This is a genomic window from Streptomyces sp. NPDC048258, assembly GCF_043201995.1.
Classification (GTDB): Bacteria; Actinomycetota; Actinomycetes; order Streptomycetales; family Streptomycetaceae; genus Streptomyces.
In genome coordinates this window covers 594015-706479 of record NZ_JBICZH010000001.1, presented here as the reverse complement: position 1 = coordinate 706479, position 112465 = coordinate 594015, and the positions used below count along the sequence as shown (strand labels likewise).

The window sequence follows — 112465 nt, the reverse complement described above, 5'->3', positions numbered from 1 at the left end:
CGCCGAGCTGGAGGCTGGCGTGGAACTCGCTCAGCCAGGCCCGCAGCGGCAGCGCGTCGCCGGAGGTGGTGAGCTGCCCGCGCACATCGGCCGTATACGGGTCGACGAACACGGTGAGGGTCTCGCCCTCCGGGAGCCCCTCGCTCTCCATGATCACGCGGGTGGTGGCGTCGGCCTCGGGCGCGGGCCACACGGACACGATCTCGCCCTGGGGCGCGGCGCCCTTGGCCGCCGCGACCTGGGCGCTGAGCGGCAGGGCGCTCTCGCCGACCCGGGAGACGGTCAGCTCGTCGGAGTAGACGATCTTCTCGGCCTGCCAGGAGCCGGCGTACAGCAGCCCGGTGGCGGCGGCGAGGAACAGCAGCGGGGCGATGAGCAGGCCCGCGTAGAAGTGCATGCGCAGGAGCAGGGGGCGCAGGGCCGCCCAGCCGCCGCCGCGGCGCTTGGATATGTCGGTGGGGTCGGTGGGGTCGGCGTCCGGGGTCCGGACGTCCTGAACCTCGTCAAGGGACATGATGGTCCTAGGTGTTGGCGAAGACATGGGGAGGCGGCCCCAGGTCTCGCCCCTCGCCGAAGAGGGTGCGCCGGTTCAGGCGCGGGCAGGACGGCCGGGGGCCGTGGTGCGGAAGGCTCCGCCCGCGGGCGGCCCGCGCCGCACCACGGCATGGGCGTGCACGGCTCCGCGCAGGCGGCGCGGCCGCACGTACGGAGGGCGGACGGCGGGCGGGGCCGTCGGCGGCGCCACCCGTGCCCGGAGCAGGGCGAGCACGCGGGAGAGCGGCCGGGCCACGTGCAGCGCGGCGGCCCCCACGGTCCGGGCCAGCCGGAAGACGGCGGCCTCGCCCCGGGCCAGCCAGGCGGCGCAGAACAGCCCGGCGAGCACGTGCGCGGCGATCATGCCGGCCCCGCCGTGCCCGGCCATGCCCGTCATCGCCGCCGTGTCCGCCATGCCCGCCACGCCGCCCGATGTTCCGGCGGCCGTCGCGCCCATGTCCATGGCGCTCATGTCCATGCCCATGTCCATGCCGTGACGGCCGGGCATCGACGCGGGTTCGGCCGTCGCCGTCCGGCTCCCGGAGAAGACGAGGTGCAGCACCGCTTGTACGGCGAGCACCGCCGCGGCGATCCCCACCGGCCCCCGGCGCCGCCCGGCGGCGAGCCAGGCCAGCCCGCCGGTCACCCCGAAGGCGCCCAGAAGGCCCGTCAGGGGAAGGTCGGTACCGGACATGTACGAATGCCCCACCGCACCCAAAGCGGTACACACCGCCGCGAACATCGCGGCCCGCGTGGCGCGCATCGGCGCGGGGTGTTGTGACATGGCCGGAACATGTTCCCACGGGGCCCGGTGATGTCCGCCAGAGGGCCGTATCCGATCATGGGCGGGTGAATGCGATTCCACTGGGAGCGGCGTACGCCGGCGGGGTCCAGCTCGGGGCGTACGCCCTGGAACGGATCGGGCCGAAGGAACGGGAGCGGCTGCTCCTGGACTGCTCGACGAATGTCGACAATCTCTCCGCCGGGCGCTGGGAGACGCTGCTGACCAGCGCGCTGGTCGTCGAGGAGCCCATGCCCCTGCCCTACGCGCTGCTGCTGGTCGCGGTCCTCGGATACGCCGAGTACGCGTACGGCGCCTGGTGGACGGCCGCGGTGTTCCTGTTCGGGCACGCCACCGCGACCCTCCTCGTGTACGGCGCCCTGCGCAGGACAACCGATCCGCGGACCCGGCGCGCCCTGGACGTGGGGACCAGCTACGGGTTCAACGCCGTGCTCGGCGCCCTGACCTCGGCCCTGCCGCGCGGGGCGGTCCGCACGGCCGCGCGGGCAGGGCTGCTGGCGCTCGCCGCCGTGCCCGTGCTCAAGCGCGGCCGGACCTTCACGGACGCCGGACACCTGGCGGCGCTCGGAATCGGGATCGGGGTCTCGCTGGCCGTCGATTGTCTTTCCGGCCCAAAACATCACAAAATTATATGAATCACCGAACAGTACGAACTGCTGGAGCAGCCACGATGACCGCCACTCCCGCCACCACCGTCGCCAACCTCCGCGACCTCGGCGGCACCCCGCTCTCCGGCGGCCGCACCGTCCGTCCCGGCCTGGTCCTGCGCTCCGGCCAGCTCGACCGGCTCGACCTCGACGCCGACCCGACGGTGGCCGCGCTGGGCCTGCGTACCGTCATCGACTTCCGTACCGAGATCGAGCGCACCGCCCACCCCGACCGGGTGCCGGCCGGCGCCCGGCTCCTGGTCGGCGATGTCCTGGCGGACAAAATGAACTCGGGCCGGACGCCCGCCGCGGCCCAGCTCAAGGACCTGCTGACCGACCCCGTCGTCGCCGAGGAGCACCTGGGCGGCGGCAAGGCACAGGCCCTGTTCGGCGATGTCTACCGGTCCTTCGTGCACTCCACCTCCGCGCAGGCCGCGTACCGGATGCTGCTCACCGAGGCCGCCGACCCCGGCGCGGGCCCGCTGCTCTTCCACTGCACGGCCGGCAAGGACCGCACGGGCTGGGGCGCGACGGTCATCCTGTCGCTGCTCGGCGCCGACGACGAGACCCTGATGGCCGAGTACCTGTCGGTGAATCCGGCGGTCAAGCAGGCCTTCGCCCCGATGATCGAGGGCTTCACGGCGGCCGGCGGCGACCCGGACATAGCGCTCGCGCTGATCGGCGTCTTCCCCTCCTACCTGGAGGCCGCGCTGGCCGAGGTCGAGACGCGCTACGGCTCCATGGAGAAGTACGTGCGCGAGGGGCTCGGCGTCTCCGACGAGACGGTCGAGGCGCTGCGCGGCCACCTGCTGGCGTAGGGGGTGTCTTGCGGGGGTGTCTTGCCGCGGCTCTCGTTTTTGACCCGAACGGGTGCGCTGTTGACGGGTGACCATCCGACGATTCCCTCGTTCTGCTGAATGTGACTGCGCCGGATACCGCCACCCGCCCCCTGTCTCCCGATGTCGAGCAGGCCGAGGCCGCCATCGTCGAGCACTACCCGCGGCTGGTGCGGCTCGCCTACCTGGTGCTGCCGCCCGCCCTCGGCCGCAACCGGCGGGTGCTCACCGCCCACTCCCTGGTCCAGCGGGCGCTGCCGCGCGGGCGGCGGGACGCGGCAGCGGCCGTGCGGGGCGGGGTCCCGGGCCAGCGCGGCGGCGAGGGTGACACCGGGTACGCGTACGTCCGGCTGCGCGTGCTGCGCGCCGCCCTGGAGGCCGGGATCCCGCTGACCTTCCGCGCCCTGCCCCGGCGCGCGCAGCTGCCGCCCGCGCTGCCGCAGGTGTGGGGGCTGCGGCTGTTCCCGCGCTCCGGCGGGGCCGAGGAGCTCGCGCTCGACCAGTGGCTGGCCACCCTCGGCGGGCCCGGCCGCGCCGCCTGCGTCCTGCGGGCCCTGGAGCGGCTGTCCGAGCCGGACGTGCTCCGGGTGCTCGACGAGGCCGGGGTCGCCGATCCGGCCGCCGCGGTCGCGGAGTCGGGGGACCCGGCGAACGACTCCCTGTTCGCCTCCCCCGAGTTCGACCCGTGCGTGCTCCAGGCCCGGCCCACCGACCTGCTGCGGCGGCGCCGGCTCGCGCGGGCCGCCCTCGCCGCCGGGGCGGCCCTCGCCGTCTGCGGGGCGCTGCTCGCGCTGCCCGGCGGGGGCTGGGGCGCGGACGGGGCCGCCGCCCCGCTGTACGCCCGTAACGCCGCGGCCGAACAGGCCCTGGATCCCGGGAAGCTGGTCCGGGCCGCGCCCGCGCTCTGGCGTACGTCCTCCCGTACGGACTTCTCCACCTGGCCCGCCCGCGGCGACCGCGCCGACGACGCCGAACTGCTGCGCCGGGCGCTGGCCGTCTGGGCCCGGCCGGGCTCCTCCGTGGTCGTCTCGGCCACCCCGGGCACCCCCGCCGGGCCGCCGATGGGACCGGCGCAGCTGCTGTTCGCGGGCGCCGTCGACCAGGCCGTCGTGGTCCTCCTCTACGACGGCCTGCGCGTGGTCCGGTACGCCGAACCGCGCGCCGGGACCACCGTCGCCGCCCTCGACTTCGCCCGGACCGACGGCGCCTCGGCGGACACCGCGACCGCCCTCGTGCTCAGCCGGGTCGACGGCAACGTCCGCTACCTCACCGCGCCCTGGGTCACCGGCGCGGCCCTGCGGGACCTGCTCAAGCCGGGCGGGGCCCCCACGCCGCTGAAGCCGACCCCGGACGGGGTCACTCCGCCGGTGCCGAGCCCTGCTCCGGCGGGCAGTTGCACCAGCTGGAACGCCCTGGCCCTGACGGGCGACGGCGCCACCCGGCTGATCACCGACCTAGGCGAACTGACCCCGGCCCGGCTCACCTCGGGCGCGCCGGGTGCCGAGCGCGATGTGACGGAGGCCGCGGAGCTCGGGGACTGGTCGCGGATCGCCTGCCTGCTGCCCGCGGTGCGCTCGCACGGGGTCCGTACGGTCAACGCCTGGACGTACGCCAAGCAGCCGCTGCCCGAGGGCGACGGAACGGCGGCCTGGCTGTGCACGCGGGCCGAGACCTGGCGGGGCACGGCGGACCGGGTGCAGGCGCAGTTCCTGGCGCCGGGCGCCCCGCTCGCGGCGCAGGCGGCCAGGTCGGAGGGGTCGCCGGCGTGCGGTCCGCGGGAGCCGCGGGTGCTGGCGGGCGTGCTGTGGAAGTCGCGCGCGGGCCAGTGGTACGTACTCGCGGCGGGCAGTGCGCAGTTCGCCTCGCTGTCGGTGTCCGGCGGCGGGGTGAGCGGGGCCGCGAACGGGAACCGGCTGGCGGTCAAGGCGCCGGCGGGGGCGCAGGTGGACCTGTCGGGCAAGCTGACGGACGGGACGAAGGCGGGGGTCCTGCGGTAGGAGGCTGCGTGCGGAACCTGCGTACGGACCTGCGCGAGGAAGTGGCCGCAGAGGGGTTTTCCTGGCCTGTACCCATCAGTACATTGACGCCATGTCTAATAGGCCGCTCGCGCCCGCCCCTGTGGCGTCGGAACACATAGACCTGAGGCCCCGGAACGTGTCCTTCGGCTGGGAGGACACCCCGCTCCACTGGCTGCCCGGCGACCCGTTCACCGGGCACATGATCAATGTGCTGCACCTGCTGCTCCCCGCGGGTGAGCGGTGGTTCGTGCACGTCTACAAGCAGGTGCTCCCGTACATCGAGGACGAGCGGCTGCGCGCGGACGTCGTCGGCTTCATCGGCCAGGAGGCCATGCACGCCGCCGCGCACGACGACGTGCTCCCCCACCTGAAGCGGCTCGGGCTGGACCCGACCCCGTACACGGCGCAGGTGGACTGGCTCTTCGAGAAGCTGCTCGGCGACCGGACCCTGCCGCCGGGCCGGGCCAGGCACTGGTGGCTGATGGAGCGGGTCGCGATGATCGCGGCGATCGAGCACTACACGGCGTTCCTGGGCGACTGGGTGCTGAACGCCGACGAGTTGGACCGGCGGGGCGCCGACCCCACCATGCTGGATCTGCTGCGCTGGCACGGCGCGGAGGAGGTCGAGCACCGCTCGGTGGCCTTCGACCTCTTCATGCACGTGGACGGCTCCTACCGGCGCCGGGCGCGGACCTGGGCGACCGGCTTCTCGGCGCTGGTCTTCCTGTGGCAGCGCGGGGTCCGCTTCTTCATGGAGAACGACCCGCACCTGGTGTACGGCAAGGCCTCCTTCGGGCAGTTCTTCCGGGCCGGGCAGCAGGGCGTGCTCCCGTCCACGGGCGCGATGCTGAAGTCCATACCGAAGTACCTCTCCCGGACGTACCACCCCTCGCAGGAGGGCTCCACGGCCCAGGCGGTGGCCTATCTGGCCTCCTCCCCCGGCGCGAACGGCGGTGCGAAGGCATGAGGCGCGCACTGAAGGTCACGGCGGTCGCGGGGGCCGCGGGGGTGGCCTGGGCGGCGAAGCGGGCCCTTCACGGCCGCATCGGGAAGTCCCCGCTCTGGCCCCTGCCGGCCCTGGAGACCCCGGTCTCCGGCTACTCCCCGCGCCGCCCGCTGCGCGCGCTGATCGTCTCCCGAACGGAACCGGCGGAGGGCGTGCTGCAGCTGACCCTGCAATCCCCCGAGCTCCCGGCGTGGACCCCGGGCGCGCACGTGGACGTCACGCTGCCGTCGGGTCTGGTCCGCCAGTACTCCCTGTGCGGCGATCCGGCGGACGGCGGTACGTACAGGATCGCGATCCGGCTGGTCCAGGACGGCCGGGGCGGCTCCCGTGAGGCGCACGCGCAGCTGGTCGAGGGCGCCGAGCTGGAACTGCGGCCGCCGCGCAACCGCTTCGAGCTGGTCCCGGCGTCCTCGTACGTCTTCGTCGCGGGCGGCATCGGCATCACCCCGATCCTGCCGATGCTCCGGGCGGCCACGGCGGCGGGCGCCGACTGGACCCTCCTGTACGGGGGCCGCTCGCGGGCGTCGATGCCCTTCCTCCCCGAACTCTCGCCCTACGGCGACCGGGTCACGATCCTCCCCCAGGACGAGACGGGCCTGCCGGACCTGTCCCCGCTCTCGACGACCCGGCCGGGCACGCCGGTCTACTGCTGCGGCCCGGACCCCCTGATGCGGGCCGTGGAGGCCGCGGTCCCGTCCGGCACCCCGGTCCACCTGGAACGCTTCACTCCGGCGGCCCCCGGCCCGGCCAAGGCCTTCACGGTCGAACTCCACCGCTCGGGCCGCACCCTGGAGGTCGGCCCGACGGAAACCACCCTGGCGGCGGTCCGCCGCGCCCTCCCCAACACCCCGTACTCCTGCGGACAGGGCTTCTGCGGCACCTGCCAACACCGCGTCCTGTCGGGCGAGGTGGACCACCGCGACGACCTCCTCACGGACCGGGAACGCGAGGACTCGATGCTCCTGTGCGTCTCCCGCGCGAAGGGCGACCACCTCACCCTGGACCTCTGACCTGTCCGAAGTAGGGTGTCCGCATGACAACCGGGGTGCGGCGCAGGATGGGTGTCGAGGAGCGGCGGCAGCAGTTGATCGGGGTTGCCCTGGAGCTGTTCAGCCACCGGTCGCCCGACGATGTGTCGATCGACGAGATCGCGGCGGCCGCGGGGATATCGCGGCCGCTCGTCTACCACTACTTTCCGGGCAAGCTCAGTCTGTACGAGGCCGCGCTGCGGCGGGCGGCCGATGAGCTGGCGCTGCGGTTCGTGGAGCCCCAGGAGGGGCCGCTCGGGGCCCGGCTGCTGCGGGTGATGGGGCGGTTCTTCTCGTTCGTCGACGAACACGGCCCGGGCTTCTCCGCGTTGATGCGCGGCGGCCCGGCGGTGGGGAGCAGCCAGACCAACGCCATGATCGACGAGGTGCGGCAGGCGGCGTACGAGCAGATCCTCGCGCACCTGGGCATCGGCGTCGACGACCCGCCGGCCCGGCTGGAACTCGTGGTGCGGTCCTGGGTGTCGCTCGCCGAGTCCACCGCGCTGATCTGGCTGGACGGGCGGAAGATCCCGCGGGCCGAGCTGGAGTTGCAGCTGGTGCACGACTTCGCCGCGCTGGCCGCCGTGAGCGCGGCGTACGACGCGGAGATGGCGGGAATCCTCGTACGGATCCTGGCCCATGAGCCCGCCGACGGGCCCTTCGGGGAGCTCGTCGGGCGGCTGGGCGCGCTCGTTCCGAGCGGGGCGCCCGGACCGCGCTGATCCGGCGTCCGGCGGCCGCGCATGATCACCGATAATGCCCGCGTGATCATTGACGACGGGATCTTGTTCCGGCAGGCCGCGGAGAAGGACGCCGGCACGCTGGTGCGGCTGTACGACCAGGCGGCGCGCTGGATGCTGAAACACGGGATCGAACAGTGGAAGCCCGGTGAGAGGGACTCCGCGCACTTCCGGGCGAAGATGCGCGACGGCGAGGTGTGGATCGCCTCCGACGCCGACGGGCACGTCTGCGGCGCGTACGAGCTGTGGTGGTCCGACGAGGAGGCCTGGGGCGTCCAGCCGCCCGTGGCGGGCTACGTGCACCGGCTGATGGTGGAACGCGAAGCCGCGCCCGCCGGGGCCGGCCGGCGGCTGCTCGAACACGCCGAGCGGCGGGTCGCCGGGACGGGCCGCGAGCGGGCGCGGCTGGACTGCGTCTCCACCAACCCCCGGCTGCTCGCGTACTACCTGGACGCGGGCTACCGGGTGGTCGGGGAGCTCCCCAACAAGGAGGCGAAGGACGGCAGGATCTACGGGGTGATCCTGCTGGAGAAGCGGCTCGACCGGCTCACCGTCGTGTGAAGACCGCCACCGTGCGGGCCGGGGTCGTGAACTCTCCTGTCGTCGTGTCGTACGTGGACCGCTTGACCGTCGCGTCGGAGCCGGCGGCCTGGACGGGGTGCAGGGTGTAGGCGGTGCCCGCGAGGGACGCTACGCGCTGGGGCTGGGCGGTGGGGGTGGCGTTGAAGACCACCACGAGGTCACCCAGGGTCATGGTGATCACGCCCGGGGTCTCGTCCTTGCCCGAGAGGGGGAAGGCCAGCCGCGACTGGACCGCCTCCGCCGTGGTGAGGGCGAACTCCTGCTCGGTGGTGCGGATCCTCAGCAGGTCGCGGTAGGCCGCCGAGGTGCCGGTGATCTCGGCGCAGCCAGGGGCCGGGCCGGTCAGCAGGGGCTTCGCGTACAGCCACTTCGAGGCGTTGTCGGCGGCCGGGGGCAGGCCTCGGCCGAAGCCGTTGCCGTTCCTGCAGTCCCAGTGGACGGCGTTGAACCAGTCCCCGCTGTCGTAGGAGTTGCGGTCCAGGGACTTGGAGCGGAGCAGGTCCGTACCCGCCTGGGAGAGCGCCGGGCCCTGGGAGAGGGCGGCCGTCGCCATGGCCAGGACCTGCATCCGGGCCCTGTCCTGTGAGGTGGTGGCCGGGGGGAGTTTGTAGGTCAGGGCGTCGGCGAGGGTCTCGTTGTCGTGGGCGTCCGCGTAGGCGAGGGCGTCGCCGGGGGCGGCCGCGTAGCCGGCCGGGGCGCCGTTGTAGTCGAGCTCGGAGCCCTTGATCCGGCGCCCTGCGGTGTCGGTGAAGGCGTACGAGGCGAGGTTGCCGGACAGACCGACCTTGATCAGGTCCTGGTCGTGCAGGAGGCGGGCCTTCTGCTCGGCCGGGGTGCCGTTGGCCGGGGATCCGTTCGGCGCCGTGAACAGGCCGGAGGCGAAGCCCTGGACGCGCGGGTCCTCGTCGAAGGGCCCGCCGCCGCGGACCGCGTCGCGCGCCCGGTCGGAGAAGGTGGCGATGCCGGTGCCGGCCATGTTCTTCTGCGTGGCCTGGACGAAGCGGGCGTCGTCGGCGACCTCGCCGAAGTTCCAGCCCTCCCCGTAGAGGACGATCTTCTTGCCGTCGACCCCGTCCTTCGCCACCGTCAGGGCGTCGAGGGCGGCGCGCACGGCCAGGATGTTGGCCTTCGGGTGGTGGCCCATCAGGTCGAAGCGGAAGCCGTCGACCTTGTACTCCTTCGCCCAGGTGACGACGGAGTCCACGACGAGGCGGCCCATCATGGCGTTCTCGGGGGCGGTGTTGGAGCAGCAGGTGGAGGTGGCGACGCTGCCGTCGGCCAGCAGGCGCTGGTAGTAGCCGGGGACGATGCGGTCCAGCACGGACTTGTCCGACTGCCCGGACGCCACCGTGTGGTTGTAGACCACGTCCATGACCGTGCGCAGCCCGGCCCCGTTCAGCGACTGGACCATCCTGCGGAACTCGACCGTACGGGCCGTGCCGTTCGGGTCGCTCGCGTAGCTGCCCTCGGGGACGGTGTAGTGCAGCGGGTCGTAGCCCCAGTTGTACGCGTCCTTCGCGGCCGCGGCGGCCACGCAGGCCTGCTGGTCCTGCGAGTCCGGCGCGTACGCCTTCAGGTCGCAGGCGGGCTCGGTGCGGTCCCCGGGCTTCTCCGGGATCGTGCCGATGTCGAAGGCGGGCAGCAGGTGGACGTACGAGGTCCCGGCGCCGGCCAGGTCGCGCAGGTGCCGCATGCCCGCCGAGCCGGTGTCCGTGAAGGCCAGGTACTGACCGGGGTGGGTGCTGGTGCGGTCCGCGACGGAGAAGTCGCGGATGTGCAGCTCCTGGATCTGGGCGGAGGTGAACGGCACGGGCGCGGGCTTGCGCAGCTGCCGCCAGCCGGGCGGGGCGAGCTTCGGGTCGGCCAGGTCGACGGCCAGGCTGTGGGTGGAGTCGGTGGTCAGGGCGGTGGAGTACGGGTCGGTGACGAGGTTGCGGACCACCTGCCCGGTGCTCGGCGCCCAGACGGTGACGGCGTAGCGGTAGGGCTTCCCGGTCCAGGAGCGTTCGCCGCGCACCGACCAGACGCCGGTCGCGTCGTCGCGGCGCATGGCGACGGTGCGGCCGTCGAGTTCGAGGGCGACGTGCTGGGCGGTCGGAGCCCAGACGGAGAGGGTGGGGCGGCCGTCCTTGAAGACGGGGCCGAGCGGGGTGTTCGTCGCGTACAGGTCGTCCAGGACGCCGGCGAGCTGCACCCCGGTGGCGGCGAGGACGGCGCCGTTGGCGGCGCGGGCGCTCGCGACGAGCTGGCCGCGCAGGGCTTCGCGGACGCGGTCCCGGTCGCGGGGGTCGACGGTGAACGCGGTGTACGCCGCCAGGTGCGGGAACTTCTGCTTCTGGGCGGCGGTGAGCTCCGACCGGGTCAGCCGCAGCCACTGGGCCCGGCCGGTCAGGGTGCCGTTCTCGGCCTTGACGGCGCCTTCGCGCGAGGCGAGGAGCTGGGCGGAGGCGGCGGCCGCGGGGGCGTTCCAGGCGAGGGTGTCGCGGTCGATCCAGACGGCCTGGGCCTTGGTGAGGTCGAGGGCGGCGCCGGAGCCCGCGGGCTGCGGGAGGAGGTACTTCCCCTTGCCGCCCAGCATCCACACCTCGTGGCCGGTGGCCTTCAGGTCCAGGGACTGGTCGGTGGGGAGGTCCTTCTCGTCGCCCTTGTGGAGGATGTAGCTGAGGCTGGTGGCGCCTGCCGCGAGCGGGACCTCGTAGACCGCGCCGTAGGAGTCGGTGCGGGCGGGGAGCAGAGGCTTGGACCAGTCGGTGGGGGTCGCCGCTCCCGTCCAGACGTGCAGGCCCCAGCCGTCGTAGGCGCCGTCGGGGCGCTGGTAGTGCAGGACGGCCTTCGCCGTGTCCTGCGGCGGATAGGCGGGGCGGTCGGTGCGGGCGGGCTCCTTGCCCTGCTCCAGCCAGATCTCGCCGGTCTTGGTCACGTCGATGGCGCGGTCGGCGGCGACGTCCTTGTTGCCGTCCTTGTCGATGACGAGGTAACCGACGGAGGAGGCACCGGGCTTCAGCCTGACGTACGCGAAGGCGCCGTAGGCGTCGCGGCCGGTGAAGTCGTGACCGGCGGGCCAGGGAGTGGCCTCGCCGTCGGCGAGGTCGCCCCAGGCGTAGAGGCGCCAGTTCGTGTAGTCGCCGTCGGGGCGGTTGTAGTGGACGACGGCGTAGTCGCGCTGGGTGGCGGTCGGGATCTCCTTCGGCGGGACCTGCCCGGCGACGGATCCGGCGAGCGCGCTCGCGGTGCGGCCGGCGGAGTCGACGACGACGGCCTTGTAGCGCAGGGCGGTGCCCGCCGGGGCGGTGACGTGCTGGGTGACCTTGTACGGGGCGTGGTCGGCGGAGCCGAGGACCTGCCACTTCCCGGTGCCGGTCTGCGCGGCGAAGACGACCCGGTTCAGGCCGCCGCCGGTGACGTCGGCGGTGAGCTCGACGGTTCCGGTGGCACCGACGGCCGGGGCCTTGAGGGTCAGGGCGGGCTTGGCGGCGGGGGCCGCGAGGGGGGCGACGGCCTGGAGGACCACCGAGCCGAGGGCGGGCAGGTTGACGGTGAGCTTGCCGGCCGCCGAGGCGCGGATCAGCGCGGTGCCGCCGTAGAGGGTGCGGTACTGGGCGCCCGCCGGGGCGTCGATCTCGACGGTCCGGGACTCGGCCGCGTTGTTGGCGGCGACCAGGTACTCGGTGCGGCTGCGGGTGTCCGTGCGGGCGAAGGCGTAGACGGACCCGTCGGCGAGGCGCTCGCTCTGGACGCCGTCACGCAGGGCCGGGTGGGCCTTGGTCAGCTTCGAGAGAGCACTGATCTGCTGGTAGAGCGGGTGTCCCGCGTCGTAAGCATCGCTCGCGTGTGTGCGCACCGTTCCGAGCTGGTCGTCGTCCAGGTAGTCGGCCACCTGCGTGGCGAAGAGGGGCTGGCGGGCGTCCTTGTCGCCGCCCGCGCCCGTGAAGCCCTGCTCGTCGCCGGAGTAGACCACCGGGTTGCCGCGCGAGAGGAACATCAGCTCGTTGGCGAGCCGGTAGCGGTCCAGCAGCTCCGGCTCCCCCGCGCCCGGCCGGTCCTGCTTCAGGAACGTCCCGAAGCGGCCCATGTCGTGGTTGCCGAGGAAGGTCACCTGCTCATAGGCGTTGGCCTTGTCGGTGGTGTACCGGTAGTCGTCACCGAGGACGGAGGCCAGCCGGCCGGCTGCCGCGCCCTGGGAGGCGTACGAGCGGATCGCGTCCTGGAGCGGGAAGTCGAGGGTGGCGTCGAGCCGCCCGCGCGTCACGTACGGGGAGGTGACGGCCGTGTCGGCGGAGTAGACCTCGCCGAACATGAAGAAGTCGTCCCGGCCGCGCTTCGCCGCGTACGCGTCGAGGGCGGTGGCCCACTGGCTCCAGAAGTCCATGTTGACGTGCTTGACGGTATCGATCCGGAACCCGTCGATGTCGAAGTCCTCGACCCACTTCTCGTAGATCTTCTCCATCCCGCTGACGACCTCGGGACGCTCCGTCCACAGGTCGTCGAGGCCGAAGAAGTCACCCTGCTCGGAGGACTCGCCGGCGAAGGTGGAGTCGCCCCGGTTGTGGTACATCTGCGGGTCGTTGAGCCAGGCCGGCACCTTGAGGTCCTTCTTGGCGTCGGCGACGAACGGGGTCCGCGGGAAGGACCCGGCCCCGGTCTTCGGGAACTTCCCCTTTCCAGCGGCGTAGTCGGAGTCGTCGAACGCCACCCCGTCCTTGGTCAGATACGGGAACGCCCCCTTCGACAGGTACGAGTAGGACGCCTCCCGGTAGTCGACGACATCGGCGGTGTGGTTGGTGATGACGTCGAAGAAGACCTTCATCCCCTTCCCGTGCGCCTTGTCGATCAGCCGCTCCAGGTCGGCGTTGGTACCGAAGTGCGGGTCGACCTGGGTGAAGTCGGTGATCCAGTAACCGTGGTAGCCCGCCGAGACGTCGGCGCCCTTCCCCTGCACCGGCTGGTTCTTGAAGATCGGCGCCATCCAGATGGCCGTCGTCCCCAGGCCCTTGATGTAGTCGAGCCGGTCGGTGAGCCCCTTGAGGTCGCCGCCCTGGTAGAAGCCCTTGTCCGTCGGGTCGAGGCCGGTCTCCAGGCGGCTGCCGGTGAGGCCGCCCCGGTCGTTGCGCGGGTCGCCGTTCGCGAACCGGTCCGGGAGGACGAAGTAGAACTGCTCCCGGGTCAGGTCGTGACGGGCCGGCTCGGCGGCGAGTTTCGCGTCCGAGGGCGGGGCCGGGGCCTTGGCGGCGGCCGCCGCGGCGGGGAGGGCGGGCAGGAGCGTCACGGCCAGGGCGGCGGCGAGGACTCCTGCGGCAGGGCGTATCAAGGCGGATCTCCTTGGTTACGTGTCGCGTGGATGAGGGCCGCCCGGCGTTGGCGGGGGTTCTGTGGTGCCGGGCGGCCCTGGTCGGTGGGGCGAGGGGGTCAGCTGCGCCAGGTGTCGGTCAGCGTGACCTTGCCGCTCGCGGGGACGACGGCGGTGCGGTTGGCCCCGCTCTCCCAGGTGACGTTGCCGGCGGCGTCCTTGCGGACGTACTTGTACGCGAAGGACGTACCGGCCGGGAGGGTGACGTCGAGCTTCCAGACGGGGTACGAGGCCGGGTCGAGCTTGAGTGCGGCGGCGGTGTTCCAGTTGCCGAGAGCGGACTGGTCCCCGGTGACGTAGATGTTCTGGCCCGAGGTCGTGGTGGCGTTCACGGCGAAGGAGGCTCCGGCGGACGAGGCCGGTGTGCCCGAACAGGTACGGGCGTTCACGTGGAGGGCGACGGCCGTCCCGGCCCCGAGCGTGGCGGTGAACTGGCCGCCGGAGTTCACGGTGACGGTCCGGCCGCTCTGCACGTCGCAGTAGTCGCCCGCCGCGAGGGAGGTCTGGAAGGTACGGGTCAGGGCCGAGCCCTCGTGGTTGATCGCCACGTACGCCTTGGCACCGCGCCCGAAGGCGATCTGGTCGCCGCCGTTGTCCCACCAGTCGGTGACGGACTGCCCGCGGGCCGCGTTGCGGAAGCCGACCATGGAGGAGATCTCCCGCCAGGCGTGCTGGCACTTCCAGCCGTCCGCGTAACAGGCGCTCACCGAGCCGCCGTTCGGCGGGCCGGCGTCCTTGTCGGTCCACTCGTAGCCGGAGTGGACGTCCGGGGAGCCGTAGGGCCAGGCCAGCATGAACACGCTGGCGTGGGTGTAGGCGGAGCCGTTCTTGTAGGTGAGGGTGTCGCCGCCGCGCTCGGTGTCGTGGTTGTCGACGAAGACGGCCGACTGGGCGGAGGGCATGTGGCCCCAGGCCTCGCCGAAGTTCTTCAGGTAGGCGAGGTTCTCGTTCTGGAAGACCCGCTTGAGGTCGCGGGCGTAGCGGAACTCCTGCACGTCGCCGTTGCCGAGGTACTCGCTCGGCGAGACGGCCTCGCCCGCGCCGTAGATCGCCTCCTGCTTCCAGTAGACGCCGGGGTTCGTCAGCCGGGACTTGATGTTGGCGAGGTCGGCGGCGGGCATGTGCTTGGCGGCGTCGATCCGGAAGCCGTCGACGCCCAGCGACAGCAGATCGTTGAGGTACCCGGCGATCCGGCCCCGCACGTAGTCCTCGCCCGTGTCCAGATCGGCGAGCTGCACGAGCTCGCAGTTCTGGACGTTTACCTTGTCCTGGTAGTTGGAGATCGTCGCCCGGCAGTCGTCCATGTCGGAGCCGGAGTAGATCCCCGGGTAGTTGTACTTCGTGTACGAACTCCCACCCGTCCCGGTGCCGTCACCGGCGGCCATGTGGTTGATCACGGAGTCGGCGACGACCTTCACACCGGCGGCGTGACAGGTGTCGACCATGGCCTTGAAGGCGGCCCGGTCCCCGAGCCGCCCGGCGATCTTGTAGCTGACGGGCTGGTACGAGGTCCACCACTGCGCGCCCTGGATGTGCTCCTGGGGAGGCGAGACCTGGACGTAGCCGTAACCGGCGGGCCCGAGGCTGTCGGTGCAGGCGGTGGCGACGGAGTCGAAGCGCCACTCGAAGAGCACAGCGGTGACGTCCTTGTCGCCGGGAGGCGCGGCCTGCGCCTGCGGCGCGAGGGTCGCGGCGGCGAGCCCCGCGATGGCGGCGGCAGCCAGTCTGCGGGTGGGGGGCATGTGGGGCCTCCTGGCGGAGAGGTGGGGATTGCTGGCGACCGTAGGGGCCTGCCAACAGCCCTGCAATACCTTGCGCAAGAAATTGCAGAATTGTTTCTTCCACGTGTCCTGGCAGGGTTCCCTGCAGGAGCGTCCGTGATGGCGACCGACATCGTGATCGTTCACCGCCGTCTACCGGTGGAAAGGGACCGTTGAGACGGCTACCGAGTGGCGCATCTCGTTCAAGACGACACGAGACCGTCTGCCTGCTCTGGGCGCGTGGGTCGGGCAGGAGCACAGCTACGACGTACCGGAGTGGATCGTCCTGCCGGTGGACGCCGGCTCAGATGCCTATCTGTCGTGGGTCGCCGAGGAGACTGCCCCCGAGTGGAACGGGAAACGCGTCCTGGCCGCGAGCTCGGCGCCGAACCCTACGATTTGACGATCTCCGGCAGCTCGGCGAGGGAATCGATGGACCAGTCCGCGGCGGCCCGGACCTCGGGGTCGTCGGCCCACCAGTGGCCCCAGGGCCCACGCCGTGGGTGTGCCGTTCGCAGACCTGCGGCCCGGGCCGGATGGATGTCGTTGGCCGGGTGATCACCGACGTACAACGTCTCCTCCGCGGAGGCGCCGGACACCGCCAGCACCTGTGCGAAGAAGCCGGCGGAAGGCTTGGAGACGCCCCACTCGCCGGACGTGACCACAAGGTCCGCGGGCAGGTCCAGGCGGCGCAGTAGAACGCCCATCAGACGGCTCTGGTTGCCGGCAACGACGACCCGCATCCCGACGGCGCGAAGCGCGGCCGGCGCCGGCCGGACATCCTCGTGGAGGTCCGTCTCCTCGAGCCGCTCACCCAGACCCGCGGCGTGTCGGGCCGCGTACTCCGCAGAAGTGTCGACGCCCGGGCGCAGAAGGCGGATCGCATCCGCGTTGTCCCGCCCCTCCACAACGACAGCACCCACCAGCGCGGACAGCGCGTGCCGGGAAACACCGAGCCAGTCCGCCCAGCTGTTCCAGTACCGGTCATCCCGAGTGAGAGTCTCACCGACGTCCAACACGACAGTCCGAATCACCAAGGCAGCGTACTGAGCCGCGCGTTCGGCGTGGGGCATGCTCGGCACACAGCACGCCCGGCGTGGGGAGGGGCTCCGGCCGCTATGTGGCGCGGGTTGGCCGCCGAGGGGGGTGGGCAACCGCGGACCGGGCCGTACCGCGAACCGGCGCTGGCTTGACCTGTTCAGCTCGTCACCAGGAGGTGATCTGAACGACGTAGACGCGTTCGTGACGGGGAACCACGAGGTAGCGGAACATACCGCCTGGAACGAACTGGTCGGAGCTTCCGGGGCTCACGTCCTGGTAAGTGGTCCCGTCGAGGTAGAGGGCTTCTGCTGCGCGCGCACGAGCTCATCGGCCCGTTTCTCCACCGCTGCGACGAAGGCCGGAGGCGCCCCGCCGACGACGTTCTCCTCGCTGGGGTCGTACTCCCATGTCCAGCTCACAGCGCGGCGGACTCCTCGGCTTCGGCTTCGACGGCGCGGAGGTCCTCCATCGCAGGGCGGAACGCGGGGTCGGCGTTGCTACCGGTGGCGTGGACGGTGGCCAAGGCACGGCGGCGGCGCTCGAAGAGGTCGGGGCGGCGTTCGATCTCGACCTCGCGGGCCCAGGTCTTGAGCGATCCGTGGATGGGTCCGAGGGTGTCGTGCTCGGCGGCCAGAGCTAAGGCGGTGTTCTTCTGCCGCTCCATCTCGTCGAGGCGGTGGGGGGCGATGCGTGCGAGGGCGATGCGCAGGGCGTCGGGGGTGTGCTCGGGGCGCGGGATGAGCTCTCTGCCGTGTTCGGGCTGTGTGGTCATGGTGTCCTCTCAAGCGTCGGCCCCGGCCAGCGTAACCAGCCGGGGCGCGGTGCGGCTCGGTTCGGCAGGACCGGCAGCGCTAGGCGCCCCGCCGCTCCCGTGCACGGTCCGGACGCGAAGCTGGCTCTGCTTCGATCATCCGTCCGGGAGTGCTGGGCCGACAGCGGGCCGAGCACGGCCCCCTGGTCACGCTGGAGATCGCCCAGCAGGGCCGTTGAGCGGGCGAAGAGATACAGGCCCTTGTCGTCCAGGGCGGTCGGTTTGAAGCGTTCGAGCCAGCGGCGGATCAGGCTGTCAGCGAAGGTGAAATCCTGCCGGGAGAGGGCCACTACGGCCCGGTCGAGATCGTCGGTCCACGACTCATACTCCCAGGCCAGCGGCCCGCAGGTCGTGACCCGGCGGCCGCCCGCCGCGGAGCCGGTCCGGCCGGCTTCGGACAGGAACGTCTCGAAGCGGAGATGGGCGGCCGCATCCGCGCGGGCCAGAGCGGTATCCAAGATCGCCTGGGTGTCCTGCCGGGGCTCGGTTGCGGCCAGGAGCTTCTCCCACTTGGAGATCGTCCGGATACCGACGCCGAGGTGGCCTGCGAACGATCGGACGCTCAGCCGCAGCGCAAGCCGCAGAGCACGGGCCTCCAGGCCGGTCCAGTGGTGCACGGTCGCCACGCGTCGCTCCCTGCCTGCCGCCATCGAAGCACGGCAGGCACGAGCAGGAAGACGCAAGTGCAACGGAAGTACAACAGGCGGTCATTTCGGCAGCGTTGGAGCAGGTCCAGGCTGAGCGGTGACACCAGCCGACGGACCTTCTGGAGGGACACGGGCATGGAACCCATGGCCACACAGCGAAGGGGCATCGATGAGCTCCCGACGATGACTCTCGACGCCCTCGAAACCCCGGAGAGCCCCTGGCCAAGCCGGGAGGCCGGGCCCGGGCTCAGCCAGGAGCTTCTCGAGCGCGCTCGCGGCGGCTGGGAGCGTTTCATCTCCTCCGTCGAGGAAGCGTCCGATGGCTGAGCGGTACGAGTACGTGCCGCATCGACTGCTGCGCCGCCGTGTCCGCGACATCGCTTCCGGCGCCGAGGGGGAGCTGATGGCCGTGATCAACGAGGACGTCTCGGACTCGGCCCTCCGCGAGCATCATGAGAAGCGCGTAGCGATCTGACGCGTCTGGCGGCTCCCGAGGGGCTTGTGGCCGCTGTTTGGTGCGGGTTGGGCCGCCCCGGCCCGAAGTCCGCTGGATATGGGCCCGGCGCAGCCCCCACCCCGCAGCAATCGAGTGACACGGGCTTCGCGGCCGTGATCAAGCTGTCCCTCGCCGCGTTCCTGTGTGTGCAGGCATCCCGCGTGAGCCGAGCTCCCCGCCGTTCTCGGCCGGAGCCGCATCACGGCAGACCTACACACCACAGGAGAAACCCACCATGGCCATCCACACGATGAGGCGGCGCTTCGCCGCCCTCGGCACCGTCCTGGGGCTGGGCGTCGCCCTGCCGTTCGCCGTAGGGGTCACCCCCGCCTCCGCGCAGGCCCAGCTGGACATCACGAAGACCCACTCGGGGGACTTCCCCCGGGGCGGGCAGGGGATCTTCACCATCAGGGTGAGCAACCCCGGCGACCAGGAGACCCACCCTGACGGGACGCGGATGACGGACACTTTCCCCGCAGGGCTTACAGGCGTATCGATCACGATCACCCAGAACACCACCGGCGGCGGGGTGGGGTGTTTCCTCAACGATGCACGCACCAGGGTTGAGTGCGAAACCGACGGCTCCATCGCCGCTGGAGGCGGCTACACGATCGAAGTGCTCATGAGCGTGGCCACGGACGCTCCTTGCACGGTCACCAACACCGCCAACGTGATCGACATCCAAGGCGGCCTCAGCGACTCGGCAAGTGACACCGTCAACATCCCCGGCCCCAACTGCAACGGCGGGAACGGTGGGAACGGCGGGAACGGCGGCGGCACGTCCATTCTCCCCATCAGCCTCAGCGGCCTGATCCCGATGTACAACAACATCAACACGAACAACAACATCAACAGCCCCGGCGCCAGCAACACCAACAGCCAGAACTTCCGGGTCAACGCGCCCTGAGAGACCTCCCGCCCCTGCCTCCACCGCCGGTCGGAGGCAAGAGGCGTGGCGGCGCCGGAGCCCCGTGACAGGCCCGGCGCCGGGCGGGGTCTCGGGGGAGCCCCGAGTTCAGAGGGAGCGGGTCGGCGGGGCCTGGGCCGTCGAGCCGCGGACCACCAGTTCCGGCTGGAAGACGTACTCCGTGCGTTGGACCGGGGTGCCGCCCACCGCCTCCAGCAGGGCGCCCACCGCGGCCGTCGCCATCGCCCGTACCGGCTGCCGCACCGTCGTCAGCGGCGGATCCGTGAACGCGATCAGCGGCGAGTCGTCGAAGCCGACCACCGACACGTCCTCCGGCACCCGCAGCCCCCGCTCCCGCGCCGCCCGGATCACGCCCAGCGCCATCGGGTCGCTGCCGCACACGATGCCCGTGCAGCCGCGGTCCAGCAGGGCGATGCCCGCCGCGTGGCCGCCCTCGACCGTGAACAGCGTCCGCTGGATGAGGCCCTCCGACTCCGCGGAAGGCACGGCCGCAAGGAACCCCTGCTCCTTGCGGGCCGACGGCACGTACCGCGTCGGCCCGATCGCCAGGCCGATCCGCCGGTGCCCCAGGTCCTCCAGGTGCCGTACCGCCATGTCAGCCGCCGCCCGGTCGTCGGGCGACACGAACGGCGCGCTGATCTGCTCGTTGAAGCCGTTGATCAGGACGAACGGTGTGCCACGGGCGGCGAGCCGCTGGTAGCGCGAAGGATCCGCCGACGAGTCCGCGTGCAGGCCCGATAGGAACACGATCCCCGTGACCCCGCGTTCCTCCAGCTGCTCCACCAGCTCATCCTCGGTGGCCCCGCCCGGGGTCTGCGTGCACAGCACCGGCGTGTACCCGTGCCCGGCCAGCGCCTGCTCTATGACCTGCGCGAACGCCGGGAAGATCGGGTTGGTGAGCTCCGGGATCAGGAGCCCCACCAGGCCGTTGCTGCGCTGCCGCAGCCGTACGGGCCGCTCGTAGCCCAGCAGGTCGAGCGCGGCCAGCACCTTGTGCCGGGTGCCGGCCGCCACGCCCGACTTGCCGTTGAGCACGCGGCTGACGGTCGCCTCGCTGACCTGGGCCTGCGCGGCGATGTCCGTCAGCCGCAGGGGGGACGTCACCCCTGCCACCACACCGCCGTGTCGCCGGGCAGGACGTCCGGCTCGGCGAGCGGGCCGCTCGCGAGGAGCACCGTGCCGGGAGCGGGGAGGCGTACGGCCTCGGGCGTCGTGTTGACCGTGCACACGAACCCGCCGCGCCGGAAGGCCAGCACCCCGGCCGGGGCGGCCAGCCACTCCACGGCGTCGCCCGCGCCGAGGTCCGCCCGCTCCCGGCGGATCCGCAGCGCCGAGCGGTACAGCTCCAGCGTGGAATCCGGGTCGCCGGTCTGCGCCTCCACGCTCAGGCCCGCCCACTCGGCCGGCTGCGGGAGCCAGCTGCCCCCGCTGCCGAATCCGTACGGGGCCTGGTCGCCGGACCACGGGATCGGCACCCGGCAGCCGTCGCGCAGCCCGTCCTGGCCGTTCGCCTTGAAGAAGGAGGGGTCCTGGCGGACCTCGTCGGGGAGGTCGGTCACCTCCGGGAGGCCGAGCTCCTCGCCCTGGTAGACGTACGCCGACCCGGGCAGGGCCAGCATCAGCAGCGCGGCCGCGCGCGCCCGGTCCAGGCTGCCGAACCGGGTCCGGTGCCGTACGACGTCGTGGTTGGACAGCACCCACGTGGTCGGCGCGCCCACCGGCCGCATCGAGTCGAGCGAGTCGTCGATGGCGCCGCGCAGCGCCTCGGCGTCCCAGCCGGTGTTCAGGTAGTGGAAGTTGAAGGCCTGGTGCAGCTCGTCGGGGCGCAGGTAGAGCGCGGTGCGGTCCGCGCTCGGCGTCCACGCCTCGGCGACGCCGATGCGGTCGCCCGCGTACTCGTCGAGGACCCGGCGCCAGGAGCGGTAGATCTCGTGGACCCCGTCCTGGTCGAAGAACGGCAGCACCTGGTTGCCGAGCAGCTTGAGCTGCTCGTCGCGGCCGAGGTCGGGCAGGCCGGGGGCCTTGACCAGGCCGTGGGCGACGTCGATGCGGAAGCCGTCGGCGCCGAGGTCGAGCCAGAAGCGCAGGATGGAGCGGAACTCGTCCTGGACGGCGGGGTGTTCCCAGTTGAAGTCGGGCTGCTCGGGGGCGAAGAGGTGCAGGTACCACTCGCCGTCCGCGACCCGGGTCCAGGCCGGGCCGCCGAAGATGGACTCCCAGTCGTTGGGCGGGAGTTCGCCGGACTCGCCCTGTCCGGGGCGGAAGTGGAAGCGCTCCCGCAGCGGGGTGCCCGGGCCTTCGCGCAGCGCCTGCTTGAACCATTCGTGCTGGTCGGAGCAGTGGTTCGGGACGAGGTCGACGATGATGCGCAGGTCCAGGGCGTGGGCCTCGCGGATCACGGCGTCGGCGTCGTGCAGGGTGCCGAACATCGGGTCGATGGCCCGGTAGTCGGCGACGTCGTAGCCCGCGTCGGCCTGCGGGGAGGCGTAGAACGGGCTCAGCCAGACGGCGTCGACGCCCAGTTCCTTGAGGTAGGGCAGGCGGCTGCGGATCCCTTCGAGGTCCCCCATGCCGTCCCCGTTGGAGTCGGCGAAGCTGCGCGGATAGACCTGGTAGATCACCGCTTCTCTCCACCAGCCGGGCTGGGTGCCGGTGGAGGTGGGAAGTGCGTCGGCGAGGTGCTGGGTCATGTCGTCCTTGAGAGATCGGGCCGGGGTGAGAGGGGGCAGGCAACGGGTGGTCAGCCCTTGGTGGCGCCTGCCGTCATTCCGGCGACGAGGTGACGCTGGGCGAAAACGAAGAAGATCGCCGCGGGGATGGCGATGAGGACCGAGGCGGCGCTCATCGCACCCCAGTTGGAGGTGTACTGCGTGACGAAGGTCTGCAGTCCGCCGGCCAGGGTGAGGTTCTCCTCGCCGACCATGAAGGCGGAGGCGTACGCGACTTCGCCCCAGGCGGTGATGAAGGCGTAGAAGCCGGTGACGGCGAGGCCGGGCTTGGCGAGCGGCAGGATGAGCCGCCAGAAGGTGCCGAAGGGGTTGAGTCCGTCGACGCGGCCGGATTCGTCGATCTCCACCGGGATGGTGTCGAAGAAGCCCTTCATCATCCAGGCGCAGAACGGCACGGCGATGGTGAGGTAGGTGATGATCAGACCGACCGGCTGGTTGAGCAGGCCGAGGTCGCCCATCATGTTGTAGAGCGGGACGATGAGGATCGCCATCGGGAACATCTGCGTGATGAGCAGGGTCCACATCAGCGGCTTCATGCCGGGGAACTTGAACCGGCTGACCGCGTATCCGGTGGTGGCGGCGATGAACACACCGAGGACGGTGGTGACGCCGGCGACCAGGACGGAGTTGGCGAACCAGCTGAGGAAGTGGCTCGACTCCAGCAGGTACGTGTAGTTGCCGAAGGTCGGTTCCTTGACGAAATCCGTGGTGACCGCGTGCTCGGCGGGCTTGAGCGAGGTCAGCAGGATCCACAGCACCGGGAAGACGGCGATGACGGACGCCGCGAGCAGGGTGAGGTGCAGGCCGACGGAGGCGAGCGGGGCGCGGGCGCCCCGAGTGCGGGTGGTCATGGTCACCACACCTCTCCCTGCTTGCGCAGCGAGCGCCGGTAGACCAGCGCGAAGATCATGAGCAGGGCGAGGATCAGTACGCCCCAGGTCGCGGAGCCGGCGAAGTCGCGCGGGCTCGCGACGAACGCCTCGCGGAAGGCCTGCGTCACCAGGATCTCGGTGGAGTCACCGGGTCCGCCGCGGGTGAGCAGGAAGATCACCGGGAACATGTTGAAGGTCCAGATGGTGGAGAGCAGGATCACCGTCATGCTCACCGCGCGCAGCCCGGGCAGCGTGATGTGCCGGAAGCGCTGCCAGGCGCTGGCGCCGTCCATCTCGGCGGCCTCGTACAGCTCGCCGGGGATGGACTGCAGTCCGCCGAGCAGGGCGACCATCATGAAGGGGACGCCGAGCCAGACGTTGACGGCGACGACCGAGAACTTGGCCCAGGTCGGGTCGTCGAGCCACGGGATCGCCGCGATGCCCCCGCCGTCGAGGATCTTGTTGAGGATGCCGTTGTCGCGGTTGAAGAGGAACCGCCAGGCGAAGACCGAGACGAAGCCGGGGACGGCCCAGGGCAGGATGAGCGCCATCCGGTAGGCGGCGCGGCCCCGGAAGTCCCGGTTGAGCATGTTGGCCAGGACCAGGCCGAGGGTGAAGGTGATGGACACGCACGCGACGGTCCACATCACCGTCCACACCAGCCGCTGCAGGAACACCGGGTCGCCGAGCACGGCCGTGTAGTTGTCGAGTCCGACGAACTCGTACGTGGCCTCGATGTGACGCGCGCCGATGGTGCGGGCGACGTTGCGCTCGTTGGCGTCGGTCAGCGACAGGTAGACGCCGCGGACGAGCGGCCAGCCGATGATCACGCCGAGGACGAGCACCACCGGGGCGACCATGGCCCAGGCGTACCAGTGGGTGGCGAGGGCGCGCCTCAGTCCACCTGTGTTCCCGCTGTCAGTCCTGCGGCTCCGGCCGCGGGCGGCGGCGTCGTTCTCGACGTCGTCGCCCGCGGCCTTCGCCACCGACTGGCTGGTGTGAGCAGCCATGGTTTCGTTACTTCCAGCCCTTGAGGATCTTGCGGAACTCGGCACCGGCCGCCTTGGCGGCGTCCTCGGGGCTCGACGCCCCGGTGATCGCCTTGGTGTATTCGACCTTCAGCGGCTCGAAGAGGGAGCCGTTCTCCGGGATCCAGGCGCGCTCGACGGCCTTGTCCACGGCCGGCTTGAAGAACTGCACCATCTCGCTGCCCTTGACGTCCGGCTGCTCGTAGGCGGCGGTACGGGTGGGGAGCAGGCTCAGTTCCTTGGCGGACTGCACCTGGACCTCCTGCGAGGTCATGTACTCGACGAAGGCGTGCGCGGCGGCGCGGTTCTTGGAACCGGCGTAGACGCCGAGGTCGTGGCCGCCCTGCGGGGCACCGGCCTTGACCGAGCCGGCCGGGACCGCGGCGACGCCGAGGTTGGCCTTGTCCTTGAACTGGTCGCCCGCGTAGGTGTCGGCGACGGCCCACGGACCGTTGATCATCATGGCGGCCTCGCCGGACTTGAAGGCCGTCTGCATGTTGGTGTAGCCGTCCGTGGCGTTGGTGACCGCCGCGCCGGAGGTGACCAGGTCACGAGCGGTCTTGAAGGCCTTGACGCCCGCCGCGTTGTCGACGGTGACCGTCTTGTTCTTCGCGTCGACCAGGTCGCCGCCCTCGCCGTAGATCAGCGGGAGGAACCAGTAGGAGTCGTCGCCGCGCAGGTAGAGCCCGGCCTTGCCGGACTTCGCCTTGATGGCCGCGGCGACGGTCTTCAGCTCCTCCAGCGTCTTGGGGGGCTGGACACCGGCGTCGGCGAGCATCTTCTTGTTGTAGAAGAGGCCGAGGGTGTCGATGACCTGCGGCACGGCGTAGGTCTTGCCCTCGAACTTGCCGCTGGCCGCGGACTGCGGCAGGAACTCGGCGTCGACCTTCTTCGCGGTCTCGGCCGGCACCTCGTCGAGGTAGCCCAGCGAGGCGAAGTCGGCGACCCAGCCGACGTCGGCGCGGATCACGTCGGGGGCGTCGGAACCGCTGCTGAAGGCGTTCTTGACCTTGTTCTGCGCGTCGCCGTACGGGACGTTGACGTACTTGACGGTCACCTTCGGGTGCTTCGCGGTGAACGCCTCGGCGATCTTCTGGAAGCTCGCCTTCTCGGCGTCGTTCGAGGTGTCCCACCACGTGACCGTGCCGGACAGCTCGCCGCCGGCCTTGGTCTCGCCGCCGTCGTCCTTGGTGCCACCGCAAGCCGTCGCCGCGAGCGCCAGGGCCGCGACCAGCGCGGTGGCCGCTATGCCACGCCGCATATGAACTCCTTCGATGATCCCGGCCGCGCCCTCGCGGTCCCGAGTTGCCAGGAACGTAACAAGACTGAAAGCCGACCGAAAGAGCTTGCGGCAATTTTCTGCAAGACCCGGGGATCGTTACATCCGTGTGTCCGTACGGTTGCCGCACCTTGCTGTTAGTTCGAGTCAGCTTCGACTGTCCGGGCCCGCAACCAGGGGGCGTGCACTCGCGTTGACCCCGATATGACCCATGAGCTGACCGCGTCCCGGCTTGCAAGCGCTTCCAGCAACGCGACCGCGAACGGTGGCTGGTGGCGCGATGCCGTCATCTATCAGGTGTACGTACGGTCCTTCGCGGACAGCGACGGAGACGGCGTCGGGGACCTGCGCGGGGTGCGCGAGCGGCTCCCCCATCTGGCCCGGCTCGGCGTCGACGCCGTGTGGCTCACCCCCTTCTACGTGTCCCCCCAGGCGGACGGCGGCTACGACGTCGCCGACTACCGGGCCGTCGATCCGCTCTTCGGCGACCTCTCCGACGCCGACGAGTTCGTCCGCGCCGCCCACGCGCTGGGGCTGCGGGTCATCGTCGACGTGGTCCCGAACCACACCTCCGAGCGGCACCCCTGGTTCCTGGCCGCCCTCGCCGGGGACCCGGGGATGCGGGAGCGCTACCACTTCCGCCCCGGCCGCGGGGCCGGCGGCGCCGAGCCGCCCAACGACTGGGAGTCCGTCTTCGGCGGCCCCGCCTGGACCCGGGTCGCGGACGGCGCGTGGTACCTCCACCTCTTCGCCCCCCAGCAGCCCGACCTGGACTGGGAGCATCCCGAGGTCGCCGCCGAATTCGCCTCCGTCCTGCGCTTCTGGCTCGACCTCGGCGTCGACGGCTTCCGCGTCGACGTCGCCCACGGCATGGTCAAGGCCCCCGGCCTCCCCGACATCGGCCACGGCGCGCAGGCCACCCTCATCGGCACCGAGCCGCTCCCCTTCTTCGACCAGGACGGGGTCCACAGGATCCTCCGCTCCTGGCGGCGGCTCCTCGACTCCTACGAGGGCCCGCGCATCGGCGTCGCCGAGGCCTGGGCCCCGACCTCCGAGCGGCTCGCCCTCTACGTCCGCCCCGACGAACTGCACCAGGCCTTCAACTTCCGGTTCCTGAACTGCCGGTGGGACACCGCGGTCCTGCGGACCGTGATCGACGAGTCGCTGGCCGCCACCGCCTCGGTGGGCGCGCCGACCACCTGGGTCCTGTCCAACCACGACGTCGTACGGCACCGGACCCGGTTCGGCAGCCTGGACCGGGCGCGCGCGGCCGCGCTGCTGATGCTGGCCCTGCCCGGGTCCGCGTACGTCTACCAGGGCGAGGAGCTCGGCCTCCCGGAGGTGACCGACCTCCCCGACGAGGTCCGCCAGGACCCGGCCTTCCGCCGCACCGCCGGACAGGACGGGCTGCGCGACGGGTGCCGGGTGCCGCTCCCCTGGTCCGGCGCGGAGCCGCCGTACGGCTTCGGGCCGGCCGGTACCTGGCTGCCGCAGCCCGCCGGCTGGGGCGACCTCAGCGTCGCCGCCCAGACCGGCGACCCGCACTCCACCCTGGAGCTCTACCGGGCCGCCCTGGAACTGCGCCGCGCGCTGCCGGGTCTGGGCTCCCCCGACGCGGGCCCGCTGACCTGGCTGCCCGCGCCCGCGGGCGTGCTCCTCTTCACCCGGCCCGGCTTCGCCTGCACCCTCAACACCCGGCCCGCCGCGGTCGAACTCCCCGCGCCCGGACGCCCCGTACTCTCCAGCGCCCCGGTGGAGACGGACGGCCGCACCGTCCGGCTTCCGCCGGATTCGTGCACGTGGTGGGCAATTTAAAGTGCGACCGGTACAGTCCAATCCCGTGACCGCACGGCTAGCCGACATCGCAGCCCAGGCGGGGGTCAGCGAAGCCACAGTCAGCCGCGTGCTCAACGGCAAGCCCGGTGTGGCCGCCGGCACCCGTGAATCCGTCCTGGCCGCGCTCGACGTGCTCGGCTACGAACGGCCCGTACGGCTGCGCCAGCGCAGCGCGGGGCTCGTCGGGCTGATAACCCCCGAACTGGACAACCCCATCTTCCCGGCACTCGCCCAGGTCATCGGCCAGGCCCTGACCCGGCAGGGGTACACGCCCGTGCTGGCCACGCAGACGCCCGGCGGGTCCACCGAGGACGAGCTGACGGAGATGCTGGTCGACCGCGGGGTCTCCGGCATCATCTTCGTCTCCGGTCTGCACGCCGACACGACGGCCGACATGGGCCGCTACGACCAACTTCGCGGCCAGGGCGTCCCGTACGTCCTCATCAACGGGTTCTCCGACAAGGTGCAGGCCCCCTTCGTCTCCCCCGACGACCGGGCCGCGATGCAGCTCGCCGTGACCCACCTGGCCGCGCTGGGGCATACCCGGATCGGCCTCGCGGTCGGGCCGAAGCGCTTCGTCCCGGTGGTCCGCAAGATCGAGGGCTTCCGGCTCGGGATGAAGGAACGGCTCGGACTCGACGAGGCCGAGACCGAGGAGCTGATCCAGCACTCCCTCTACACCCTGGAGGGCGGCCAGGCGGCCGCGGCCGCGCTCATCGCGCGGGGCTGCACGGCGATCGTGTGCGCGAGCGACATGATGGCGCTCGGCGCGATCCGGGCCGCCCGGCAGCAAGGGCTGCGGGTGCCGCAGGACGTGTCGGTGGTCGGCTTCGACGACTCCCCGCTCATAGCGTTCACCGACCCGCCGCTCACCACCATCCGGCAGCCCGTCCAGGCCATGGGTCAGGCGGCGGTGCGGACCCTGCTGGAGGAGATCGGCGGTACGCCGGCCCCGCACAGCGAGTTCGTCTTCCTGCCCGAACTGGTGGTCCGCGGCTCCACGGCATCAGGCCCCGGGCAGGCTCGGGGCCGGACTCGTCCGCAGGGTTGAGCGGAGGCGCCGAAGACCGTCCCGAGGGATGATCGAAGGCGAGATCGCATCTGGCAGACTCCTATCCCATGGGTGAAGCGAGCGTGAAGACACTGGAAACCCGGACGGACGTCTCGTCGCCCCTGGTGACCGAGACCGAGACCCGTCCGGGGTCCGAGCGCACCCTGCTGACCCGGTTGCGGTCCCCGCGCCGGCCGCGGATCTGGTTCGAGATCGTGCTCATCGCGGTCAGCTACTGGACCTACTCGCTGATCCGCAACGCGGTGCCCGAGCAGAAGGCGGCCGCCCTCGCGAACGCCGACTGGATCTGGTCCGCCGAGCGCACCCTCGGCATCGCCGTGGAACAGTCCGTCAACCACGCCGTGAACTCGGTGACGTGGCTGATCGTGGGCATGAACTACTACTACGCCACGCTCCACTTCATCGTGACCATCGGCGTGCTGGTGTGGATCTACCGTTTCCATCCGGGGCGCTACGCCGCCACCCGTCTCGTCCTGTTCGCCACCACGGGCGTGGCCCTGGTCGGCTACTACTGCTACCCGCTCGCGCCGCCCCGGCTGATGAACGGGCAGGACTTCGTCGACACCGTGCTGGTCCACCACACCTGGGGCTCCATGGCCTCGGGGAACCTCAAGCACATGTCGAACCAGTACGCCGCCATGCCCTCCATGCACATAGGGTGGTCGCTCTGGTGCGGGCTGACGATCTTCGCGGTCGCCTCCGCCCCCTGGGCCCGGATCCTGGGCCTGCTCTACCCGACGGCGACCCTCGTCGTCATCGTGGCCACCGCCAACCACTTCTGGCTCGACGCCGTGGGCGGCATGCTCTGCCTGGCCTTCGGCTACACCCTCTCGAGCGGCTGGTACGGCTCGCTGCCGCACCGGCTGCCGCGCCACCCCGAGTACGCGGGCCCGCACCCGGCGGCGGCACTGCTCAACCGCTTCCGTCGCTAGAGCGCCGGAGCGCTTGAGCGCTGGACCTCCTGGTACGTGATCCGGCCGCCCGACATCGTGAGGCGGACCGGGGCCTCGGCCAGTTCGTCCGGCGGGGCCGTGACCGGGTCGAGGACGAAGGCCGTCAGGTCCGCCCGGCAGCCGGGCGCGATCCGGCCCGCCACCCGCTGCTCCCCCGCCGCGAGCGCCGCGTGCGAGGTCATCCCCTCCAGAGCCATCAGCCCGGTCAGGGCCGGCCCGGCCGCGGCCGCGCCGAGCGGGCTGCGGGCGGTGACCAGGACCTGGCGGGCGTCGTAGTGGGCGATGGGCCAGTCCGAACCGAGCGCGAGCACGGCGCCCGCGTCCCGCAGGTCCCGGCAGCGCCAGGCCCGGCCCGCCCGGTCCTCGCCCAGCCGCTTCGACCACTCGTCGGTGTGGTCGGCCCGGGTGTACGCGGTGTGCGGCGGCTGCATGGACGCGATCACCCCGAGCTCCGCGAACCGCTTCAGCTGGTCGTCGGGGACCGTCTCGATGTGCTCGATCCGGTGCCGCATCCGGGCCTGCCCGCCCAGCGAGGCCACGGTGTCCAGGACGTGGCGGACCGCGGCGTCGCCGATGGCGTGGGTCGCCGTACGGACCCCGGCCGCGTCGAGGACCCGTACGGCGCGGGCGTATCCGGCCGGGTCGGGCCAGAAGGCGTCGGTGCCCTGGCCGTGGCAGTCGGCGTGCTCCAGCCAGGCGGTGCCGCCCTCGACCGTGCCGTCCATGAAGAACTTCACGCCGCCGACCCGCCAGTGGCGGCCGCCGGTCCCCTGGAGCTCGATCAGCTCCGTCAGCTCCTCGTCGGTCGCGCCGGGCATGCACCAGGGGGCGAGGTTCAGCCGTAGCGGCAGGTGGCCCTCGTACTCGACGGTGGCGAGGAGGGCGGGTACGCCGCCGTCGCCGAGGTCCATGACGTGGGCGCCGGTGAGGCCGGTGGCGGCCATGGCGTCGAGCAGCTCGACGAGGCGGGCGCGGCGTTCGGCGGACGAGGGCTTGGGGACCAGCGCGCCCACGAGGCCCATCGCCGCGTGTTCGACGAGGTGGCCGGTCGGGCGGCCCTGCGGGTCGCAGACGATCTCGGAGCGCTGGCCGAAGGCACGGGGGCCGGTGATGCCGGCGGCGGACAGGGCCGCGCCGCTGGCGAGGGCGGAGTGGCCGTCGTAGAGGCGCAGGAAGGCGGGGGCGCCGTCCAGCACGTCCTCGATCAGGGCCCGGTCGACGGGGCGTCCGCCGAAGGCGTTGTGGTCCAGGCCGTAGCCCACGACCCATCCCCCGCTGTGCTCGGCGGCGCGCAGGGCGGTGCGCAGCTGGTCGAGGTCGCGGACGGCGGAGAGGTCGGTGCCCTCTGCCATCTCGATGCCCCAGACGGGGTGGCTGTGGGCGTCGGTGAGGCCGGGGGTGAGGGTGGCGCCGCCGAGGTCGATCACCTCGGTGCCGGGGCCGCGCCAGTCGCGTACGTCGGACTCTTCGCCGACGGCCACGATCCGGCCGTCGCTGACCGCTACGGCGCGGGCCTCGGGGCGGCCGGGGTCGAGGGTGCGGACGCGGGCTCCGGTGAGGACGGTGTCGGCAGCGGGCACGGCTGTTCTTCTCCTTCGTGGGCGGGCTCTTCGGCGAAGCGGGCGTACACCTCGGGGCGGCGGGTCCTGAGCCGCTGGGCGAGGGCGAGGCCGGCGAGGAAGACGGCGGGGACGAGCGCGACGAGGACGGTGTTGACGGTGGTGGAGGCCATGGTGAACAGGTCCACCTCGGAGACGACCAGGCAGATCGCCACGGCCAGCAGGACGGCGGCGGTGACGGGTGCGACCACGGTCCGCCAGGGGCCCTCCGTGTGCGCGGTGCGCCGGAAGTAGACGGGTACGGCGATGGCCGTGAGCAGCATCAGGACCATGAGGCCGATCATGCCGGGGGTGTTCACCCAGAGCAGGAGCTGCTGGTAGGGGTCGGCGCCCGCGAGGGCGAAACCGAGGACGACCGCCGCGCCCAGGGCGGTCTGGGCGAGGCCGGCCCGGTACGGGGAGCGGTGGCGGGCGTGGATCCGGCCGAGGCCGACGGGCAGGACGCCTTCCTCGGAGAGGGCCAGCGCGTAGCGGTTGATGGCGTTGTGGAAGGCGAGGAGGGAGGCGATGACGCTGGTGACGATGAAGACGTGCATCAGGTCGGCCGCCCAGGGGCCGACGTAGGTGGTGATCGCGGCGAAGAACAGGCCGCCGGGGTCCTCGGTCGCGGCGGTGAGGACCTCTTCGGCGCCGAAGGCCTGGATGACGGTCCAGACGATGAAGGCGTAGAAGAGGCCGAGGAAGGCGACGGCGATGTAGGTGGCGCGCGGGATGGTGCGGTCGGGGTCGCGGGCCTCGCGGCGGTAGATGACGGTGGACTCGAAGCCGGTGAACGCGGCGAAGGCGAAGGCCAGGACGGCGGCGGTGCCGGGGACGAGGACCGCGCCGGGGGCGAAGGAGCCGAGGGAGAGCCCGTGGGCGCCGCCCTTGAGGAGGACGCCCGCCGCGAGGAGGACGAGTATCCCGGTCTCGGCGACGAGCAGGACGCCGAGCAGCTTGGCGCCGAAGTCGATGGAGCGGAAGCCGCCGTACCAGATGAGCGCGAGGCCTGCGAGGGAGACGGGGAGCCAGGGGATGTCGAGGCCCCAGAGGGCCTGCGCGGTGTCGGCGGTGGTGGTGCCGAGGAGCCCGTAGACGCCGATCTCCATCCCGTTGTAGCCGATGAGGGCGAGGAGGGCCGCGCCGATGCCGACGCGCTTGCCGAGGCCGCGGGTGATGTAGGCGTAGAAGGCTCCGCCGCTGCGGACGTGGCGGCTCATGGTGGTGAAGCCGACGGCGAAGACGGCGAGGGTGAGGCCGGCGAAGAGGTAGCCGGCGGGGGCACCGATTCCGCCGAGGAGGATCGCGACGGGGGCGACGCCCGCCATGACGGTGAGCGGGGCGGCGGCGGAGACGACGAAGAAGGAGATGTCGGCGGTGCCGAGCGCCGCGCGGCGGAGAGCCGGTCCGGCGGCGGGGGCGGCTCGTGGCGCCGGCGGTGCTGGTGGCGCTGGTGGCGCTGGTGGCGCTGGCATTTCGGGCATGCGGAGGCACCCTTCTGCGAACGGCAGGCGGCGGTGAGGCGAAAACCTAAAGGCTTTCGGTTCGCGGCAATGTAGCCTCCGGTTTTGGCGTACGGGAAGACCTGACGGCGGGAGAAACCGATGGCACGGCCGCGCACCCCCCTGCTCGACCGGGAGCGGATCGCCACGACCGCCCTGCAACTGGTCGCGGAGCACGGCGAGTTCAGCGTTCCGCAGATCGCCCGGGCGCTCGGCGTGCAGACCGGCTCGGTGTATCACCACGTGGACGGCCGGGCGGGGGTGGTCGAGTTGATACGCGAGCGGGTGTGCGAACGGATCGCCGACGACGCCCTGGCCCTGGACCCGTGGGACCGGGCCCTGGAGGAGTGGGCGCGCTCCTATCGGGCCGCCTTCGCCGCCTACCCCCGGGCGGTGCCGCTGCTGATGACCACGACGGTCCGGGCCCCGAAGGTGCTCGCCCACTACGAGCGCGCCGTCGGGCTGCTGCTGGCCGCGGGGTTCCGCACGGAGCAGGTGATGCCGCTGCTGACCGGCCTGGAGAACCTGATCCTGGGCTCGGCGCTCGACCTCGCCGCCCCCGAGGCCATGTGGGAGCCGTCCCCGCAGACCCCGCTGCTGGCCCGCGCCCTGGCGACCGTGGGCCCAGGCCGGGCGGACGCGGCCTTCGAACTGGGCCTGGCGGCGTTCCTGGCGTACGCCCGGACCGTGCGGGGTGCGGCGGGGCCCGGGCCGGCGTAGGGCGGCGTAGGCGGCGTAGGCGGCGTAGGCGGCGTAGGCGGCGTAGGCGGCGTAGGCGGCGTAGGCGGCGTAGGCGGCGTAGGCGGCGTAGGCGGCACCAACGCGGCGGCCACTCAGGCGAGTTGCGGCACGCCGGCCCGTGCGCGCACTCGGTTACGATGCGCCCACCACTGGCCCGCCACTCCCTGGAGTCCCTTCCGCATGGCTGTCATCCACCGCACCACCATGTCCCCCGGCAAGCTGGAGCTCCTGGCGTCCTGGCTCCCGGCGCAGCCCTGGTACACGGGGCAGCCCGGCCGGGCCCCGGAACTGACCAAGGCGGGCGGCTTCCGGCTGGACGACCCCGAGGGCGAGGTCGGCATCGAGTTCATGGTCGTCACCGACACCAGCGGTGGCAGCCCGGTCACCTACCACGTCCCCCTCACGTACCGCGGGGCCCCGCTGGAGGGCGCCGAGCGCGCTCTCGTCGGTACGTCGGAGCACGGCGTGCTGGGGCGGCGCTGGGCCTACGACGGCACCCAGGACCCGGTCCTGCTGGCCCAGTTGCGCGCGCTGTTCAGGGGTGAAGCGGTCCCCCAGGCCCAGAGCGCGAGCGACACCCCGGACCCCACGGTCGCCGTCGAGGGCACGGACCTGCCCCTGGACACCGGGCTCACCTTGACGGTGATCCGCGTCCTGCGCCCGGAACCCCCCGCCGCCCCGGACACCCACGCCCGCGTCACGGCCACCTGGCACACCCCGGACGGCGGGTCCGCCCGCGGCACCTTCGCGGTCCTTCGGCGAGCGGACGCGTGACATGCGTCACGGCGCACACGTCGGTGGGGCACGTCTCTCACGGGGCGTCACCCCATCGACATTTCGATATTTGTCTGTTTTGGAATCGACATTCCCCACTCCGGTGGGAACGGAATCCGCGGTACCGCTGAGCGCCGCCCGACCGGCCTGGTCACAGCGATTCCTGAAGGCCCATCAGGCGGTTGCAGGAGTGACCGAATCGTGACCATGCACGATCATGGGCCCGTTTCAAGCCGCGCGTCGCATCCCCTGGGGCGGGTGAGCAGCGGAAACTTGCCAGGTCGTTGGCGGCTTTCAAGAATGGCGACTCCTCCGGCGCCCCGCGGTTCGGGCGCCGGAAGCTTCGCGATCATCGAATGGGGTCACGCATGCAGAAGCATCGGAAGAAGAAGCCCTTCAAGAAGATAGCCATCGCCGTCGGCGCCCTGGGAATCGTGGGCGTTCCCACTGCCGCCATGGCCTGCCTGGGCCCGCAGGACACCGGTCGCACACGGGCCGCGAGCCACCAGGAGACGCGCCCGTGGCACAGCGCGCCCTCCGCTGCGCCGAGCTCCCAGGCACCCGTGGACGTCCAGCCCCCGAGCACTCCCCCGGCCGCCTCCCCCAGCAGCCCCGCGGCGCCCGCGCAGCCGGTCGTACAGACGTCCCGGCCCCCGCAGCCGCAGCCGCAGCCGACGAAGCCGCCGATCGTCACCAAGAAGCCGCAGGCACCCGAGCCTCCGAAGACCTCGGCCCCGCCGGCCTCCGGCGCCGCCGCCGCGGTCCTCTCGCTCGTCAACCAGGAGCGCGCCGCCGCCGGGTGCCCGGCCCTCACCCTCAACGCGAAGCTGACGAAGGCCGCGCAGGACCACAGCGCGGACATGGCCGCCCACAGCAACATGTCCCACACGGGCTCCGACGGCTCCGACCCCGGCGCGCGCATCACCCGCGCCGGATACACGTGGAGCACGTACGGCGAGAACGTCGCCTACGGCTACAGCACTCCCGAGAAGGTCATGGAGGGCTGGATGAACAGCCCCGGCCACCGGCAGAACATCCTGAACTGCTCCTTCAAGGAGATCGGCATCGGCCTGGCCGAGCCGAACCACTACTGGACGCAGGACTTCGGCGCGGCGCGCTGACCCCGCCGCCGGGCCCGGGACCGTTCGAGCCCTACGCCCCGTAGAAGAGCTCGTCCACGACCGCCCGGGCCCGGCGGGTGATGCGCCGGTAGTCGTCCAGCATCTCGCCGACCGTGCCCTCCGCGTAGCCGAGGTAGCGGCCCACCGCCGCCAGTTCGCGGGCCTCGGACGGGAACGTGTCCCCGGCGCGGCCGCGGACCAGCATCACCGCGTTGCGGACCCGGGTGGCCAGTACCCAGGCCTCGTCCAGGATCTGCGCCTCCTCGGTCGGGATCAGCCCGGCCGCGTGGGCGGCGGCCAGCGCTTCGCGGGTCCGGGTGGTGCGCAGGCCCGGTTCGGCCCAAGCGTGCCGCATCTGGATCAGCTGGACGGTCCACTCGACGTCGCTGAGGCCGCCGCGGCCGAGCTTGGTGTGCAGGGTCGGGTCGGCGCCGCGCGGCAGCCGCTCGGACTCCATGCGGGCCTTGAGCCGGCGGATCTCCCGTGCGGCGTCCTCGCCGAGGCCCTCCATCGGGTAGCGCAGCGGGTCGATCAGGTCGATGAAGCGGCGGCCGAGCTCCTCGTCGCCCGCGACCGGTTCGGCGCGCAGCAGGGCCTGGCTCTCCCAGGTCAGGGACCAGCGCCGGTAGTACGCGGCGTACGAGGGCAGCGTGCGCACCAGCGGGCCGGAGCGGCCTTCGGGCCGCAGGTCGGCGTCGATGAGCAGCGGCGGGTCGGCGGTCGGCAGCTGGAGCAGCCGGCGCATCTCGGCGATGACGGCCTGGGCGGCCTTCGCGGCCTCCTGTTCGTCGACGCCTTCGCGGGGTTCGTGGACGAACAGGACGTCGGCGTCGGAGCCGTAGCCCAGTTCGTGGCCGCCGAAGCGGCCGACGCCGATGACGGCGAAGCGGGTGGGCAGGGTGTCGCCCCAGTGGGACTGGACGGCGGCGCGCAGGGCGCCGGCGACGGTGGCGGCGGTGAGGTCGGAGACGGCTCCGCCGACCCGGTCGACGAGGGCTCCGTGGTCCTCCTCGGCGGGGCTGTCCTCCGTACCGTAGGAGCGGATGATGTCGGCCGCGGTGGTGCGGAAGAGCTCCCGGCGGCGCACCCCGCGGACGGCGGCGACGGCGGCTTCGGCGTTCTCGGCACGGCCGACGGCGGCGAGGACCTCCTGCTCCAACGCTTCGTGGGTACGCGGCTGGAGGCCTTCGGGGTCGCCGAGCAGGGCGACGGCCTCGGGGGCGCGCATGAGGAGGTCGGGGGCGAGGCGCCCGGCGGACAGGACGCGGGCGAGGTTCTCGGCTGCGGCGCCCTCGTCGCGCAGCAGCCGCAGGTACCAGGGGGTCTTGCCGAGGGCGTCGGAGACCTTGCGGAAGTTCAGCAGTCCGGCGTCCGGGTCGGCGGAGTCCGCGAACCAGCCGAGCAGGACCGGCAGCAGGGTGCGCTGGATGGCGGCCTTGCGGGTGACGCCGGAGGCGAGGGCTTCGAGGTGGCGCAGGGCCGCGGCCGGGTCGGCGTACCCGAGGGCTTCGAGGCGCTGGCCCGCGGCGCGCGGGGAGAGCCTGGTCTCGCCGGGGGTGAGCTGGGCGACGGCGTCGAGGAGCGGCCGGTAGAAGAGCTTCTCGTGCAGGCGGCGGACCACGGAGGCGTGCCGGCGCCAGGCCTTGTTGAGCTCGGCGACGGGTTCGGTGCGCAGGCCGAGCGAACGGCCCAGGCGCCGCAGGTCGGTCTCGTCCTCGGGGACGAGGTGGGTGCGGCGCAGCCGGTAGAGCTGGATGCGGTGCTCCATGGCGCGCAGGAAGCGGTACGCGTCGTGCAGTTGGGCGGCGTCGGCGCGGCCGACGTAGCCGCCGGCGGCGAGGGCGTGGAGGGCGTCGAGGGTGGACCCGGAGTGCAGGGTGGCGTCGCTGCGGCCGTGCACGAGCTGGAGCAGCTGGACGGCGAACTCGACGTCGCGCAGGCCGCCGGGGCCGAGTTTGAGTTCGCGGTCGACCTGGGCGGCGGGGATGTTGTCGACGACGCGGCGGCGCATCTTCTGGACGTCGGCGACGAAGTTCTCGCGCTCGGCGGCCTGCCAGACCAGGGGGCTTATGGCGTCGATGTACTCGGCGCCGAGGGCGGCGTCCCCGGCGACGGCGCGGGCCTTGAGGAGGGCCTGGAACTCCCAGGTCTTGGCCCAGCGCTGGTAGTAGGCGAGGTGGGAGGAGAGGGTCCGGACGAGGGGGCCGTTGCGGCCCTCGGGGCGGAGGTTGGCGTCGACGGGCCAGATGGTGCCCTCGACGGTGGTCTCGGAGCAGATCCGCATGAGGTGGGAGGCGAGGCGGGTGGCGGCCTGGATGCCCTTGCCCTCGTCGATGCCGTCGACCGCCTCCCCGACGAAGATGACGTCGACGTCGGAGACGTAGTTCAGCTCGTTGCCGCCGCACTTGCCCATCGCGATGACGGCGAGGCGGCATCGGGCGGCGTCCTCCGGGGCGGCGGCGGAGGCGATGCGCAGGGCCGCGCGGAGGGTGGCGGTGGCGAGGTCGGCGAGCTCGGCGGCGGTCTGGGCGACGTCTATGGTCCCGCAGACGTCGCGGGCTGCGATGGAGAGCAGGCAGCGGCGGTAGGCGACACGGAGCGCGACGGGGTCGTGGGCGTCGGCGAGGCCGCGCTCGAACTCGGGGAGCCCGGGGTGCAGGTCGGCGGCCTCGTAGGTGACGAGGGCCTGCCAGTCGTGGGGGTGGCGGGCGAGGTGGTCCCCGAGTGCCTCGGAGGCGCCGAGCACGCCGAGGAGGCGGTCGCGGAGCGGCTTGGCGCTGACGAGGGTGTCGAGGAGGCCCGGCAGTTCGTCGGCGGGCTGCGCCTCGGCGAGCCGTACGAGTCCGAGGAGGGCCAGGTCGGGATCGGCGGTCGCGCCGAGGGCGTCGAGGAGCACCGGATCGCTGCGTACGGCGGCCAGCGCGTCGGCGTCGAGGAGCCGGGCGGCGGCGGAGGGGTCGGTGAAGCCGCTGCGGAGCAGCCGGATGAAGGTGCTGCTCCTGCGTCCCGGGACTGTCATCCCGCCGCCTCCCGCGGTTGTCGCTGCCACTGCCCTGGCGTGCCTGGTGTGAGCCTATCCGGAGCAGGCGTTCGACTCACCGCCACGTATCATGATCAGGATTGTCGGACTATCCGAAGATTTATGGCGTGATTGGGGCGCGCTCCCCGCAAACCGGTGACGAGGAGCCCCATGCCCGACGGACGCCCCGGCCCCGGCCCGGCGTGGCAGCCTCCCGAACCCCACAACCTGCCGACGGACCCCGCCTGGGGGCAGCCGACCCCGCCTGCTCCGTCTTGGCGGAACCCGGAGGCCGGAGCCTGGGCCCCGCGGTCCGCCGAGGCCGGAGTCTGGGCCCCGCGGTCCGGACCGGCCGAAGGCTGGGCCCCGCAGGGCCCGCCGGCCGCCCCCGCCCTGGAGCAGGCGACCCCGCCGGGTCCGACTTGGCAGAACCCCGAGGCCGAAGCCTGGGCCCCGGAGTCCGGCCCGGCCGAAACCGGGGACCCGCAGAGCCCGTCGACCAACCCCACCTGGGAGCAGACGACCCCGCCAGGTCCGGCCCGGCAGGCCCCCGAGGCCGAAGCCTGGGACCCGCAGTCCGCCCAGGCCGGAGCCTGGAACCCGCAAGGCCCGCCGGCCAACGCCTCCTGGGAGCAGACGACCCCACCTGGCCCGGCTTGGCAGAACCCCGAGGCCGAAGCCTGGGCCCCGCAGGGCCCGCCGGCCGCCCCCGCCCGGGAGCAGGCGACCCCGCCGGGTCCGACTTGGCAGAACCCCGAGGCCGAAGCCTGGGCCCCGCGGTCCAGACCGGCCGAAGCCTGGGACCCGCAGGGCCCGTCGGCCAACCCCGCCTGGGAGCAGACGACCCCGCCGGGCCCGGCTTGGCAGAACCCCGAGGCCGAAGCCTGGGACCCGCAATCCGCCCGGGCCGGAGCCTGGGCCCCGGGGTCCGGCCCGGCCGAAGCCTGGAACCCGCAAGGCCCGTCGGCCGACCCCACCTGGGAGCAGACGACCCCGCCTGGCCCGGCCCGGCAGAACCCCGAGGCCGAAGCCTGGAACCCGCAGGGCCCGTCGGCCGACCCCGCCCGGGAACAGGCGACCCCGCCGAATGCGGCCGAGCCGCACGGCCCGGTCGGCAGGCGCACCGCCCCGCGGCGGGGCCGCGAGGCCGAACGCACCGGCGGCCGGCGCGGCCGCGCGAAGACCCCCACGGCGCCGGAGGCCACGCGCGGGCGCCGCCGCGCCGGAACCCTTGCCACGGCCGGATCCCCCACCGCGCCGGAGGCGAAGCGTGGGCGCCGCCCCGCCGAGTCCCCCACCGCGCCGGAGGCGAAACGGCGGTGGGCCCGGCTCATCAAGGTCGTCGCGTTCTGCGCGGCCGCCGCCGCCGGCAGCATGCTCGTACTCCGGGGCAACGAGGCCCTCGACCGCCTGGAATCCCCCGGCGCCCCCGACAGCAAGGCCACCGCCCCCGCGGCCCCCGCCGACGCCCCCGACCCCGGCCGGGTGCTCCAGTTCGTCGCGCATCCGGACGACGACCTCTACTTCATGAATCCGGACCTGCGCTACTCCATATCCGCCGGCCACCCCGTCACCTCGGTCTACCTGACCTCCGGCGAGGCCGACGGCATCAACGCAGGCGCCGCCAAAGAGGCCACCACCCCGCCCGACAAGCCCGCGTACGCCGAGGCCCGCCAGAACGGCATCCGCGCCGCCTACGCCAAGATGGCCACCGGCGACCGCAGCAGCGCCTGGAAGCGCACCGTCGTCCCGACCAAGGGCGGCGGCCACGCCGAGGTCGACGTCCTCGTCGCCAAGCCCCAGGTCAACCTGGTCTGGCTGCAGCTCCGCGAGGCCGGCAACGTGTACGCCGACGCCCCGGACAGCCTGCACGGCCTGTGGGACGGCAAGGTCCCCCGCCTGCAGTCGGCGCTCGCCTCCGGCACCCCGGTCAAGCAGAAGTTCACGTACACGAAGGACCAGGTCGTCCAGACCCTCGTCGGCGTCCTGGAGCAGTACCGGCCGACCACCGTCCGCTCCCAGGACCCGACCCCCGGCCGGCACCCGGACACCAAGCAGTACACCGACCACCAGGACCACTTCTACGGCGCCCGCTTCGTGCAGCTGGCCACCGCCGCGTACGCGAAGGACGTCAAGGACCGCCCGCACTTCGCGGTGCAGAACTACGTCGGCTACGTCAACGGCTCCCTGCCCAGCGCCCTGGACCCGGACGAGGCCAAGGAGAAGCTGGACATCCTCGGCACGTACGCCTGGCTCGACAGGCAGAACCACTGCGGCAGCGACGCCGGCTGCGGCGACCTCAAGGTCGCCGACCACCCGGCGGGCAACCGGTGGACGGACTCCATCAACTACGCCCGCGGCACCAGCACCTCCTGGCTGACCTCCGACAAGGAGCACGGCCTGTGGGCCTTCAAGGTCCTCGACGGCCAGGTCGCCGTCTGGCACCGGACCGGCCTGATCGGCCGCTGGAGCGGGCCGGCCCTGCTCCCCGGCACCGGCATGGACCCGGGCATGTCCACCGTCACCCTGAAGGACGGCCGGATAGCCGCCTTCGGCACCCGTACCTCCTTCGGCGCGAAGCCCGCCGACTACAAGCGCGAGGTCGTGTACGCGGTCCAGCAGCGCCCGGGCTCCGAGGAGTTCGGGGAGTGGCAGTCGCTGGGCACCCCCGAGACGGCGGACGAGAACTGGACCTCCGACATCAGCGCGCCCGCCGTCTCGGTCGACGGCACCGGGCAGCCGGCGGTGTACGTCCGCGACGGCGCGTACACCCTGCGCGGGCGGGTGCAGCAGGCGGGCGGCGGCTGGGGCCCGTGGGAGAAGTACGGCGGCGCCGATCTGCACGGCACCCCGGCCACCGCGACCGACGGCGCCGGGCGGCGGATGGTGTTCTCCTCGACCTCCAGGACGGTGGTGGGCTGGGTGCAGCCGAAGCCGGGCGCCGCGCTGGGCCCGGCCACCGCCACCGGGCTGCCGGACACCACGCTCCCGCTCACCGCGGAGGGCCGCGAGGGCGGGGTGCGGCTGTGGTTCCGCAAGCCCGGGTCCGGCAACGTCCGTACCGCCCTGATGACGGGTGACGGCGGGCTGAAGGTGAACAACCTGACCGACCTCGGCGGCCTCCAGGGCTTCGGCTCGCTGGCGGCGAGCGGGCACGTGCTGGCGGGCCGGACGGCGGGCGGGCAGCTGGGCTCGGACGTCGGGTGGGGGCGGCCGTGGGAGCGGTCGCCGCTGATGTTCGTCGGCTCGCCGTCCTCGACGATGACCGGGAAGAACCTGGTCAGCCTGGCCGTGATGGGGCTGGACGCGCGGCTGTACGTGACCTCGTCGGCGGACGCCCCGGACGCGCACCTGGCGCCCTGGCAGCCGGTGGGCCCGCGCAACACGGCTCCGTAGCGACGTCCCGGTCAGGGCATAAGCACCAAGTCGCCGCAAGAACCGCTTTACCACCAAAGGCCGCCCAACACCCCGTACCCCTGCGCGGGTTGGCCCGGGGAGCGGACGAACAGCGTCCACATTTTGGTCACATATCCGGACCAAGAACTCCACAAGGCACAACCGCATCCGGCCGTTTTCGGAAAACAGGAGTATTCGGCGAAATCGGTGAACCAAGTTCCCTGATTTGACCTCTCTCTGACTGCTCAGCGGTTTTCCCCGCCCGGAACGAACCCCAAGGCGTGACCGATGCCTTTGACCCGCCGCCGCTTCGCGGCCCTGCTCACCGTGCTGACGGCCGGTACCACCGGCGTGCTCGCCGTGGCCTCCGGCCAGCAGACGCCGGCCGAGGCCACCCCGGAGAAGAACCCGGCTGCGGCCGCCCTGCCCGCGAGCGTCACCGCCGGGTCGGTCGTCCAGGTCGTCGCCCACCCCGACGACGACCTGTTCTTCATGAACCCGGACCTCAGCCGGTCGCTGGTGTCCGGCATCCCGGTCACCACCGCCTACCTCACCTCCGGCGAGGCCGACGGCCGCAACGAGGCGAACGGCGCGAGCGTCAAGGACCCTGAGCAGCCCGCCGACCGCACCCACTACGCGGAGGCCCGGCAGAACGGCATCCGCTCCGCCTACGCCCAGATGGCGACCGGCGACCGGACCAGCGCGTGGAAACGCACCGTCATACCCACCGCGGGCGGCGGCCAGGCCGAGCTCGACGTCCTCATAGCGAAGCCGCAGGTCAACCTGGTGTGGCTGCAGCTGCGCGAGGCCCGCAGCACCGGCGGGGACACCCCCGACAGCCTGCGCGGCCTGTGGAACGGCAAGACAGCCGCGCTGGGCGCCCAGCTGACCTCCGGCACCCCGGTCAAGCAGCAGTTCACGTACACGAAGGACCAGCTGATACAGGCGATAGCCGGGGTCCTGGCCCGGTACCGGCCGACGACGATACGGATGCAGGACCCGACGCCGGGCCGGTACGGGGACGCCGGCACCGGCAAGTACACCGACCACCAGGACCACATGTACGGCGCGCGCTTCGTGCAGGCCGCCACCACCGCGTACGCCGCCCAGGTCACGGACCGCCCGCACTTCTCGGTCCAGAGCTACCTCGGCTACCACAACAGCACCCTCCCGCACGCGCTGGACCCGCAGACGGCCGAGACGAAGACCGGCTACCTGAAGACGTACGCCTGGCACGACCACCAGGACTACTGCGGCTCCCCCTCGGGCTGCGGCGACCGGAAGGTCGCGGGCAACCCCACCGGCCGCAACTGGGCCCAGTCGCTGCGCTACACCCGCGCCGACCACAGCTCCTGGCTGGTCGAGGGCACGCCCGGCCGGCTCTGGGCGTTCGCCACGCTGGACGGGCAGACCGCGTACTGGACCCGGGCCCCCGGCGGCGACTGGGCGGGACCGGCCCTCCTCCCGGGCACGGGCATCGACCCGGGGGCGACCACCGCCCGCTTCCCGGACGGGCGGATCGCGGTCCTCACCACCCGTACGGCCTTCGGCCCGGCGCCGACGGGCTACCTGCGCGAGGTCGTGTACGCCGTACAGTCCGCGCCCGACGGCCCGTTCGGCCCGTGGCAGTCGCTCGGCACCCCCGAGGTGACGGACGAGGACGGGACCTCGGCGATCAGCGCGCCCTCGGCGGGCGTGGACGCGGACGGCCGGCTCACCGTCTACCTCCGCGACGCCCGCCGCACGCTGCGCGCCACCACCCAGCAGCCGGGCGGCGGCTTCTCCGCCTGGCGGCGCCTGGGCGGCGAGGACCTGCAAGGCGACCCGGTGACGGCGGTCGACTCGGCCGGACGCCGCCACGTGTACGCCACCACCACGAAGTCGGTCCTGGCCTGGACCCAGGCCGGCCCGGGCTCCCCGCTGGCCGGGCCGTCGGAGACGGGCCTGCCCGCCACGACGGTCCCCCTCTCGGCGGCCCCGGACGGCGCGGGCGTCCGCCTGTACTTCCGCCGCCCCGACTCGGGGGTCGTCCGTACCGCCCTGGTCACGGCGGGCCCCGGCAAGCTCCAGGTGTCCAGCGTCTCGGAGGCGGGCGGCCGGGCCGGCTACGGCGCGGTCGGCGTCGCGGGCCGCCTCATCTCGGGCCGCGCGGACAGCGGCACCATCAGCACGACGGGCCTGGGCGGACCGCCCGCCTGGACGGAGTCCGCGATGCTCTACGCGGGCGCCCCGGCGGCCGTCCTCGAACTCTCCGGCGCCACCACGGCGGTCCTCGGCCTGGACGCGCAGCTCCACATCACGTCGACCCCGCGCCCCTCGACGGCCCCGGCCTGGCACCGCGCGGTCCGCTGAAAGCCGTGACACGGCCCGCGGAACGTGAAGGGCTTTCAGAATGGCCGCCGGGCCGGGCGAACTTCGCGTAACGCACGCATATATCAAGACATTCCTGGACGTTCAACCCTATGGTGGCCTGGTGAACGGTCACCAGCGAGTGCGGGACGACGAGGGGAGCGCGGACCGGGTCCTCGCTCTGTCGGACGGCGTCTTCGCCATCGCGATGACGCTGCTGGCGCTGGACATCTCGCTGCCCGCCGGGCTGGACCCGGCCGATTTCGACGAGGCCCTGGGTGAGGTGGTGCCCAACCTGTGGGCGTACGCCCTCAGCTTCGTGGTCATCGCGGCGTTCTGGCGGGGCCACCATCAGGTCTTCCGGTACGTGCGGGAGGTGGACGGCACCGTCATCAAGCTCGGTCTGCTGAACCTGGGGCTGATCGCCCTGATGCCCTTCCCCACCACCCTGCTGGCCGAGTACGGGGACCGGGCGCAGTCGGTGGCGGTCTACTCCGGCGCCGTCGCGGCCATCGGGGCCGCACAGCTCGCGCTGACGGTCGCGCTGTGGAAGCGCCCGTGGCTGAGCAGCACGGCGATGCCCGATCCCGTGGTGCTCAACGACGTGCTCGATCTGGCGTCGGTGGTGCTGGTATTCGCTGTCGCCGTGCCGCTCGCCTTCGTCTCCCCGGTGGGCGCGCAGCTGTGGTGGGCGGTCCTGGTCCCCGTCAAAGCGGTGCTCGGCCGGCGGGGCAAGCGCCTGCGCGCGGCCACCTAGGTTCTGTCGTCAACGTGGCACCTGGGACGGTGTCGTGCCCCGGGGGTTGAGGCATCCAGGCACCACGTGAAGCGCCATTCGGGGGAACAACGGGTGTCGCGCACAGGAAGGCCGCAGGTGCGGCTCCTACGTTCGGCTGCCATGACGTACGCACCGAGTGACCGCACATCCGGCCCCACCCGTCGCACCACGCTTGCCGGGCTCGTCGGTGGGGCCGGGACCGTGCTGGCCGCCGGGTGCGCGCCGTCGGGCGCTTCGCCCGCGAACGCGCCCGCACCCGCTCCATCGGAGTCGGCCTCCGTCCCCGCGGGCGGACCCACGCCCGGGGTGATGACCCTCTTCAAGGACCCGGCCTTCAACTTCAGCGGGCTCCTGGCGCTCGGCGGGTCCGGTTTCGGCGCCGCCGAGGTGGGCGAGGTCCTCACCGCCGTGAACGCGATCAACAAGGCCGGCCTCTCGGCCCAGACGTACACCGAGACCTTCAGGAAGCTCGGCGATCAGCTGATGGAGCAGCCCCAGGGCAGCAAGTCCGACCGGCAGACCACGCGCTTTCGCGCCCTGCGGGCCGCGCAGTACTACGGGCAGGCGCTGTTCTTCGTCCTCGGCTCCGGCGACCCGGGCAGCGAGGAGCAGCTGTACAGGGCGGGGCGCGGCGCCTGGGACACGTTCTGCCGGCTGTGCGACCCGGCGCCGGTGACGGCGAAGGTCCCGTACCAAAAGACGCCGCTGCCGGTGTGGTTCTTCCGGCCGGACGCCTCGGGTGAGCGGCGCCCCACCGTGATCCTCACGAACGGCAGCGACGGGCAGGACGTCGACATGTGGACCTACGGCGTCTCGGCCGCTCTGACGCGCGGCTGGAACGCCCTGGTGTACGACGGGCCGGGCCAGGGGCAGCTGCTCTTCGTCGACCAGGTGGTCTTCACGCCGCGCTGGGAGACCGTCGTTACGCCGCTCGTCGACTGGCTGGTAGCCCGCTCGGACGTGGACACGGACAGGATCGCCCTGACCGGGCTGAGCATGGGCGGGAACCTGGCGCCCCGGGCCGCGGCCTTCGAGAACAGGATCGCCGCTCTGGTGGCGATGCCCGGCTGCTTGTCGCCGTGGCTCGGCTTTCCCCCGGAGCTCCGGAAGATCGTGACCCCGGACAAGGAGGAGACGAACACCATCTGGAACAAGGAGGTCGTCCCCCAGCTGCCCCCGGACGCGGCCGCGACGATCAAGAAGCGCATCGAGCCCTTCTCGGTCCCGGCGATGCTGGACGCCCGCAAGGGCAAGATGTTCACCGACTTCTGGACCCCGGCCAAACTCATCGAGTCGCTGGACATCACGAACGTCGTCGGCCGCATCAAGATGCCCACGCTGGTCCTCGACTACGACTACGAGCAGTTCTATCCCGGCCAGCCGCGCCTGATGTTCGACAAACTGACGGCTCCCGACAAGGACTTCCTGAAGCTCACCGCGGCCACCGGCGCCCAGCTGCACTGCTCCCCGCTGGCCCCGCAGCAGCACTGCGACGTCGTCTTCGACTGGCTGCAGGAGCAACTCCCCGGCAGCTGACGCAGGCGGATCCGCTCATGCGTCTGCGGACGACGGACCGTTGGCGGGCGTCGTCACCGCGACGCGCACCGCGCCGGTGCTTCAGCCAGGCGTCCCGGGCCTGCCGCACGAGGTTCTGGGCCTCGCTCCCCGGAAACACCCGTGTTTGCAGATGATGGTGACCGCCACGCGGTCGTCGGGGCCGTATGAAAGGGCCTCTTGGCTGCGGGGCGACAAGCGATTCCCGGCCTCGCTCCTGCCGGTGGCGTGACACCTCCGTTGGGGCCAGGCTGGAGGTGTGGCGAGCAGCGCCGAACGCCCCTTGGTGCGGGGGGAGGCAGGCGATGGTATTCGAACCGAAGCCAGTCATAACAGAGATCGATAGTGCGATATTGGATGTCCTTGAGGATCCGGAGATCATCTCAGGTATGAGCGAAGCCGGAATGTCGGCCGAAGACCTGAAGAGGGAGCTCGCAAGACGCAGGGCGGATCTGGACGCCGCAGTATCGGCCGAGTTCACCCATTTCCGAAATCTCGAATACAACTATTCCATGCTGCGCGATTACGCCAAAGCCAGGAGACGCAGGATCTCGCAGTATCTCCTTGGTGCGGGACTACTCGTCGGCGGCTTTACAGTCAGCATTACCTACTTGTCCACTTTCGCGACTTTCGGCGCATGGATACTGGGCGGAGTCGCCTTCCTGTTCGTCACCGCCGCGGCGGTAACAGCGGCTCAAAATCGCCGCGAACCCTACCGCGGCTGGCTGGCCTACGGCGTCGACTCACCGGTCCTGGAAGGCCGGCTCGGTGCGGCCCGGGAGGAGTGGCGATGGGCGCTCCGCACACGGGCGGTCGCCGGGCTGATGCGCGAGGAGATCAATCGGCGGCTGCCGTCGTACTCCGTGAGCCTCGACATAGGAGAGCCCAAGGGCCTGGCGGAACTGGAGGACCCCCAGTTCCTCGTCGCCGTACCAGCCGAATCCGAGATCGAACAGTTGATCTCCACAATGCCGGGTGGGAGCGTCGGAATCTCCGGACCGCGCGGGGTCGGGAAGACCACACTGCTGCGGCACTTCTGCTCAAAGGAGCACGCGCCGCCTGGGGAGTTCGCCGAGGAGAAGCCTCCGTTGCGCGTCATGCTCTCCGCGCCCGTGAAGTACGACGCACGGGAGTTCGTACTGTTGCTGTTCTCCAAGGTGTGCGGTGCCGTGGCACACGAGAGCGTTGGCCGACCCCGGGAACCGGAAGAAGGACGTAAGGCCCGGGCAGTTGACTTCACGGTTATCTGCGGCCTGGTCCTGGCGATGGGCTGGGGAATATTCCTTCTGGTGAGTGGGCTGAACGGGTGGAATCTTCCGCCGAACCTGGGGCTGGCAGTCAGCTTCATCTGCATCCCCTGGATCGCGCTACTCGCCTGGCGGTTGTACCGAAGGAGATCGCCGGGCGCCCGTGGGTGGGATGAGTTTCGTGAGATGGAATCGCAGTTCGGCCAGGACGCGGCAGAAGCTTCCGTGCTGCTCCGCGGACTGGCCTATCAACAGTCGGTCTCACGAGCCTGGTCGGCAGGCGTGAAGACCCCGGTCGGCGTCGAAGGATCAGCCTCCTCCAGCATCACGATGACTGAGCGGCCTCTAGGATTCCCCGAACTCGTTGGAAACCTCAATGACTTCCTACGGAAGCTGTCAGTCAGCAGGCGCGTTTTCATCGGAATCGACGAACTTGACAAGATCGACTCGGACGAAAAGGTCCATCAGTTCATCAATGACATCAAGGGCCTTTTCGGCAGAGAGGACTGCTTCTACCTGATATCCATCTCGGACAACGCGATGAGTTCCTTCGAGCGGCGCGGGCTGCCCGTCCGTGATGCCTTCGACTCCTCCCTCGACACGGTGGTGGCCCTACATCCGGCCGACCTGTCCATGTCGAAAATACTGATGCGACGGCGGGTCATCGGTATGCCCGAAGCCTTTCTCTGCCTCTGTCACGCGGTCTCCGGCGGTCTGCCCCGCGACCTCATTCGCACGGCACGGGAACTGGTTTCGCTCGCACGCGGAAAGACGGGCGCCGAACGCATGCTTGGCGCGCTCACGCGGGCCATGGTGCACGCGGACCTGTTGCGCAAGGCACGGGCGGCCGAGATCGTCGCCCAGCAGATCGATCTTGAGCCGAACGTCGGGGAGTTCGTGTGCACGCTGCGCGACGTCCTGGCGGACTCCCGGCCCCTGCTGTCGGCGGTGAACGAGATGACCTCGGGTCTGACCACGTCGGCGAGCGTCCCGGATCACGCGCGGTCTGCTCATGACACCCTGAGCCGGCTTCGCATGGAGATGGGCGCCTACATGTACTTTTGCGCGACGCTGATCGAGACGTTCGACGATTCCCTCCTGCGGGCCGAGGTGGAACGCCTCAGTGCCGGCGGTGGCTGTCTCGCCCGGCTGGCACAGGTCCGCTCCGACTTTGCGGTCAATCCGAGGATGGCCTGGTCGACCATCTCCGCCTTCCGGGGAGAGCGCGGTCTCTCGGCGCTGCCCTACCCGCTGGCGCACGGGCAGTCATGAGCGCAGCTCAACCCGCCCACATGTCGCCCGAGCCGCATGCCAGCCAACGGTGGTGAGGGCGACGTGGCCTCTCAGCCCGCGCTGGCGGACGCCATGACCGTCTTGAAAGGCATCGCCGAGAGCCCTGTGTGGACGTGGTCTACGCAGCCTCGGGTTCCGCGTCGGAGGCCCCACAGGCGGCCCAGGGGGAATGAGACGGCTCCGGGCCGGTGGGCGATGACCACCGGCCCGGGGTGTCGTGCGTGGCCCTCAGGGGCTTTGACCTGCGGTTACAGGACCGGGAGGTTCTTGCGGAGTTCGAAGGCCGTTACCTCCGAGCGGTATTCCTCCCACTCCTGCTTCTTGTTGCGGAGGAAGAAGTCGAAGACGTGTTCGCCGAGGGTTTCGGCGACCAGTTCGCTGCGTTCCATCAGGGAGATGGCCTCGCCGAGGTTCTGCGGGAGGGGTTCGATGCCCATCGCGCGGCGTTCGGCGTCGGAGAGGGCCCAGACGTCGTCGTCGGCGCCCGCCGGGAGTTCGTAGCCCTCCTCGATGCCCTTCAGGCCGGCGGCCAGGAGGACGGCGTACGTGAGGTAGGGGTTGGCGCCCGAGTCGATCGAGCGGACCTCGACGCGCGAGGAGCCGGTCTTGCCCGGCTTGTACATCGGGACGCGGATGAGGGCCGAGCGGTTGTTGTGGCCCCAGCAGATGTACGAGGGGGCCTCGCCGCCCGAGCCGGCGGTGCGCGAGGAGCCGCCCCAGATGCGCTTGTACGAGTTGACCCACTGGTTGGTGACGGCCGCTGTCTCCGCCGCGTGCTTCAGCAGGCCCGCGATGAAGGAGCGGCCGACCTTGGAGAGCTGGTACTCGGCGCCCGACTCGTAGAAGGCGTTGCGGTCGCCCTCGAAGAGGGAGAGGTGGGTGTGCATGCCCGAGCCGGGGTACTCCGAGAAGGGCTTCGGCATGAAGGTGGCCTGCACGCCCTGCTCCAGGGCGACCTGCTTCATCACCAGGCGGAAGGTCATGATGTTGTCGGCCGTGGAGAGCGCGTCGGCGTAGCGGAGGTCGATCTCCTGCTGGCCCGGGGCGCCCTCGTGGTGGCTGAACTCGACCGAGATGCCCATCGATTCGAGCATGGTGATCGCCTGGCGGCGGAAGTCCATGCCCACGTTCTGCGGAGTGTGGTCGAAGTAGCCGGAGTTGTCGGCGGGGGTGGGCCGGGTGCCGTCGAGCGGCTTGTCCTTCAGCAGGAAGAACTCGATCTCCGGGTGGGTGTAGAAGGTGAAGCCCAGGTCGGAGGTCTTGGCCAGGATGCGCTTGAGGACGTAGCGCGGGTCCGCGAAGGACGGGGAGCCGTCCGGCATGAGGATGTCGCAGAACATCCGGGCGGTCCCGGGGGCCTCGGCGCGCCACGGCAGTATCTGGAAGGTGCTCGGGTCCGGCCTGGCGATCATGTCGGACTCGTAGACCCGCGCGAAGCCCTCGATCGCGGAGCCGTCGAAGCCGATGCCCTCGTCGAAGGCCTGCTCCAGCTCCGCGGGGGCGACCGCGACGGACTTGAGGAAGCCCAGTACGTCGGTGAACCACAGGCGCACGAAGCGGATGTCGCGCTCCTCAAGCGTCCGGAGGACGAATTCCTGCTGCTTGTCCATGCCTTCATCCTCGCAGTTCAGACGGCCTGTGCACCACCGCCGCGAGGGCTTGGGCACAGTCGGGCCGGCCCAGTATCGCCAGCGGTGGTTTCCGCCAGATTACGCACCCGGCAAAGCTCGCGGCACCCCCGCACTGACCTCGGACCCGTCATGAGCATTACCATCTGCGCCCATGGGGGGCCGGCAGTACACGCGACGGGGGCGTCACGCACGTCCCGGGCTGCTGCGCGCCGTCCTCCTGGCGGCCTTCGGGGTGCTGGCCGGGGTGCTCCTCCTCTGCGCGCGGCCGGGTGAACACCACGCCCCGACGGAGTACACGGCGGCGCAGGGCGGGGCGCAGGGCTGGGCGCACCGGACGGCGCACGGCGGGGCGCACGACGCGGCGCACGCCGTCTGCGTGTCCCCGGACGACCTGCCGGGCTGCTCGCCGCTCGCGCACGTGATCCCGGGTGTGCTGCCCGTGCCGCCGCCCGCCGTGTCCCTGGCCGGCGGGGATCCGCCGCCCGCCGCCGCGACCGGCGGGGCGGGCCGGATCCGGCCTCCCGAGCCGCTCGCGCGCGCCCCCGACCTGCATGCCCTCCAGGTGCTGCGGACCTGACGGGTCCGGTTTCGCGTCCATCCACCCCCCTCAGCAGAAGGAACCAGGGCACCATGGCCAGCAAGTCCGGAAACACCACCGACCAGCACTCCCGCCAGGCGCGCATAGCCCAGATGCGCCGGGCCGACAAGGCGCGCGACCGGCGCAACAAGGCCATCGCGATCACGACCTCGGCGGTCGTCGTCGCCGGCCTGGTCGGTTTCGGCGCGTGGGTGATGATCGACCAGAAGCAGACCGAGCAGCGCAAGAAGGACGCCGCGGAACTGGCCCGCAAGACGCCGGTCGACGGCGAGCAGACCTGGGACGCGGCGAAGTTCGGCCGCAACCACGTCGAGACCCCGGTGAAGTACGAGATGAACCCCCCGGTCGGCGGTGACCACCACCCCCGCTGGATGAACTGCAACGGCGACGTCTACAAGAACCCGGTGCCCGAGGTGAACGCCGTGCACTCGCTGGAGCACGGCGCGGTCTGGGTGACGTACAACGAGAAGGCCGACAAGGCCGAGCTGGACAAGCTCGCCGAGACGGTCGGCAAGACCCCGTACTCGCTGATGAGCCCGGTCAAGGAGCAGGCCGGCACGATCATGCTCAGCGCGTGGGGCAAGCAGCTGACGGTGGAGAAGGCGGACGACCCGCGCGTGGCGCAGTTCTTCACCAAGTACGTGCAGGGCCCGCAGACCCCCGAGCCGGGCGCGGCCTGCACGAGCGGGGTGGCCGGCAAGTGAGCCGTACCCCTCGTACGTACTGGGCCGCCGGCACGGCCGTGCTGCTGGCGCTGCTGTTCGCGGCGGCCGCCACGGTCGCCGCCGCGACCGGTGACTCCGGTACGCCGGCCCGCACGCCGGGGCTGCACTCGCCGGACGCGGGCTTCGCGCGCGACATGGCGGTGCACCACCAGCAGGCGGTGGAGATGTCGTTCATCGTGCGGGACCGCACCCAGGACGAGGCGGTGCGCAGCCTCGCCTACGACATCGCCAACACCCAGGCCAACCAGCGGGGCATGATGCTCGGCTGGCTGGACCTGTGGGGGCTGCCGAAGGTGGTGGCCGGCGAGCCGCCGATGTCCTGGATGAGCACCTCCGACGAGGACGGCGGGCACGGCGGCCACGGCGGCGACAGCGGGCACGGCGCGGACGGAGGCCACACCGACCAGTCCGGCCACTCCGGCCACTCCGGCCACGACGCAGCCGCCAAGCCGGGCGCGCTCATGCCCGGCATGGCCACCAAGGAGGAGCTCGCTCAGCTCACCGCGGCCAGCGGCCGCGACGCGGAGGTGCTCTACCTCCAGCTGATGACCGACCACCACAAGGGCGGCGTCGACATGGCCGAGGGCTGTGCGCGCCAGTGCGCCACCCCGGTCGAGCGGGAGCTGGCGCAGGGCATGGTCGACGCGCAGCGCTCGGAGCTCACCCTGATGGCGGACATGCTGGGCAAGCGCGGAGCCGCGCCGCGCGGGTGACGCGACACGCTCGTACGGTGGTGGGAGGACGCCCTCTCACCCGTACGGGCGTGTACGCCCCCGCGCAGGGTCGCGGGGGCCGAGCGGCCGAATGAGGACGAGGACGCCGAGGCGGGCGCATCCGCGCCCGCCGAGGACGGCGCTCAGGAGGTTTACGCGATGACCACCGCCGGAGAGATCATGCACGCCGGGGCCCAGTGGATCCCCGCCACCGAGACCCTCGACCGGGCCGCCCAGCTGATGGCCCGGCTCAACGTGGGCGCGCTGCCCATCAGCGACAAGACGGAACGGCTCTGCGGCATCCTCACCGACCGCGACATCGTGGTGGGCTGTGTGGCCAAGGGGCACAACCCGTCGAAGGTGACGGCCGGCGACATGGCGCAGGGCACGCCGCGCTGGATCGACGCGGGCGCGGACGTCTCCGAGGTACTGGAGGAGATGCAGAGCCACCAGATCCGCCGGCTTCCGGTGATCAGGAACAAGAAGCTCGTCGGCATGATCAGCGAGTCCGATCTCGCGAAGCACCTCTCGGAGGAGCAGATAGCCGGCTGGGCGGAGAGGGTCTACGCACGCAGCTGACCGGCGGCGGTGCGGACCGCCCGGGCCACCTGGTCCGGGCGGTCCAGCATGACCAGGTGCCCGGCGGGCTCGGCGACCTCGAAGCGGGCCCCGAGCCGGCCGGCGAGGTCCTCCTGGCGGGCGAGCCGGCGCAGGGCGCCGCGGCCGGACGAGCCGTCGTGGCCCGCGAGGACGGTGGCGGGCGCGGTCAGCGGGTGCGTCGCGCGCAGGGCCAGGACCTCGGCGGCCATGTCCGGGTAGCGGGAGTTCTCCAGCAGGGCGCCGCGCCAGACGCGGCCGGTGCGGTAGCAGCGGCGTACGAGGTCCCGCGCGGCCGGGTCGCCGCCGCCGGTGCGTGAGGCCCGTACGGTCACCCGCCGGGCGAGCGGCCCCAGCGCGGCGGGCAGTCCGGCGGCGGTCAGCGCCCGGCCCAGCGCGCGGGCGGCACCGGTGCGCACCGCGGCGGGCAGCACCGTACGGGGTGCTGCCTCCACGCTGGAGTCGAGCAGCACCAGGGCGGCGGTGCGCCCCGGGTACAGGCGGGCGAAGGCCTCGGCGTGGAACCCGGCGATCGAGTGCCCGACGACGGTGACCGGGCCGCTGACGGCGTCGGTGAGGCCGAGGGCGTCCAGCAGTCCGGCGATCCGGTGGGCCTCCCCGGCGGTGGTCGGCGGCGCCGCGGCCGGGGCGCTGAGGCCGTGTCCGGGGCGGTCGAAGCGGACGACGGTTCGGCCCTGGGCGACCAGCCGCGCGGCGACCGGGTCCCAGTCGAACCAGGCCATGGCGAGCCCGGCGTCGAGCACGGCCACGGGGCCGCAGCCCTCGACGACCACGTGCAGCGGGACCCCGTCCACCCGGACGAACAGGCCGGCGCCTTCCTTGTCCCGGGTGCTCACGTACGGCCCCTCCTTCTCCCGCGTGCTCACGTACGGCCCCTCCTTCTCCCGCGTGCTCACGTACGGCCCTCCTCGTGGACGGAGTACGCGAGCAGGCCCAGCCACAGCGCGACGAAGAGGACCTGCAGCCGCTGCCCGGCGCCCAGGGCCCAGGTCCCGCGGCCGGCGGTGAACAGCGCGATGGCGGACAGGGTCCAGACGGTGGCGAGCAGTTCGAGGACGACGAGCGCGGGGCCGTAGCGGGCGAGCGGTGCGAACCAGCCGTAGCGGCGGGCGCCGACGGTGAGGGCCACCAGCCCGACGAGGGCGCCGGTCATGGCGAGACTGCTGCTGACCGCGTGGGCCTGATGGGTGGCGGGCACCAGCCCGGCGGTCTCCCGGGCGGCGCACACGGGGTCCACGGTGGGCGTGCAGCTCAGCGGCAGCCAGGCGTCGGCGGCGGTGGCCGCGCCGAACAGGGTGACCCCGGCCCAGCCCGTGACCGCCCAGGGGCGGCGGGACTCGGCGTGCCGCACCAGCCGGAGCAGGGCGAGCAGGCCGCCGGTGAAGGCGAGCATCCCTGCGGTGAAGTCGGTGGCCCGGAACAGGCCGCCGAGCGGCTGGTCCTGGGCGGCGAGCTCGCTGACGTACGTCTCGATGGGGTTGAGGCCCGTGGAGAGGACGACTTCGAGCACCCACGCGGTGTAGGCGGCGGCCCCCAGGCCGATGAGCGCCGCGACCGGCCAGGCCGTCCGCGGAGAGCGCGGACCGCGCCGCCGGGAGCGCCGGGAGCGCCGAGGGCCCTGGGAGCGCAGAGAGAGGCCATTGGTGGACATAGTGTGACTAATCCTATGCGGACCGGGGCGTCGCTCCTTCGATCGGATACCCGCCCCGGGTAGCGTCCGGAGCCATGACGGGCAGTGACCGGAGAGCCGCGCCGCTCGGGGGCGCGGCCCGCGTTCCGGCCGGTGGCGCCGCGGGCAGCGGACCTGCCTCGCCCTCGCCCCCGCGTGCCCTCCCCCACCCGTTAGGTGCTCCCATGCGTTCTCTTCCCACCCGTCGCGCCGTGCTCGGCGCATCCGCCGCCGCCGTCGCCGTCGCCGGTTCGGGGCTGCTCGCCGGCTGCGCGGGTTCCCCCGGACGGGGCACGGGCCCGGGCTCCGGCACGGGCCGCGGGGCCGCGCACCACGGCGGCTCCGCCGCCGACGGGCCCGCGGGGTACGTGGATCCGGGCGGGCCCGAGGTCAAGGCCGCCGAGACCGCCCGCAAGGCCACCGGGCCGGTCACCGAGGTCAAGCTCACGGCGACCGCCGCCACGCTCGACCTCGGCGGCGGGCACACCGTCCGCTCCTGGGCGTACGGGGACCGGCTGCCGGGCAAGGAGGTACGGGTCACCGCCGGCGGCACCCTCGCCCTCACGCTGGCCAACCACCTTCCCGAGGCCACCTCCCTGCACTGGCACGGCCTCGCGCTGCGCAACGACATGGACGGGGTCCCCGGGCTGACCCAGCGGGACATCGCCCCGGGCGGCTCGTTCGCGTACCGGTTCGCCGTCACGCACCCGGGGACGTACTGGTTCCATCCCCATTCCGGCGTGCAGCAGGACCGCGGGCTGTACGCCCCGCTCATCGTCGAGGACCCGAAGGAGCCCCTCGCGTACGACAAGGAGTGGGTGGTGGTGCTGGACGACTGGATCGACGGGGTCGACGGCGCCACCCCGGACGCCGTCCTCGCCGCACTCCGCAAGGGCCAGACCGGCGGAGGCCACGCCCACGGCACGGCCCGCGCCCCGGGCACCCCCGCCACCCCCGCCACCCCGGCGGCCGCACCGAGCGCCACCGGCGGGTCCCCGCACCTGCTCGTGGGCGCCGACAGCGACATCCTCGGCCGGGAGGCGGGCGATGTCGCCCACCCGTACTACCTGGTCAACGGCAGGGCCGCGGACGACCCTTCGGTCTTCACCGCCCGCCCCGGCGACCGGATCCGGCTGCGCATCATCAACGCCGGCGGCGACACCGCGTTCCGGATCGCCCTCGGCGGCCACGAACTGACGGTCACCCACACGGACGGCTTCCCGGTCGAGCACGCGACGACGGGCTCGCTGCTGCTGGCCATGGGCGAGCGGTACGACGTCCTGGTCACCGCCGGGGACGGGGTGTTCCCGCTCACCGCGCTGGCCGAGGGCAAGGGCCGGTCGGCGCTCGCGGTCCTGCGCACCGGCAGCGGTACGGCGCCCACCGCCGCGACCCGGCCGGCCGAGCTGGACGGGCCCCCGCTGACGGCGGACGCGCTCAAGCCCGCCGAATCGGCCGCACTGGCCCCGCGCGAACCGGACCGCACGGTCCGGCTCAGGCTGACCGGCTCCATGACCCGGTACAACTGGGCCTTCGACGGCACGCCCTACACGCCCGACCAGCGGCACCCGGTGAAGGCGGGCGAGCGGGTCCGGCTGGAGTTCCGGAACGCGACGCCGATGTGGCACCCGCTGCACCTGCACGGGCACACCTTCGCGCTCGGCGGCGAGGCCGGCGGAGCCCGCAAGGACACCGCGATCCTGCTGCCGGGCGGGACCCTGACGGCCGATTTCGACGCGGACAACCCCGGCCTGTGGATGACGCACTGCCACAACGTCTACCACTCGGAGTCCGGGATGATGACGGTCCTCGGCTACCAGCTGTAGGCCCGGTCGGGCCCGGAATCAGGCCGGATCCAGGACATCGCGTCAGAAAGACGATTAGACTGTGGCCGTGCCTCAACTTCGTCTCGCTCTGAATCAGATCGACTCGCACGTCGGCAACATCGCCGCCAACGCCGACTCGGTCGTCCACTGGACCCGGCACTCCGCCGAGCAGGGCGCCCACCTGGTGGCGTTCCCGGAGATGGTGCTGACCGGGTACCCCGTCGAGGACCTCGCCCTGCGCGGTTCCTTCGTCGAGGCCTCCCGCACCGCGCTGCGCGAGCTCGCGGAGCGGCTGGCGGCCGAGGGCTTCGGCGAGCTGCCGGTCGTCGTCGGCTACCTCGACCGCACGGAGAAGGCGGCGCCCCGGCTCGGCCGTCCGGCCGGCTCCCCGGAGAACGCGGCCGCCGTACTGCACCGCGGCGAGGTGGTGCTGCGCTTCGCCAAGCACCACCTCCCCAACTACGGCGTGTTCGACGAGTTCCGGTACTTCGTGCCGGGCGGCACCCAGCCGGTGATCCGGGTGCGCGGCGTCGACGTGGCCCTGGCCATCTGCGAGGACCTCTGGCAGGAGGGCGGCCGGGTCCCGGCCACCCGCTCCGCCGGGGCCGGGCTGCTGATCTCGATCAACGCCTCCCCGTACGAGCGCAACAAGGACGACCTGCGCCTCGAACTGGTCCGCAAGCGCGCCCAGGAGGCCGGCTGCACCCTCGCCTACCTGGCCATGATCGGCGGCCAGGACGAGCTGGTCTTCGACGGCGACTCGATCGTCGTCGACGCCGGCGGAGAGGTCATCGCCCGCGCGCCGCAGTTCTCCGAAGGCTGCGTCCTCGTCGACCTGGACCTGCCCGCCGCGCGGGCCGACGCCCCGGAGGGCGTGGTGGACGACGGGCTGCGCATCGACCGCGTGATCCTCTCCGAGGAACCCGTGGAGCCGTACGAACCGGTCGTCACCGGCGGCTACGCCGACCGCCTCGACGACGACGAGGAGGTCTACGACGCGCTGGTCGTGGGCCTGCGCGCGTACGTGAAGAAGAACGGATTCCGCTCCGTCCTGATCGGGCTCTCCGGCGGCATCGACTCCGCGCTGGTCGCCGCGATCGCCTGCGACGCGATCGGCGCGCAGAACGTCCACGGCATCTCGATGCCCTCGAAGTACTCCTCGGACCACTCCAAGGACGACGCGGCCGATCTGGCCGAGCGGACCGGCCTGAACTTCCGGACCGTGCCGATCGAGCCGATGTTCGACGCGTACATGGGCTCGCTGGGCCTCACCGGCCTCGCCGAGGAGAACCTCCAGTCCCGGCTGCGCGGCACCATGCTGATGGCGGTCTCCAACCAGGAGGGCCACATCGTGCTGGCCCCGGGCAACAAGTCGGAGCTGGCCGTCGGCTACTCCACCCTGTACGGCGACTCGGTCGGCGCGTACGGCCCGATCAAGGACGTCTACAAGACGGACGTCTTCCGGCTCGCCGAGTACCGCAACCGGGCCGCGGCCGAGCGCGGCGAGACCCCGCCGATCCCGGAGAACTCGATCGTGAAGCCGCCGAGCGCCGAGCTGCGCCCCGGCCAGGTGGACACGGACTCGCTGCCGGACTACCCGGTGCTCGACGCGATCCTCGCGCTGTACGTGGACCGCGACCAGGGCATGGAGGCGATCGTCGGGGCCGGCTTCGACCGCGAGCTGGTGGCCAGGACCCTGCGGTTGGTGGACACGGCGGAGTACAAGCGCCGCCAGTACCCGCCGGGCACGAAGATCTCCGCGAAGGGCTTCGGCAAGGACCGCCGGCTGCCCATCACGAACGGCTGGCGCGAGCAGGCATAGCGCGCCGGGTGCGTACGCCGGGGCCGCGGCCCCGGCGTACGGCACGGGACCTGCACGGCCTACGGCTTGACGGTGACCCGGGCCGCGATCGGAAGGTGGTCGCTGCTGGTGCGCGGGAGTGTCCAGGAGGCCTCGGGCCTGATCCCGCGGACCATGATCTGGTCGATCCGGGCCATCGGGAACTGGGCCGGCCAGCTGAAGCCGAAGCCGTCGCCGGCCGCGCCCTGCGTGGAGCGCATCTGCGAGGTGACCTCGGACAGGGCCCGGTCGTTCATGGTGCCGTTGAGGTCGCCGAGCAGGATGACCTTCTTCAGCGGTTCGGCGGCGAGCGCGGCGCCCAGCGCGTCGGCGCTGTTGTCGCGCTGGTTGGCGGTGAAGCCGGCGTTCAGCTTGACCCGGACCGAGGGCAGGTGGGCGACGTACGCGGCGACCTGGCCGTAGGGGGTGTCCACCGTGGCGCGCATGGCCCGGGTCCAGCCCATCCTGATGTCGACCGGCCGGCTGGCGCTCAGCGGGAACTTGCTCCACACGCCGACCGTGCCCTCGACCGAGTGGTACTTGTACGTGCCCGCCAGGGCCTTCTCGTAGACGGGGACGGCGCTTCCCTTGAGCTCGGTCAGGGCCAGCACGTCGGCCCCTGACTTCGCCACGGACTCGGCGGTGCCGCGCGGGTCGGCGTTGTCGGCGTCCACGTTGTGGGTGGCGACCATGAGGTTGCCGCCGGAGCCGGATTTGTCGGTGACCAGGCCGCCGAACAGGTTCACCCAGACCGCGGCCGTCAGCAGTATCGCGATGAGCGCGGTCGCGGAGCGGCGGTACACGGCGGCGGCCGTCAGAACCGGCACGGCCAGGCCCAGCCAGGGCAGGAAGGTCTCGGTGAGGCTTCCGAGGTTGCCCACGTCGTTGGGCAGCTCCGCGTGGAAGATCATGACCAGCGAGATCAGCACGGCGATCCCGGTCAGCACCAGCCCGCGCCGCCAGATGCCCCGGTCACCGCGCAGATCGGCCAGCCGGCGTCGGAAGCGGGATCCGGAGGGCTCGGGCTCCGAGCCGCCGTTCCCCATTTCCGTCATGTACGCCTGTGCCATGCCACTGCCCTCACTGCCGTGCTCGCGCTCCGTCCCCGCCCCTTGACCCTAGGCGATGCACGAAGCCTTACGTGTCCTGCGTCACGACCGCCTCCTGTGGCGGTCGTACGTCCGGGAGGACGAACGGCCGTACGTCACGGGTTCCGCTTGTCACGAAACGCGCATATTCGATCGTGCGGGTCGGGCGCGCTCCGTCCACCACTTCCGCCGCGGGCCACGCGGATGCCACCATGGTGGGTGAGTCCGGGGACGCCGTAAGGGCGCCTCGAGATGACACAAGGAGCAGTTGCAATGACGCATGCCGTTTCGCCTGCCCGCGAACCCGCAGCAGCATCTCCGTCGGGCCCCCCCACCCTGTACGGAGGCACGGGCACCCGGCGCATCACCGTCCGCGACCTGACCCTCGCCAAGGAACGCGGCGAGAAGTGGCCCATGCTCACCGCCTACGACGCAATGACCGCGTCCGTCTTCGACGAGGCCGGCATCCCGGTCATCCTCGTCGGCGACTCGATGGGCAACTGTCACCTCGGCTACGACTCCACCGTCCCCGTGACGATGGACCAGATGACCATGCTGTCGGCGGCCGTCGTACGGGGCACCAGCCGCGCGCTCGTCATCGGCGACATGCCGTTCGGGTCGTACCAGGAAGGCGCCGTGCAGGCCCTGCGCAGCGCCACCCGCCTCGTCAAGGAGGCCGGCGTGGGAGCGGTGAAGCTGGAAGGCGGCGAGCGCTCGCTGCACCAGACCGAGCTGATCGTGCAGTCCGGCATCCCGGTCATGTCCCACCTGGGCCTGACCCCGCAGTCCGTCAACGCCATGGGATACCGGGTCCAGGGCCGCGGCGACGAGGCCGCGCACCAGCTGCTCCGCGACGCCAAGGCCGCGCAGGACGCGGGCGCCTTCGCGGTGGTGCTGGAGCTGGTCCCGGCCGAGCTGGCCGCCGAGGTCACCCGGTCCCTGCACATCCCGACGGTCGGCATCGGCGCGGGCTCGGAGTGCGACGCGCAGGTACTGGTGTGGACCGACATGATGGGGCTGACCAGCGGAAAGCTGCCGCGGTTCGTGAAGCAGTACGCGAACATGCGCCAGACCATGGGGGACGCGGCGAAGGCCTTCGCCGAGGACGTGGTCGGTGGAACGTTCCCGCAGCCGGAGCACGCCTTCCACTGACGCGTACCTGTGACGCGCACGTGTGAGGCGCGCACGTGCGTAGGTGATCGACAGATCCGACAGCCCGCCGACACGAAGTCGGCGGGCTGTCGGCTGCCTGTCGGTCGGCTGTCGGTGGTTTGTCAGTGGCGGCTGGTCCCATGGTGGACATGACGCGAAACGACAAGAATCCCAACGCCGTGGAAGTACGGGGGCTGGTCAAGCACTACGGCGAGACCAAGGCCCTCGACGGTGTCGACCTGGACGTCCGCGAGGGAAGCGTCCTCGGGGTCCTCGGGCCCAACGGCGCCGGCAAGACCACCCTGGTGCGCTGCCTGTCCACCCTGATCGTCCCGGACTCCGGGACCGCGACCGTCGCGGGCTACGACGTGGTCCGCCAGCCGCGGCAGCTGCGCCGCACCATCGGCCTCACCGGCCAGTACGCCTCGGTCGACGAGAAGCTCTCCGGCTGGGAGAACCTCTACATGATCGGCCGGCTGCTCGACCTGTCCCGCAAGGACGCCCGCCGCCGCGCCGACGAGATGCTGGAGCGGTTCTCCCTGACCGAGGCGGCCAAGAAGGCCGCCATGAACTACTCCGGCGGCATGCGGCGGCGGCTCGACCTCGCCGCCTCGCTGATCGGCAACCCGGCCGTGCTCTACCTGGACGAGCCGACGACCGGCCTCGACCCCCGCACCCGCAACGAGGTCTGGGACGAGGTCCAGCGGCTGGTCGCCGAGGGGGCCACCGTCCTGCTCACCACCCAGTACATGGAGGAGGCCGAGCAGCTCGCCAGCGAGCTGACGGTCATCGACCACGGCAAGGTCATCGCCACCGGCAAGGTCGACGAACTCAAGGCCCGGGTCGGCGGCCGGACCCTGAAGATCCGCCCCGTGGACTCCTCGGACCTGCCGGGCATGGCCCGCTCGCTGGCCGAGGCCGGGCTCGACGGTGTGGCCGGCTCCCAGGCCGTGCCGGACGAGGGCACGCTGCTGGTCCCGATCCTGACGGACGAGCAGCTGACGGCCGTGGTCGGCCTGCTGGCCGCCCGCGGGTACGCGATCGCCGACCTCGGCACCTACCTGCCCAGCCTCGACGAGGTGTTCCTGTCCATCACCGGACAGAAGCCGACCTCGGTCGAGGACTCCGTTCCCACCGAGAAGACCGAGGAGGTCGCGGCATGAGCACCGTAACCACGACGAAGCCCACCCGTACCGCCGCCTCCCCGGGCCCCGCGGACACCCTGCCCGGCGAGGGCCGGATCGGCCTGCGGGCCAACCTGCGGCACATCGGCGCCCTGGTGCGCCGCAACGCCCTGCAGATCAAGCAGGACCCCGAGTCGATGTTCGACGTCGTGTTCATGCCGGTCATCTTCGCGCTGCTGTTCGTGTTCGTCTTCGGCGGCGCGATCTCCGGCAAGGGCAACCAGGGTGACTACGTCAACTACGTGGTCCCCGGCCTGATGGCCATGATGGGCATGAACATCGCGATGGGGGTCGGCACCGGAGTCAACGACGACTTCAAGAAGGGCGTGATGGACCGCTTCCGCTCCATGCCGATCGCCCGGTCCTCGGTGCTCATCGCCAAGATCGTCGTCGAGCTCGGCCGGATGATGGTCGCCATCACGATCCTGCTCGGCATGGGCTTCCTGCTCGGCCTGTCGATCAAGGGCTCGGTACTGGACCTGCTCCTCTCCATCGGGCTGTCGGCGGTCTTCGGCGCCTCGCTGATGTGGATCTTCATCCTGCTCGGCCTCACCCTGCAGACCGCGCAGGCAGTGCAAGGCATCGCGATGGTCGTCCTGATGCCGCTTCAGTTCGGCAGCTCGATCTTCGCCCCGCCGGTCACGATGCCCGGCTGGCTCCAGGCCTTCACGGACTACAACCCGCTGTCCAACCTGGCCGACGCGGCCCGCGCCCTGATCAACGGCACCCCGCTCGGCAACTCGGTGTGGATCACCCTGGCCTGGTCGGTCGCCATCACGGCGGTCACCATGCCGATCGCGGTCCGCAAGTTCCGCCAGAAGACCTGATCCGCGGACCGGTCCGTTCCGGATCGCGTCCCGGACGGGCTCCGGCCGGGGGCCGGGTCAGATGAGGGCGGTGGCCTCCTCCAGGGTGAGGCCGCCGCCCTCGGCGTACGCCGCCTCGTACGCGGCGTCGCCCAGCGCCGCCCGCGCCCGTTCCTCGGCCCGGGCGGAATCCTCGCGTTCCGTGGTGATGGGGAAGTGCCCGGGCGGCAGCAGCGCCCGGTAGGCGCCGAGCAGCCTGGCCGCGTCGTACTCCCGCCGCGGGCCGCCGAGCGAGACCAGGGAGAGCGCCGCGGTCATCAGGTAGACCGCCGGCATCTGCGGGGCCACCATCCGGGCGAGCGGATCCTGGACGGTCCCCATGGCCTGGCGCAGCATGGAGAGCGCCTCCTCGTGGTTGCCCTCCTGGTTCGCCAGCCAGGCCAGCGTGCCGAGCAGGAAGCCGTCGAAGATGGCGAACGCGCCGAAGGCGAACTCGTCCCGCAGTGCCTGCAACTGGGCGCGGGCCTCCGGGATCCGGCCGGTGCGGCCGAGGATCCCCGCGAGGAACATCCGGGCTGCGGGCATGGCCTCGTTGCCGGACCGCTGCACCGTGGCGACGATCCCGGCGAGGATCTCCTCGGCCTCCTCGATCCGGCCGCTCTCGGTGAGGGTCCCGGCCATCCGTACGCGCAGGACCGTCACCTGCGCCTTGGCGCCCAGGCGTTCCGCGTACGCGATCGCCTCGCGGAAGTCCCGGGCGGCCAGGCCGTACTCACCCCGCTTCTCCAGGGACTCGGCACGGGCGGAGAGCGCCTCGGCGCAGCCCCAGGCGTCGCCGAGCTCACGGAAGAGGGCCAGGCTCTCGTCGGCGTCGCGGGAGGCGTCGCCGGCCCAGTCGGCCCGGTTGGCGAGGATGTTGGCGCGCAGCTGGAGGGCGGAGGCGAGTTCCCAGCGGTAGCCGAGCTCGCGGGCGGTGTCGACGGTCGCCTCGATGACCCGCCGGAGCAGTCCGGGATCGCCCGCGATCATGACGGCGTAGATCCAGAGGGAGGAGGGGGTCCGGCAGGTCTGCGGGAGTCCGGGGCGATAGGTGGCGATCACGCAGTCGACCTGGGCGCGGACGCCCGGGCTGTTCCAGCTGTCGTTGGTCTGGTCGCGGGAGGACAGCCGGAGCAGGTGGACGGCGCGCCAGGCCTCGGTGAGCAGTTCGCCGCTGTAGGGCGGGGGCGAGTCGACGAGCTGCTCGTACACGGGCCGGGCGGGTACGACGGGCGGCACGAAGGGGTCGGGACCGAGGGCGGCGGCCGCGTCGGACCAGTGCCGGGACTCGGAACGCAGGTCGTGCATGTGCCAGTACCAGCCCAAGGAGTGGATGAGGCACAGCACTTCGTCGGCGTCGCGGGCGGCGACGGCCCGGCGCAGGGCGGTACGGAGGTTCTCGCACTCGGTGGCGAGCCGGTCGGCGGCCGCACGCTGGCCGTGGCCGCGGAGCAGGGGTTCGGTGATGCGGGCGAGTTCGCGGTAGTGGACGAGGTGGCGGCGCTCGGTGGCCTCCCGGTCGCCACCGGCCTCGGCGAGGCGTTCGGCGGCGTACTCGCCGACCGTCTCCAGGAGGCGGTAGCGCATGCCGGAGCCGTCGGGTCCGGGGGCGGCCACCACGAGGGACTTGTCGACGAGGGAGCCGAGCGTGTCGGCGACGTCGAGACCGCCTTCGGCGCACACCGTCTCCACGGCGGCGAGGTCGCAGCCGCCCGCGAAGACGGACAGGCGGCGCAGGACGACGCGTTCGGGCTCGTCGAGCAGGTCCCAGGACCAGTCGACCACGGCCCGAAGGGTCTGCTGGCGGGGCAGCAGAGTACGGCTGCCGCTGGTCAGGAGCCGGAAGCGGTCGTCGAGGCGGTCGGCGATCTGGCGCGGGGTGAGCAGGCGCAGCCGGGCGGCGGCCAGCTCGATCGCGAGCGGCATTCCATCCAGGCGGCGGCAGATCTCGGCGGCCGCGGCCGGGTCCTCGGCCACGGTGAACCCGGCGCGGGCGGCGGCGCCGCGGTCGGCGAGGAGCCGCAGGGCCACCGGGTCGGGCAGCGGCTCCACCGGGCGCAGCGTCTCCCCCGGTACGCCGAGGGGTTCGCGGCTGGTGGCCAGGATGCGGACGCCGGGGCAGTGGGTGAGGAGCCGTTCTGCGAGTTCGGCGGCGGCGCCGATGACGTGCTCGCAGTTGTCGAGCAGCAGCAGGAGCCGCCGGCGCGCGCAGTGTTCGGCGAGGCGGTCGAGCGGGGCGTCCCCGCCGCGCTCGGTGAGCGCCCGCATCTCCTCGGCGGCGGCGCCGCGCAGCTTGGTCTCGCGCGCACCGAGCGCGGCGAGCGCGGCCTCGGCGACGTCCTCGGGGTCGTCGACGGGGGCGAGCTCGACGAGCCACACCCCGTCGGGCCAGTCGCCCGCGTCCTGTGCCTCGGCGGCCTCCTGGGACAGCCGGGTCTTGCCGGCTCCGCCGGGTCCCAGCAGCGTGACGAGCCGGGCCCGGGCGAGGTCGGCGCCGATGGCGCGGATGTCGTCCTCGCGCCCGACGAAGGTGGTGAGCCGGGCGCGCAGGTTCCCCCGGCCGTCCTGCCGGTCCGGCTGCGCCGACGCTTGGCCGGGGTGGGGAGGCCGGGCCCCGGTCCCCGGGTGCGGGCCCTGGCCGGGCGGCGCCGGGGCCGGGGACCGAGGCTGTGCACCCGCCCGGGAGTCGGCGGCGGGTCCGGCCTCGGGTGCGGGTACGGATACGGGGTTCAGGAGTTCGGTGTGCAGGGCGCGCAGGGCCGGGCCCGGGTCCGTGCCCAGGCGGGCGGCGAGGTCCCGGCGGACGGTGTCGAACGCGGCCAGGGCCTCCGCCGGGCGGCCCGCATCGCGCAGGGCCCGGATGCGGAGGGCCTGCAGGGGCTCGTCCAGCGGCTGCCGGGCGCACAGCGCGGTCAGCTCAGGCAGTGCCTGCTCCGCCCCGCCCAGGGCCAGGGCCGCGGCGATCCGGCCCCGCCGCGCGTCCCCCCGTACGGCCTCCCAGCGCGCGGACTCCGCGGCCGGGTCGGGAAGGTCCGCCAGGGCGGGTCCGCGCCACAGGGCGAGGGCCTCCTCGTACAGGGCCGCGGCCTTGGCCGGGTCGCCTTCCTCCAGGGCCGCGGCCCCGGCGCGGGCCAGCCGCTCGAAGCGGTACAGGTCGATGTCCTCGCGGTCGGCGGCCAGCTGGTAGCCGCCCTCGGCGGACCGCACGGCCTCGTGCCCCAGCGCCCGCCGCAGCCGCGCGACCAGCGCCTGCAGGGCGGCGACCGCGTCGGCCGGCGGATCGCCGTCCCAGACCTCGGCGACCAGCAGGTGCGCCGGCACCGCCCGCCCGGGGCGCAGCGCCAGCCCGGTCAGCAGCGCCCGCAGGCGTGCTCCGCCGACGGCGACGGGGGTTCCGTCGTCGCGTATGACCTGGGTGGTGCCGAGAATCGCGTAACGCACCGGCCCATTGTCGCCGGATCCGGGCCCGGCCCCGACCTCATTTGTGTCCGGGCACCGGGATAGGTTTCGCCGCATGGGTCACCAGGGCAGCCGCGGCGAGCGGCGCATCAGTTCCGTATTCCTCGGCATCGCCGCCGTCATGGCGGTCACCGGCTGGGCCGTGTGGACGGGGTACTCGACGAGCACCGGGCTCGCCGTGTTCCTCTTCGTGACCTCGGCGTGGATCGTCTCCCTCTGCCTGCACGAGTACGCGCACGCCCGGACCGCCCTGCACGGCGGCGACCTCTCGGTCGGCGCCAAGGGCTACCTGACGCTGAATCCGCTGAAGTACACGCACGCGCTGCTCAGCATCGTCCTGCCGGTGCTCTTCGTGATCCTGGGCGGCCTGGGCCTGCCCGGCGGCGCGGTGTACATCGAGCGCGACCGCATCCGGGGCCGCTGGAAGCACAGCTTGATCTCGGCGGCGGGCCCGCTGACCAATGTGGCCTTCGCCGTGGTGTGCACGGCCCCGTTCTGGCTGGACGCCCTCGACGGCGTCCCCCCGGCCTTCCGCTTCGCGCTCGCCTTCCTCGCCCTGCTCCAGGTCTCGGCGGCGATCCTGAACTTCCTGCCGGTGCCGGGGCTCGACGGCTACGGGGTGATCGAGCCGTGGCTGTCGTACAAGGTGCGCCGCGAGGTGGCGCCGCTGGCGCCGTTCGGCCTGATCGCGGTCTTCGCACTGCTGTGGATCCCGGAGGTCAACACGTTCTTCTTCGACGTGGTGAGCGATGTGCTGTCCGGGCTCGGCGTGTCGGACCTGGAGACGTACTGCGGCCGCGACCTCTACCGCTTCTGGGTCGAGACCGACGGCCTCTGCGCGGTCCCTGGGTCCTAGGGAGTGTCTAGCCCGCGGCGCGGGTGTCGGCGGCCTTCTCGGCCTTCGCCTTGCGCATGTAGTACCAGGCCATGTTGGACGTGAGGCCCGCCAGCAGCACCCAGACGATCCCGAGGAAGCTGCCCTCCACGAAGGCGACGACGGCCGCGGCCACCGCAAGGACGCAGACGACAACGGCGAAGACGGCAAGGCGGGGCATGGGAAGAGCTCCTCGGGAACACTGAACGGGTCGAGCCTGGTCGAGCCCCTCCAGTGTCCCCCATGCCCCGCAGTGGTCCCGTAAGGACGGCGGGGAATCGCATCCCACCGGCCGGCGGGGCTGAGCGCGGGGTGCCCGGCGGTGCGGTTCTGCGGGACCGGGCCGCCGGGCACGGGAAGACGGGACCGCTCAGACGTCCGTGACGCGCAGGCCCGCGTGGGCCTTGTAGCGGCGGTTGGTCGAGATCAGGTTGGCCACCAGGGATTCGACCTGGTGGGCGTTGCGCAGGCGGCCCGCGAAGACGCCGCGCATGCCCGGGATGCGGGAGGCGAGGGCCTGGACGATGTCCGTGTCCGCGCGGGATTCGCCGAGGACCATCACGTCGGTGTCGATCTCGTCGATCGACTCGTCCTGGAGGAGGACCGCCGAGAGGTGGTGGAAGGCTGCGGTGACGCGGGAGTCCGGGAGCAGGGCCGCGGCCTGCTGGGCCGCGCTGCCCTCCTCGACCTGGAGGGCGTACGCGCCCTGCTTGTCGAAGCCGAGCGGGTTGACGCAGTCCACCACGAGCTTGCCCACGAGGTCCTCGCGCAGCGCTTCGAGGGTCTTGGCGTGGCCCTCCCACGGCACGGCGATGATCACGATGTCGCTGCGCCGCGCGCACTCGGCGTTGTCCGCGCCCTCCACGCCGAGGCCCAGTTCCTCGGCGGCGGTGTGCGCGCGGTCGGCAGCGCGGGAGCCGATGATCACCTTCTGGCCGGCCCGGGCGAGCCGGTAGGCCAGGCCGCGGCCCTGGTCGCCGGTGCCGCCGAGGACGCCGACGACGAGGCCGGAGACGTCCGGGAGGTCCCAGGGGTCCTTGGCCGGCGGCTTCTGCGTGCTGTCTGAGGAAGTCATGGGGGCGAGGGTACTGCCGGGTAGCGCAAATCCGAACGGGAGGGAAGCGCTCCCCCATGTCCGACGCATGGTGCAGGATGCCGGTATGGATGCCGTGAGAGTCGCGCTGCTGCGCGAGGTCCTCGCCGGTACGCAGTGGCCGGGCGCCGCGCGCCGCTTCGCCGGCTCGCTGCGGCGCTCGGTCGTACCGGGCGGCGGGAAGGCCGGCGGGAATCTGCTGCTGGTGGGGACCGAGCAGTACGAGCCCTGGCATCTGGCGGCGCACCTGGTGGACGAGGCCGCCTGGTCCGGGCTGCCGGAGCTGGCGCCCATCCTCGTACGCCACCACGTGCTGCCCGGCGAGCCGCCGCACCTGTCGGTGGGCCTGAGCAGGCTGGAGGCGGCCCGGCGCGGGCACACGCTGCTGGTGGTGGCGCCGGGGCGGCCGGGCGCGGGGCTCCTGGAGCGCGTGCACGACGCCCGGCGCGCGGGGGCGACCGTACTGTCCCTGAACGGCGGGGATCCGGATCTGGGCACGCTCGCGCACGACGCCCTCTCGGTGACGGAGGGTTGCGCGGAGCTGGATCTGGACACCGTGCAGCACCTGGTCAGCGCGGCGGCCGGGGAGAACAGCCTGCCGGCGCAGCGCGGGCCGCGCCGTTTCCGGGACCGGCTGGCGCGGCTGGCCGATCAGCTGACCGCCCCGCCGCCCAGCCGCTGGTAGAGCAGCCTCGTCGAGCCCTGCGGCTCAGCGCCTCCGGCCTACGGGGTCGTGCCCTCTTCGTCCTCGCGGGTCTTGTCGTTCCACTTGGGGTCCGTCTGCCATTCGAGGTTGCGCTCCTCGGCCGTCTGCATGGCGTGGGCCGCCTCCTCGGGGGTCTCGTACGGACCGAACCGGTCCTTGGCGGGGCACTCGGGGCCTTCCTCGACCTTCTTGTGGACCAGGCAGTAGTACCACTCGCCCGGTTTGCCCACCTGGCGCTTCTTGAACAGGGCCATCGCTGTCAGGCTCCTCTCGATACCGCTCTCTGCCGCCATGCTGCCCCATCCCCGCTGGATACACTCGCTTGCATGTCTGGCCAGTCGCTGCTCGTACCAGGCGAGCTTTCCCCCGTCCGTTCCGTTCCCGGAAACATCCGCCGGCCCGAGTACGTGGGCAAGCCCGCGCCCACGCCGTACACCGGACCGGAGGTGCAGTCGGCCGAGACCATCGAGGCCATGCGCGTCGCCGGCCGGATCGCCGCCCAGGCGATGGAAGAGGCCGCCAAGCTGATCGCGCCGGGGGTGACCACCGACGAGCTCGACCGGGTCGCCCACGCGTACATGTGCGACCACGGCGCCTACCCCTCGACGCTCGGCTACCGGGGCTTCCCGAAGTCGCTGTGTTCCTCGGTCAACGAGGTCATCTGCCACGGCATCCCCGACTCCACCGTCCTGCGCGACGGCGACATCGTGAACCTCGACGTCACCGCGTACATCGGCGGGGTGCACGGCGACAACAACGCCACCTACCTGTGCGGTGAGGTGGACGAGGAGTCGCGGCTGCTGGTGGAGCGCACCCGCGAGGCCCTGAACCGGGCCATCAAGGCCGTCAAGCCGGGCCGCCAGATCAACATCATCGGCCGGGTCATCGAGTCGTACGCGAAGCGCTTCGGCTACGGCGTGGTCCGGGACTTCACCGGACACGGCATCAACTCGTCCTTCCACTCCGGCCTGATCATCCCGCACTACGACAGCCCGCACGCCACCACCGTCATCGAGCCCGGGATGACCTTCACCATCGAGCCGATGCTGACCCTGGGCACCCACGAGTACGACATGTGGGAGGACGGCTGGACGGTCGTCACGAAGGACCGCAAGCGCACCGCGCAGTTCGAGCACACACTGGTGGTGACCGACACCGGCGCGGAGATCCTCACCTTGCCGTAGCCACCTCGCCGTAGCCACCTCGCCGTAGGTGACTTTTTACCGACAGGGCGTCGGGAACCCATTGACTTAGGCATACCTAAGTAGGAAGATCGGACGTGACGGCCGTGCCGTCACGTCTTCTCCCCTTCCCTGGAGGTCCGTCTTGGACGCCTTCTCTACGGTCATCCGCGTCGCTTCGCACGAGCAGCACACCGAGGCCGAGACGTCGACCTTCATGAGCGACCTGCTGGGCGGGCGGCTCGGGGTGGACGCGTACACGCGCTACACCGAGCAGCTGTGGTTCGTGTACCGGGCCCTGGAGGACGCGGCCGACTCCCTCAGGGACGACCCGGTGGCCGGCCCGTTCATCCGGCCCGAGCTGATGCGCGTCGCCGAGATCGAGCGCGACCTCGCGCACCTGCTGGGACCCGACTGGCGCGGGAGCGTGGCGGCGCTGCCCGCGACCGAGGCCTACGCCGCCCGGGTGGCCCGGTGCGCGGCCGAGTGGCCGGGCGGTTACGTCGCCCACCACTACACCCGCTACCTGGGCGACCTCTCCGGCGGCCAGATCATCCGCGACAAGGCGGAGCGCACCTGGGGCTTCGAGCGCAAGGGCGACGGCGTCCGCTTCTACGTCTTCGCAGACATCTCCAACCCGGCGGCCTTCAAGCGGACCTACCGCCAGCTGCTGGACGCGATCGCCGCGGACGACCTGGAGAAGCAGCGCATCATCGACGAATGCAAGCGTGCCTTCGACTTCAACGGCGCGGTCTTCCGCGAGCTGGGCGAGCGCTTCCCGCTCTCGGCCTAGCTCCTGTCGCTCGGGGCGAAGCGGACGCGGCCGCCGATCTCGACCGTGCCGTCGGGGCCGGGGGCGGTGAGGATCTGGGAGCCGGCGCCCTGGGTGATGTTCAGGGCGCGGTTCAGCTGCGCCGTCAGCAGGATCGCCGCCGAGCCGGTGGCCTCGTCCTCGGCGATGACCCCGTCGGCGCGGCGCGGGAAGCCGCGGGCCCGTACCCGTCCCGCGGCCTCGTCCTCCCAGGCCCACGCGTACAACCAGCCCTCGCCCGGCGGCGGCGCCGGCAGCGCCTCGACCTCGGCGGGGCTCGCGTACTGCTCGGTGCGCTTGCCCTCGACCCACTCGGGGCGGGCCGTGATCCAGGTGAACTCCCCGTCGTCACGCGCCCATACGGATCCGGCGGGCGGCTGGAGCTCCTCGATGTCCAGCAGCCAGGCGACCCCGACCAGCGGATGTCCCGCGAAGGACATCCGCGTGCCGGGGGTGCGGATGTCGACGATCCCGCGCTCGGGGTCGTCGACGAACACCGTCTCGCTGTAGCCGAGTTCGGCGGCCAGGGCCTGCCGCGACGCGTCGTCGGGGCAGGTCCGGCCGTCGCGTACGACACCGAGCAGGTTGCCGTGCCTGCCGTCACCCGCGCAGAAGACCTTCAACACGTCGAGATCGTTCACGCGGGCATTCAAGCACGGCTCAGCGCAGGTCCGTGCGCCGCCTGCGCGCGAGGTACACCGCGCCCGCGCCGGCCGCGACCGCCGCGCCGGAGGCGCCGAGCAGGGCCGTGGCCGGGATCTCCGCGCCGGTGGCGGCGAGACTGCCGCCGACGGTGGCGGCGGTGACGCCCGTACCGCCCGCACCGCCGGTGGTGCCCGTGGTCCCTGTGGTGGCCACCGTGGCCGGGAGGGTGGCGTCCTTGTCCACCGCCACGGAGAGGGTGAGCGGGTCGATCGCATCGCCCGCCTTGTACGGGGAGCCGGTGGTGTCGTTGGCGAACGAGGCCGCGCCCTCGGCGGTGAGGGCCGCGGGAACCGACTGCAGCGCCAGCACGCCGCCGCTGGTCTTGTAGTCGGTCCTCGACAGGTCGAGCGTGGCGAAGGGGACGGCCGCCTTGGTGCCGGAGGCGTTCTTGACGTCCACGTACAGGGTGCCGGTCCGGCCGGTGGCGGCCACGCGGACGTTGCCGAAGGTCATGTCGATCCCGTGGGCCGCGTACCGGAAGCGGAGGCTGCCCTCGAAGGAGGCGTTCAGCGTATGCTTCCTGACGTCGAGCTCGCTGCCGGCGCCCTTGGCGAAGGCGAAGTCGAAGAGCGCGCCGTTCTTGGCGGCTCCGCCGGCCGGGGTGATCGAGCCCGCGCTCAGCACGTACGTGCGGAAGGACTCCTTCACGCCCCACGTCAGCTTGGCGCTGAGGACCTTCTGCGCGCCGTCGGCCGGGGCCGTGGGCTGCTTGGTGGGGGCCGTCGAGGTCGGCGCGGTCTTCGTCGGGGCCGGAGTGGTCGGCGCCGGGGCGGGCTTCTCGAACTCCAGCTTCGCGGTGAGCGGGTCGCCCGCCTTGTTCTCGTACGAGGCCGAACCGAGCGCGTCCGCGGCCTCCTTGGTGAGCGTGGTCGCCAGCTTGTCCATCGACGGGCCGCCGAAGGCCACCGTGGCCAGCGGTACGTCCTCGGCCGTGGCGCCGCCCTTGGTGACGTCCGCGGTGACCTTCTTCGTGCCGGTGTCGAGACGGAAGTCGGAGAGCTTGACCTCGAAGCCGTGGCCGGTCGGCGGGGCGGGCGAGGAGAAGGTGACGCTGCCCTTGAAGGCCGCCTTCACCACGTGTCCGGCGGCCGGTTCGTACTGGCCGGTCGGCTCGCCGAACCGCAGGCTGCCGTCCTGGTTCTGCCGGGCGCCGTCCGCCACGGTGATGGAGCCCTTGGCCATGCCGGTCACGTAGGCGCGGTAACTGGCGAGGACCCCCCAGTCGAGGGTGCCGCCGGTGATCTTCAGCGGCGCGGCCGGGGGCCCGCCCGCGGCTGTCGCGGGCAGGGCGAGGGCGGTGGCGCCGAGGGCGGCGGCGGTGAGGACGGCGGCCGCGAGGGCGATCGGGCGGCGGCGTCGGTTCGGCGACATGGCTGGGAACTCCTGAAGGGACAGAGGGGGATGACAGCAGGGGACGACAGCAGGGGGACGACAGAGGGGGACGGGGCTACTGCGGTGCGTCGGCGGGCGCGCCACCGGCCGCCGCCGTACGGCGCTTGCGGACCACGAGGAAGGCCGCACCGCCGGCCAGGACCAGTACGGCCACGGCCAGGGAGACGTACAGCCCGGTGTGCGAGGACTCCGGGGCCACCTCCTGGGCGAGGGGCGGCGCGGGCGAGGACGACGAGGACGGCGAGGGCGCGGCCGTGGAGCCGAGGTCGGGCAGGGCCGGGAGCTTCGCGGTGGAGTCGAGGGCGATCGCGAGGGAGACGGGATCCATCTCGGTGCCCGGCTTGTACATCGAATTGAAGGCCTGGGAGCCGCCCTCGGTGAGGGTGGCGGGGGCTTCGGCGAGGGTGGCGAGCCCGCCCTCGGTCTTCAGGGACGCGGCGTCGAACTCCACCAGCGCGACGGCGCTCTTCGTCTGTCCGCCGGTGGTGACGTCGGCGGACAGCACGCCCTTGCCGTTCTCCACCTTGACGCCGACCTTGCCGAGCCTGAGGTCCAGGTGGGCGCCGGTGAAGTGGACGGTGCCGGCGAAGGCCGCGTCCAGGGTGCCTTTCGCGCCGTCGTACGTGCCCTTGCCCTGCGGGAAGCGGAAGAGCGCGCCGCCGTCCTGGGCGCCCTCGGCGAGGGTCCACCCGCCCTGGCCGACGGAGCCGGTGACGTACTCGCGGAAGGTGCGGCGCACCCCCCAGTCCACGGCGGCTTCGGCGAACGCGCCCGGCGCCCGCGGGGACTCGGCGGGCGTGGTGCCCGGCTGCGCGGCCGGCGGCTGCGAAGACTCCGCCGCCGGTGCGGTCCTGACGTCGGCGGACAGCGAGACCGGGTCGAGCTGCGCGCCCGCCGCGTAGTAGCCGGCGAAGGCCTGGGCGCCCTGCTCGGTGAGGGTGGCCGGGACGTTGGTGAGGGTGAGCGGGCTCGCGCCGCCCTTCATGTCGACGCCACCGAGGCCGAGGGTGGCGAAGGGCACCTGGGACAGGCTGCTGACCGCGCCGGTGTCCTTGGCCTTGCTGGAGACGTCCACGTACAGGGTGCCCTTGCCGCCGCTGATCCTGACGGTGGGCCGGCTCACCGTCATGTCCAGCTCGTACACGCCGTCGGGCTTCTGGTGGCCCTGGAAGGTCACCCCGCCCGAGTAGGAGGCCTCGAAGGCGCCGGAGGCGGGGTCGTAGGAGCCGGTCGCCGAGTGGAAGCGGAAGAGGCTGCCGCCGACCGTGGCGGCGCCGCTCTTCAGCTTGAAACCGCCTTTCGCCACCGGGCCGGTGACATAACTCTGGAAGGACGATTTGATGCCCCAGTCCAGCCGGCCGCCCTGTACGGTCCCCGCCTGGGCGGCGGTGGCCGGGAGCAGGGCGCCCAGCAGGGCCGCCAACAGGGCGACGGCGAAGGTGCGGACGGGTCTCGCCGACATGAATGTCCCCTCCAGAGCCTGGCGAAGCAAGGTTAGGCTAACCTAAGCTACCGCTGGGCGGGTCAGGAACCCCCCGGTCTCCAGAACCTCTCCGGAACCCCAGTCGGACGATCAGGACGGTGCCTTCGTGCCTACGCCCGCCGCGTCACACCGCTTCCCCCGTCTCGCTCCCGCCGTGGCAGCACTGGCACTGGCACTCGCGCTGACGGGCTGCGGAGGTACGGCCACCACCCCGGGCCCATCCGCCCGCACCGCCGCCGCCCCGGACCGGGTGGAACCGCTCACCCCGGCGCCGCTGCCCGCACTGCCGGTCACCGTGGCCTCGGCGGACGGGACCGCTGTGAACGTCGCCTCCGCGGACCGGGTCGTCCCGCTGACCGGCAGCCTCAACGAGATCGTCCACACGCTCGGTCTCGGCGGGCAGGTGGTGGCCCGGGACATCACCGCCACCTTCGAACAGGCCGCGCGGCTGCCGGTGGTGACACGTGGTCACGAGGTGTCCGCCGAGAGCGTGCTCTCGCTGCGGCCGACGCTGGTGCTGGCGGAGACCACCAGCGGACCGGCCGAAGCGGTCCGGCAGATCCGCGACGCGGGCATCCCGGTGCTGGTGGTGGCACCGGCCAAGTCCCTGGACGACGTACCGAAGCGGATCGAGGCGGTGGCCGCCGCGCTCGGCGTCAAGGAGGCCGGGGCGCAGCTGAACCGGCGCACCGCCGAGCGGATCGCCGCCGCCCGCAAGGACGTTCCGGCCGGCTCCGGGAAGAAGCCCCGGGTGGCCTTCCTCTACCTGCGCGGCACCGCCTCCGTCTACCTGCTGGGCGGTTCCGAATCCGGGGCCGCCTCGCTGCTGGAGGCGGCGGGCGCGGTCGACACCGGCAAGGGGTCGGGGCTCGGCAAGGACTTCACCCCGATCACCAGTGAGGCCCTGGCGGCCGCCGCCCCCGACGCGATCCTGGTGATGTCCAAGGGCCTCGAATCGGTCGGCGGCATCGACGGCCTGGTGAAGATCCCGGGCGTCGCCCAGACCCCGGCCGGCCTGGACCGCCGGGTGGTCACGATCGACGACGGCGTCCTGCTCAACTACGGCCCGCGCACGGACCAGGTACTCGCCTCCCTGGTGGCCCAGCTCTACGGCAAGGCCGCCTGAGATGACCGTGCCCTACGATCCGCCGCGTGCCGAACCTCCCGCCGGTGCGGGCGAGCCCGCCGCTGAAATTGCCCAGCCTCGCCTGGCGGGCGGCAGCAGCCACAATCCAGCCCCGCCTGGGGGTCCCCCCGGACGGAGTCTGGGGGAGTTTGAGGCGCGGGTCCGGGCGGAGCCCGGGACGCGGCGCGGCCGCAAGGCTCCACTGATCACCGCCGCGCTGGTCGCGGCCCTGGTCCTCCTCGCCCTGCTCTCCGCAGGAGTCGGCGCGTACCGGATCCCGCTCGGCGACGTACTCGCCTCCGTACAGCACCGCGTCGGCCTCGGCGGAGCGCCGCTCGACCGGGTCGGGGAGAGCGTGCTGTGGAACGTACGCCTGCCCCGCGTCGTGCTCGCGCTGCTCGTCGGCGCCGGCCTCGGCTGCGCGGGCGCGCTCATGCAGGGCGTGTTCGGCAACCCCCTCGCCGAGCCCGGTGTCATCGGGATCTCGGCCGGCGCGGCCGTCGGCGCGGTCGCCGCCATCGGGCTCGGGCTCACCTTCCTCGGCAACTGGACGATCACGGTCTGCGCGTTCGTCGCGGGCCTGGTCACCGTCGGCTCCGTCTATTTCCTCTCCCGCAACGGCGGCAGGACCGAGGTCGTCACCCTCATCCTCACCGGCATCGCCGTCAACGCCTTCGCCGGAGCCCTCATCGGCCTGTTCCTCTTCTTCGCGGACAGCGGCCAGGTCAACCAGATCACCTTCTGGCAGCTCGGCTCCCTCGCCCAGGCCACCTGGCCCAAGGTGCTCGCCGTCCTCCCCTGCGCCGCCGCCGGCCTGCTGATCGCCCCCTTCTACTCCCGCCGCCTCGACCTGCTCGCCCTCGGCGAACGGCCCGCCCGCCACCTCGGCGTCGACGTCGAACGGCTGCGCCTGGCCCTCATCCTGGTCGTGGCGCTGCTCACCGCCGCCGCCGTCGCCGTGGCCGGGGTCATCACCTTCATCGGGCTGCTCGTCCCGCACCTGCTGCGCATGGCCCACGGCCCCGGCCACCGCTTCCTGGTGCCCGGCAGCGCGCTGGCCGGGGCCGTCGTCCTGGTCGCGGGCGATCTGGCGGCCCGTACCGTCGCCCAGCCCGCCGAGCTGCCGCTCGGCGTACTGACCGCCCTGATCGGCAGCCCGTTCTTCTTCTGGCTGCTGCGCCGCACCCGCCGCAAGCAAGGAGGCTGGGCGTGACCGGCAGGCTGACCGGGCTGCTCTCCCGGAACAAGCGGACCGTCCCGGCCCGCCCCGCGCCCGGCGCGGCCCTCGCCGAAACCGTGGACCTGCGGGTCCGGCTCGGGCAGCGCGAGGTCCTCGCCGGCATCGACCTGACCGCCCGGGCCGGGGAGGTGCTGGCCCTGGTGGGGCCGAACGGCGCGGGCAAGTCCACACTGCTGGCCGCCCTCGCCGCCGACCTTCCCGCCACCTCCGGAGAGGTACGGATCGACGGCCGCCCGGTGGGCGACTGGAGCGCCCCCGATCTGGCACTGCGCCGCTCGGTACTCCCCCAGTCGGCGGAACTGTCCTTCCCTTTTCCCGTGGAGGACGTCGTACGGATGGGCCGCGCGCCCTGGGCCGGCACCTCCCTCGCCGACGCGGACGACGAGGCGGTGGCCACCGCCATGGCAGCCACCGAGGTCACCGGCTTCGCGGCGCGCCCCTTCTCCGCCCTCTCCGGCGGCGAGCGCGCCCGGGTCGCGCTGGCCCGCGTACTGGCCCAGCGGGCCCCGCTGCTGCTGCTCGACGAACCGACCGCCGCCCTCGACCTGCGCCACCAGGAACTCGTGCTGCGGATCTGCCGGGAGCGGGCCGCCGCCGGGGACGCGGTGGTCGTCGTCCTCCACGACCTGGGGCTGGCCGCCGCCTACGCGGACCGGGCCGCCGTCCTGCACGACGGGCGGATCGCAGCGGCCGGACCGCCGGCCGAGGTGTTCGAGGACGGGCTGCTCAGCCGGGTCTACCGGCAGCCGGTGGAGGTCCTGCCGCACCCGCGCACCGGGGCCCCGCTGGTGGTCCCCGTACGGCAGGCGGCGGCGGGGCGTACGGCAGTACGGAACGGTCGCCCCGGCTTGACTTCCACTTGACCCTGCCTTGGGTCTGCCGTGAAACGTCCGTGACGGTCCCGTGTCCGCCGTCGAAAGGTGAGAGCTGAATCACTGGACGAGTGGGTATGGGTCAGGTAAGCCTCGGTTAAGTTAGGTCCGCCTCACCGGCCTCTCCCCCTTGGGACGGCCCGAATCGCCCGACGCCCAGGAGCCCCTATGCGCCCCGCCCGCCTCACCGTCATCGCCGCCGCCTCCGTGGCGGCAGCCCTGACCGCCGTCACCGGCTGCTCCCAGAAGAGCGAAGCGGGCGGCGACGGCGCGATCAAGGTCGCGGCTTCCGACAGTGCGTGCGACGTGTCGAAGAAGGAGTTCCCGGCGGGCAAGGTCCAGATCGACGTCGAGAACACGGGCTCCAAGGTCACCGAGGTCTACGTCCTCTTCCCGGACGCCCGCATCGTGACCGAGCGCGAGAACATCGGCCCCGGCACCAAGGCCTCCATCACCGCCGAGATCAAGGCGGGCGAGTACGAGATCGTCTGCAAGCCCGGTATGAAGGGCGACGGCATCAGCCAGAAGGTCAAGGCCACCGGCAAGGGTGCCGCCGAGGAGAAGCGCAGCCCCGAGGCGGACGCCGCGGTCGCCGCCTACCGCGCGTACGTGGTCACGCAGGCCGAGGAGACCCTCCCCAAGGCGCAGGCCTTCGCCGACGCGGTCAAGGCCGGCGACATCGAGACCGCGAAGAAGCTGTACGCCGCGTCCCGCATCGGCTGGGAGCGCACCGAGCCGGTCGCCGAGTCCTTCGGTGACATCGACCCGAAGGTCGACGTCCGCGAGGACGGCCTGGAGGCCGGCCAGGACCCGGCGAAGGACTGGACCGGCTGGCACCGCCTGGAGAAGGCCCTGTGGGCCGACAACAAGATCGGCGACGAGGAGAAGAAGCTCGCCGACACCCTCATCGCGGACCTGACCGACTGGCAGAAGAAGGTCGGCACGGCGGAGATCACCCCGAGCTCGATGGCCAACGGCGCCAAGGAGCTCCTCGACGAGGTCGCCAGCGGCAAGGTCACGGGTGAGGAGGAGCGTTACTCCCACACCGACCTGGTCGACTTCAAGGCCAACGTCGAGGGCGCGCAGAAGGCGTACGAGCTGCTCAAGCCGATCGCCGCGAAGAACGACCCGGAGCTCGCCAAGCAGCTGGACACCCAGTTCGCGGCGATGAACGAGCTGCTCGACAAGTACCGCGCCGACAAGGCCTCCTACGACTTCACCGCCTACGACAAGGTCGGCGAGCCGGAGCGCAAGGAGCTCTCGGACGGCGTCAGCGCCCTCGGTGAGCCGCTCTCCAAGCTCGCCGCCGCGGTCACCAAGTAACGGCCGAAGTCGAAGGAGGCGGGAGAACACGATGACCGAGCCGGAATCGGAGTTGGCGGCGCAGCAGCCGCAGCAGCAGGACAGCGGCGAGTCCGCGGCCGCGGCCGCGCCCTCGCGGCGTTCCGTACTGGGCTGGGGCGGGGCCGGGCTCGCGCTCGGCGCGGCCGCGGCCGGCGGTGCGGTGGCCGCGTTCGGCAGCGGATCGGACATGGTCTCGGCGGCCGCCGCCGGGGCGGCCGTGCCGTTCCACGGTGAGCACCAGTCCGGTATCGCCAGCGCCGTGCAGGACCGTCTGCACTTCGCGGCCTTCGACGTGAAGACGAAGAGCCGCGAGGAGCTGATCCAGCTCCTCAAGGAGTGGACCGAGGCGGCCCGCCGCATGACGGCCGGTCAGCCGGTCGGCGAGGGCGGCTTCGGCGGCCTTCCCGAGGCGCCGCCGGACGACACGGGCGAGGCGCTGGGCCTGAAGGCCTCCCGCCTCACCCTGACCATCGGTTTCGGTCCGGGCCTGTTCGCCAAGAACCGGTTCGGTCTGGAGGGCAAGCGCCCCGAGGCGCTGGTCGACCTGGAGCTGTTCCCCGGCGACAACCTGGACCCGGCCCGCTCCGGCGGTGACCTCTGCGTCCAGGCCTGCGCCGACGACCCGCAGGTCGCCGTGCACGCGATCCGCCAGCTGGCCCGCATCGGCTTCGGCAAGACCGTGGTGCGCTGGTCGCAGCTGGGCTTCGGCAAGACCTCGTCGACCACGCCCGAAGAGCAGACCCCGCGCAACATGATGGGCTTCAAGGACGGCACCCGGAACATATCGGGCACCGACAAGGCGGCCCTGGAGAAGCACGTGTGGGTCGGCGCCGGCGACGGCAGCGAGTGGCTGGCCGGCGGCTCGTACCTGGTGGCCCGGCGGATCCGGATGAACATCGAGATCTGGGACCGCACCCCCCTGGGCGAGCAGGAGGACATCTTCGGCCGTGACAAGGGCGAGGGCGCGCCCGTCGGCAAGTCCAAGGAGCGCGACGAGCCGTTCCTGAAGGCGATGAAGCCGGAGGCGCACGTGCGCCTCGCGCACCCGGACACCAACAACGGTGCGACGATCCTGCGCCGCGGCTACTCCTTCACGGACGGCACCGACGGTCTGGGCCGGCTCGACGCGGGCCTGTTCTTCCTCGCCTACCAGCGCGACGTCCGCAAGGGCTTCATCCCGATCCAGCGCAACCTGGCGAAGTCCGACGTCCTCAACGAATACATCCAGCACGTGGGTTCGGCGATCTTCGCCGTCCCGCCGGGCGTCCGCGACAAGGACGACTGGTGGGGCCGGACTCTGTTCGCGTAGTCCCCGCCGGAGAGGAACAACCGCCGTGTTCGGCAATTATCTGATCGGCCTGCGCGAGGGGCTGGAGGCCAGCCTGGTCGTCTGCATCCTCGTCGCGTACCTGGTGAAGACCGAGCGCCGGGACGCCCTGCGTCCCGTGTGGATCGGTATCGGGATCGCCTGCGCGCTCTCGCTCACCTTCGGCGCGATGCTCGAATTCGGCACCCAGGAGCTGACCTTCGAGGCGCAGGAGCTGCTCGGCGGCACCCTCTCCATCATCTCGGTGGGCCTGGTGACGTGGATGGTCTTCTGGATGAAGCGCACCGCGCGGCACCTGAAGGCCGAGCTGCACGGCAAGCTCGACACGGCGCTCGCCATGGGCACCGGCGCGCTGGTCGCCACCGCGTTCCTGGCCGTCGGCCGCGAGGGCCTGGAGACCGCGCTGTTCGTGTGGGCGTCGGTACGGGCCAGTGGCGAGGGTTCCTCGGCGCCGCTGATCGGTGTGCTGCTGGGCATCGCGACGGCGATCGTGCTGGGCTACCTGTTCTACCGGGGCGCCCTCAAGATCAACCTGGCGAAGTTCTTCAAGTGGACCGGCGCCATGCTGGTCGTCGTGGCCGCGGGCGTCCTCGCGTACGGGGTCCACGATCTCCAGGAGGCCCGCTTCCTGGGCGGCCTCGGCGACAAGGCCTTCGACATCAGCGCCACCGTCCCGCCGGACAGCTGGTACGGGACCCTGCTCAAGGGCGTCTTCAACTTCCAGCCGGACCCCACCGTCCTGCAGCTCTCGGTGTGGGCGCTGTACCTGATCCCCGTGCTGGTGCTGTTCTTCGCGGACCCGAAGCGCCCGGCGGGCCCGAAGGCGCAGCCGGCGGAGGCCAAGCACGTCAGCTGATCCCGGCTGACCGGCCGACAGGCTGTGGTGACGGGCTCGCGCGCCCGTCACCACAGCCTGTCGGTGTTTCCGGGGTGGAGCGGGACGCGGACGCCGGTGAAGGCCGCCCGGTCCCGGTCCGGGGTGTCCGTGAAGAAGGCCGCCACCACTGCCTTGTCGAAGCCCGGCCCGTCGGTGGCGAGCGGCTCCGGGTCCTCGGGGGTGCCGCCGACCAGGACCGTGCCGGGCAGCGGCGCGAAGCCGGCCTCCTCGTAGAACGGGGCCAGCGGCCGGTCGCAGCTGAACAGCGCCAGGTCCACGGCCGGGTCCGCCGCCAGCTCGGCGCGGGCCGCCGCCACCAGCCGGCCGCCGAGCCCGCGGCCGCGCAGCGCGGCCCGCGTCACGACCGCGCTCAGCCCGGCCGCGCGGTACGTGCGGCCCCCGACCTCGATCTCCTTGTACAGCAGCGCCAGCGAGGCGGCCACCGTGCCGTCACCGTCCACGAGCAGCAGGGCGCGCGGCGCCAGGGCCGGATCGTGCCCGGGTGAGGCACCCGGCCAGGCCGCCGCCGCCAGGGCCGCGACCTGGCCGCCGAGCTCCGCCGGGAGCGCGGCGGCCTCGTACACCAGCACCTTCATCAGGGGATCCGCACGCCCGTGCCGCCGACGCGGACCCGCGGGTCCCCGGCGCGCAGTTCCACCGTGAGCACCCCCGGCCGGCCCATGTCCGCGCCCTGGTGGAGCGTGAGCACCGCCTCCTCGGGGACCAGGCCGAGCTCGCGCGCGTACGCGCCGAAGGCGGCCGCGGCGGCCCCGGTCGCGGGGTCCTCGACGACTCCGCCGACCGGGAAGGGGTCCCGTACGTGGAACTCCGCCGGGCCCGCCCGGTGCACCAGCTGCACGGTGGTGAGGTCGAGGCGCCGCATCAGGGCCTCCAGCCGGGCGAAGTCGTACGCGAGGTCCGCGAGCCGGGCCCGGGTGCCGGCGCCGAGCACCAGGTGGCGGGCTCCGGCGTAGGCGATCCTGGGCGGGAACGCCGGGTCCAGGTCCCCCTCCGGCCAGTCCAGCGCGGCCAGCGCCTCGGCGAGGTCGGCCGCGCCGATCTCCTCGACGTGCGGTACGACGCTGGTCAGGGTGGCCCGCAGGCGCCCCTCCTCGGCGGTGACGGACACCGGTACGGTCCCGGCACGCGTCGCGAGGACCAGTTCCCCCGGGCCGATCCGCTCGCCCAGCGCCACGGCGGTGGCCACGGTGGCGTGCCCGCAGAACGGCACCTCCGCCTTGGGGCTGAAGTAGCGCACGGTGAACGCCCGCCCGGGCTCGCCGCCGAGCCCCTCGGGCGGGGCGGTCAGGAAGGCCGTCTCGCTGTAGCCGAGCCCGGCGGCGATCTCCAGCATGGCCGCGTCGTCGAGCCCGGCCGCGTCGAGCACGACCCCGGCGGGGTTGCCGCCTTCAGGGTCCGGGGAGAAGGCGGTGTAGCGCAGAACTTCGGTGTCGGTCGTCATCCGGTCATGATCGTCCGCACCCCCGCGCCCTGTAAACAGTCGTGGTCAGCCACGCCCGATGTACGGCATCGCCGTCGCCATCACCGTCGCGAACTGCACGTTCGCCTCCAGCGGGAGCTCGGCCATGTGCAGCACCGTGCGGGCCACGTCGGCGGCGTCCATCACCGGTTCGACGGCCAGCTGCCCGTTGGCCTGGAGGATGCCGGTCTGCATCCGCTCGGTCATCTCGGTCGCCGCGTTGCCGATGTCGATCTGGCCGCAGGCGATCCGGTACGGGCGCCCGTCCAGCGACAGGGACTTGGTCAGGCCGGTCATCGCGTGCTTGGTCGCGGTGTAGGCGACGGAGTTCGGGCGCGGCACGTGCGCCGAGATGGAGCCGTTGTTGATGATGCGGCCGCCCTGCGGGTCCTGCCGCTTCATCTGCCGGAAGGCGGCCTGCGCGCACAGGAAGGCGCCGGTCAGGTTGACGTCCACCACCGAGCGCCAGGCCTCGTAGGTGATGTCCTCCAGCGGGACGCCGCCCGGGCCGAAGGTGCCCGCGTTGTTGAAGAGCAGATCGAGGCGCCCGTACCGCTCGCGTATGGCCTCGAACAGAGCATTCACGTCGTCCGGGTCGCTGACGTCCGTCCGTACGCACAGGATGTCGGCGCCTTCCCCGGCGGCCGCGGCCGTCTCCTCCAGGGGCTCGGTCCGGCGGCCCGCCACGGCCACGGCCCAGCCGGCCGCCGCCAGGGTCAGGGCCACGGAACGGCCGATCCCGGAGCCGGCCCCGGTCACCACAGCGATCTTCTCGGCACTTTCGCTCATGGGGCCGCAGGCTACGTCACACGGGCCTGCGGACCCCGGACGTTCCGATAGCTGAGAACATGGGTCGGTCAGGGGTGCACAAGCAGATAAGAGGACTGGAGTCCCGCATGTCGGAGAGAGCCCCCGCGACGGCCCCCTCATCCGAGCCGTCACCCGAATCGCCCTCCGCCCCCACCGCCGCCGCACCCCTGACGGCCGCACGCCGCACCGGGCTGCTCGTCACCTTCGTACTCGGCGGGCTCACCGCCCTGCCCCCGCTGTCCATGGACATGTACCTCCCGGCCCTGCCGCAGGTCACCAGCGTCCTGCACAGCCCGGCCGCGACCGTCCAGCTCACGCTCACGGCCTGCCTCGCCGGCATGGCGCTGGGCCAGCTCGTCATCGGCCCGATGAGCGACAAGTGGGGCCGTCGCCGGCCCCTGCTCATCGGCATGGTCGTGTACGTCCTCGCCACCGCGATATGCGCCCTGGCGCCGACCACCGAGCTGCTGATCGGCTTCCGCCTGCTCCAGGGCCTGGCCGGCGCGGCCGCGATCGTCATCGCCCGGGCCGTCGTGCGCGACCTGTACGACGGGGTCGAGATGGCCCGGTTCTTCTCCACCCTGATGCTCATATCCGGGTCCGCCCCGATCATCGCCCCGCTCATCGGGGGCCAGGTGCTCCGCTTCGCCGACTGGCGCGGGGTCTTCGTCGTCCTCACCGGCGTCGGCCTCGTCCTCACACTGATGGTGTGGCGCAGCCTCGACGAGACCCTGCCGCCCGAGCGGCGGCAGACGGGCGGCGTCGGCGCCGCGCTGCGGACCATGCGCGGGCTGCTCGGCGACCGCGTCTTCACCGGCTACACCCTGACCGGCGGCTTCGCCTTCGCGGTGCTGTTCTCGTACATCTCCGCCTCGCCGTTCGTGGTGCAGGAGATCTACGGGGCTTCGCCGCAGGCCTTCGCCCTGCTCTTCGGCGTCAACTCCGTCGGCCTGATCGCCGTCGGCCAGATCAACGGCAAGCTGCTGGTCGGCCGGGTCAGCATGGACAAGACCCTGGCGGTCGGGCTCGGGATCATCACGGCGGCGGCGGTGGCGCTGCTGCTGATGTCGACCGGGGTGTTCGGGGAGGTCGGGCTGGTCCCGATAGCGGCCGCGCTCTTCGTGCTGATGTCGGCGATGGGCGTGGTGCTGCCGAACACCAACGCGCAGGCCCTGATGCGGACCCCGCACGCGGCGGGATCGGCCTCCGCCCTCCTCGGCACGTCCTCCTTCCTGGTCGGCGCCATCGCCTCCCCCCTGGTCGGCATCGCGGGCGAGCACACGGCGGTCCCGATGGCCCTGGTCCAGCTGACCTGCGCCCTGCTGTCGGTGACCTGCTTCCTGGCCCTGTGCCGACCCTGGCAGACCCGCGAGGCGGCGGCCTAGCCTGCCATGCCGGCCCAGGCCCTACCAGGCGAACTGGAGCCCCGCCGGGCATTTCCAGCCCCGCCGGCGTTTGAGGCGCGGGGTCTGGGGCGGAGCCCCAGGTCCGGGCGCAGCCCGGCTGGCCCGTGCCGGCCCCGTCAGTCGGCCCGCGCACGGTCCCGCGCAAGGCCACACCACCCGGCGCCGTAAACTCGGCTGGTGAACGCCTCCGCCCCCACCACCGCCGAAACCCTCCGCAGCACGCTCGGCGGGCTGCTCGACGGCCTCCCGCCCAAGCAGGCCGCGGCCGCCGTCGAGCGGCTCATCGCGAGCTACCGGGGGCAGACCCCGACCGACGCGCCCGTGCTGCGCGACCGCTCCGACGTGGCGGCGTACGCGGCGTACCGGATGCCGGCCACCTTCGAGGCCGTCCGGGCCGCCCTGGACGGCCTCGCGGAGGCGGCACCCGACTGGACGCCCGGCTCCCACGTCGACGTGGGCGGCGGCACGGGCGCGGCGACCTGGGCCGTGGACGCCACCTGGGACGGCCCGCGGGAGACCACGGTGCTGGACTGGGCGGAGCCTGCCCTGGCCCTCGGCAAGGAGCTGGCGGCGGCCTCCGGCTCGGAGGTCCTGCGCGGAGCGGACTGGCGGCGGGCCGTCATCGGCTCCGGCCTGGCCCTTCCCGACGCCGACCTGGTGACGGTCTCGTACGTGCTGGGCGAGCTGACCCCGCAGGCGCGGACGGCCGTCGTCGCCGAGGCGGCGCGGGCCGGCCAGGCCGTGGTGCTGATCGAACCGGGCACGCCGGAGGGCTACCTCCGCATCCGCGAGGCCCGCGACCAGCTGATCGCGGCCGGGCTGCGGGTCGCCGCCCCCTGCCCGCACGACGGGACCTGCCCCATCGAGGTCGGCCAGGACTGGTGCCACTTCTCGGCGCGGGTCAGCCGGTCCTCGCTGCACCGGCGGGTCAAGGGCGGCTCCCTCCCGTACGAGGACGAGAAGTTCAGCTACGTCGCCGCGACCCGCTTCCCGGCCGAGCGCGCCGCCTTCCGGATCACGCGGAAGCCGCAGATCCGGAAGGGGCTCGTCCTGCTGGAGCTGTGCGGCCCGGAGAGCGGTGACTCGGCAGGCCTGACCCGGGTCAACGTGACCAAGCGCCACGGCGACCTCTACAAGGCGGCGCGGGACGCCGACTGGGGCCAGGAGTGGCCGCCGTCCGCGTAGCTACGGCCGCAGCTCCTGGGTGCAGCACTTCACGCTGCCACCGCCCTTGAGCAGCTCCCCCAGGTCCATCGGGACCGGCTCGAACCCCCGGTCCCGCAGGGGCGCCAGCAGCCCCGTCGCCGCCTGTGGGAGCAGTACGTGCCGGCCGTCCGAGACCGCGTTGAGGCCGAGGGCGGCCGCGTCCGGGCCGTCGGCGAGCAGCGCGTCGGGGAAGAGCCGTTTGAGCACGGCCTGGCTGCCCGGAGAGAACGCGGGCGGGTAGTACATGACCTCGTCGCCGTCGAGGACGCACAGGGCCGTGTCCAGGTGGTAGTAGCGCGGGTCCACCAGGTCGAGCCCGATGACGGGGCGGCCGAAGAACTCCTGGGCCTCGTCGTGCGAGAGCGGGCTGGAGCGGAAGCCCCGGCCGGCCAGGATGTAGGTGGCGGTGACGGCGAAGTCGCCCTCGCCCTCGTTGACGTGGGACGGCTCGTGGACGTCCCGGTAGCCGTGGCTGCGGAACCAGTCCAGGTGGATCTCGGCCTCGGCGGCCCGTTCCGGGTAGGCGAACCGGGCGCCGAGCACCCGGCCGTCGACGACGAGGGCGCCGTTCGCCGCGAAGACCATGTCGGGCAGCGCGGGGTCCGGTACGAGGGTCTCGACGGTGTGGCCGAGGGCGCGGTAGCGGTCCCTCAGGTCTTCCCATTGGGCGTGTGCGAGGGGCAGGTCCACCGGTTTCGTGGGGTCCATCCACGGATTGATGGAGTACGTGACCTTGAAGTGTGCGGGTGGGCACATCAGGTAGCGCCGGGGTGTGGCGTCTCTGCGCAAAGAAGGCTCCTCACGACGTGCACTCGGCTCGACTTGCACGACTCAGGACGAGTGTGGAGAGAATCGTCTCTCCACAAGCGGGACAACGCAGTGAACTGATTGGGTGGTTTACCGGGCAAGAGGAAGACGAGACGTCTCGGTTGGTAGTTTCAGGACATGACGAAAACCCCTGACGCCAGCCGCCGCAGCGACCGCTCCCGGCGGGCCATCCTCGACGCGGCACTCGCCCTGGTCGGGGAGGTCGGCTACAACAAGCTGACCATCGAGGCCATCGCTGCCCGCGCGGGGGTCGGCAAGCAGACCATCTACCGCTGGTGGCCGTCGAAGGCCGCCGTGCTGCTGGACGCCTCGCTGGCGCTCGCCGGGGACGCGGAGACGGCGGCCGAGTGGGCCGGCTTCCCGGACACCGGTGACCTCGCGGCCGACCTGAAGTACGTGCTGAGGGCGACGGTGGACGAGCTGCTCGACGAGAAGTACGAGGCCCCCGCGCGCGCCCTGACGGCGGCCGGGGCGACCGACCCCGAGCTCGGCGCCCGTTTCACCGAGCAGCTGCTGGAGCCGCAGCTCGCCCTGTACGAGGCGCGGTTGCGCACGGCCCGGGAGGCCGGGCAGCTCGCGCCCGACACGGACCTGCGACTGACGGTGGAGATGCTGCTGGGGCCGCTGACGTACCGGTGGCTGCTGCGGACGGCGCCGCTGACGCACGCCTACACCGACGCCCTGGTGGACCGGGTGCTGGGCGGGGTGTCCAACGTCACCGCCCGTTAACCGCCGGGCAACCGAGGACCGATCAAGAACATATGCCCGATTTTTATGGTTATGTAGGGGTCTCCGGTTACCCATCCCCAACCCCCCGGTCACCAAGACCGGTCACCTGGGGCGCAGGATGGTGGGAGCATGTGAAGGTCCGCCGGGGATACGGTGAGGTGAGGGGATAGATGGGGTCTGAGTCCGGCCGCGTCAAACGCGGCGAGCAGAGCAGGATTTCCCAGTGGCTGCGCCGGCGGCCGAAACCCATCGCCGAGGACCCCGGACGGGAGCGCGAGGCGCTGCTCCTGGCCGTCGCCGCGGCCGGTCTGCCGCTCGCCCCCGCCGCCCATCCCGCCGGTTACCGATGTTCGTGCGACCGGATCGGCTGTCCGACGCCCGCACGGCACCCCCTCTCCTTCGCCTGGCAGACCCAGTCGACCACCGACCGCGCACAGGTCGAGCGGTGGGCGCGCAACCAGCCCCAGGCCAACTTCATCACCGCGACCGGCATGGTCCACGACGTGCTCGACGTCCCGCTGGAAGCCGGCACCGGCGCACTCGCCCGCCTGCTGGAGGCGGGCATCGAGGTCGGCCCGGTCGCCGAGTCGGGCGGCACGGGCGAGCAGGCCCGGATGCTCTTCTTCACCGCCACCCGCGGGACCCCCGAGGACGAGGACGAGTGGTGGCCCTGCGAACTGGACTGCCACCCCGAGACCATGGACGAACACCCGGGCCTGCGGTGGCACTGCCGCGGCAGCTACGTCCTGGTCCCCCCGGCGGCCCTCCCCGGTGACCAGGCGGTCACCTGGCTCCGCGGCATGGAACACCCCCTCCCGGACCCCCTCACCCTCCTGGAAACCCTGACGGACGCCTGCGCCACGTACGCGGGCACCTCCCCCCAGACCCCGGCGGCGGTCGCCTGGCCCCTGGGCCGCTAGCCCCGGGCTGCGCCCGAGCCCGTCGGGTGCGGCGCCGCTGCGCAAGCGCCCCCGGGCTCCGCCCGGGCTTCCTGGGGCTCCGCCCCAGACCCCGCGCCTCAAACGCCGGCGGGGCTGGTTTTGGCCGACGCCGTCTGCTTGGCGAGCCTGACATTGCGCTGCGCGCAGTCGAGCCCGCTGGGCCGCCCATACGAACGCAGCTCCGCCAGATCCAGCCCCGCCGGCGATTGAGGCGCGGGGGTCCGGGGGCGGAGCACCCGGCAGCGGCGCCGCACTGTTCAGCCCCGCCTGCGATTGAGGCGCGGGCGGAGCCCCAGCAGCGGCGGGTCAGTGGTGGATCTGGGTGACGACCACGTCGAGGGACCAAGGCTTCGCGGGCTTCGCAGGGGCCTCGGCCTCGACCGCGTAGCCCAGGTCCCGGAGGGCCGTGACCAGTTCGGCCGGCGAGCCCGGGGCGGAGCCCGAGCGCAGCAGGTCCCGGACCAGGCGACCCTTCGTCGCCTTGTTGAAGTGGCTCACCACGGACCGCTTCTCCACCCCGTCCACCACCTGGGAGTGCAGCACCCGCACGGTGGCCGTCCGCCCCGCCACCTCCCCCTTCGGCTTCCAGGCGGAGCCGTACGCCGCCGACCGCAGGTCCAGCACCAGCCCGTCCCCGGCGACAGCCGGCAGCGCATCCGCCATCGGCCCCCGCCAGTACGCACCCAGCGCCCCGCACCCCGGCAGCTTCACGCCCATCGAGCAGCGGTACGACGGGATCCGGTCGGTGATCCGCACCGCGCCCCACAGCCCCGAGAAGACGAGCAGCGCGTCCTCCGCCAGCCGGCGCGCGGCCGGTGTCAGATCGGCCAGCCCCAGGGCGTCGTACAGCACACCGGTGTAGATCTCCCCGGCCGGCCGGGCCGCCGCCGAGCGCAGCTCCACGTTCTTCGCGACCTCGCCCCGCAGCCCCTCGCTCAGGCCCAGCACCTCGCGCGCCTTGGCTTCGTCGGCGGCGCACAGCTCGACCAGCTCGTCCAGGACGGCCGCCCGGGCCGGAGCCAGCTCCGGCAGCGACAGCGCCTCCGGCTTCAGCGGTGCGCCGGAGCCGCCGGCGGCCTTTCCTTCGGACGGCGGCAGCAGCACGAGCACGGTGGTTCTCCTTCAGTACGACACGGCGCAGGGGATGCGGCCCCGCAGCCAGGGTAGACGGCTCGCCATGCCGTCCGGGCCCGCCGCCCATAGGCTCGATCCATGCCACGCCGTCCTATGCACATGACCGGCGCAGACGGGGCTGCCCTGCGGGCCGCGCTGCGTGAACTGCGGACGAAGCTCGACGTGCCGGAGGAGTTCCCGGCCGAGGTGCTCGCCGAGGCCGGGCGGGCGGCCCGGGAGCCCCGCCTGCCCGAGACGGACGCCACCGACATCCCCTTCTTCACGATCGACCCCCCGGCCTCCGTCGACCTCGACCAGGCCATGCACCTGGCGAGACGGCCCGCCGGCGGCTTCCGCGTCCACTACGCCATCGCCGACGTCGCCGCCTTCGTCACCCCGGGCAGCCCGCTGGACGCCGAGGCCCACCGCCGCGTCAGCACCCTCTACTTCCCCGACGGGAAGGTCCCGCTGCACCCGGCCGTGCTCTCGGAGGGCGCTGCCAGCCTGCTGCCCGACCAGACCCGCCCCGCGCTGCTGTGGCGCCTCGACCTCGACGCCGAGGGCCGCGTGGAGACCACCGATGTCCACCGCGCCCTCGTGCGCAGCCGGGCCAGACTGGACTACGACGGCGTCCAGAAGGCCATCGACACCGGCACGGCGGAGGAGTCCCTCGCCCTCCTCAAGGACATCGGCCTGCTCCGCGAGGCCCTCGAAGTGGAACGCGGCGGCATCTCGCTGAACGTGCCCGAGCAGGAGATCGTCGCGGACGGGGGCTCGTACACCCTGACCTACCGCGCCCCGCTCCCCGCGGACGGCTGGAACGCCCAGATCTCCCTCATGACCGGAATCGCCGCCGCCGACCTGATGCTGGCCGCCGGTACCGGCATCCTGCGCACCCTGCCCACCGCGCCCGACGGCGCCGTCGGCAGGCTCCGGCGGGCGGCGAAGGCCCTGCGGATCGACTGGCCGCACCACGTTCCGTACGCCGAACTCGTGCGCTCCCTCGACCCGCACCGCCCCGACCACGCGGCCTTCCTCCAGGAGTGCACCGCCCTGCTGCGCGGCGCGGGCTACACGGCCTTCACCGGCGGCGAGAGCCCGGACCCGGCGATCCACGCGGCGGTCGCGGCCCCGTACGCCCACTGCACGGCGCCGCTGCGCCGGCTGGCCGACCGGTACGCGGGCGAGCTCTGCGTGGCGGCGGTGGCCGGGGCCGAGCCGCCGCGGTGGGCGGTGGCGGCGCTGGACGCGCTCCCCAAGGAGATGGCGGACGGCACCCGGCTCGCCAACACGGCCGAGCGGGAGTGCGTGGACCTCGTCGAGGCCGCGCTGCTCAAGGACCGGGTCGGGGAGATCTTCGAGGCGACCGTGATCGACGTCGACGACCGGGAGCCGCTGGTGGGCACGGTCCACCTGACGGACCCGGCGGTGGTGGGCCGCGTCGTGTCCCCCTCGCGGGAGCTGCCGCTCGGCGAGCGCCTGCGGGTCCGCCTGGCGGAGGCGGACCCGGGCACGGCGAAGGTCCTGTTCGCCCCGGCGTGACCTGCCCGGCCCGCTCCCGCGCGGGCCGGCCCGGGCTGATCACACGGGCTGATCACGCGGGCTGCCTGAGGGCGGTGACCAGCGCGCGCGGGTCGTCCGCGTGGAAGCGGACGGTCCGCGCCTCTCCCCGGGCGCCGAGCGGGCGGGTGAAGGAGAGCGGACGGGTCAGCTCCACGGTCACCGAGGTCTGACTGCCCACGATCAGGTCGAGCACCCCGTCCTCGGACACCTTGACCAGCCGTCCCTCGGGGTAGCGCCGGTCGACCCGCACCGAGGCCACCGCGTCCGCCGGGACGGCGAGGTCGAAGAGGGCCCCGTAGCGGATCAGCAGCGAGCCGTCCGGCCGGACCACGTGCGGCCGGGTGACGCAGGCGGCGTGCAGGGCCAGCACGATCAGGATCCCGTACACGTCGAGGACGAGGACCACCCGGTGGACGGCGGGCCAGGGGATGAGGAGGGCCAGGCAGACCGTCTCGACCACCGACACGAAGACCATCCCGTACATCATGGCCGTCTGCGGTCCCGTGTACGCGGCCGCGTGATCCCCGGCCTGAACCCCGTACTTCTTGCGCAGTACCCACCGGCCGAGCGCGGCGGCGGCCCGCAGCTCGTGCCGCAACAGCCGCCGCACCTGGACGGGGACCACGGCGTGTACGGCCGCCCGCCAGGCGGCGCGGGGCCCGGCGCCGTCCGCGCGCGCGGCGGCGTACAGGGAGCGCAGCACCCACAGCTCCAGCGCGAACACGGCGAGCACCAGCACCTCGGCGGCCGCGAGTGCCCAGCCGGGAAGCCGCACCCCGGCGGCCAGGCAGACCACCAGCACCAGCTCCCCTGGTATGACGGCGACCGCCGCCGCCCGTGCCATCCGTACCCCGCTCATCCCCGGCCCCTCTCCATGAATGCCTCCATGACCCGGAGTACGACTTCCGCCTGCGCCGGGGTGTACTCGGCGAGCAGCGCCTCCTTGAACCCGGCCACGACCGCCCCCTCGGCGGGGATCGCGGCGAACACCTCGTCGGGGACGGCCGCGACCAGTTCCGCGGCCAGGGCCGGGATCCGCGGGTCGTCCGTGGCGGCGTCCGCGAGATCGTCGAGGCGCTCGTAGAGGGCCAGCACCGCGGGATCGGCGGCCAGTGGCCCGAGCGCCGCGTAGAGCTCCTCGCCGTCGGCGCCCGAGGCGTCGAGCAGCGTCAGGTGCTCGCGGTCCATGGCCGCGGCCGGCGAGTCCGTCGGGGGCGCCTTCGCCAGCAGCGCGGCGAGCGCGGGCGAGAGCGGCTCGCCCTCCCCGGGCGCCGCGGCCAGCAGCGCCGCGAGCCGTCGCCGGCGCTCGCCGATCTCGGCCTCCTGGCGGGCCAGGTCGGCGTCGAGCTCTTCGAGTACGTCGGCCAGTTCGCGCCCGGCGTCGTCCGCGAGGACGTCGCGCACCTCGTCCAGGCTCAGCCCGAGCTCGGTGAGCCGGCGTACCCGGGCCAGCAGGACGGCGTCGCGGACGCTGTACGCCCGATAGCCGTTGGGTCGCCGCTCCGGCTCCGGGAGCAGCCCGACATGGTGGTAGTGCCGGATCGCCCGGGTGGTGACCCCGACCAACGCGGCGATCTCTCCGATCCGCATGGCCCCAGTAGAAACCCTGCCGCTGCGTCAAGGTCAAGCCGCGACGGCACAGCCGGTAACATGGTCGCCACGGCAGACGAGTCGGCCGGGCGGCCGCGTCGGGATCTCCGGATCCCGCCGAGGAACGTCCGGGCTCCACAGGGCAGGGTGGTGGGTAACGCCCACCCGGGGTGACCCGCGGGACAGTGCCACAGAAAACAGACCGCCGGGGGCTTCGGTCCTCGGTAAGGGTGAAACGGTGGTGTAAGAGACCACCAGCGCCTGAGGTGACTCAGGCGGCTAGGTAAACCCCACCCGGAGCAAGGTCAAGAGGATCCGTCTTCGGACGGGTCTGCGCGGACGATTGAGGGCTGCTCGCCCGAGTTCGCGGGTAGACCGCACGAGGCCGGCGGCAACGCCGGTCCTAGATGGATGGCCGTCTCCCCGGCGACCGCGAGGTCACCGGGTGACAGAACCCGGCGTACAGGCCGGCTCGTCTGCCTTTCCACTCCCGTTCGGGGCAGTGGGCCCCCGGGCCCCGCTCAGCAGCGGCCCGCCCCGGCCCGGGCTCCACCGGCGGGCGACAACGGGCTCGTGCACACGCCTATCGGCGGTCCGGCCGATGCGGCACTCTCGGCCACATGACCGATCACCCTGCCCGCGCGGCCGCTGCCGCCGCGCACATACGCGACCTCGCCGAAGCGACCACCGACCCCCGCCACGCCTACGCGACCCCCGCCGAGATCGCCGCCGTGACCGGCAGCCTGCGCGAACTCGCCCACCATCTCGAAGACGCGTTGCGCCATCTGGAGGTCCACATCGGACGGCGTGACGACGGCGACTGGGCCGCACCGGACGGGAAGCCGCCCCGCCCGTACGCACGGCAGGCGGGCGGCGCCGTCCAGTCCGCCCGGGCCGAGGCGCGGAACATGGTCCGCGCCCTCGACCGGGCCATGGAGGCCCTCGGCCCCTTCAAGACCGCCCCCTGACGGGGGCTACCGCAGGTGGGACGTGTCGTTCAGCAGCCGTACCGACGCGTTGCCGTCGGCGTAGTAGGCCACCGCCGACAGGGAGGCCGCCGAGAGCTCCATGCGGAACAGGGATTCCGGCGGGGCACCCAGGGCGAGGCGGACCAGGATCTTGACCGGGGTCACGTGGGTGACCAGCAGCACCGTACGGCCCGCGTGCGCGGTGAGCAGCCGGTCGCGGGTCGCCGAGATCCGGCGGGTGGCGGCCATGAAGCTCTCGCCGCCGCCCGTGGGGGCGGCCTTCGGGGAGTCCAGCCACGCCTGGAGGTCGTCGGGGAACCGCTCGCGCACCTCGGCGAAGGTCAGGCCCTCCCAGGCGCCGAAGTCCACCTCGCGCAGGCCCTCTTCGACGGTCACGTCGAGGCCGAGGCGGTCGGCGACGGCCTGCGCGGTCTCGCGGCAGCGGCGCAGGGGGGAGCTGATGACCGTCTGCACGGTGCCGCGCGCGGCGAGCGCCTCGGCCACGGCCGAGGCCTGGCGCCGCCCGGCCGGTGACAGCTCGGGGTCGGTGCCGCCGCTCCCGGAGAAGCGCTTCTGCGGGGTGAGGGCGGTCTCGCCGTGGCGCAGCAGCACGAAGGTGGCGGGGGTGCCCATGTCGGGGCCCCAGCCCCTGCCCCCTGCGGGGGCCGCTGCGGCCGTACCGGAGCCCGCCGTCGGGGCCGGGACGCGGCCCGGCTCCGCGAACAGCGTGTCGGTGGAGGCGCTGGTCCTCGTACTCCCGCCAGAGGCAAGGGCGGCGCGGACGGCCGCGGCACCCGCCGCCGCGTCCCCGGGGGGGCCGGACGGCGCCGGAGTCGCGAGGGCGCGGGCCGCACCGTGGTCGAGGGCGGCCGTGGAGGCCGACGGCTCCCACTGCTTGCCGCGCTTGCCCGCGTCCATGGCCTCGTTGGCGAGCCGGTCCGCGTGCTTGTTCCGCTCGCGCGGGATCCACTCGTACTTCACCTGGGAGCGGGGCAGGATCGTCGCCGCTTCCGCCGCGAGCGGCTTCATGTCCGGGTGCTTGATCTTCCAGCGGCCGGACATCTGCTCGACGACCAGCTTGGAGTCCATCCGGACCAGGACCTGTGCGTCCGGCGCCAGTTCACGCGCCGCCTTGAGCCCGGCGATCAGGCCCTTGTACTCCGCCACGTTGTTCGTCGCGACGCCGATGTACTCCGCGCGCTCGGCCAGCGTTTCGCCCGTCGCCGGGTCGAGGACGACCGCGCCGTAGCCGGCGGGCCCCGGGTTGCCCCGGGAGCCGCCGTCCGCCTCCACGACGAACCCGACAGGCCTCTGCATCAGATGCCCGAGTCGGCCGTACGGACCAGGATGCGGCCGCAGTTCTCGTGGCGCACGATCTGGTCGCGGGCCGCGGCCTTGATCTCGTTGACCTCGGCCATGTCGAGCTCCAGGCGGCAGCCCTCGCAGCGGCGCTGGTACAGGCGCGCGGCGCCGACACCGCCCTGCTTGGCGCGGATCTTCTCGTACAGCGCCATCAGGTCGGCCGGCATGGACGCGACGATGACCTCGCGGTCCTTGGCGATCTTGGCGGCCTCGGCGTCGAGTTCGCCGGTGGCGGCGTCACGGCGCGCGATGGCGTCCGCCAGCTTGGTCTCCAGGCCGGAGACGCGGTCGGTGAGCTCGGTGACCCGCTCCTGCGCGGCCTCCAGGCGCTCCATGACCTCGAGGACCACGTCCTCCAGGTCGCCCTGCCGCTTGGCCAGGGAGACGACCTCGCTCTGCAGGTTCGCCAGGTCCCGGGCCGAGATGCCCACGCCGGAGTCCAGGCGCTGCTGGTCGCGGGCCGCGCGCTGGCGCACCTGGTCCACGTCCTGCTCGGCCTTGGTCTGCTCACGGGCGGCGTCGCTGGCCTGCGTCTGGGCGGCGACGAGCAGGTCGCGCTGCTGGGTGAGGTCCTTGGTCAGCGAGTCGACCTCGGCGTGCTCGGGCAGCGACTTGCGCTTGTGGGTGAGCTGAGACAGCCGGACGTCCAGGGCCTGGACGTCGAGAAGTCGGATCTGGTCGGCGGGCTCGGCGTTCAGTTGGGGGCTCCAGAGATAGAGGTGGGTGTGACGGACGGCGCGTGCGCCGTCCACGGGTCGGTGACCGTGCGCGAGACATGGGTACGCAGACCCCAGCCGTGGCGCTCGGAGATCGCGTCGAGCTGCGCGGCGGCCTGCTCGCACCAGGGCCACTCGGTGGCCCAGTGGGCGGCGTCGACGAGGGCGAGCGGGCTCTGCTCGCGGGCCTCGGACACCGGGTGGTGGCGCAGGTCGGCGGTCAGGAAGACGTCCACGCCCGCCGCCCGGGCCTGCTCGAAGAGGCTGTCGCCGGAGCCGCCGCTGACGGCGACGCGGCGGATCAGCGCGTCCGGGTCGCCGGCGACCCGGATGCCCTGGGCGGTCGCCGGCAGCCAGGCGGCGGCGCGGGCGGCGAATTCGCGCAGGGGCTCGGGGTGGTCCAGTTCGCAGATCCGGCCCAGGCCGCGGCGGCCGGTCGGGTCGGTGGCGTCGGGCACCAGCGGGCCGGTGATCCGCAGGTCCAGGGCGGCCGCGAGGGCGTCGGAGACTCCGGGATCGGCGGTGTCGGCGTTGGTGTGGGCGACGTGCAGCGCGATGTCGTTCTTGATCAGCGTGTGCACGACGCGGCCCTTGAAGGTGCCGGCCTCGACGGTGGTGGTGCCGCGCAGGTAGAGGGGGTGGTGGGTGACGATCAGGTCGGCGCCCAGCTTCACCGCCTCGTCGGCGATCTCCTGTACGGGGTCCACGGCGAACAGCACCCGGGAGACCTCGGCTTCGGGGTCGCCGCAGACGGTGCCGACGGCATCCCACTGCTCGGCCCGCGAGGGGGGCCAGAGAGCGTCCAGCGCGGCGATGACTTCAGAGAGACGGGGCACGGGCCAAGGCTACCGTCCGGGGCGGCCGTCCCCGCCAGGACCGGCCTCGACCGGCCCCGACCGGCCCCGGCCCCGTCCCCGCGACGGCCCCGCGACGGCCCCGCGAGCGACCCCCGCCGCCCCGGCGGCTGCTTCCCGTGGGTGCCCAACCGGCTCCCCACCCCAAACGCCCTGATATCGCACAGCACAATCGCCTCCTCCACCACAGACGAATTGCCGCGCGGCCACCCGTATGTGTGAAGCGGGGTTGGTCGCTCTGTTCGGCAGGAAGTGCGAAAACTAGCTTCGCCACCGGAGGTGACGCACGGATGACTGTCTGTGCCATCGAGATGAAGACCACGGCCCCCTTCACGATCGCCGCGGACGGGTCGTACGCCGCCCGGCTCGCAGGGGACGGCGAGGCGCTCTACGCGGAGCGCTGGACCCTGGCCGGGCCCGAACCGTACGTGGTGCCGCTGCCGCTCGCGCAGCCCGAGGAGGCCGACAGCGAGCTGCTGCCGCTGGCCGACGGGCGGGTGCTGATCCACCGGCGGGTGGCGGAGCGGCACGCCTTCGCGCTGCTGTACCCGACGGGCGCCGCGGCCGGGCCGCGCACCGGGGAGCTCCAGCTGGGCGCGGTGGGGCCGGAGCAAGGGGAGGACGTACGGGTCCGCCTGCTGCCCCCCTCCCCGGACGGGCGCGGCGCCTTCGCCCTGGCCGTGACCGACGCCGGAACCACGGTCTGGCGGGTGGCCGGCGGCGGCTTCGGGCCGGAGCAGGTCGCCCGGATCCCCGGCCGGTGCTCCGGCGGAGTCTGGCTGGACCGCGTGGGCCGGCTGCTGGCCCTGGACCGCGAGCTGGAGGGCACCACCAAGGCCGTCGCCGTGGACCTCGGGCGGGGCGGCGAGGTCTCCCCGCTGCTGCAGATCACCGAGACCAGCGACGACCGGCTGCTGCTGGCCGACCCGGACAGCGGGCTGCTGCTGCTCCGCTCCGACGCGCCGGGCGAACACCGCCTGGGCTGGGGGGTGCTGGGCAGTTCCCTGCCGGTCCGCTTCCCGGAGTGTCTGCGGCTGGGGGACGCGCACCCGTTCGCCGTGCAGCCGGGCCAGGCCCTGATGCCCGAGACCTGCGGGGTGGCCCTGCGGCTGCCCGGGGGTGGAGGCGGCCCCGGCGGCAGCTGGGAGAGCATCGGTCTGTGGCGCCCCGCCGACCGGCACGTCTTCCGGCTCGGGGCCCCGGCGGGCTGGCTGGGCGGGACGGGCCTGTGGAGTCCGCAGGGCCGCCTGCACCTCCCGTACGCGACCCCCGAAGTCCCCTGCGGGATCGTCGGGATGACCCTGCCGGTCTCCCCTCCCCCACCGGTCCGCCTGGACCCCGTCCCGCCGGCCCCGACGCGCCCGATCCCGCTCCAGCAGGCCCCGCTGTGACAGGCACGGGCGATGACGACTTACCACCGGGAGCCGGCCGATCCGCACGGGCCGCCGGGCTTCCTGCCGGCCGGCTGAGCAGGGCGGTGGCGGCGGGCCCGGGCCCGGGTCCGGGTGCGCGACCCGGGCCCGCCGACCGGAAGTACCCGCCGTATCAGCCGTGCTTGAGGCCCAGGACCTCCGTCGCGGCGAAGGTCTCGTTCGCCGGGCGGGAGTCGTAGTGCGGGGTGAGTACCTCGTCGAGCTCCTCGTACGAGAAGGCCTCCTTGGTCGTGTCGAACTTCGCCGCCACCTTCGGCCGTTCCATCACGACCACGATCCCGCCGTGCACGACGAACAGCTGCCCGTTGGCCTTCGCGGCGGCCGGTGAGGCCAGGTAGCCGACGAGCGGGGAGACGTGCTCGGGGGCGAGGGCGTCCAGCTTGCCCTCCTCCGGGACCTGGAAGCCGGCGAAGACGTCCTCGGTCATCCGGGTGCGGGCGCGCGGGCAGATGGCGTTGGCCGTCACCCCGTACTTGGCGAGGGCCAGGGCGGTGGACGTGGTCAGGCCCACGATGCCGCCCTTGGCCGCCGCGTAGTTCGGCTGGCCGGCCGAGCCGCCGAGGAAGGCCTCGGAGGAGGTGTTGACGATCCGGCCGTAGACCGGGCCGCCCGCCGCCTTCGAGCGCTCGCGCCAGTGGACGGCCGCGAAGTGCGTGGTGTTGAAGTGGCCCTTGAGGTGGACCCGGATCACCGAGTCCCACTCCGCCTCGGACATCGAGAAGACCATCCGGTCGCGCAGGATGCCGGCGTTGTTGACCAGGACGTCGAGCTTGCCGAAGCTGCTCACCGCCAGGTCGACCAGCTCGCGCGCCTGCTCGAAGTCGGCCACGTCGCCCAGGTGCGCGACCGCCTGCCCGCCCGCGGCACGGATCTCCTCGGCCACCTCCTCCGCCGGGGCGGCCGAGGCCTCCCCGGAGCCGTCCCGGCCGGGCTGCCCGAAGTCGTTGACGACCACGCTCGCGCCGAGCCGTGCGAGCTCGATCGCCTCGGCCCGGCCGAGCCCGCGGCCCGCGCCCGTGACGATGGCGGAGAGTCCCTCAAGTGGCAGTGACATCCGTACGGTTCCTCTCAGAGCTGGTCGACGGGGCGTCAGAGTTCGATGCAGGTGCGCAGGGCCACGCCCGTGCGCATCTGGTCGAGGGCGTCGTTGATCTCGGCGAGCTGCACGCGGTGCGTGATCAGGCCCGCCAGGTCGACCCGGCCGGCCCGCCACAGCGCGATGGTGCGCTCGTAGGAGCGGAGCACGTCCCCGCCGCCGTACATCGAGGGCAGGATCTTCTTCTCGTCGAAGAAGAGCGAGAACATGTCGATCTGGAAGGTGTCGTCCATGGCTCCCGCGCCGACGATGACCACGCTGCCGCCGCGCCGGGTCATCTTGTACGCGGTCTGCGCGGTGGCGGACTTGCCGACGACCTCGAAGACGTAGTCGAAGCCCTCGCCGCCGGTGATGCGGTTCTTGGCGTCGTCGAAGGCGTCCGGGGCGACCGCCTCGGAGGCGCCGAACCGCAGGGCGGCCTCGCGCCGCGACTCCACCGGGTCGACGGCGATGATCTGCGCCGCGCCCTGGACCTTGGCGCCCTGGATGACGGATATGCCGACGCCGCCGCAGCCGATGACGGCGACCGAGGACCCGGCCTCCACCTTGGCGGTGTTGATGGCGGCGCCGAGGCCGGTGGTGACGCCGCAGCCGATGAGCGCGGCGATGTCGAAGGGCACGTCGTCGGGGATCGGGACGGCGCACTTGGCGTCGACCACGAGTTCCTCGGCGAAGGTGCCGGTGGCGGCGAAGCCGAAGATGTCACCGCCCGCGCGGCGGAAGTTGGGGGTGCCGGCGTTGACCAGGCTCTCCAGGCACAGGTGGCCCTGGCCGCGCTTGCAGGACGGACAGTGGCCGCACGGCGGCAGCCAGCAGACGAGGACCCGGTCGCCCACCTTGTGGCTGGTCACCCCGTCGCCCACGTCGGAGATCACTCCGGAGCCCTCGTGGCCCGGGATGAAGGGGGCGGGCTGCGGCAGGACGCCGCTCATCGCGGAGAGGTCCGAGTGGCACAGGCCGGTGGCCTTGATCCGGATCTTCACCTTGCCGGGGCCGAGGCCCACGGCCTCCATGTCGTCGACCACTTCGAGCTTGTCCTGGCCGATCTCGCTCTGCAGTGCTGCGCGCACGGTGCGGCTCCTTCAGTCCGGTCTTGGATTACGCGTGTTCGACGACGGTGTCGGCGAGGACCGGCGCGTCGTCCCGTTCGACGGCGGTCACCGACACCAGGACGCGGCCGGGCTCCTGCCACATCCGGATGCGCAGCGTCTCGCCGGGGAAGACGATCCCGGCGAAGCGCGTGCGGTAGGCACGGACCCGGGACACGTCCCCGCCGAGGGCCGTGTCGACGACGGCCTTGAGGGTCACCCCGTACGAGCACAGGCCGTGCAGGATCGGCTTGTCGAAGCCGGCCAGCTTGGCGAACTCGGGGTCGGCGTGCAGGGGGTTCCAGTCGCCGGAGAGGCGGTAGAGGAGCCCCAGCTCCTCGCGGATGTGCCGCTCCTCGGTACGGTCGGGCGCGCGTTCGGGCAGCTCCTCCCTGACGGAGGGGCCGCGGTCACCGCCGAATCCGCCCTCTCCCCGTACGAAGATCTGCGCGTCGCTGGTCCACAGCGGGCCGTCGGCGTCCGCGACCTCGGAGCGCAGCACGATGACGGCCGCCTTGCCCTTGTCGTAGACGGCGGCGACCTTGGAGCTGGAGGTGGCCCGGCCCTTGACGGGGATGGGCCGGTGCAGCTCGATGGAGTGGCCGCCGTGCAGGACGGCGGCGAGGTTGACGTCGATCCCGGGCGCGGAGAGGCCGCCCAGCATGGCCATGCCGGCGCCGGCGACGGTCGCGAAGCTGGGGAGGACGTGGAGCTTGGACTCCAGGGTGTAGCGCAGCTCGTCGGGGTCGGTGGCGGGGATGCCGGCGCCGAGGCCGAGGTGGTAGAGCTGGATGTCCTTGTGGTCCCAGCCGATGTCCCCCTGGCGGGGGTCGGCGGCGAGGGCCCTGGCGGCATCGATCGGCATGAGGGTGCTGCTCCCTGTCGTTGAAGAACTGGGGCCGTGGAAGACCTCGGTGCGGCCGTCCGCACCGTCGGCCGCACCGAGGTCGTATGCGGGGCCGGCTGGTTCTAGAACGCGTTCTAGCCCGCCCGGTGAGGGAATGTATAACGCACACCCCGGTAGTTGGGAAGACTCACGGGGGGACTCGCGGACAGTCTCCTGACTTCGCGTCAGATAGGCTTTCCGGGTGGACGAAATGCCCGTTGAACACCGCCAGGCCCGTGCGCTGCGCGTCCTGCTGGATCCCCCGAACCCGGCCCTGGCGCTCCAGCTCGGCCTCCAGCAGGACATCGAGGTCGTACGGGACCTCATGGCCCGCCCGACGGTGGCCCTGGTGGAGGACGCCGGTGCCGTGCCGGGGCTGCTGGCGGAGGATCCGGAGTGCCGGGTCCTGGTCCTGACGGGTTCGGCGCACCCGGGCCTGCGGGCCGCGGTGCTCGCGGCGGGCGCGGCGGGGCTGATCCTGCGCGACGGCCCGGTCGAGGACCTGGCGGACGCGATCCGCCGCGCCTCGATGGGCGAAACGGTGGTGGACCCGGCCCTGGGGTGAACCCCGGTGAATCCTTTCGCGGCTCCCACGCCTCTCGAACTGCGGACCGCCGGTTCCAGCCCCGCCGGCGTTGGGGGCGCGGAGTCCGGGGCGGAGCGCCGGTCTCGGGAAGGGGCGGGGTGGGGGGAAGGCCCCGCGGGGCACGGGCCGGCCCGCCATGGGCTCAACCGTTCGATCCCGGCCAGCGATTGACGGATTCCGCCGCAGCGCGCGTCCACCTACTGGACCAGGATGAGACCCCCTCAACCTAGCTTCGTGGAGACGGAAACCATGCGCATATCAGCCCTGTCCGCCACCGCCGCGCTCGTGGTCGCGACCCTCGCCGGGGGCGCGGCCCCGGCCACCGCCGACACCCCGGCCGGCCCGGTCCTCAGGGTCGACCTGGAGGCCGGCAAGGGCCTCCACCACAACACCGGGACGGTGCTCTACGAGCGCGTCGACGGCGAGGTGAACTCGGTCAGGATCATCTCGGTGAGCATCGTCAGCGGCGAGCGCGACTGCGCCTGGGTGTCGTGGAACGACCCGCACGACGTGAACGGCTGGACCAACCTGACCAGCGAGCCCTCCTGCCACGGCACCGGCCTGGGGGAGAACCCCGACCGGATCATCAAGGCGCCGGCCGGCCACCCGCTCAAGGTGCGCCTGACCGCCGACCACCCCGGCTCCGACGTGGTGCACAAGGACATCGAGAAGCTCTGACCGGGCCGGGCCGGGCCGGGCCGAGGCGTTACGAGCGGTCGCCGGCGCGCGCGTGCGCGAAGACGGCGAGGAGGTCGCTCTCGCCCGGGGCGGCGAACAGCCTCTTGGGCAGCACCACGAGACACGTCCGGCGGCGCGAGCGGCCCACGAACACGTGCAGCCGGGGCGTCTCGTGGTACCAGCGCACCTCGTCCCACACGATCCGCTGCGACTCCCCGCCGCGGAACACCTCGATGCCCGTACCGTCCACCACGACCCGCTTCTCCTCGGAAGCCCTGCCGGTGCGGAAGCCCCGGGCCACCACCCACCGCGGCAGGACCAGCAGCACGACGAGGCCGTACGCCACCGCGATCCCGAGGGAGACGGGGCGCACGGTGAGACCGTCGGGGGACGGCGCCACGCTCGCCGCGGCGAGGAAGACCGTACTGAGGGCGGCCACCGCCCGGCCCCGCCGGAACAGCCCCGCCGCCTTGGCGGCCTCGTCGTACTCGTCCCTGGTCGGGCTGCCGGTGGCGCTGAAGGACGCCTCGTGTATCTCGCTCACGGGAGCGGAGCCTAACGCTCCGCTCCTGGGACCGAGAGTGCGTTCCCATCCCCGCCTGCGTTTGAGGCGCGGAGCCCCGCTCTTTCAGCCTCGCCGGCGTTCGAGGCGCGGGTCCGGGCAGCGCCCGGCGGGGTCCGGGGCGGCGCCCTGGTAGCGGCGGACCCGCCGGGCGGCTACTTCCGCAGCAGCGTGACCACCGCCGCGCCGCCCAGGCCGATGTTGTGGGCCAGGGCGACCCGGGCCCCCGGGACCTGGCGGGGGCCCGCCTCGGCGCGGAGCTGCCAGACCAGCTCCGCGGCCTGCGCCAGCCCGGTGGCACCGAGCGGGTGGCCCTTCGAGATCAGGCCCCCGGAGGGGTTGACCACCCACCGCCCGCCGTACGTGGTCGCGCCCGACTCCACCAGCTTCCCGGAGGCCCCGTCCGCACACATCCCCAACGCCTCGTACGTCAGCAGCTCGTTCACCGAGAAGCAGTCGTGCAGCTCGATCACGTCGACGTCCTCGATGCCGAGCCCGGACGCCTCGTACACCTGCCGCGCCGCCGCCGCCGTCATCGGCTTGCCGACCACGTCGATGCACGAGCCCGACGAGAACGAGGCCTCCGTGTCCGTGGTCATCGACTGGGCGACGATCTCCACCGCCTTGTCGTGCAGCCCGTGCCGCACGACGAACCGCTCCGAGACCACCACCGCGGCCGCCGCCCCGTCCGAGGTCGGCGAGCACTGGAGCTTCGTCAGCGGCGAGTGGATCTCCTTCGCCGCCAGGATCTCCTCCACCGAGTACACGTCCTGGAACTGCGCGTTCGGGTTGTTCGCCGAGTGCCGGTGGTTCTTCGCGCCGACCGCCGCCAGCTGCGCGGCCGTGGTCCCGTACCGCTCCATGTGCTCCCGCGCCGCGTTCCCGAAGATCTGCGCGGTCGGCGGGGACATCTCGAAGCCGTGCCCGGCGGCCATGATCCCGTAGTGCCGGGCGACCGGCGACGTCTTGAAGTCGCCCCCGTCCGCCCCGCCCCCCAACGCCCCGCGCTTCATCTTCTCGAAGCCCAGCGCCAGCACGCAGTCGCTGATGCCCCCCTCCACGAACTGCCGCGCCATCATCAGCGCCGTCGAGCCCGTCGCGCAGTTGTTGTTCACGTTGTAGACCGGCACCCCGGACAGACCCAGCTCGTACGCCGCCCGCTGACCGGCCGTGGAGGCCTGGAAGCAGTACCCCACCGGCACCTGCTCGACCAGGTCGTACCCCACCCCCGCGTCCGCCAGCGCCGCGGACCCGGCCTCCTTCGCCATGTCCCAGTACTGCCAGTCCCTCGACTCCGGCTTCTCGAACTTCGTCATGCCGACGCCCACGATGTACGACTTCATGTCCCTGTTGCCCCTTCAGTCCCTGGGAAGGCCGAGGATCCGCTCGGCGACGACATTGAGCTGGACCTGCGTGGTGCCCCCGGCGATGGTCAGGCAGCGGGACATGAGCATCCCGTGCACCGCCCGCTCCCCCGCCCCCTCCCGTACCGCGCCCGCCGGACCCAGCAGTTCGAGCGCGAGCTCGGCGGTCCGCTGCTGGTGCGGGGTCTGGACGAGTTTGCGTACGGACGCGCCCGCGCCCGGCTCCAGCCCCGACACCTGCTGGAGCGTGGTGCGCAGCCCGATGCAGGCCAGGGCGTGCGCCTCGGCGGCCAGCGCGCCGATCCGAGCCCTGTACGTCCCGTCGAAGCCGGCGGAGCGGGTGAGGAGGTCTTCGAGCTCGGTGTCGAAGCCCATCTGGTCGGCCATGTGGACCCGCTCGTTGCCGAGGGTGTTCCGGGCGACCTTCCACCCGCCGTCGGCGGCGCCGACCAGCGCGTCCGCCGGGAGCAGCACGTCTTCGAACCAGACCTCGTTGAAGAGGGCCTCCCCGGTGATCTCCTTCAGCGGCCGGACGTCGATGCCGGGGGTGTTCCTCATGTCGACGACGAAGTAGCCGAGTCCCTTGTGCTTGGGCGCGTCCGGGTCGGTACGGGCCAGCAGGATCCCGTAGTCGGCGCTGTGCGCGGAACTCGTCCACACCTTCTGTCCGTTGACCCTCCAGGAGCCGTCCTCGGTCCGCTCGGCCTTCGTCCGCAGCGAGGCCAGGTCGGAGCCGGCGCCCGGCTCCGAGAAGAGCTGGCACCAGGTGACGTCCCCGCTCAGGGTCGGCAGGACGTAGGCCTCCCGCTGCGCGTCCGTCCCGTAGGCGAGCAGCGAGGGCACGACCCAGGTGCCGATGCCCAGGTCGGCGATCTTGACCCCGGCGGCCCGCAGCTCCTGCTGCACGACGAGCTGCTCGACGGGGCCCGCGCCGAGGCCGTACGGGGGCGGGAGGTACGGGGCCGCGTAGCCGGTGGGCGCCAGGATCCGGCGAGCGGCCACCGGGTCGAGGCCGCGCGCGTCCTCGATGGCGGTACGGGCCTTCGCGCGGTACGTCTCGGCCCCGGTCGGGAGTTCCAGCCGGAGCTCCCGCCGCGCCCCCGCCGCCGCCGCGAGCCGTACGGCCCGTACCCGGTGCCCGTCCCCGGGTCCCAGCAGCTGGCGGGCGACCAGGGCCCGCCGCAGGTGGATGTGGGCGTCGTGCTCCCAGGTGAAACCGATGCCTCCGAGCACCTGGATGCAGTCCTTGGCGCAGGAGTACGAGGCGTCGAGCGCGCTCCCGGCCGCCAGGGCGGCGACCAGCGACCGCACTTCCGCCGGTTCGTCCATCGCCTGGGCCGCGTCCCAGGCCAGTGCCCGGGCCTGCTCGAGGCGCACCAGCATGTCCGCGCACAGGTGCTTGACGCCCTGGAACCGCCCGATGGGCCGGCCGAACTGCTCGCGCACCTTCGCGTACTCGGCGGCCGTGTGCAGCGCCCAGGCGGCGGTGCCGCAGGCGTCGGCGGCGAACAGGGTGCAGGCCAGGTCGCGGACCAGGGCCGCGTCCAGTTCCAGCAGCCGGCCGGGCGGGACCGTGACCCCGCGCGCCCGCACCTCGGCGGTGGGGCGGGTCGGGTCGGCGCTCTCGTGCGTACGGATGTCCAGCGCGGCGGCGTCCACGGCGAACCAGCGGGTGCCGTGCGCGGCTTCGGCGGCGAGCAGGACGAGGTCGGCCTCGCCGGCGCCGAGCACCGGGGGCGCGAGCCCGTCGAGCAGGTGCCCGCCGCCCTCGACGGCGACGGCGGTCAGGGTCCCCGGGCCGAGCGCGACGGCCCCGACCCGGCCGGAGAGCGGCTCGGCCCCGGCCCGGTCCAGCAGGACGGAGGCCAGCGCGCTCGGCAGGAAGGCCCCGGGCAGAGCGGCCCGCGCGGCCTCCTCGACCACCACGGCGAGGTCGAGCAGGGTGCCGCCCTCCAGGTGCGGCTCCAGCAGTGCTTGCGCGGTCATCGCGTCCCAGTAGGCCGGCCGCGCCCCGGTCTGCGGCGGGGTGTCGAGGAGCTTGCGCACCTCCTCGGGCGGCACGGCCCGCGCCACCCACCCGCGCACCGCCTCGGCCAACTCCCGCTGCTCTTGCGTGATTCCGATGCCCATGCGCGGCAGACTAGAACACGTTCCAATCTGACGGAAGGTCAGATAGCCGTGTTCTTCGGCGGGCGGTGCCGGATCAGCGGGACGCGGCCTTCAGTGCGGCGCGGGCCACCTCCTTCGCCTTCGTCTCGCAGTCGCCCTTGGTGTACGGCTTCGCCTGGAGGCCCACCCAGACGGAGAGATTGCCCTCGCGGACGGCGAGGACACAGGTCCAGTCGGTATTGGGGGTGCCCCAGTAGGCCTCGGTGGCGAACCCGAGCCGGGGCGCATCGCGCTGACCGGCCGCATCCAAGTGGAAACGGTCCTGCCGGGTGGCCGCGTTGGCCGTCGCGCTCCCGCCGAGGCTGAGGTCCCACCGGACCATCGCGGCCGGCGACGCGGAGTTGCGGCGCCCGTCCCAGTTGCAGCCCGACTGCGCACCCTCGGCCGTCTCGGACCAGGTGTCGAAGGTCGACTGCTCCCCCACCAGCGGCAGTTCCTTGTGCGCCACCTGACAGCTCGGGACGGCCGTGTAGGCGACGGGAGCCACGCCCCGGTCCCGGTCCCGTACGTACAGCGCGACCCCGGTACCGGCCGCGACGAGGAGACCGGCCGCCGCCAGGGCCGCGATCCGCTGCGGAGCCCGCCACGGGCTGCGGGGCCCGTCCAGCCCCGCCTGGGGGTCGCCGGGCCGGCCCCTCCCAGCGGCACCCCCCAGCCCCACCGGCGCTTGAGCCGCACCCTCCAGCCCCGCCGGCGTTCGAGGCGCACCCCCCAGCCCCGCCTGGGGGCCCCTCCCAGCGGTAGCCGGGGGAGCTTGAGGCGCACCTCCCAGCCCCGCCGGCGCTTGAGCCGCACCTCCCAGCCCCGCCGGCGCTTGAGCCGCACCCTCCAACCCCGCCGGCACTTGAGCCGCACCCCCCAGCCCCGCCTGGGGGCCCCTCCCAGCGGTAGCCGGGGGAGCTTGAGCCGCACCTCCCAGCCCCGCCGGCGCTTGAGCCGCACCCTCCAGCCCCGCCGGCGCTTGAGGCGCACCCCCCAGCCCTGCGGGCACTTGAGGCGCACCCTCCAGCTCCGCCGGCGTTTGAGGCGCACCCTCCAGCCCCGCCGGCGCTTGAGGCGCACCCTCCAGCCCCGCCGGCGCTTGAGGCGAACCCCCCAGCCCCGCCGGCGCTTGAGGCGAACCCCCCAGCCCCGCCGGCGCTTGAGGCGCGGGGGTCCGGGGGCCGGCTCCCGGCAGCGGCGCCGCAGGGACGCGCGGGGGGACGGTCGGGCCGGGCAACGCCGACGGCTCGGCCGGGCCGCCGTCCAGCAACCGGTCGATCCCCGCCCGCTGCGCCGCGATCATCCCGTACACGGCAGACGGCCACTGCCGCCCCGCCGGAGGCACGGGGCCGATCAGCTCCCGCAGCCGCGCCGGGGTCGGCCTCGCCGCCGGGTCCTTGGCCAGGCAGCCGGCGACGACCTCCCGCAGCCCCGCCGGGACCCCGCTCAGGTCGGGCTCGGCGTGCACCACGTCGTAGAGCGTCTGGAGGGTCGAGGATCCGGCGAACGGGCTGCGGCCGGTCACCGCCATGGCCAGCACCGAGCCGAGCGAGAACACGTCGCTGGCAGCGGTGAGCGGCTTGCCCTCGGCCTGTTCGGGCGACATGTACGCGGGCGAGCCGACGACCCAGCCCGTCCGCGTCAGCCCGGTGTCGCCCTCGGCCCCCGACTCCGTCGCCCGCGCGATGCCCAGGTCGATGACCCGTACGCCGTCCTCGGCGAGCAGCACGTTGTCGGGCTTGAGGTCCCGGTGCACCAGCCCGGCCCGGTGGATCTCCGCCAGGGCCGAGGCCAACCCGGCCGCGAGGCGTCGTACGACGTCCTCCGGCAGCACCCCGACCGCCTCGACGACGGCGCCCATGGACGGCCCGGCCACGAACACCGAGGCGAGCCAGGGCGTCGGGGCGTCCGCGTCGGCGTCGATCACCGCCGCTGTGTAGGCGCCCGACACCTTGCGCGAGGCGGTGACCTCGCGCCGGAAGCGGGCCCGGAAGCCCTCGTCGTCGGCGAAGTGCGCGAGCACCTGCTTTACGGCGACGAGGCGCCCGTCCGGCCCGGCCGCCAGCAGCACCCGCCCCATGCCGCCCTGCCCCAGCACTCCGAGCACGTCGAACGGCCCCACGTGCTTCGGCCCCGAGGGCCCCATGTCTTCCATCCCACCCCGTCCCATCTCTCCACTCGGCCCGCGCTCAGCGGGGCATCGCCGCCAGCGCGGCCCGGGCGATCTCCTTGGCCTCGGTCTCGCAGGTCGCGGCGGGGTGCTCCGGGCCGGCGAGGCCCACCCTCAGCTCAAGGTTGCCGTCGAGGACGTACAGCATGCAGGTCTGCTCGTGCCAGGGGGAGGTGCCCCAGTACGCGGCGTCGCCGGCCCCCAGACCGGTCTCGGTCCGCCCGCTGCCGAAGCCTTTGCTCCGGTGTTCCTTCCCGCTGCCGGGAGTGCGGCCGCTGCGCTTCAGGTACCACTCGATGGTCGCGTGCGCCGGCGGCTCGGGTTCGCCGCCGACGACGTCGTACGCCCGCCGCCAGAAGCAGCTGAGGTTCGCGTGGTCGGGCCCTCCGCTGCCGCTGTCCATCGACGTGTCCCGCTCCGGCAGCGGCAGCTTCCCGGCCGCCTCTCCGCAGGTCGGCATCACCAGGTACTTGTCGGGTTCGGCGGGCCGCTGCGGAGGCTGCGAGCGCAGCGCGTAGGCCGCACCGATACCGGCGCCGGCCACCACGAGGACTCCGGCGGCCAGCAGCAGGCGGGTCCTGCCGGGCCTCCGGCCGCGGGGCGCGGGCCTCCCCGCCGGGCCGGTCTCGCGCGCGGCGGTGACGGTCGGCGCGGCCGGGTTCACGGCCACGTCCCCCTGGTCCCACAGGACGGTGCGTTCCGCGCCCTGGAGCAGCCGGTCCACGTCCGCCTGCTGAGCGGCCGCCATCCGGTGCACCGACGGCGGCCAGCCCGTGTCGCCGTTCGCGAGGACCGGGCCGATCAGGTCGAGGAGCCCGGCCGGGGACGGCCGGGCCGCCGGGTCCTTGGCCAGGCACCGCCGGACGATGCCGCGCAGTCCCGACGGGAGGGCGCCCAGATCGGGTTCGGTGTGCACGATGTTGTACAGCGTCAGCGGGATCGTCGCCGCCGCGAAGGGGCTGCGGCCCGTCGCGGCCAGGACCAGGACGGACCCCAGGGAGAACACGTCGCTCGCCGGGGTCAGTTCGCCGCCCTCGGCCTGCTCGGGCGACATGAAGGCGGGCGAGCCGATCACCGTCCCGGCCTGCGTCAGCTCGGTGACCTCGCCGGGCCGGGCCACCCGCGCGATGCCGAAGTCGATGACCCGCACGCTGTCCTGGGCGAGCAGCACGTTGTCGGGCTTGAGGTCCCGGTGGACGAGTCCCGCCCGGTGGATCTCCACCAGGGCAGTCGCCAGACCCGCGGCGAGGCGGCGTACGGTCTCCTCGGGCAGCGCCCCGCCGCCCTCGACCGCGGCGCCCAGCGACGGCCCGGCCACGAACACCGAGGCGAGCCACGGCGCCGGCGCGTCCGGGTCGGCGTCCATCACCGCCGCCGTGTAGGCGCCGGACACCTTCCGCGAGGCGGCGACCTCGCGCCGGAACCGGACGCGGAACCCCTCGTCGTCGGCGAGGCGGGCGTGCACCAGCTTGACGGCGACGAGGCGCCCGTCCGGCGCGGCGCCGAGCAGGACACGGCCCATGCCGCCCCGGCCGAGCTCGGCGAGAAGCCGGTACGGTCCCGCCGCGGCCGGATCGGACTCCTTGAGCGGTCTCATCGGCTCCCCACCGACTTCACGACCGAGGCGGCGAGATCCCGGGTGACGGCCTCACAGCCGTCGGACGGGTAGTGGGGGCCCGTCACCGCGACCCGGACCGCCATGTTGACGTCCCGTACGTACAGGAGGCAGCTCGGGTCCTCGTTGTCCTTGGGCGGCCGCCACATCCCCTCATCGGCGAACCCGAGGTCGAGGTCACGCCGGGTCCGGCCGCGTTCCCACATGACCTCGTGGTACTTCTTCGCCTGCTCGGCCCCGGTGCCCTCACCCTTCCCGGTCGAGAAGACCTTCCACTCCGCCTCGATCGCGTCACCGGTCCGGTTGCTCCAGCTGCAGCGGGAATAGGTCGAGCCGTACTTCTCGACGGGTCCGGTCCCGCCGCTCGGGGGGCCCAGATCGGACGGCACGCGCAGCTTGTCCGAGACCTCTCCGCAGGACGGGGGCGTCGTCCGGTACTTGTCCTGCTGCTTCGCCAGCCCTGTCGTACGGAGCTCCGTCACGATCTCGCGGTATTCCTCCACGACGTACGGCCGCCCCACGGTCAGCCCGACGATGGCCACGGCCGCCACGCCCGCCACGGCTGCGATCACCGGCCGGGGCCATCGGCGGCGCCACACGGGGACCGCTGCGGGAGCCGTTTCGGGAGCCGTTTCGGGACCCGTGGCCTGGCGCAGCAGCGCGCCCGTCACGACCAGCTGGTCGTGGATCAGCGTGTTCACCGCCTCCGGCCACGGCCGCGCCGACGGCTCGACGGGGCCGATCAGCTCGAGCAGCTCCTGCGGCGTCGGCCGGTCGGCCGGGTCCTTGGCCAGACAGGGCTCGATGATCCCGCGCAGGCCGGGCGGTACGGCGCTCAGGTCGGGTTCGCCGTACGCGATGTCGTGGAAGAGCCGCGGCACGGAGCCCGCGGCGAACGGCGGCTTCCCCGTACAGGCCATGACAAGGGTCGCTCCGAGCGAAAACACGTCGCCGGCAGGGGTCAGTTCCTTCCCCTGGACCTGCTCGGGCGACATGAACGCGGGCGACCCCATCAGCGCGCCCGTGTGCGTGATCCGGGTCTGGTCCCCCACCGCCCGCACGATGCCGAAGTCGATGACCCGCACGCCGTCCTCGGCGAGCAGCACGTTGGACGGCTTGAGGTCCCGGTGGATCAGACCCGCGCGGTGTACGTCGGTCAGGGCGTGCGCGAGCCCGGCGGCCAGCCGCCGCACCGCCTCCTCGGGCAGCGGCCCGGCGGCCTCCAGGGCCTGGCTCAGCGAGGGCCCCGGCACGAACTGCGAGGCGAGCCACGGCGTCTCCGCGTCCGGGTCGGCGTCGATCACGGCCGCGGTGTAGCCGCCCGCCACCCGCCGCGAGGCGTCCACCTCGCGGCGGAACCGCGCCCGGAACCCTTCGTCCTCGGCCAGCTCGGCGTGCACCTGCTTGACCGCGACGTACCGCCCGTCCGGCGCCACCCCCAGCACCACCCGGCCCATCCCGCCCTGGCCGAGCACCGAGACCGTACGGAACGGCCCTATCTGCTCCACGCCTACAGGGAGCCGACGAACGCTGCGAAGGCGGCAGGGCTCACGGTGAAGGCGGGGCCGTCGGGGTTCTTGGAGTCGCGCACGGCGACCTGGGTGGGTTGGGTGGCGACTTCGACGCAGTCGCCGCCGGTGTTGCCGCTGTACGAGGCCTTGCGCCAGGCGGCGCCGAGGGGGGCGCACTCGACACAATCGCCGCCTGTAGTTCCGCTGAAGGACGACTTACGCCATTGCACGCTCGTCAGGTCCAGTCCGTTCCCCATAACGTTCCTCCATTACGCGAGCGATCAGCGCGACCGAGCGCTCCGGAGAGAGTGCTTCGGCTTGCAGCCGAGCGTAGCCGACCGAACGTTCCTTGATCAGTGACGGGTTGGCGGTCATGTGACCCTGCGCATACCCCTCCTCGTAGAACAAGTCCGGGTCGTCCTCGAAGCGGAGGAGGTTGAACGACCCGAGCATTCCTGTGTGTTGTCCCACCGAGAAGGGCAGCACTTGAACCTGCACCCACGGCCGTTCCAGAAAGGTCAACAGGTGGGCGAGTTGGTTTCGCATGACCTCATGCCCGCCGACCTCCTGATGCAACGCCGCCTCGGCGAGCACCACCCATAGGGCCGGTGGGTGCTCGCGTCCCAGGATGCGCTGCCTCTCCATGCGGGCCGCCAACAGCTCGTCGACCTGGCCAGGGCGGTCGACGCCGAGCAGGGCCCGCGCATAGGCCTCCGTCTGGAGCAGCCCGTAGACCAGCTGCGACTGGAAGGTCGAGATGTACTCGGCCTTCGCCTCCATCTCCGCGTACGCCTGGAACCAGTGCGGCAGCTGGCTCCGCAGGACCAGCCCCACCAGGCGGGAGAACACCCCGCCCGTCCCGAGTGCCGCGTCGACCCGCTCCGAGAAGTCCCGCGTCGGGACCTTCCGCGCCGTCTCGATCTGCCCGATCAGCGAACCCGTGCAGAAGACGATCCCGCCCAGGGCTCCCTGTTTCAGCCCCGCGTCCTCTCTCAGGCGGCGCAGTTCCGAGCCGT

The 112465-nt window shown here is 72.6% G+C and carries 95 protein-coding genes, 1 other RNA gene and 2 pseudogenes (2 of these 98 only partly in view); 50 read left to right on the top strand and 48 right to left on the bottom strand.

Annotation, left to right across the window (positions count from 1 at the left end):
- Positions 1 to 514 carry the start of a PepSY-associated TM helix domain-containing protein gene (locus ACGFYQ_RS03300; RefSeq protein WP_393739366.1) on the bottom strand. 974 nt of this gene lie to the left of the window's left edge, so the window shows 514 of its 1488 coding nt (coding positions 1-514); it begins with the start codon at positions 512 to 514; the stop codon falls past the left edge of the window.
- A gap of 75 nt (positions 515 to 589) precedes the next feature.
- Positions 590 to 1318, bottom strand: coding sequence for a hypothetical protein (locus ACGFYQ_RS03295; RefSeq protein ID WP_393739364.1), 729 nt, complete (start codon positions 1316 to 1318; stop codon positions 590 to 592).
- A 65-nt stretch (positions 1319 to 1383) separates the two neighbouring features.
- On the opposite strand from ACGFYQ_RS03295, the gene ACGFYQ_RS03290 reads away from it, so the two are divergent.
- From ACGFYQ_RS03290 to ACGFYQ_RS03260, 7 genes are all read left to right on the top strand, one after another.
- Complete coding sequence (locus tag ACGFYQ_RS03290; RefSeq protein WP_393739362.1) at positions 1384 to 1971, top strand: rhomboid-like protein; 588 nt, start codon at positions 1384 to 1386, stop codon at positions 1969 to 1971.
- Positions 1972 to 2006: 35 nt separating this feature from the next.
- A complete protein-coding gene (locus ACGFYQ_RS03285; RefSeq protein ID WP_393739360.1) occupies positions 2007 to 2801 on the top strand; it encodes a tyrosine-protein phosphatase in 795 nt (264 codons plus the stop codon).
- Between the two features lie 92 nt (positions 2802 to 2893).
- A complete protein-coding gene (locus ACGFYQ_RS03280; RefSeq protein WP_393739727.1) occupies positions 2894 to 4816 on the top strand; it encodes a hypothetical protein in 1923 nt (640 codons plus the stop codon).
- A 91-nt stretch (positions 4817 to 4907) separates the two neighbouring features.
- Positions 4908 to 5804: a metal-dependent hydrolase gene (locus ACGFYQ_RS03275; protein ID WP_393739358.1), complete on the top strand. Its 897-nt coding sequence runs from the start codon at positions 4908 to 4910 to the stop codon at positions 5802 to 5804.
- Complete coding sequence (locus tag ACGFYQ_RS03270) at positions 5801 to 6853, top strand: PDR/VanB family oxidoreductase (protein ID WP_393739356.1); 1053 nt, start codon at positions 5801 to 5803, stop codon at positions 6851 to 6853. The genes ACGFYQ_RS03275 and ACGFYQ_RS03270 overlap by 4 nt, the downstream gene beginning before the upstream one ends.
- Positions 6854 to 6876: 23 nt before the next feature.
- On the top strand, positions 6877 to 7593 hold the full coding sequence (locus ACGFYQ_RS03265) for a TetR/AcrR family transcriptional regulator (RefSeq protein ID WP_393739354.1): 717 nt from the start codon (positions 6877 to 6879) through the stop codon (positions 7591 to 7593).
- A 42-nt stretch (positions 7594 to 7635) separates the two neighbouring features.
- Positions 7636 to 8172 carry a GNAT family N-acetyltransferase gene (locus ACGFYQ_RS03260; RefSeq protein ID WP_393739352.1) on the top strand — a complete coding sequence of 179 codons (537 nt, stop codon included), beginning with the start codon at positions 7636 to 7638 and terminating at the stop codon, positions 8170 to 8172.
- Here ACGFYQ_RS03260 and pulA read toward each other — a convergent pair.
- The gene (gene pulA / locus ACGFYQ_RS03255) at positions 8159 to 13501 is read right to left on the bottom strand and encodes a pullulanase-type alpha-1,6-glucosidase (RefSeq protein WP_393739350.1); all 5343 of its coding nucleotides are present in this window, start codon (positions 13499 to 13501) and stop codon (positions 8159 to 8161) included. The two genes, ACGFYQ_RS03260 and pulA, sit on opposite strands and share 14 nt — an antisense overlap.
- Positions 13502 to 13599: 98 nt before the next feature.
- Positions 13600 to 15282 (bottom strand): carbohydrate-binding module family 20 domain-containing protein, encoded by a 1683-nt coding sequence (locus ACGFYQ_RS03250; protein WP_393739348.1) that lies wholly within the window; start codon positions 15280 to 15282, stop codon positions 13600 to 13602.
- 172 nt (positions 15283 to 15454) lie between these two features.
- Here ACGFYQ_RS03250 and cutA point away from each other — a divergent pair.
- Positions 15455 to 15703: pseudogene (cutA, locus tag ACGFYQ_RS03245) on the top strand (divalent-cation tolerance protein CutA); the annotation flags it as partial.
- Here the strand turns inward: cutA and ACGFYQ_RS03240 are convergent.
- The 4 genes and pseudogenes from ACGFYQ_RS03240 to ACGFYQ_RS03225 all read right to left on the bottom strand — a co-directional run.
- On the bottom strand, positions 15693 to 16334 hold the full coding sequence (locus ACGFYQ_RS03240) for an HAD family hydrolase (protein ID WP_393739346.1): 642 nt from the start codon (positions 16332 to 16334) through the stop codon (positions 15693 to 15695). The pseudogene cutA and the gene ACGFYQ_RS03240 sit on opposite strands and share 11 nt — an antisense overlap.
- A 273-nt stretch (positions 16335 to 16607) precedes the next feature.
- Complete coding sequence (locus ACGFYQ_RS03235; RefSeq protein WP_393739344.1) at positions 16608 to 16760, bottom strand: hypothetical protein; 153 nt, start codon at positions 16758 to 16760, stop codon at positions 16608 to 16610.
- Entirely contained in the window at positions 16757 to 17113 is a 357-nt protein-coding gene (locus ACGFYQ_RS03230; protein WP_393739342.1) for a DUF6247 family protein, read from the bottom strand. Before ACGFYQ_RS03230 ends, ACGFYQ_RS03235 begins: the two co-directional genes overlap by 4 nt.
- A 128-nt stretch (positions 17114 to 17241) precedes the next feature.
- Positions 17242 to 17778 (bottom strand): annotated as a pseudogene (locus ACGFYQ_RS03225) (hypothetical protein); the annotation flags it as partial.
- 340 nt (positions 17779 to 18118) lie between these two features.
- On the opposite strand from ACGFYQ_RS03225, the gene ACGFYQ_RS03220 reads away from it, so the two are divergent.
- Positions 18119 to 18274: a hypothetical protein gene (locus ACGFYQ_RS03220; RefSeq protein ID WP_393739763.1), complete on the top strand. Its 156-nt coding sequence runs from the start codon at positions 18119 to 18121 to the stop codon at positions 18272 to 18274.
- 256 nt (positions 18275 to 18530) lie between these two features.
- A complete protein-coding gene (locus ACGFYQ_RS03215; protein WP_393739340.1) occupies positions 18531 to 19202 on the top strand; it encodes a hypothetical protein in 672 nt (223 codons plus the stop codon).
- Between the two features lie 108 nt (positions 19203 to 19310).
- Here ACGFYQ_RS03215 and ACGFYQ_RS03210 read toward each other — a convergent pair whose 3' ends face one another.
- The 5 genes from ACGFYQ_RS03210 to ACGFYQ_RS03190 are packed head-to-tail and all read right to left on the bottom strand — an operon-like array spanning position 19311 to position 25113.
- Positions 19311 to 20336, bottom strand: coding sequence for a LacI family DNA-binding transcriptional regulator (locus tag ACGFYQ_RS03210; protein WP_393739338.1), 1026 nt, complete (start codon positions 20334 to 20336; stop codon positions 19311 to 19313).
- Positions 20324 to 21913: a glycoside hydrolase family 13 protein gene (locus ACGFYQ_RS03205; RefSeq protein ID WP_393739336.1), complete on the bottom strand. Its 1590-nt coding sequence runs from the start codon at positions 21911 to 21913 to the stop codon at positions 20324 to 20326. The genes ACGFYQ_RS03210 and ACGFYQ_RS03205 overlap by 13 nt, the downstream gene beginning before the upstream one ends.
- Positions 21914 to 21963: 50 nt before the next feature.
- Complete coding sequence (locus ACGFYQ_RS03200) at positions 21964 to 22803, bottom strand: sugar ABC transporter permease (protein ID WP_393739334.1); 840 nt, start codon at positions 22801 to 22803, stop codon at positions 21964 to 21966.
- A 2-nt stretch (positions 22804 to 22805) separates the two neighbouring features.
- Complete coding sequence (locus ACGFYQ_RS03195; RefSeq protein ID WP_393739332.1) at positions 22806 to 23834, bottom strand: carbohydrate ABC transporter permease; 1029 nt, start codon at positions 23832 to 23834, stop codon at positions 22806 to 22808.
- A gap of 7 nt (positions 23835 to 23841) precedes the next feature.
- A complete protein-coding gene (locus ACGFYQ_RS03190; protein WP_393739329.1) occupies positions 23842 to 25113 on the bottom strand; it encodes an extracellular solute-binding protein in 1272 nt (423 codons plus the stop codon).
- A 222-nt stretch (positions 25114 to 25335) separates the two neighbouring features.
- Between ACGFYQ_RS03190 and ACGFYQ_RS03185 the strand changes: the two genes are divergently transcribed.
- From ACGFYQ_RS03185 to ACGFYQ_RS03175, 3 genes are all read left to right on the top strand, one after another.
- Positions 25336 to 26946: a glycoside hydrolase family 13 protein gene (locus ACGFYQ_RS03185; protein WP_393739327.1), complete on the top strand. Its 1611-nt coding sequence runs from the start codon at positions 25336 to 25338 to the stop codon at positions 26944 to 26946.
- Between the two features lie 25 nt (positions 26947 to 26971).
- Positions 26972 to 28018: a LacI family DNA-binding transcriptional regulator gene (locus ACGFYQ_RS03180; protein ID WP_393739325.1), complete on the top strand. Its 1047-nt coding sequence runs from the start codon at positions 26972 to 26974 to the stop codon at positions 28016 to 28018.
- Positions 28019 to 28086: 68 nt separating this feature from the next.
- Positions 28087 to 28971 (top strand): phosphatase PAP2 family protein, encoded by an 885-nt coding sequence (locus ACGFYQ_RS03175; protein WP_393739323.1) that lies wholly within the window; start codon positions 28087 to 28089, stop codon positions 28969 to 28971.
- On the opposite strand, the gene ACGFYQ_RS03170 is transcribed toward ACGFYQ_RS03175, so the two are convergent.
- Positions 28968 to 30572, bottom strand: coding sequence for an amidohydrolase (locus ACGFYQ_RS03170; RefSeq protein ID WP_393739321.1), 1605 nt, complete (start codon positions 30570 to 30572; stop codon positions 28968 to 28970). The two genes, ACGFYQ_RS03175 and ACGFYQ_RS03170, sit on opposite strands and share 4 nt — an antisense overlap.
- A complete protein-coding gene (locus ACGFYQ_RS03165) occupies positions 30494 to 32065 on the bottom strand; it encodes an APC family permease (protein ID WP_393739725.1) in 1572 nt (523 codons plus the stop codon). The genes ACGFYQ_RS03170 and ACGFYQ_RS03165 overlap by 79 nt, the downstream gene beginning before the upstream one ends.
- A gap of 129 nt (positions 32066 to 32194) precedes the next feature.
- Between ACGFYQ_RS03165 and ACGFYQ_RS03160 the strand changes: the two genes are divergently transcribed.
- The 3 genes from ACGFYQ_RS03160 to ACGFYQ_RS03150 all read left to right on the top strand — a co-directional run bounded on the left by ACGFYQ_RS03160 (position 32195) and on the right by ACGFYQ_RS03150 (position 34728).
- Positions 32195 to 32812, top strand: a complete 618-nt coding sequence (locus ACGFYQ_RS03160) for a TetR/AcrR family transcriptional regulator (protein WP_393739319.1) — start codon at positions 32195 to 32197, stop codon at positions 32810 to 32812.
- A 201-nt stretch (positions 32813 to 33013) separates the two neighbouring features.
- On the top strand, positions 33014 to 33607 hold the full coding sequence (locus ACGFYQ_RS03155; RefSeq protein WP_393739317.1) for a 1,4-alpha-glucan branching protein: 594 nt from the start codon (positions 33014 to 33016) through the stop codon (positions 33605 to 33607).
- Positions 33608 to 33975: 368 nt separating this feature from the next.
- Positions 33976 to 34728: a CAP domain-containing protein gene (locus ACGFYQ_RS03150; protein ID WP_393739315.1), complete on the top strand. Its 753-nt coding sequence runs from the start codon at positions 33976 to 33978 to the stop codon at positions 34726 to 34728.
- A 31-nt stretch (positions 34729 to 34759) separates the two neighbouring features.
- Here ACGFYQ_RS03150 and ACGFYQ_RS03145 read toward each other — a convergent pair whose 3' ends face one another.
- Positions 34760 to 37747: a bifunctional [glutamine synthetase] adenylyltransferase/[glutamine synthetase]-adenylyl-L-tyrosine phosphorylase gene (locus tag ACGFYQ_RS03145; protein ID WP_393739313.1), complete on the bottom strand. Its 2988-nt coding sequence runs from the start codon at positions 37745 to 37747 to the stop codon at positions 34760 to 34762.
- Between the two features lie 171 nt (positions 37748 to 37918).
- Between ACGFYQ_RS03145 and ACGFYQ_RS03140 the strand changes: the two genes are divergently transcribed.
- The 5 genes from ACGFYQ_RS03140 to ACGFYQ_RS03120 all read left to right on the top strand — a co-directional run bounded on the left by ACGFYQ_RS03140 (position 37919) and on the right by ACGFYQ_RS03120 (position 48343).
- Positions 37919 to 41143 (top strand): PIG-L family deacetylase, encoded by a 3225-nt coding sequence (locus ACGFYQ_RS03140; protein WP_393739311.1) that lies wholly within the window; start codon positions 37919 to 37921, stop codon positions 41141 to 41143.
- A 288-nt stretch (positions 41144 to 41431) separates the two neighbouring features.
- Positions 41432 to 43495 carry a PIG-L family deacetylase gene (locus tag ACGFYQ_RS03135; RefSeq protein WP_393739309.1) on the top strand — a complete coding sequence of 688 codons (2064 nt, stop codon included), beginning with the start codon at positions 41432 to 41434 and terminating at the stop codon, positions 43493 to 43495.
- A 118-nt stretch (positions 43496 to 43613) separates the two neighbouring features.
- On the top strand, positions 43614 to 44249 hold the full coding sequence (locus ACGFYQ_RS03130; RefSeq protein ID WP_393739723.1) for a TMEM175 family protein: 636 nt from the start codon (positions 43614 to 43616) through the stop codon (positions 44247 to 44249).
- 141 nt (positions 44250 to 44390) lie between these two features.
- Positions 44391 to 45806 (top strand): alpha/beta hydrolase family protein, encoded by a 1416-nt coding sequence (locus tag ACGFYQ_RS03125; protein WP_393739307.1) that lies wholly within the window; start codon positions 44391 to 44393, stop codon positions 45804 to 45806.
- Between the two features lie 323 nt (positions 45807 to 46129).
- Positions 46130 to 48343 carry a hypothetical protein gene (locus ACGFYQ_RS03120; protein WP_393739305.1) on the top strand — a complete coding sequence of 738 codons (2214 nt, stop codon included), beginning with the start codon at positions 46130 to 46132 and terminating at the stop codon, positions 48341 to 48343.
- Positions 48344 to 48612: 269 nt separating this feature from the next.
- On the opposite strand, the gene ACGFYQ_RS03115 is transcribed toward ACGFYQ_RS03120, so the two are convergent.
- Entirely contained in the window at positions 48613 to 49974 is a 1362-nt protein-coding gene (locus ACGFYQ_RS03115) for a glutamine synthetase family protein (protein WP_393739303.1), read from the bottom strand.
- A 172-nt stretch (positions 49975 to 50146) separates the two neighbouring features.
- On the opposite strand from ACGFYQ_RS03115, the gene ACGFYQ_RS03110 reads away from it, so the two are divergent.
- The 4 genes from ACGFYQ_RS03110 (at position 50147) to ACGFYQ_RS03095 (ending at position 52610) form a co-directional block, all read left to right on the top strand.
- Positions 50147 to 50572, top strand: coding sequence for a hypothetical protein (locus tag ACGFYQ_RS03110; RefSeq protein WP_393739301.1), 426 nt, complete (start codon positions 50147 to 50149; stop codon positions 50570 to 50572).
- A gap of 53 nt (positions 50573 to 50625) precedes the next feature.
- On the top strand, positions 50626 to 51297 hold the full coding sequence (locus ACGFYQ_RS03105; protein ID WP_393739299.1) for a DUF3105 domain-containing protein: 672 nt from the start codon (positions 50626 to 50628) through the stop codon (positions 51295 to 51297).
- The gene (locus ACGFYQ_RS03100; protein ID WP_393739297.1) at positions 51294 to 52031 is read left to right on the top strand and encodes a DUF305 domain-containing protein; all 738 of its coding nucleotides are present in this window, start codon (positions 51294 to 51296) and stop codon (positions 52029 to 52031) included. The genes ACGFYQ_RS03105 and ACGFYQ_RS03100 overlap by 4 nt, the downstream gene beginning before the upstream one ends.
- A 159-nt stretch (positions 52032 to 52190) precedes the next feature.
- On the top strand, positions 52191 to 52610 hold the full coding sequence (locus ACGFYQ_RS03095; protein ID WP_393739295.1) for a CBS domain-containing protein: 420 nt from the start codon (positions 52191 to 52193) through the stop codon (positions 52608 to 52610).
- On the opposite strand, the gene ACGFYQ_RS03090 is transcribed toward ACGFYQ_RS03095, so the two are convergent.
- Positions 52595 to 53443 (bottom strand): alpha/beta fold hydrolase, encoded by an 849-nt coding sequence (locus tag ACGFYQ_RS03090; protein ID WP_393739721.1) that lies wholly within the window; start codon positions 53441 to 53443, stop codon positions 52595 to 52597. The genes ACGFYQ_RS03095 and ACGFYQ_RS03090 overlap by 16 nt on opposite strands.
- A 98-nt stretch (positions 53444 to 53541) precedes the next feature.
- A complete protein-coding gene (locus ACGFYQ_RS03085; protein WP_393739293.1) occupies positions 53542 to 54300 on the bottom strand; it encodes a DUF998 domain-containing protein in 759 nt (252 codons plus the stop codon).
- Positions 54301 to 54503: 203 nt separating this feature from the next.
- On the opposite strand from ACGFYQ_RS03085, the gene ACGFYQ_RS03080 reads away from it, so the two are divergent.
- Together ACGFYQ_RS03080 and ACGFYQ_RS03075 are read left to right on the top strand one after the other, a co-directional pair.
- Positions 54504 to 56144, top strand: coding sequence for a multicopper oxidase family protein (locus ACGFYQ_RS03080; RefSeq protein WP_393739291.1), 1641 nt, complete (start codon positions 54504 to 54506; stop codon positions 56142 to 56144).
- A 67-nt stretch (positions 56145 to 56211) separates the two neighbouring features.
- A complete protein-coding gene (locus ACGFYQ_RS03075) occupies positions 56212 to 57966 on the top strand; it encodes an NAD+ synthase (RefSeq protein ID WP_393739289.1) in 1755 nt (584 codons plus the stop codon).
- Between the two features lie 59 nt (positions 57967 to 58025).
- Here ACGFYQ_RS03075 and ACGFYQ_RS03070 read toward each other — a convergent pair whose 3' ends face one another.
- The gene (locus tag ACGFYQ_RS03070) at positions 58026 to 59054 is read right to left on the bottom strand and encodes an endonuclease/exonuclease/phosphatase family protein (protein WP_393739287.1); all 1029 of its coding nucleotides are present in this window, start codon (positions 59052 to 59054) and stop codon (positions 58026 to 58028) included.
- Positions 59055 to 59345: 291 nt separating this feature from the next.
- On the opposite strand from ACGFYQ_RS03070, the gene panB reads away from it, so the two are divergent.
- The 3 genes from panB (at position 59346) to ACGFYQ_RS03055 (ending at position 62235) form a co-directional block, all read left to right on the top strand.
- Positions 59346 to 60224, top strand: coding sequence for a 3-methyl-2-oxobutanoate hydroxymethyltransferase (panB, locus tag ACGFYQ_RS03065; RefSeq protein ID WP_393739285.1), 879 nt, complete (start codon positions 59346 to 59348; stop codon positions 60222 to 60224).
- A gap of 140 nt (positions 60225 to 60364) precedes the next feature.
- Positions 60365 to 61387 (top strand): ATP-binding cassette domain-containing protein, encoded by a 1023-nt coding sequence (locus ACGFYQ_RS03060; RefSeq protein WP_393739283.1) that lies wholly within the window; start codon positions 60365 to 60367, stop codon positions 61385 to 61387.
- Complete coding sequence (locus ACGFYQ_RS03055) at positions 61384 to 62235, top strand: ABC transporter permease (RefSeq protein WP_393739281.1); 852 nt, start codon at positions 61384 to 61386, stop codon at positions 62233 to 62235. Before ACGFYQ_RS03060 ends, ACGFYQ_RS03055 begins: the two co-directional genes overlap by 4 nt.
- Positions 62236 to 62292: 57 nt before the next feature.
- Here the strand turns inward: ACGFYQ_RS03055 and ACGFYQ_RS03050 are convergent, their stop codons facing one another.
- Entirely contained in the window at positions 62293 to 65694 is a 3402-nt protein-coding gene (locus ACGFYQ_RS03050) for a BTAD domain-containing putative transcriptional regulator (RefSeq protein ID WP_393739279.1), read from the bottom strand.
- Positions 65695 to 65767: 73 nt separating this feature from the next.
- Here ACGFYQ_RS03050 and ACGFYQ_RS03045 point away from each other — a divergent pair, with 73 nt between their 5' ends.
- A complete protein-coding gene (locus ACGFYQ_RS03045) occupies positions 65768 to 66568 on the top strand; it encodes a site-2 protease family protein (RefSeq protein ID WP_393739277.1) in 801 nt (266 codons plus the stop codon).
- 7 nt (positions 66569 to 66575) lie between these two features.
- On the opposite strand, the gene ACGFYQ_RS03040 is transcribed toward ACGFYQ_RS03045, so the two are convergent.
- Both ACGFYQ_RS03040 and npdG read right to left on the bottom strand, forming a co-directional pair.
- Complete coding sequence (locus ACGFYQ_RS03040; protein ID WP_393739275.1) at positions 66576 to 66767, bottom strand: hypothetical protein; 192 nt, start codon at positions 66765 to 66767, stop codon at positions 66576 to 66578.
- A gap of 189 nt (positions 66768 to 66956) precedes the next feature.
- On the bottom strand, positions 66957 to 67661 hold the full coding sequence (npdG, locus tag ACGFYQ_RS03035; protein WP_393739273.1) for an NADPH-dependent F420 reductase: 705 nt from the start codon (positions 67659 to 67661) through the stop codon (positions 66957 to 66959).
- A gap of 85 nt (positions 67662 to 67746) precedes the next feature.
- Here npdG and ACGFYQ_RS03030 point away from each other — a divergent pair, with 85 nt between their 5' ends.
- On the top strand, positions 67747 to 68364 hold the full coding sequence (locus ACGFYQ_RS03030; RefSeq protein WP_393739271.1) for a hypothetical protein: 618 nt from the start codon (positions 67747 to 67749) through the stop codon (positions 68362 to 68364).
- A gap of 38 nt (positions 68365 to 68402) precedes the next feature.
- On the opposite strand, the gene ACGFYQ_RS03025 is transcribed toward ACGFYQ_RS03030, so the two are convergent.
- Positions 68403 to 68639, bottom strand: coding sequence for a hypothetical protein (locus ACGFYQ_RS03025; protein WP_393739269.1), 237 nt, complete (start codon positions 68637 to 68639; stop codon positions 68403 to 68405).
- 72 nt (positions 68640 to 68711) lie between these two features.
- Between ACGFYQ_RS03025 and map the strand changes: the two genes are divergently transcribed.
- Entirely contained in the window at positions 68712 to 69569 is an 858-nt protein-coding gene (map, locus tag ACGFYQ_RS03020) for a type I methionyl aminopeptidase (RefSeq protein ID WP_393739267.1), read from the top strand.
- Between the two features lie 142 nt (positions 69570 to 69711).
- Complete coding sequence (locus ACGFYQ_RS03015) at positions 69712 to 70359, top strand: heme oxygenase (biliverdin-producing) (protein ID WP_393739265.1); 648 nt, start codon at positions 69712 to 69714, stop codon at positions 70357 to 70359.
- Here ACGFYQ_RS03015 and ACGFYQ_RS03010 read toward each other — a convergent pair.
- The 3 genes from ACGFYQ_RS03010 to ACGFYQ_RS03000 all read right to left on the bottom strand — a co-directional run bounded on the left by ACGFYQ_RS03010 (position 70356) and on the right by ACGFYQ_RS03000 (position 73936).
- The gene (locus ACGFYQ_RS03010; protein ID WP_393739263.1) at positions 70356 to 71018 is read right to left on the bottom strand and encodes a PhzF family phenazine biosynthesis protein; all 663 of its coding nucleotides are present in this window, start codon (positions 71016 to 71018) and stop codon (positions 70356 to 70358) included. The genes ACGFYQ_RS03015 and ACGFYQ_RS03010 overlap by 4 nt on opposite strands.
- Positions 71019 to 71037: 19 nt before the next feature.
- Positions 71038 to 72453, bottom strand: coding sequence for an HtaA domain-containing protein (locus tag ACGFYQ_RS03005; RefSeq protein WP_393739261.1), 1416 nt, complete (start codon positions 72451 to 72453; stop codon positions 71038 to 71040).
- A gap of 76 nt (positions 72454 to 72529) precedes the next feature.
- Positions 72530 to 73936 carry an HtaA domain-containing protein gene (locus ACGFYQ_RS03000; RefSeq protein ID WP_393739259.1) on the bottom strand — a complete coding sequence of 469 codons (1407 nt, stop codon included), beginning with the start codon at positions 73934 to 73936 and terminating at the stop codon, positions 72530 to 72532.
- 127 nt (positions 73937 to 74063) lie between these two features.
- Here ACGFYQ_RS03000 and ACGFYQ_RS02995 point away from each other — a divergent pair, with 127 nt between their 5' ends.
- From ACGFYQ_RS02995 to efeU, 6 genes are all read left to right on the top strand, one after another.
- Positions 74064 to 75083 (top strand): hemin ABC transporter substrate-binding protein, encoded by a 1020-nt coding sequence (locus ACGFYQ_RS02995; protein ID WP_393739257.1) that lies wholly within the window; start codon positions 74064 to 74066, stop codon positions 75081 to 75083.
- Between the two features lies 1 nt (position 75084).
- Positions 75085 to 76296, top strand: a complete 1212-nt coding sequence (locus tag ACGFYQ_RS02990; RefSeq protein ID WP_393739255.1) for a FecCD family ABC transporter permease — start codon at positions 75085 to 75087, stop codon at positions 76294 to 76296.
- Between the two features lie 17 nt (positions 76297 to 76313).
- Positions 76314 to 77186: a heme ABC transporter ATP-binding protein gene (locus tag ACGFYQ_RS02985; RefSeq protein ID WP_393739719.1), complete on the top strand. Its 873-nt coding sequence runs from the start codon at positions 76314 to 76316 to the stop codon at positions 77184 to 77186.
- A 177-nt stretch (positions 77187 to 77363) separates the two neighbouring features.
- Positions 77364 to 78518: an iron uptake system protein EfeO gene (gene efeO / locus ACGFYQ_RS02980; protein WP_393739253.1), complete on the top strand. Its 1155-nt coding sequence runs from the start codon at positions 77364 to 77366 to the stop codon at positions 78516 to 78518.
- 31 nt (positions 78519 to 78549) lie between these two features.
- Positions 78550 to 79848: an iron uptake transporter deferrochelatase/peroxidase subunit gene (efeB, locus tag ACGFYQ_RS02975; RefSeq protein ID WP_393739250.1), complete on the top strand. Its 1299-nt coding sequence runs from the start codon at positions 78550 to 78552 to the stop codon at positions 79846 to 79848.
- Between the two features lie 25 nt (positions 79849 to 79873).
- Entirely contained in the window at positions 79874 to 80722 is an 849-nt protein-coding gene (gene efeU, locus ACGFYQ_RS02970) for an iron uptake transporter permease EfeU (RefSeq protein WP_393739248.1), read from the top strand.
- A 47-nt stretch (positions 80723 to 80769) separates the two neighbouring features.
- Here efeU and ACGFYQ_RS02965 read toward each other — a convergent pair whose 3' ends face one another.
- From ACGFYQ_RS02965 to ACGFYQ_RS02955, 3 genes are read right to left on the bottom strand one after another with little or no spacing between them, the layout of a single operon-like run.
- Positions 80770 to 81339: a GNAT family N-acetyltransferase gene (locus tag ACGFYQ_RS02965; RefSeq protein ID WP_393739246.1), complete on the bottom strand. Its 570-nt coding sequence runs from the start codon at positions 81337 to 81339 to the stop codon at positions 80770 to 80772.
- Complete coding sequence (locus ACGFYQ_RS02960; protein ID WP_393739244.1) at positions 81339 to 82205, bottom strand: PhzF family phenazine biosynthesis protein; 867 nt, start codon at positions 82203 to 82205, stop codon at positions 81339 to 81341. The genes ACGFYQ_RS02965 and ACGFYQ_RS02960 overlap by 1 nt, the downstream gene beginning before the upstream one ends.
- Before the next feature lie 45 nt (positions 82206 to 82250).
- Positions 82251 to 83012, bottom strand: coding sequence for an SDR family oxidoreductase (locus ACGFYQ_RS02955; protein ID WP_393739242.1), 762 nt, complete (start codon positions 83010 to 83012; stop codon positions 82251 to 82253).
- 107 nt (positions 83013 to 83119) lie between these two features.
- Here ACGFYQ_RS02955 and ACGFYQ_RS02950 point away from each other — a divergent pair, with 107 nt between their 5' ends.
- Together ACGFYQ_RS02950 and ACGFYQ_RS02945 are read left to right on the top strand one after the other, a co-directional pair.
- Positions 83120 to 84418, top strand: a complete 1299-nt coding sequence (locus tag ACGFYQ_RS02950) for a Bcr/CflA family multidrug efflux MFS transporter (protein WP_393739240.1) — start codon at positions 83120 to 83122, stop codon at positions 84416 to 84418.
- A 198-nt stretch (positions 84419 to 84616) separates the two neighbouring features.
- Positions 84617 to 85624 (top strand): small ribosomal subunit Rsm22 family protein, encoded by a 1008-nt coding sequence (locus ACGFYQ_RS02945; protein ID WP_393739238.1) that lies wholly within the window; start codon positions 84617 to 84619, stop codon positions 85622 to 85624.
- On the opposite strand, the gene ddaH is transcribed toward ACGFYQ_RS02945, so the two are convergent.
- Positions 85625 to 86473, bottom strand: a complete 849-nt coding sequence (gene ddaH / locus ACGFYQ_RS02940; protein WP_393739236.1) for a dimethylargininase — start codon at positions 86471 to 86473, stop codon at positions 85625 to 85627.
- Between the two features lie 117 nt (positions 86474 to 86590).
- On the opposite strand from ddaH, the gene ACGFYQ_RS02935 reads away from it, so the two are divergent.
- Together ACGFYQ_RS02935 and ACGFYQ_RS02930 are read left to right on the top strand one after the other, a co-directional pair.
- Positions 86591 to 87202, top strand: a complete 612-nt coding sequence (locus ACGFYQ_RS02935) for a TetR/AcrR family transcriptional regulator (protein ID WP_393739234.1) — start codon at positions 86591 to 86593, stop codon at positions 87200 to 87202.
- 170 nt (positions 87203 to 87372) lie between these two features.
- On the top strand, positions 87373 to 88122 hold the full coding sequence (locus ACGFYQ_RS02930; protein ID WP_393739232.1) for a bifunctional DNA primase/polymerase: 750 nt from the start codon (positions 87373 to 87375) through the stop codon (positions 88120 to 88122).
- Between the two features lie 327 nt (positions 88123 to 88449).
- On the opposite strand, the gene yaaA is transcribed toward ACGFYQ_RS02930, so the two are convergent.
- Positions 88450 to 89253, bottom strand: coding sequence for a peroxide stress protein YaaA (gene yaaA / locus ACGFYQ_RS02925; RefSeq protein WP_393739230.1), 804 nt, complete (start codon positions 89251 to 89253; stop codon positions 88450 to 88452).
- Positions 89254 to 89355: 102 nt separating this feature from the next.
- Between yaaA and ACGFYQ_RS02920 the strand changes: the two genes are divergently transcribed.
- Positions 89356 to 90798 carry an RNB domain-containing ribonuclease gene (locus ACGFYQ_RS02920; protein WP_393739228.1) on the top strand — a complete coding sequence of 481 codons (1443 nt, stop codon included), beginning with the start codon at positions 89356 to 89358 and terminating at the stop codon, positions 90796 to 90798.
- Positions 90799 to 90850: 52 nt separating this feature from the next.
- Here the strand turns inward: ACGFYQ_RS02920 and ACGFYQ_RS02915 are convergent, their stop codons facing one another.
- Both ACGFYQ_RS02915 and ACGFYQ_RS02910 read right to left on the bottom strand, forming a co-directional pair.
- Complete coding sequence (locus ACGFYQ_RS02915; RefSeq protein WP_393739226.1) at positions 90851 to 91678, bottom strand: hypothetical protein; 828 nt, start codon at positions 91676 to 91678, stop codon at positions 90851 to 90853.
- Positions 91675 to 92409, bottom strand: a complete 735-nt coding sequence (locus ACGFYQ_RS02910; RefSeq protein ID WP_393739224.1) for a MerR family transcriptional regulator — start codon at positions 92407 to 92409, stop codon at positions 91675 to 91677. The genes ACGFYQ_RS02915 and ACGFYQ_RS02910 overlap by 4 nt, the downstream gene beginning before the upstream one ends.
- A 77-nt stretch (positions 92410 to 92486) precedes the next feature.
- Between ACGFYQ_RS02910 and rnpB the strand changes: the two genes are divergently transcribed.
- An RNA gene (rnpB, locus tag ACGFYQ_RS02905) (RNase P RNA component class A) lies at positions 92487 to 92888 on the top strand.
- Positions 92889 to 93029: 141 nt separating this feature from the next.
- Entirely contained in the window at positions 93030 to 93377 is a 348-nt protein-coding gene (locus tag ACGFYQ_RS02900; RefSeq protein WP_393739222.1) for a hypothetical protein, read from the top strand.
- Positions 93378 to 93383: 6 nt separating this feature from the next.
- Here ACGFYQ_RS02900 and ACGFYQ_RS02895 read toward each other — a convergent pair whose 3' ends face one another.
- The 3 genes from ACGFYQ_RS02895 to ACGFYQ_RS02885 are packed head-to-tail and all read right to left on the bottom strand — an operon-like array spanning position 93384 to position 96291.
- Entirely contained in the window at positions 93384 to 94694 is a 1311-nt protein-coding gene (locus ACGFYQ_RS02895) for a bifunctional RNase H/acid phosphatase (protein WP_393739220.1), read from the bottom strand.
- Entirely contained in the window at positions 94694 to 95437 is a 744-nt protein-coding gene (locus tag ACGFYQ_RS02890; protein ID WP_393739717.1) for a zinc ribbon domain-containing protein, read from the bottom strand. Before ACGFYQ_RS02890 ends, ACGFYQ_RS02895 begins: the two co-directional genes overlap by 1 nt.
- A complete protein-coding gene (locus ACGFYQ_RS02885; protein ID WP_393739218.1) occupies positions 95434 to 96291 on the bottom strand; it encodes a Nif3-like dinuclear metal center hexameric protein in 858 nt (285 codons plus the stop codon). The genes ACGFYQ_RS02890 and ACGFYQ_RS02885 overlap by 4 nt, the downstream gene beginning before the upstream one ends.
- A gap of 308 nt (positions 96292 to 96599) precedes the next feature.
- Between ACGFYQ_RS02885 and ACGFYQ_RS02880 the strand changes: the two genes are divergently transcribed.
- The gene (locus tag ACGFYQ_RS02880) at positions 96600 to 97700 is read left to right on the top strand and encodes a hypothetical protein (protein WP_393739216.1); all 1101 of its coding nucleotides are present in this window, start codon (positions 96600 to 96602) and stop codon (positions 97698 to 97700) included.
- 154 nt (positions 97701 to 97854) lie between these two features.
- Here the strand turns inward: ACGFYQ_RS02880 and ACGFYQ_RS02875 are convergent, their stop codons facing one another.
- The 3 genes from ACGFYQ_RS02875 to ACGFYQ_RS02865 are packed head-to-tail and all read right to left on the bottom strand — an operon-like array spanning position 97855 to position 100791.
- Positions 97855 to 98796: a 3-oxoacyl-ACP reductase gene (locus ACGFYQ_RS02875; protein ID WP_393739214.1), complete on the bottom strand. Its 942-nt coding sequence runs from the start codon at positions 98794 to 98796 to the stop codon at positions 97855 to 97857.
- Between the two features lie 35 nt (positions 98797 to 98831).
- On the bottom strand, positions 98832 to 99908 hold the full coding sequence (locus tag ACGFYQ_RS02870; protein ID WP_393739212.1) for a Zn-dependent alcohol dehydrogenase: 1077 nt from the start codon (positions 99906 to 99908) through the stop codon (positions 98832 to 98834).
- Positions 99909 to 99936: 28 nt separating this feature from the next.
- On the bottom strand, positions 99937 to 100791 hold the full coding sequence (locus ACGFYQ_RS02865; protein WP_393739210.1) for a MaoC/PaaZ C-terminal domain-containing protein: 855 nt from the start codon (positions 100789 to 100791) through the stop codon (positions 99937 to 99939).
- A gap of 232 nt (positions 100792 to 101023) precedes the next feature.
- Here ACGFYQ_RS02865 and ACGFYQ_RS02860 point away from each other — a divergent pair, with 232 nt between their 5' ends.
- Positions 101024 to 101377, top strand: a complete 354-nt coding sequence (locus ACGFYQ_RS02860; RefSeq protein ID WP_393739715.1) for a DNA-binding response regulator — start codon at positions 101024 to 101026, stop codon at positions 101375 to 101377.
- Positions 101378 to 101647: 270 nt separating this feature from the next.
- Entirely contained in the window at positions 101648 to 102076 is a 429-nt protein-coding gene (locus ACGFYQ_RS02855; RefSeq protein WP_393739208.1) for a hypothetical protein, read from the top strand.
- 28 nt (positions 102077 to 102104) lie between these two features.
- On the opposite strand, the gene ACGFYQ_RS02850 is transcribed toward ACGFYQ_RS02855, so the two are convergent.
- The 8 genes from ACGFYQ_RS02850 to ACGFYQ_RS02815 form a co-directional block, all read right to left on the bottom strand.
- Complete coding sequence (locus ACGFYQ_RS02850; protein WP_393739206.1) at positions 102105 to 102620, bottom strand: hypothetical protein; 516 nt, start codon at positions 102618 to 102620, stop codon at positions 102105 to 102107.
- Between the two features lie 173 nt (positions 102621 to 102793).
- Positions 102794 to 103981 (bottom strand): lipid-transfer protein, encoded by a 1188-nt coding sequence (locus tag ACGFYQ_RS02845; RefSeq protein WP_393739204.1) that lies wholly within the window; start codon positions 103979 to 103981, stop codon positions 102794 to 102796.
- A 15-nt stretch (positions 103982 to 103996) separates the two neighbouring features.
- Positions 103997 to 106132, bottom strand: a complete 2136-nt coding sequence (locus ACGFYQ_RS02840) for an acyl-CoA dehydrogenase (RefSeq protein WP_393739202.1) — start codon at positions 106130 to 106132, stop codon at positions 103997 to 103999.
- 73 nt (positions 106133 to 106205) lie between these two features.
- Positions 106206 to 108308 (bottom strand): protein kinase, encoded by a 2103-nt coding sequence (locus ACGFYQ_RS02835; protein WP_393739200.1) that lies wholly within the window; start codon positions 108306 to 108308, stop codon positions 106206 to 106208.
- Positions 108309 to 108342: 34 nt separating this feature from the next.
- Positions 108343 to 109920 carry a serine/threonine-protein kinase gene (locus tag ACGFYQ_RS02830; protein WP_393739198.1) on the bottom strand — a complete coding sequence of 526 codons (1578 nt, stop codon included), beginning with the start codon at positions 109918 to 109920 and terminating at the stop codon, positions 108343 to 108345.
- Complete coding sequence (locus ACGFYQ_RS02825) at positions 109917 to 111446, bottom strand: serine/threonine-protein kinase (protein WP_393739196.1); 1530 nt, start codon at positions 111444 to 111446, stop codon at positions 109917 to 109919. The genes ACGFYQ_RS02830 and ACGFYQ_RS02825 overlap by 4 nt, the downstream gene beginning before the upstream one ends.
- A gap of 2 nt (positions 111447 to 111448) precedes the next feature.
- Positions 111449 to 111706 carry a DUF397 domain-containing protein gene (locus tag ACGFYQ_RS02820; RefSeq protein ID WP_393739194.1) on the bottom strand — a complete coding sequence of 86 codons (258 nt, stop codon included), beginning with the start codon at positions 111704 to 111706 and terminating at the stop codon, positions 111449 to 111451.
- Positions 111666 to 112465 carry the 3' portion of a helix-turn-helix domain-containing protein gene (locus ACGFYQ_RS02815; RefSeq protein WP_393739192.1) on the bottom strand. It continues 49 nt past the right edge of the window, so only the last 800 of its 849 coding nucleotides appear in the window; its start codon lies off the right edge, out of view; the stop codon is at positions 111666 to 111668. Before ACGFYQ_RS02815 ends, ACGFYQ_RS02820 begins: the two co-directional genes overlap by 41 nt.

What these genes read in the sequence shown, in the direction of transcription:
- ACGFYQ_RS02965 (WP_393739246.1), bottom strand. Translation starts at nt 81,339, where the DNA reads ATGAAGGTGCTGGTGTACGAGGCCGCCGCGCTCCCGGCGGAGCTCGGC.
- ACGFYQ_RS02835 (WP_393739200.1), bottom strand. Translation starts at nt 108,308, where the DNA reads ATGGAAGACATGGGGCCCTCGGGGCCGAAGCACGTGGGGCCGTTCGAC.
- efeB (WP_393739250.1), top strand. Translation starts at nt 78,550, where the DNA reads ATGACCGAGCCGGAATCGGAGTTGGCGGCGCAGCAGCCGCAGCAGCAG.
- ACGFYQ_RS03250 (WP_393739348.1), bottom strand. Translation starts at nt 15,282, where the DNA reads ATGCCCCCCACCCGCAGACTGGCTGCCGCCGCCATCGCGGGGCTCGCC.
- ACGFYQ_RS02990 (WP_393739255.1), top strand. Translation starts at nt 75,085, where the DNA reads ATGACCGTGCCCTACGATCCGCCGCGTGCCGAACCTCCCGCCGGTGCG.
- ACGFYQ_RS02900 (WP_393739222.1), top strand. Translation starts at nt 93,030, where the DNA reads ATGACCGATCACCCTGCCCGCGCGGCCGCTGCCGCCGCGCACATACGC.
- ACGFYQ_RS03120 (WP_393739305.1), top strand. Translation starts at nt 46,130, where the DNA reads ATGGTATTCGAACCGAAGCCAGTCATAACAGAGATCGATAGTGCGATA.
- ACGFYQ_RS03165 (WP_393739725.1), bottom strand. Translation starts at nt 32,065, where the DNA reads ATGCCAGCGCCACCAGCGCCACCAGCGCCACCAGCACCGCCGGCGCCA.
- ACGFYQ_RS02820 (WP_393739194.1), bottom strand. Translation starts at nt 111,706, where the DNA reads ATGGGGAACGGACTGGACCTGACGAGCGTGCAATGGCGTAAGTCGTCC.
- ACGFYQ_RS03125 (WP_393739307.1), top strand. Translation starts at nt 44,391, where the DNA reads ATGACGTACGCACCGAGTGACCGCACATCCGGCCCCACCCGTCGCACC.
- ACGFYQ_RS02845 (WP_393739204.1), bottom strand. Translation starts at nt 103,981, where the DNA reads ATGAAGTCGTACATCGTGGGCGTCGGCATGACGAAGTTCGAGAAGCCG.
- ACGFYQ_RS03285 (WP_393739360.1), top strand. Translation starts at nt 2,007, where the DNA reads ATGACCGCCACTCCCGCCACCACCGTCGCCAACCTCCGCGACCTCGGC.
- ACGFYQ_RS03080 (WP_393739291.1), top strand. Translation starts at nt 54,504, where the DNA reads ATGCGTTCTCTTCCCACCCGTCGCGCCGTGCTCGGCGCATCCGCCGCC.
- ACGFYQ_RS03220 (WP_393739763.1), top strand. Translation starts at nt 18,119, where the DNA reads ATGGCTGAGCGGTACGAGTACGTGCCGCATCGACTGCTGCGCCGCCGT.
- ACGFYQ_RS02960 (WP_393739244.1), bottom strand. Translation starts at nt 82,205, where the DNA reads ATGACGACCGACACCGAAGTTCTGCGCTACACCGCCTTCTCCCCGGAC.
- ACGFYQ_RS03275 (WP_393739358.1), top strand. Translation starts at nt 4,908, where the DNA reads ATGTCTAATAGGCCGCTCGCGCCCGCCCCTGTGGCGTCGGAACACATA.
- ACGFYQ_RS02935 (WP_393739234.1), top strand. Translation starts at nt 86,591, where the DNA reads ATGACGAAAACCCCTGACGCCAGCCGCCGCAGCGACCGCTCCCGGCGG.
- ACGFYQ_RS03095 (WP_393739295.1), top strand. Translation starts at nt 52,191, where the DNA reads ATGACCACCGCCGGAGAGATCATGCACGCCGGGGCCCAGTGGATCCCC.
- ACGFYQ_RS03295 (WP_393739364.1), bottom strand. Translation starts at nt 1,318, where the DNA reads ATGTCACAACACCCCGCGCCGATGCGCGCCACGCGGGCCGCGATGTTC.
- ACGFYQ_RS02865 (WP_393739210.1), bottom strand. Translation starts at nt 100,791, where the DNA reads ATGCCGATCGATGCCGCCAGGGCCCTCGCCGCCGACCCCCGCCAGGGG.
- ACGFYQ_RS03200 (WP_393739334.1), bottom strand. Translation starts at nt 22,803, where the DNA reads ATGACCACCCGCACTCGGGGCGCCCGCGCCCCGCTCGCCTCCGTCGGC.
- ACGFYQ_RS02895 (WP_393739220.1), bottom strand. Translation starts at nt 94,694, where the DNA reads ATGCAGAGGCCTGTCGGGTTCGTCGTGGAGGCGGACGGCGGCTCCCGG.
- map (WP_393739267.1), top strand. Translation starts at nt 68,712, where the DNA reads ATGTCTGGCCAGTCGCTGCTCGTACCAGGCGAGCTTTCCCCCGTCCGT.
- ACGFYQ_RS02880 (WP_393739216.1), top strand. Translation starts at nt 96,600, where the DNA reads ATGACTGTCTGTGCCATCGAGATGAAGACCACGGCCCCCTTCACGATC.
- panB (WP_393739285.1), top strand. Translation starts at nt 59,346, where the DNA reads ATGACGCATGCCGTTTCGCCTGCCCGCGAACCCGCAGCAGCATCTCCG.
- ACGFYQ_RS02840 (WP_393739202.1), bottom strand. Translation starts at nt 106,132, where the DNA reads ATGGGCATCGGAATCACGCAAGAGCAGCGGGAGTTGGCCGAGGCGGTG.
- ACGFYQ_RS03110 (WP_393739301.1), top strand. Translation starts at nt 50,147, where the DNA reads ATGGGGGGCCGGCAGTACACGCGACGGGGGCGTCACGCACGTCCCGGG.
- ACGFYQ_RS02950 (WP_393739240.1), top strand. Translation starts at nt 83,120, where the DNA reads ATGTCGGAGAGAGCCCCCGCGACGGCCCCCTCATCCGAGCCGTCACCC.
- efeO (WP_393739253.1), top strand. Translation starts at nt 77,364, where the DNA reads ATGCGCCCCGCCCGCCTCACCGTCATCGCCGCCGCCTCCGTGGCGGCA.
- ACGFYQ_RS03190 (WP_393739329.1), bottom strand. Translation starts at nt 25,113, where the DNA reads ATGCGGCGTGGCATAGCGGCCACCGCGCTGGTCGCGGCCCTGGCGCTC.
- ACGFYQ_RS03025 (WP_393739269.1), bottom strand. Translation starts at nt 68,639, where the DNA reads ATGGCCCTGTTCAAGAAGCGCCAGGTGGGCAAACCGGGCGAGTGGTAC.
- ACGFYQ_RS03185 (WP_393739327.1), top strand. Translation starts at nt 25,336, where the DNA reads ATGACCCATGAGCTGACCGCGTCCCGGCTTGCAAGCGCTTCCAGCAAC.
- ACGFYQ_RS03160 (WP_393739319.1), top strand. Translation starts at nt 32,195, where the DNA reads ATGGCACGGCCGCGCACCCCCCTGCTCGACCGGGAGCGGATCGCCACG.
- ACGFYQ_RS02860 (WP_393739715.1), top strand. Translation starts at nt 101,024, where the DNA reads ATGCCCGTTGAACACCGCCAGGCCCGTGCGCTGCGCGTCCTGCTGGAT.
- ACGFYQ_RS03000 (WP_393739259.1), bottom strand. Translation starts at nt 73,936, where the DNA reads ATGTCGGCGAGACCCGTCCGCACCTTCGCCGTCGCCCTGTTGGCGGCC.
- ACGFYQ_RS02955 (WP_393739242.1), bottom strand. Translation starts at nt 83,012, where the DNA reads ATGAGCGAAAGTGCCGAGAAGATCGCTGTGGTGACCGGGGCCGGCTCC.
- ACGFYQ_RS03045 (WP_393739277.1), top strand. Translation starts at nt 65,768, where the DNA reads ATGGGTCACCAGGGCAGCCGCGGCGAGCGGCGCATCAGTTCCGTATTC.
- ACGFYQ_RS03150 (WP_393739315.1), top strand. Translation starts at nt 33,976, where the DNA reads ATGCAGAAGCATCGGAAGAAGAAGCCCTTCAAGAAGATAGCCATCGCC.
- ACGFYQ_RS03030 (WP_393739271.1), top strand. Translation starts at nt 67,747, where the DNA reads ATGGATGCCGTGAGAGTCGCGCTGCTGCGCGAGGTCCTCGCCGGTACG.
- ACGFYQ_RS03230 (WP_393739342.1), bottom strand. Translation starts at nt 17,113, where the DNA reads ATGACCACACAGCCCGAACACGGCAGAGAGCTCATCCCGCGCCCCGAG.
- ACGFYQ_RS03265 (WP_393739354.1), top strand. Translation starts at nt 6,877, where the DNA reads ATGACAACCGGGGTGCGGCGCAGGATGGGTGTCGAGGAGCGGCGGCAG.
- ACGFYQ_RS03055 (WP_393739281.1), top strand. Translation starts at nt 61,384, where the DNA reads ATGAGCACCGTAACCACGACGAAGCCCACCCGTACCGCCGCCTCCCCG.
- ACGFYQ_RS02855 (WP_393739208.1), top strand. Translation starts at nt 101,648, where the DNA reads ATGCGCATATCAGCCCTGTCCGCCACCGCCGCGCTCGTGGTCGCGACC.
- ACGFYQ_RS03215 (WP_393739340.1), top strand. Translation starts at nt 18,531, where the DNA reads ATGGCCATCCACACGATGAGGCGGCGCTTCGCCGCCCTCGGCACCGTC.
- ACGFYQ_RS03205 (WP_393739336.1), bottom strand. Translation starts at nt 21,913, where the DNA reads ATGACCCAGCACCTCGCCGACGCACTTCCCACCTCCACCGGCACCCAG.
- ACGFYQ_RS03155 (WP_393739317.1), top strand. Translation starts at nt 33,014, where the DNA reads ATGGCTGTCATCCACCGCACCACCATGTCCCCCGGCAAGCTGGAGCTC.
- ACGFYQ_RS03115 (WP_393739303.1), bottom strand. Translation starts at nt 49,974, where the DNA reads ATGGACAAGCAGCAGGAATTCGTCCTCCGGACGCTTGAGGAGCGCGAC.
- ACGFYQ_RS03085 (WP_393739293.1), bottom strand. Translation starts at nt 54,300, where the DNA reads ATGTCCACCAATGGCCTCTCTCTGCGCTCCCAGGGCCCTCGGCGCTCC.
- ACGFYQ_RS02875 (WP_393739214.1), bottom strand. Translation starts at nt 98,796, where the DNA reads ATGTCACTGCCACTTGAGGGACTCTCCGCCATCGTCACGGGCGCGGGC.
- ACGFYQ_RS03140 (WP_393739311.1), top strand. Translation starts at nt 37,919, where the DNA reads ATGCCCGACGGACGCCCCGGCCCCGGCCCGGCGTGGCAGCCTCCCGAA.
- ACGFYQ_RS02830 (WP_393739198.1), bottom strand. Translation starts at nt 109,920, where the DNA reads ATGAGACCGCTCAAGGAGTCCGATCCGGCCGCGGCGGGACCGTACCGG.
- ACGFYQ_RS03270 (WP_393739356.1), top strand. Translation starts at nt 5,801, where the DNA reads ATGAGGCGCGCACTGAAGGTCACGGCGGTCGCGGGGGCCGCGGGGGTG.
- npdG (WP_393739273.1), bottom strand. Translation starts at nt 67,661, where the DNA reads ATGACTTCCTCAGACAGCACGCAGAAGCCGCCGGCCAAGGACCCCTGG.
- ACGFYQ_RS02930 (WP_393739232.1), top strand. Translation starts at nt 87,373, where the DNA reads ATGGGGTCTGAGTCCGGCCGCGTCAAACGCGGCGAGCAGAGCAGGATT.
- ACGFYQ_RS03145 (WP_393739313.1), bottom strand. Translation starts at nt 37,747, where the DNA reads ATGACAGTCCCGGGACGCAGGAGCAGCACCTTCATCCGGCTGCTCCGC.
- ACGFYQ_RS03005 (WP_393739261.1), bottom strand. Translation starts at nt 72,453, where the DNA reads ATGTCGCCGAACCGACGCCGCCGCCCGATCGCCCTCGCGGCCGCCGTC.
- ACGFYQ_RS03070 (WP_393739287.1), bottom strand. Translation starts at nt 59,054, where the DNA reads ATGGCACAGGCGTACATGACGGAAATGGGGAACGGCGGCTCGGAGCCC.
- ACGFYQ_RS02920 (WP_393739228.1), top strand. Translation starts at nt 89,356, where the DNA reads ATGCCACGCCGTCCTATGCACATGACCGGCGCAGACGGGGCTGCCCTG.
- ACGFYQ_RS02915 (WP_393739226.1), bottom strand. Translation starts at nt 91,678, where the DNA reads ATGAGCGGGGTACGGATGGCACGGGCGGCGGCGGTCGCCGTCATACCA.
- ACGFYQ_RS03040 (WP_393739275.1), bottom strand. Translation starts at nt 66,767, where the DNA reads ATGCCCCGCCTTGCCGTCTTCGCCGTTGTCGTCTGCGTCCTTGCGGTG.
- ACGFYQ_RS03060 (WP_393739283.1), top strand. Translation starts at nt 60,365, where the DNA reads ATGGTGGACATGACGCGAAACGACAAGAATCCCAACGCCGTGGAAGTA.
- ACGFYQ_RS03195 (WP_393739332.1), bottom strand. Translation starts at nt 23,834, where the DNA reads ATGGCTGCTCACACCAGCCAGTCGGTGGCGAAGGCCGCGGGCGACGAC.
- ACGFYQ_RS03175 (WP_393739323.1), top strand. Translation starts at nt 28,087, where the DNA reads ATGGGTGAAGCGAGCGTGAAGACACTGGAAACCCGGACGGACGTCTCG.
- ACGFYQ_RS02910 (WP_393739224.1), bottom strand. Translation starts at nt 92,409, where the DNA reads ATGCGGATCGGAGAGATCGCCGCGTTGGTCGGGGTCACCACCCGGGCG.
- ACGFYQ_RS03135 (WP_393739309.1), top strand. Translation starts at nt 41,432, where the DNA reads ATGCCTTTGACCCGCCGCCGCTTCGCGGCCCTGCTCACCGTGCTGACG.
- ACGFYQ_RS03105 (WP_393739299.1), top strand. Translation starts at nt 50,626, where the DNA reads ATGGCCAGCAAGTCCGGAAACACCACCGACCAGCACTCCCGCCAGGCG.